We start from the raw sequence: 115343 nt of genomic DNA, 5'->3' as shown, positions 1-115343 counted from the left end.
AGACTCTGAGTGCCCAGTTTGAATTGGCAGTCTCACACATGTAGCCGCTACTTGAAGGTCAGGCATGTGCATGATTTTTTTCGTTTCATTGATCATTTTCATTTCTTCAAACGTATAGCCGTTATCCTGGAATTTATCAATTTGCGGAATCGCGTTGAAGGCGATTTGATAGTGTTTTTTGTCACCTTTTACAGGCATGATCTCAGGCTCTATTTCTTCTTTATTTAAAATTGCCTGTGTTTGGCTGTAAAGCTCTTTTACAGCTTCATTACCCGCTCCTGATACTGCCTGGTAAGTTGATACGATGACTTTGTTTAAGCCGTATGTTTTACGGATCGGCTCAAGAGCCGCAACCATTTGGATTGTAGAGCAGTTTGGATTGGCAATAATGCCGTTGTGTTCATGCAAGTCTGCCTCATTCACTTCTGGCACAACAAGCGGTGTATTTTCGTCCATGCGGAACGCGCTCGTATTATCTATAACAATAGCGCCGCGTTTTACAGCTTCTGGTGCCAATGCTTGTGATACGCTTCCGCCGGCGCTGAACAAAGCAATATTTACCCCTTCAAAGCTCTCAGGAGAAGCTTCCTGAACAGTCAGCTCTTGGCCTTTAAACGTGACTTTTGTCCCCGCAGAGCGTTTTGAAGATAGCAATGTAAGTGTGTCCATTTCAAAGTTTCTGTCTTCAAGTGTTTTAAGCATTTGTTGTCCCACAGCCCCTGTCGCTCCGACAACAGCTACGTGTAAACCTCTTCCCATCTGTAAAACTCCTTCCGCCAATCAGCTTCATTGAATTGATTTGACTATGATTTTACGTTTTATTTTACCATAGAATATGCGGGTGATGACCGAATTTTTTAGTTTGGGAATGATTTTCTGTAAATTTAGTCATTTCCCTGATAATTCTCAACGAGAACCGGCTGAAGCTGCTGGTGCAATAGTGCCTTTTCAATCGTTTGCGGAAGCAGATCCATTTTGGCTACCATTGAATTCGGTTTTTTAAATGGATCGTCTTGCCCGAATGGAATAAAAAAGATATTTTTTGTTGACATGAGCCTCATTAAATTTGTTCCGTTTAAACCGAGTGCATCATTTGTTGAGATACCTAGAACGACTGGCCGATTGTTTCGGATTGTCGCTTTTGCCGCCATCAGCACCGGGCTGTCCGTCATGGCATTTGCCAGCTTGCTCATTGAATTGCCTGTTAAAGGCGCAATGACCATGCAGTCAAGGGGCAGCTTCGGCCCAAGGGGTTCTGCCTTTACAATCGAATCAATGGCCTCATATCCAGTCAGGTCTTCAATTTTTTTAACCCATTCTGCACCCTCTCCAAATCGGGTATTTGTGGATTTTACGTTAAATGTGACAACCGGACGAACTTCAGCTCCTTCGTTGACCAACGCCTCAATTTGCGGAAAAACCGCTTCATATGTGCAATGCGACCCGGTCAGCCCGAACCCGATTCTTTTTCCTTTTAATGACGACATCCTTATTTCCCCTCCTCAGCTTGTATTTCAGCCAAAAGCTTGCTCAAGACGTTTGCAAGGATTTGCCCAGCCGTTTTAGGAGCGACAATCCCTGGAAGGCCGGGAGCAAGAAGTGCTTTAATCCCCTGTTTTTCTGCATATTTAAAATCCGTTCCTCCGGGACGTGAGGCCAGATCCAATATTAAGGTTTTCGGTGTCATACAAGAAAGTACCGCTTGATTTAAAATCATACTCGGTATGGTATTAATGCAAATATCTATATCTTTCACATGCTCTTTCAGCTCATCGGTATGAAAAGGAACGAGCCCCATTTCAGTGATACGTGCCAGATGCGCTGAACTTCTTGCCCCCACTTTTACATTCGCCCCGAGCGCGGCAAATGTCCGGGCAATCGTCATCCCGGTGCGCCCGAGACCGAGAACGGCCACCTGAGATCCGTGTATCGTATAATCCGTGTGCTGAATAGCCAGCATAATCGTTCCTTCTACTGTCGGAATAGAGTTGTATATCGCAATGTCATCCCGCTCAAACAGCTTAACAAGTTTTCTTTTTGCCTGAGCTGCAATGTTTTCTAAATAGGCATTAGAAATACCCGAGAAAATAACACAATGTGCAGGCGTTTTGTTGAGATGGTCCTGTTTTAACACAACCTCTTCATTCGAAAATACAGTCGATACGACACCTTCTCCTGTTGTTGCGGATACTGGGAGAATGATGCTATCTATTTGTTGAAAAGGAATTTCATCAATATTGCATTTTACTGCTCCGGTAAAACCGTGATCCAATTGGTCAAACCCGACAAGATAGATGTCAGCCTGCTGTTCAGTGAGCTTTCTTATAATTTCGAGCTGTCTTGCGTCACCGCCGATAACTGCAATTTTCAATCCGGTTAACATTCTAAACGTTCACCTTCTTTGTATATACTGGATCTCTAGTTGTTAAGCTCCCCTTCATCTTATGATCAAAAGGAAATACCGGTGAATATAAAAGATGCGCTTTTTCTATATAAAAAAACATCGGCTCTGGCAGCCGATGTTTCAGATGTTTTCTTTAGAACCCAATTGGGCGATTTACTCTTGTCGAGGAGACATTTCCTCAGGTACATCTAATATGATCATATCTGATCCGATCTTTTGAATATGATGCCATGGGACGCGAATGTCATGACCTTGTTTTCTTAAACCAAACCACTTAACTGTGGGAATGAGGAGTGCTGTAATTTGTCCATCCTGTTCATTAATTTCTAAATCGGTCTGGCCGAGCACTCCGAGCCGTTCAGCTCTTTTGATGTCTACAATTTCCTTTCCTGATAATTCACTGAGCCGCATGTCTGTCACCCCCTTGTACTATGTATGATGAAAAGGATTAAAAAATGCCTGCCCCATTATAGGGCAGGCTTTCCTTTTTAAGATGGCATATTGCCGGAAGGGCTGATCAGTGCTAATGCATAGTCTTCGGTGAACAATTGTCTGGCAAGGCCGTTGACACGCTCTAAGTTCACGGCGTTTAATTCATTGATGATCTCATCTAATGTTTTATGTTTGCCGAGAAGCAGTTCATTTTTCCCGTTTCGGCTCATTTTGCTGTTTGTGCTTTCTAAGCTCAGCATTAAGCTTCCCTTCATTTGCTCTTTGCTGTTTTCCAGCTCTTTCGAAGTAATACCGTCACGTTTTAATGTAGCAAGCGTTTCTTGAATTGTTTCTGACAGCTGCTGAAGCTGATTTGCACCCGTTCCGCCGTAAATCGTTAGCATTCCGCTGTCCTCATACGAGCTGTGATAGCTGTAAACAGAATAAGCAAGTCCTTTATCTTCACGGACATCTTGGAACAGCCGGCTGCTCATGCTGCCTCCGAGCACATTATTGAGGACAATTAAATCATAAATACGTTCATGGCCAACCTCTAAGCCTTTAAATCCGAGGCACAAATGAGCCTGCTCTGTTTCTTTTTTCCTCGTCAGTTTTTCCGTGTGGAACTCAGGCTTCTCAAGTCCTGTCGCTTTGCCTTTCGCCTCGTATGACCCGAACCATTTTTCCACATCTTTGATAAAACTGTCAGATATATTGCCCGCTACCGAAATCACCACTCGGTCCGGCGTATAATAATCATGCATGTATTGTCTGAGAGAGTCACCGTTAAAGGAAGCAAGCGTTTCTTCCGTGCCAAGAATTGGGTAGCCTAAAGAATGATTGCCGTAAGTGGCTTTGCTCAGTAAATCATGCACAATGTCGTCCGGCGCATCTTCGTACATTTTAATTTCTTCATATACTACATTTTTCTCTTTTTTCAGCTCGTTTTCATCAAACGTTGAATGAAAGAACATATCTGCTAATACGTCCAGCGCGTAATTCGCATGCTCGTCAAGCACCTTTGCATAGTAGCAGGTATATTCCTTTGAAGTAAACGCATTGACTTGACCGCCAATACGATCAAAAGATTCTGCTATCTCACGTGCAGATTTTGTGCTCGTCCCTTTAAAGAACATGTGCTCTAAAAAGTGAGAAATTCCGTTTATCTCCGGCGTTTCATGTCTCGACCCTGTGCCGATCCATACGCCGATCGCAACAGAACGGACTGTCGGGTTATTTTCCAGCACAACTCTTACACCATTTTGACACGTATATCGTTTAATCAAATTTGTTCCTCCTATTCAAAGACAAGCTGCCTTCATCTGTTACTTCAATAGTCTTGTTTCATCCATTAGTTCAGTGACTGTTCCAAGTGCGTATCCTTTGTCTTTTATCTTTGTAATCAGCGCTTCAAGACTTTCCGCCGTAGGGTCAGTCGGATGCATTAAAATCATGGCACCATTATGTATCTTGCTTAACACTCTTGTCTGAAGTACAGACGGAGTCGGCTTTTGCCAATCGATTGTATCAACTGTCCACATAACTGTTCCCATCTGTTTCTCAGCTGCAATATCGATAACCGCTTTTCTGAAACTTCCGCTAGGCGGAGCGAACCACTTTGGCTTAACGCCGATCGTTTGTTCTATTTGCTCATTTGTCTTGTCGAGCTGCTCGGAAATTCTTCCTGTAGTCAGTTTGCTCATATCCGGATGATTGTATGAATGATTTCCGATTTCATGTCCGTCTTTTGCAATCTTCTTAGCGAGCTGTTCATTGTTTCTCACCCAATTGCCTTCTAAAAAGAACGTAGCTTTGACATGGTGCTTTTGCAGAATAGGAAGCATTTTTTCCAAATACTCATTTCCCCATGCCACATTGATTAAAAAAGCCACCATCGGTTTGTCAGGATTTCCTTTATAAATAGGCTCAGGCTGAAGTGACTCAAGATGAACGCTTGGTTTTACTTGGCTGTACACCAGGTCATTTTCCTGAAACTCGCCATGCTTTTTCATTTTTTTATATGATTGTTCAATATTGACCTTTAATCCATTGTAGCCAGGAATGCTTTTCCACACTTTATCGATTCTTGCATTCTGGGGCTTAACTTCGTACTCCGGCGCTTTTTGAAGCAATTCTTCATATAACGGGTCTTTGGACGCCGTGACAGTCACCGTATCTTTTTTCATTGCCCCTATATAATCAAGTGCATGCGGATTTTCCATCATCTCAAATGAGACAAAAAAAAGAAATAAAAAAACGGCAAACGGTACAAATTTTTTGTACATGTTCTGTCCCCCCTCACCTCACATTATGAAGAAGAAGGACAAGGTAGAACCCGCCTGCTTTTGAAAAGCTTCAAAATAAAGAAGCCGGGTCTCCCAGGCTCCTTTTATGTTTTCATTTAAGATTGTTGTTCTTCTTTTTCTTTCTCTTCACGGAGCACCGCTTTGCGAGACAAATTCACTCGTCCTTGTTTGTCAATTTCAGTGACCTTAACAAGAATCTCATCTCCGATCTTCACAACATCTTCAACTTTCCCTACGCGTTCAAGCGCAAGCTCTGAAATGTGCACCAAACCGTCTTTTCCGCTGAAAATTTCAACGAAAGCACCGAATTTTTCAATCCGTTTCACTTTACCTAGGTAAAGCTGGCCGACTTCAACCTCTCTGACAAGGTCTTCAATGATTTTTTTCGCTTTTTGGTTGCCGCTTTCATCTGTAGAGGAAATGAAGATTGTGCCGTCCTGCTCAATATCAATTTTAACACCGGTTTCTTCGATGATCTTATTGATTTGTTTTCCGCTTGGTCCGATGACATCGCGGATTTTATCAGGATTAATGGTCATTGTTAAGATCTTAGGCGCATATCGAGAAAGCTCTTTTCTTGATTCGCTTAATGTTGCAAGCATGCTGTTGAGGATTTCCATTCTGCCCTTTTTCGCCTGCTGAAGCGCTTCTTCAAGAATCTCTCTGGAAAGGCCTTCAATTTTAATGTCCATTTGCAGGGCCGTTACGCCTTTTTCAGTTCCCGCTACTTTAAAGTCCATATCTCCAAGCGCGTCTTCCATGCCTTGGATGTCAGTCAAAACAGTGTAATGTTCGCCTGATTTGACAAGACCCATCGCAATACCAGCAACTGGCGCTTTAATCGGTACACCGGCATCCATCATTGCAAGTGTGCTTGCGCAAATGCTTGCTTGAGACGTAGAACCGTTTGATTCAAGCACTTCTGAAACAAGACGGACAGTATAAGGGAAGTCTTTTTCAGACGGAATAACTGGCTCAAGCGCGCGCTCACCCAGTGCTCCATGTCCGATTTCACGACGTCCCGGTCCGCGCATCGGTCCTGTTTCCCCAACGCTAAATTGCGGGAAGTTGTAGTGATGCATAAACCGTTTCGACTCTTCGACACCTAAGCCGTCAAGGATTTGCACATCTCCCAGAGCACCTAGCGTACATACGCTGAGGGCCTGAGTTTGTCCCCTTGTAAATAGACCTGAACCGTGCGTTCTTGGCAAGAGGCCAACTTCTGAAGAAAGCGGGCGGATTTGATCGACACCTCGGCCGTCCGGTCTTACTTTCTCTTCAGTAATCAGGCGGCGAACTTCATTTTTCACCAGCTTAGATAAAATCTGCTTCACTTGTTTGATTGTATCTTCATCATGCTCTTCATCCTCGAATTTTGCCACAACTGCGCTCTTCACTTCGTTAATGGCATCTTCACGAGCATGCTTTTCATGAACTTGGATAGCTTTCAGCAGATCCTCTTCTGCTAAAGCTTTTACTTTTTCGTTAAGCTCTTCATCAATTTCAAAGAGCTTAATTTCTGATTTCTCTTTGCCGACTGCTGCAACAATTTCTTCTTGGAATGCAATCAGGCGTTTAATCTCTTCATGGCCGAACATAATGCCTTCAAGCATGATTTCCTCAGGAACTTCGTCCGCTCCCGCTTCTACCATGTTAATGGCATCTTTCGTGCCGGCAACGACAAGATTGATGTCGCTTTTTTCAAGCTGATCAACTGTTGGGTTAATGATAAATTGATCATCAATGCGTCCGACAGTAACCCCTGCAATTGGTCCTTCAAACGGAATATCCGATACAGAAAGCGCAAGAGATGAACCGAACATGGCAGCCATTTCTGAAGAGCAGTTTTGGTCAACACTCATGACAATGCTGATGACTTGAACTTCATTACGGAATCCATCGGCAAACAAAGGACGGATCGGACGGTCAATTAAACGGCTGGCAAGAACCGCTTTTTCACTCGGGCGTCCTTCTCTTTTAATAAAGCCGCCCGGAATTTTCCCTACCGCATATAATCTTTCTTCATAGTTTACAGTAAGAGGGAAGAAATCAAGCGGTTTTGGTTCTTTTGAAGCGGTTGCTGTACTAAGTACTGCTGTATCACCGTAGCGGATCATCACAGCACCATTTGCCTGTTTGGCAAGCTGGCCGGTTTCAACAGTAAGCGTTCTTCCGGCCCAATCTATGGTAAAGACGTGTTTTTCTTGTCCCATACGATTACGAACTCCTCTCTTCGTTGTGTGAAATAATCAATTACTCCTATTATGAACGAAATGAATTGAACATATCAATGTCAAAGTAGTATGTAAAAGGATTTCAATGATTTGTTATAAGAAATTTCGCTTTAATACGATAAAAAAGCGGGAATCCTCCCGCTTTTTACGATTATCGACGTAAGCCTAGTTTGTTAATTAACTCACGGTAACGAGTTACGTCTTTATTACGTAGATACGTAAGAAGATTACGACGCTTACCTACCATTTTAAGAAGACCGCGACGTGAGTGGTGGTCTTTCTTGTGAGTACGTAAATGCTCGTTCAAGTTGTTAATTGAGTCAGTTAGGATAGCGATCTGAACTTCTGGAGATCCAGTATCAGATTCGTGTGTTTTGAACTCGTTGATGAGTTGGTTTTTACGCTCTTGAGTAATTGCCATCCTGTTTCACCTCCAAATCATATTTAGCCCCAGTTACCTAGCAACCGTCGGTGACTTCGGATTGCCAAGCAATGGTTTTAAGACTACGAAAACTATCATACTAAAAATCGTGCCTATATGCAAATATTTTAGAATAAAATTTGCGTGCGTTGCAAGTTATTTCCGCAAATTGTTGAAATAACGGATGGCTTCCTGCTTATCTTTCTCAATTTGCTCTGTTAATTCTTTGATGCCATTGAATTTCCGCTCGCTCCGAATCCGTTTGTACCATTCGATTTTTATAGCGGCTCCATATACCTCTTGATCGAAATCAAACAGATTGACCTCAATGGAAGGCTGTTCAGGGCGCTTTTCATAAAACGTCGGCTTATAGCCGATATTGCAAACGCCATTGTAGACTTCGCCGTTCACTTCCGCTTTTACGGCATATACACCCGTTGGCGGAACGATATAGCTGTTATTTAAACCGACATTTGCTGTCGGAAACCCGATGGTCCGTCCTCTTTTATCACCATGAATCACAATTCCTTTTATAAAATAAGGCTGTCCAAGCAAGACATTCGCCAATTCAACATCTCCGTTTTGAAGCGCGGTACGGATATACGAAGAACTGATTTTTTTATCCTGCTCTGTTAATTTTTCTACCATGGTGCACTCAGCTTTTCCGTCTAAATCAGCCGGCATGGTCTCCATTGTACCCTTGCCGTATTTGCCGTACGTAAAGTCAAAGCCTGCCACTGCGTGCTGCACATTAAGGCCGATAATATACTGGTCTATAAACTGCTTGGGAGAAAGAGAAGCAAACACTTCGTTAAATTTAACGACATACAGAATTTCTGTACCTAATTGTTCAATTTGGTTTATTTTATCTTCAAGAGGCGTAATTAGATCCTTTGGCTCCTTATCCCTGCCCAAAACGTGAGAAGGATGAGGATGAAAGGTCATCACAGCCAATGTCAGGCCTTTTTCTTCGGCTATTTGCTTCGCTGTGCCGATTACCTTCTGATGTCCAAGATGAACGCCGTCAAAATAACCTAACGCCATCACTGATTTTGCCTGCTCCTCTTTCATTAAATGATGAGGATGTGTAATATGTATCGTCTTCACAGAACGGTCACCTTTTTTCTATTGTTCGCTTTTTTGCATCAATACTTTTGCCGGCTTTAACAGCCCTTTTTTCGCAGGATGGGGGAGATAGATCGCCAAACAGCTTCCGGATTCAGTAAAGACGGCAATTCGGTCTTCACTTGTCATTTCAGAAAACTGCTCGGGCGTCTCAAGCAAAGCCCCATTTTCTACTTTCTTAGCTAATGTATCACTTATGATCCATTTCGGCAAATGATTGAGCGCACGTTCAATAGGGACTATATGCTCTTCCACGGTTCCGGATTGGACCTGTGCCTCCAGTTCGTCAAAAGTAAAGCATTCGTCGAGAGAAAAATCTCCGGATGCCGTACGGATTAAATGAGACATATGAGCCGGATATCCGAGCTTTTCACCGATCATGACCGCCAGCGTCCTTACATAGGTCCCTTTGGAGCATGTCACTGTAAACCGGAAGCTTGCGGTTTCTCCATTATGTTTAATCCCGGTTGTCAGGGCAATGTTTTCAATGGTAATCATACGTTTCGGACGTTCTACTTCAATCCCCGCTCTTGCGTATTCGTATAATTTTTTGCCGTTTACTTTTACAGCGGAATACATGGGCGGAATTTGTTCTTGTTTGCCCTTTAAACTGTTTAAAACCTTTTCTGCATCGGCTTTATCAATGTCATGATTGACAGGCTTTGTTTCCACCGTTTCTCCGGTTTGATCCTCTGTTGTCGTTGAAAAGCCAAGCGTTATTTCCGCATCATATGTTTTAGATTTTTCAGTTAAGTATTCGACTATTTTGGTCGCTCTTCCCACACAAATCGGAAGCACGCCTGACACTTCTGGATCGAGCGTTCCCGTATGTCCTACTTTTTTTGTTTTCAACAGTTTTCGGATCTTCATGACACAGTCGTGCGATGTCATGCCAACAGGTTTATGTAAAAGGAGAACTCCGTTAACCATTTGCCTTTCACTCCTTCTTTTTTAGCTTTTTTCTTAAAAACGAAGAAAGAGGACAGACGATATACGCCTATCCTCTCATTTTTTATTCAGATGGTTTCTCTGAATGTAATTCGTGAATCAATGTTTCGATTCGATTTCCGTAATCGATTGATTCATCGAACTCAAATTCAATTTCAGGCGTTTTACGAAGCCTGATGCGGCTGCCGATTTCGGATCGGATAAATCCTTTCGCTTTTGCCAGCCCTTTCAGTGCTTCTTCCCGTTTTTTCTCGTCACCGAGAACCGAGATATACACCTTTGCAATTTGCAAATCACCTGATACACGTACATCCGTTACTGTCAGAAAACCAATTCTCGGGTCTTTCAGCTTGCGGCTGATAATATCACCGAGTTCTTTTTTCATTTGCTCGCCGACACGGTTTGCTCTCATACTCAATTCAATCACCTCTAAGTTAAAACCACTCTGTCCTAGTGATCGTCCGTTCAATTTCAGGAAAAGAATCGATAAACGCTAGGACGCGCTGCAGTTCTTTTTCTGTTTGAACGCGAGAGGAAGAAACAGCGGCGATTCCGAAGCTGGTTCTTTGCCAGGTGTCCTGATAGCCAATCTCCGAAATCGAAACATTGAACTTGTTTTGAACCCTGGTTAAAATCCGCTTCAGAACGGCGCGCTTTTCTTTTAGCGATCCTGCATCATAAATGATGCATTCACACTCCGCAAATCCGATCACGTTCTTTCAATTTCTTGCATGACAAACGCTTCAAGGATGTCACCTTCACGAATGTCATTGTATTTCTTAATTGTAATACCACATTCATAGCCTTGTGAAACTTCTTTCACATCGTCTTTAAAGCGTTTCAGAACATCTACTTCGCCTTCGAAGATGACGACGCCGTCGCGAATTAAACGGAGTCCGCTGTCGCGCGTAATGGTTCCTTCAGTAACATATCCGCCGGCAATTGTACCAATTTTAGATACTTTGAATGTTTGGCGCACTTCTACTTGACCAATCACTTTTTCTTCATATTCAGGATCAAGCATACCTTTCATGGCAGCTTCAATCTCGTCAATTACTTTGTAAATGATACGGTGAAGTCGAATATCTACATTTTCAGCTTCAGCCGTACTCTTAGCATTTCCGTCCGGTCTCACATTAAACCCGATAACAATTGCATTGGAAGCAGATGCCAAGATAATGTCAGATTCAGTAATCGCACCAACGCCTGTATGGATGATTTTCACTTTAACGCCTTCTACTTCAATTTTTTGAAGTGCAGCCGTTAAAGCTTCTGCAGATCCTTGAACGTCAGCTTTTACGATGAGATTGATGTCTTTTACATCACCTTGTTTAATTTGCTCGAATAAGTCATCAAGACTGAGCTTCGCTTTATCGCTGCGCTGCTCTTCAAGCTGTTTCGAAGCACGGGCTTCACCGACAGAACGAGCTGTTTTTTCATCCTTAAAGACAAGGAATTGGTCTCCCGCTTGAGGGACATCATTCAAACCGGTAATTTCAACCGGAGTAGACGGACCGGCAGTTTTTACACGGCGGCCAATGTCGTTGACCATCGCACGGACACGGCCAAATGTATTGCCGACTACGATCGGATCACCGACATGCAGTGTTCCAGTCTGTACGAGCAATGTCGCGACTGACCCTCTGCCTTTATCGAGTTCAGCTTCAATAACCGTTCCTTTTGCCTGACGGTTCGGGTTCGCTTTCAATTCCTCTACCTCACTGACAAGCAAGATCATTTCAATGAGCTCATCAATGCCTTTTCCAGTTAAAGCGGAAAGCGGCACAAAAATGGTTTCTCCGCCCCAAGCTTCAGGGACAAGTCCGTATTCCGTCAGTTCTTGCATCACACGGTCAGGGTTTGCGGATTCTTTATCAATTTTATTCACAGCAACGATGATTGGAACCTCTGCTGCTTTTGCATGGTTAATCGCTTCTACTGTTTGCGGCATTACACCGTCATCGGCAGCTACGACGAGAATCGTAATATCCGTTACTTCTGCACCGCGTGCACGCATCGTTGTAAATGCGGCGTGGCCCGGTGTATCCAAGAACGTGATTTTCTTGCCGTTCTCTTCAATTTGATAAGCGCCGATATGCTGAGTGATACCGCCTGCTTCTCCTTCAACAACCTTTGTTTTACGGATGCTGTCAAGAAGCGTCGTTTTCCCATGGTCAACGTGGCCCATGATTGTTACAACAGGTGGACGAATTTCAAGATCCTCTTCTTTATCAGGCTCTTCGTATTTTTCCAGCTCTGTTTCTTCAAGCACAATGACCTCTTCTGTTTCAACACCATATTCTGATGCAATGAGTTCGATTGTGTCTTTATCAAGCTCTTGGTTAATGGTTGCCATTACGCCAAGAAGCATCAGCTTTTTAATGATTTCTGAAGGCTCTTTGCCAAGCTCTTCAGCAAGTGCGCCAACTGTTAAAGTGCCAGAGAATGTAATTTTCTCAGGAAGCTCTTTTTTCGGTTTTACAGGCTTTTGCTGATGTTGGTTTTTATTGTTGTGGTTGCGTTTATTTTTTTTGTTGTTGTTATTCTTCTTGTTTTTGTTAAATTGATTATTCTGCACGTCATTCTTCTTTCCGTCTCGAATTTTATTTGGTTGATTTCCAGCTGATTGCTGATTAACCCCTTGTGGCTGTTTGTTTTTGTTCGTTTCTGCTGGCTTTTGAGATTTAGCGGCAGCGCCGCCTTTTTTATATTTGGCATCAAGCTTTTTAATGGCCTTTTCTTCTAGCATGGCCATGTGATTATTCACTTCTAAATCCATGTTTTTCAGTGCGGTCAAAATTTCCTTACTTGAAACATTTAACGCTTTTGCATATTCGTATACTCTCATTTTAGCCATTCGTTCACCCCCAAAAATATTAATCGAGCAAGCTGATCAGCTTATTCGCAAAACCTTGGTCAGTGACGGCGACAACGACACGGGCTTCTTTACCGATAGAGCGTCCAAGAACCGCGCGACTCTCGACTTTTTTATAAGGGACTTTATAATAATTGCACTTGTCGGTTACTTTTTTTGCTGTGTTAGATGATGCATCCTCAGTAAGCAGGACAAGCTTTGCACGCGCATTCCTGATTTCTTTTATCACCAAGTCTTCGCCTGACACGACCTTACGAGCTCGATTGGCCAGACCCAGCAAGGGAAACCATTCCATTCCAGACATTTTATTTTTTCACCTTTTCCGCCAGTTCCAGCAATTCATCGAAAATCTGGTCATCGATTTGTGATTGAAATTGATTTTGCAAAGTGTTTTTCTTTTTTGCTGCTAAGATGCACTCTTTATCCAGCGTTAAATAAGCACCCCGCCCGTTCTTTTTGCCGGTCGGGTCTACTGAGATATCGCCTTCTTTCGACCGTACAACTCGGATCAGTTCCTTTTTAGGCTTCATTTCACCAGTCACTACACATTTGCGTAATGGGATCTTTTTGTGTTTATTCACCTAAAGTCACCTCTTATTCATCCGATTCAGCAGTTTCAGGCTCTGTAAAGAGCGGCTCATCGTCTTCTTCAAGTTCTCTCGGATAGATTCCAAGTTCTCTTGCGTCTGTTTCGCTCTTAATATCAATCTTCCAGCCTGTCAGTTTAGCAGCTAAGCGTGCGTTTTGTCCTCTTTTGCCAATCGCCAAAGACAGCTGGTAATCAGGAACAATAACAGTTGTCGCTTTTTCTTCTTCATTAACGATGACATCAAGCACTTTGGAAGGGCTGAGCGCATTCGCGACAAATTCTACAGGATCACTGGACCAGTTGACAATGTCAATTTTTTCACCTTTTAATTCATTGACGATTGCTTGCACACGCTGGCCTTTAGGGCCTACGCATGAACCGACAGGATCCACATCAGGATCATCTGTGCGGACAGAAATTTTTGAACGGTCGCCGGCTTCTCTGGCAACAGATTTTAGCTCGACAGTTCCATCATAAATTTCAGGCACTTCAATTTCAAACAAACGCTTTAACAGGCCTGGATGTGTTCTTGACACGTAGATCTGCGGGCCCTTCGTTGTTTTTTCTACTTTTGTGATAAATACCTTAATGCGGTCATGAGGCTTGTAGCTTTCATTCGGCATTTGCTCATTAACCGGCAGCAAGGCTTCTATTTTGCCTAAAGACACGTAGATAAATTTATTGTCCAGACGCTGGACGATACCTGTCATGATGTCTTCTTCACGGTCGATAAATTCAGAATAAATCACACCGCGCTCAGCTTCGCGCACACGCTGTGTGACGACCTGCTTTGCTGTTTGAGCAGCTATACGCCCGAAATCCTTAGGAGTTACTTCGATTTCGACGACATCGCCGACCATATATTCCGGATGGATGCCCTGCGCTTCTTCGATCGAGATCTCTAATCTCTGGTCGTATACTTCGTCAACGACATCTTTTCTTGCAAATACACGGATGGAGCCAGTTTCACGGTTTAGATCCACCCGTACATTTTGCGCTTGATTAAAATTCCGCTTATAAGCAGAAATTAACGCAGCTTCGATTGCTTCAATGATAATTTCTTTACTGATGCCTTTTTCTTTTTCAAGAATCGTGAGAGCATCTAATAATTCACTGCTCATTTAACGGTCTCCCCCCTTAAAACATTTGTATTCATTAGAATGTAACAGCTAATCTTGCATTAGCTATCTTTTCATACGGAATATTGACCCGTTTCTTTCTTGTTTTGATCGTGATCTCAACTGTCACTGTTTGTCCATCAAATTCAGCCAGTTCACCTTCAAACACTTTTACGCCTTCAATAGGCTCGTACGTCTTAATGTATACATTTTTTCCAAGTGATTTTTCGAAATCGGCTTTTTTCTTTAGCGGACGCTCAGCTCCTGGAGATGAGACTTCAAGAAAGTAATTTTGGCTAATTGGGTCTGCCTCATCAAGCTTTTCGCTTAAAGCTTCGCTTACTTTGGCACATTCCTCAATATCCACACCGTCATCGGAATCAATAAACACGCGAAGGAACCAGCTTTGGCCCTCTTTGACAAATTCAATGTCAACGAGTTCCAGCTGAAGGCTGTCTACGATTGGCTGAGCCATTTCTTGAACGGTGTCAGTCACTTTTTTGCTCATGTTCTTCCTCCTTGTGCTGTCGATCTCATATTCGTCTCGTCACTCTGCATAAAAACCCTGCTTCAAAAGAGCAGGGGCTAAAAAGTAAACGATGAACATGTCGAGACAAAATTCTCTTGTTCAATACAAAAGAGCGGGTTTCCCCACTCTTTGCCTCGGTAATCGTTAGCATTTCCAATAAAACTATACCATAACCATATTTTTATTGCAAATGGATATACGCTTACCTTCATACCTAAGCAAGTGACAGAAACTCTAATAATACGATGACACTTTTTGCGCATATGTATGCATAGAAGCAGAATTTCCGAGAAATTCTGCTTTCCATGTTAAAACAGTGACAATTGGTTTTGATCAGGCAGTGATTCCAGACAGCCATGGCGATCTAAATACTCTAAAATGGTTTTTGATACTTTCCCTCTCTTTTGCAAATCTTCTTTTGAGAGGAATTCACCTTCTTCGCGAGCTTTTACAATGTTCAAAGCAGCGTTCGTTCCTAATCCAGGGATAGAGTTAAACGGCGGGATAAGACTGTTGCCGTCAATAATAAACTCTGTAGCGCTGGAGCGATATAAATCGACTTTTTGGAATGAATAGCCTCTCTCACACATCTCAAGCGCTAATTCTAAAACAGTCAGAAGGTTCTTTTCCTTCGGTGAAGCATCAAGTCCTTTAGCGTTTATATCCTCCATAACCGCTCTGATTGCTGTAGAGCCCTTGATCATTGTATCGATATCAAAGTCGTCTGCACGAACGGTAAAATAAGCCGCATAATATAAAAGAGCATGGTGCACTTTAAAGTAAGCAATGCGGACTGCCATTAATACATATGCCGCGGCGTGGGCTTTCGGGAACATGTATTTAATCTTTTTACAAGAATCAATATACCAGTCTGGGACATTGTTATTTTTCATTTCTTCTTCCCATTCAGGCGTTAATCCTTTTCCTTTACGCACAAATTCCATGATTTTAAAGGCAAGGGACGGCTCAAGGCCTTGATAGATTAAATACACCATAATGTCATCACGGCAGCCGATAACCTCACTCAGCTCACAAATATTATTGTGGATGAGTTCCTGCGCATTGCCTAGCCATACATCAGTTCCGTGAGACAAGCCTGAAATCTGAACGAGCTCTGAAAAAGTTGTCGGCTTAGTATCTTCAAGCATCTGCCGGACAAATCGGGTTCCGAATTCAGGAATTCCAAGCGTGCCCGTTTTACAGCCAATCTGTTCTTCCGTCACACCGAGTGATTCGGTTCCCTGGAAGATCTTCATCACTTCAGGATCATCCGTCGGAATTGTTTTTGGATCTATTCCGCTTAAGTCTTGAAGCATCCGAATGACAGTCGGATCATCGTGTCCGAGAATATCCAGTTTTAACAGGTTGTCATGAATGGAGTGGAAATCAAAATGAGTCGTTTTCCACTCTGAACCTGTGGCATCTGCCGGGAACTGAATCGGTGAAAAATCATAAATATCCATATAATCCGGAACTACGATAATACCGCCGGGGTGCTGTCCAGTTGTACGTTTTACACCTGTGCATCCCTGTACGAGCCTATCTATTTCGGCACCGCGCATATGAAGATCATTGTCTCCGGCATAGCCTTTTACATAACCGTAGGCTGTTTTTTCTGCCACCGTGCCTATTGTACCCGCACGATATACATTGTCTTCTCCGAACAGCACTTTTGTGTAATTGTGTGCCTGCGGCTGATATTCTCCCGAGAAGTTCAAATCGATATCAGGTACTTTGTCCCCTTTAAATCCTAAGAACGTTTCAAATGGAATATCATGGCCGTCTTTTTTCAAAGGTGTTCCGCAATGAGGACATGTTTTGTCAGGCAGGTCAAAACCAGAACCGACAGAACCGTCATTAAAGAACTCAGAATGCTGGCACTCAGGACAAACATAGTGCGGCGGCAGCGGGTTTACCTCGGTAATCTCAGTAAGTGTCGCAACTAATGAAGATCCTACGGAACCACGGGAACCAACGAGATACCCGTCATCTAGTGACCGTTTTACAAGTTTGTGAGAGATCAAGTAAATAACAGCAAAGCCGTGGCCAATGATACTCTTTAATTCTTTTTCAATCCGTGCTTCGACAATTTCAGGCAGCTCTTCCCCGTAAATGCTTCTTGCACGCTGATAGCTCATTTCTCTGATCTCTTCATCGGCGCCTTCGATTTTCGGCGTATATAAATCATCTTTAATCGGCTTGATGTCATCAACTAAAGATGCAACCTTTTGGGTATTGGTGACTACGATTTCCTTCGCTTTTTCTTCGCCTAAGAAAGAAAAAGCTTCAAGCATTTCGTCTGTCGTTCTGAAATGCACTTTTGGCAGCTCGTGCCTGTTCAGCGGATTTGCCCCGCCTTGTGAGGATATTAAAATCTTTCTGTAGATTTTATCCTCATCATTCAAGTAATGAACATTTCCCGTAGCAACAACCGGTTTATTAAGCTTTTCCCCCAGTTTGGTGATATTCGCAATAATTTCTTTCAGCGCTTTTTCATCGCGGACCAGTTCAAGCTCCAGCAAGTGACGGTACACTTCAGGCGGCTGAACCTCAAGATAATCATAGAATGACGCGATGTCTTCCACCTCTTCAGGCGATTTTTGCATCATTCCCTCAAAAACCTCTCCCCTGTCACAGGCTGAACCGATCAGAAGCCCTTCCCTGTATTTCTCAAGCTGAGATCTCGGAATACGCGGCACTCTGTAAAAATAATGAATATGAGAAAGTGACACAAGCTTAAATAAATTTTTGAGTCCCGTGCTGTTCACAGCAAGCAATGTAGCATGATACGGTCTTGATCTTTGATAAGCATTGGACTGACCCATATTTTCATTCAGCTCATCATGGTACTGAATGCCTTTTTCAGCTGCGTCTTTCAGCATTTTCAGAAGCAAATAAGCAGTCGCCTCAGTATCATAGATCGCACGGTGGTGCTGTGTGAGTTCGATATCGAACTTTTTACAAAGCGTGTTCAGCCGGTGGTTCTTAAATTCCGGATAGAGAAAACGGCCAAGTTCAAGGGTATCAATGACCGGGTTTTTAGCTTTATCGACTTCAAGAAGCTTTTTGTAGGCTACATTTAAGAACCCCATATCAAAGCTAGCATTATGAGCGACAAGGATATCATCGCCAATCCATTCCCTAAAATCTCTTATGACATCTACGACATCCGGAGCGTCGCGCAGCATATCATCGGTGATGCCTGTCAGCTCTATAATTGTGGCGGAAAGCGGACGATGCGGGTTCGCAAACGCCTCAAATTTATCAATAATTTCTCCGCCTTTTACTTTTACTGCAGCCAGCTCAATAATGGTATCGTATACAGCAGACAATCCTGTCGTCTCAACGTCAAAAACAACATATGTTTCTTCCTCGAGCAGACGATGTGCGGCATTATAAGCAATTGGCACGCCATCATCCACGAGATTCGCTTCCATCCCATAAATCATTTTAATTCCATGCTTTTTGGCCGCAGAATACGCATCAGGGAAGGATTGAACGACAGCATGGTCGGTCAAAGCGATGGCCTCATGCCCCCATTTTTTCGCTTGTTCGACAAGCTTTCCGATACCCGTAACAGCATCCATTTGGCTCATTGGGGAATGAAGATGCAATTCCACTCTTTTTTCTCCTTCAGGTGCTGAATCTTCACGGGTTTTTGCTTTTATTTCGTTTACGTCATTTGCGATCATGACAAGATCTCTGACAAATGTATCATTTTGAATGCTTCCGCGTGCTTTTACCCACATTCCTTTTTTCAGAGACCTCATCAGTGCCGCATCTTCTTTTTCACGTGCAAACATTTTGATTAAAATACTATTTGTATAGTCTGTAATTTTAAAGATGCACAGCGTGCGCCCGCTTTTCAGCTCGCGCGTCTCCACATCAAACACATAACCTTGGACCGTAATTCTCCGTTCCTCGTCCATGATGCTGTCAAGTGTCCGGATTTCCTCGTTATCTTTAATCTGATAACCGATGACTAGAGGACCAGATGGAGCTTGGTCTTCATCACTTTCTTTATCTTTCTTCTCCATTTCAATCAAGGCCTGCATAGCCCGCTCTTGGTCTTCTGCAAGCTTTTGCTCCCGAAACTTTTGAACTTCCTGCTCGGATACAAATATTTCAGCATCAAGCTGAAGATCCGGAAAGCCAAATTGACGGTAGCCTGCTTGAATCATGGAACTGTATTTGTTCTTTAGCGCAGCCGCTTCTGTATCCGTTTTGGTTTTGACAATCAGTTTATTGCCCTTCAGCTTCGGTTTTTGCTGGTTTAAAAGACTGATAATCGGCGGCGAAATGCCCTGCAGTTCTTCAATGCAGCGTGACCAGTAGTCTTGAACAATACTTTCACTGACCTCGTTATCCTGAACTTCAATTGAAGATGTCACTTTTGCTATGTGGGCAAACGATTGCGTCAGCCTCGTTGTTAATGTGTCATATATTTGAAAAGGCAGCAAAGATTTAAATTGAAAATGAAAATGCCAAGACTTAGAAGCTTTGTGTATTGTCAGCTTTTTAATCTCGCCATCTTCAAAGTATGTCATGAAGGTATCATCTGTCATATTAATCTGCTGCAGAAGAATTTGAAACTGCCTTCTGTTTACTGATAACTGTTCCATTAAGACAGTATCCCTCCCTAAAAACATCATAAGTGAAGGTACCTCAGGCAATGAGGTACCTTCTATTATTTCTATTTTAACATGTTTTTTGATAAATCGTTATGGTGATTACTGCTTGCTGATAAATGAGGATAATTCGTCTACTGAAATCTCAGTTGACTCACCTGTTTGGCGGATTTTCACTTCGACAATGCCTTCGTCAGCCCGTTTTCCAACAGTGATGCGAATTGGAAGGCCGATTAGATCTGAATCAGCGAATTTTACGCCGGCACGCTCAGCACGGTCGTCATAGAGCACTTCATAGCCTTCAGCTTTTAAATCGGCATACAGCTTTTCAGCAAGCTCTCTTTGCCCATCGTTTTTCATGTTCAAAGCAAGAATATGAAGATCGTACGGTGCAACGCTTTTTGGCCATATTAAGCCTTTTTCATCGTGATGCTGTTCAGCAATAGCAGAAAGCGTTCTTGACACGCCGATTCCGTAACAGCCCATCATCATTGGCTGCGCGCGTCCATTTTCATCTAAATATGTCGCATTCATCGCTTCTGAATAGCGTGTTCCGAGCTTAAAGACTTGTCCGACCTCGATCCCTTCAGCAAAACGGATCGTTCCTTTGCCGTCTGGTGAAGGATCACCTTCTTTAATAAAACGAAGATCTGCAAACTCTTTAATTTGGGCGTCACGGTTCACATTGACATTTTGATAATGATGATCTCCTTCATTTGCTCCGGCAACCGCATTGACCATTGCCTTCACAGCTTGATCGGCATACACTTCCACATCCTGATGAATACCGATAGGGCCAACAAACCCTGGTTCTGTTCCGAGCTGCTGAATGACCTCTTCATGTGTGGCAAGCTCTACAACCTCTGCATGAAGCAAATTTTTCACTTTAATATCGTTCACTTCATGGTCCCCTCTAACAAGCACTAGGACAAAACGGTCATCGGCTTTAAACAATACTGACTTAATACATGCTTCAGCAGAAACCTGTAGGAACGCAGTCAGTTCTTCAATTGTTTTCACGTTAGGCGTATGAACCTTCTCTAGAGCTTTTGGTTCTTCATTTGAAGGGACTTCCTGGTAAAGAACTTCAGCCATTTCGATATTAGCCGCGTACTGTGATTCATCAGAATACGCAATCGTATCCTCTCCGATCGCAGAAAGCGCCATAAATTCGTGCGTATCCTTTCCTCCCATTGCGCCTGAATCAGCAATAACAGGTCTTACATTAATGCCGCAGCGGGCAAAAATATTTGAATAAGCCTCATACATTTTTTGATACGTTTCATCCAGGCTCTCTGCAGATGCATGGAATGAGTACGCATCCTTCATAATAAATTCGCGGCCTCTTAACAAACCGAAGCGAGGACGTTTTTCATCTCTGAACTTAGACTGAATTTGATACAGAGTCAGAGGGAGACGCTTATAAGATTTAACCTCATCGCGAACAAGCGAAGTGATAACTTCTTCATGCGTTGCCCCTAAAGCAAATTCACGGCCATGACGGTCTTTTAGTCTCATCAGTTCGGGACCATACGTATACCATCTGCCTGATTCCTGCCATGTCTCAGCCTGCTGCAATGCGGGCATGAGCATTTCTACGGCATCAATTTTCTCCATTTCTTCTCGAACAATCTGCTGAATGTTTTGAATCACCTTATACGCAAGAGGCATATAGCTGTATACCCCGCTCGTATTCTGTCTGATAAATCCTGCTCTCAGAAGAAGCTGATGACTTTTTGCTTCGGCATCAGCTGGAACTTCACGGAGCGTAGGGATAAGCGTCAAGCTTTGTCTCATTTCTTCGCACCTCTGATTGATTTACTTTTCGTTTACAAAAACAGCCGCTGGATATCGTTCCATGTGACGACCAGCATAAGAAGCATTAAGAAGGCTACTCCGATAAACACAACAAATGCTTCTTTTTCCCTGTTAATCGGTTTGCCCCGAATCGCTTCAATAAATAGAAATAACAGTCTTCCCCCGTCAAGTGCCGGAATCGGAAGCAAGTTGACAATCCCAAGGTTAATGCTTAAAAACGCAGCAAACTGAAATAAGTTCACTATCCCTGTTTTCGCCACTTGGTCTGTCATATCATATATGCCGACAGGACCTGACAGCATATCAAGTTTAAATTGGCCTGTTACTAATTTGCTCAGATTGGTTAAAATGGCTTTGGTGACATCAACGGTTGATGTCGCGCCATAAGCCACCGCTGAAAGAACGCCTTTTTCAGTCGGCGCATAGGAGCCGAAACGTCCGATTGTTTTTTTATTCTCATCTTTAACAGCTTCCGGAGTCACTGAAATATGAAGCGTTTTGTTATCTCTTTTTACTGCAACGTCCATTTCTTTTTCCGGGTTTTCTTTTACAGCGGAGACAATGTCAGTCCAAGACCTCATTTTTTCTCCGTTGATGCTTTGGATGTAATCCCCTTCTTTTAGCCCTGCTTCGGCCGCCCGTCCATTGTCTGTCAGCTGTCCGAGCATAGGCTCATTTGACGGTACACCTTGAATCAGCCCAAGCATCACTAAAATGACGTAAGCTAAAATAAAGTTCATAATCGGTCCTGCAGCAATGGCTTTGATCCGCTTCCACACAGGTTTGGAACCAAATTGGCGATTATACGGCGCAATCTGCACTTCTTCTCCGTCTACAATGAAAAAGGATGTTTCGCTGACCGTAAAGCTGGAAAGTTCGTCCTCTTTCCCTTGTTCATAACCGGTAATCTTCATGTCATGCTCTAAATCCGCTGTTTCCACTTCAATGACTAAAGCATCCGGATATTTTTCCTTTTGATTGATGATGACTTTCTCAACTTGATCTTCTTTATTAAACAGAAGCCCAACCGTGTAACCGGGTTTCACCTCAATCATTTCCGGATCTTCGCCGGCCATACGAACAAATCCGCCGACCGGAAGCAGCCTGATCGTATAAACTGTTTCATTTTTTTTGAAAGAAAAAATCTTTGGACCGAAGCCGATCGCAAATTCACGGCAGAGAATTCCCGCTCTTTGGGCTAGCAATAAATGGCCCAGTTCATGGAAGAAAACGAGCGTTCCGAAAATAATGATAAACGCTATAACTGTATTCACGAACATACCACCTTATGTGAGTATTGAATTGACGTATCCCCGGGTATCTTTGTCCACTTCTTGAATGTCCGCCAGGCTCGGTTTTTTCAGTAATTGATGGCGGGTTAGTGCCTTTTCGATACAGTCTTCAATAGCCAAAAACGGTATCTTGCCGGCTAAAAAGGCAGCGACAGCTACTTCATTTGCCGCATTTAGCACTGTCGGCATTGTTCCTCCTATTTTACCTGATTCAAATGCAAATTGTAAGCATCGGAACCTGTCAAAATCAGCTTTCTCAAAATGAAGGCTGCCGATTTCCCATAATTCAAGCCTTTTCGCATCTGGTAATGGCAACCGGTCAGGATATGTGAGCGCATATTGAATTGGGACTCTCATATCCGGAGTTCCAAGCTGCGCGATCACACTTTTATCATGAAACTCAACCATTGAATGGATGATGCTCTCCTTATGTAAAACCACATCAATTTGTTCATAAGGTATATCGAAAAGCCAATGTGCCTCGATCACCTCTAATCCCTTATTCATCATTGTAGCCGAATCAATTGTAATTTTTGCACCCATTGACCAATTCGGATGTTTTAATGCATCCTCAACAGTTACTGATTCGAGCTCCTCCCGCGTCTTGTCCCGAAAGCTTCCGCCTGATGCCGTAATGATGAGGCGTTCAATGTTTTTGGCCTGTTCGCCTTGGAGGGCTTGAAAAATGGCTGAATGCTCACTGTCAACAGGCAGCAGCGGAACATCATATTTCTTAGCATGTTCTTTTACTATATGCCCTGCAGTGACAAGAGTTTCCTTATTTGCAAGCGCAATTGTTTTTTTCTGTTCAATCGCCTTTAATGTCGGGATTAGGCCAACGCTGCCGAGCAAAGCATTGACAACAATGTCAACCTCCTCCATTGCTGCTGCTTCTATCAGTCCTTCTTCTCCCAGCCCGATTTGGCATTCAAAAGAAAAAGACATTTGTTTTAGTTTATGATATGTATCCAGATCACCGACAGAGACAAATTTCGGCTGAAAGGCCTCAATCACCGGAACGGCCTTATCAATATTTCTGCCAAACGACATAGATACCAGCTGAAATTGATCTTGATGCGCACGCAGTACGTCAAGAGTCTGTTCGCCGATTGATCCTGTTGCTCCTAAAAGACAAATATTTTTCAAAGTTGCCACTACTCCTATTCTTATTGCTGCATGATCAGTCTCATATTCATATTAGACTTTTTTATGAAAAAAGGGCAAGCAGAAAGTACAAGAAAGGCATGACAAACAAGAAACTGTCAAAACGGTCTAATATACCGCCATGCCCGGGAAGAATATTCCCAGAATCCTTTACATCGTAATGTCTTTTCAAGGCGGATTCCACTAAATCTCCAAGTTGTCCGAAAACAGACAAAAACAGCGTGATCAACAGCAGATAGATATACGGGATCGGAAGTTGTGCCACAAGCTGAAAAATCGTCGCCAATACAAGTGCGATGACAATTCCGCCTACAAAACCCTCCACTGTTTTGTTCGGACTGATTTCAGGCCACAGTTTTCGCTTCCCAAGCGCTTTACCGACAAAATATGCACCGGAATCAGTGGACCAAATGACAACACATGCATAAAAAATGTATGTTAATCCGTATTGGTCAAGATTTCTGATTTCGATAAAATAATGAAAACACATTCCGATGTAGATTGCGGCAAGCGTAATAAATCCGACTTCATCAAAAGTAAAGGTGTTCTTGACCAACACTGTGTAAGTCAGCAAAAGCAATACCGCAAACAAAGCGATTTCCATTTTGGAAATTCCGTCCGCGTCGAAAAGCGAATACTGGCTTGGCAATAAGAACATCCACAATAATAAAAGACCGATCAAACCCGGCAGTGAAATCATCTTCAGCTTTTTCATCCGTAAAAGTTCAAAAAGCGCCACACTGCCCATAGCATAAATTAATATGGTGAACGGCAATTTCCCGACAATAACCAAAAATAAAAATACAATTGCTGCCAGAACACCTGTCAAAATTCTTTGTTTCATGTCCACCATCCTCTAAATTCCGCCAAACCTCCGGCCTCTCTGCTGAAACTCTCCTAACGCCTGTAAGAAGTGATCTTCTTTGAAATCAGGCCACAAGACGTCAGTAAAGACAAATTCACTGTAGGCCACCTGCCATAGCATAAAGTTACTCAGTCTTATCTCGCCGCTCGTTCGAATTAAAAGTTCAGGATCCTGCAAAGATTCAGTCATTAAATAAGTAGAAAAAAGCGATTCATCAATGTCTTCAATATTCAAAGAGCCTTCCTTCACTTTTTCCGCGAGTGATTTTGCAGCAGTGACAATTTCAGTACGGCCTCCATAGTTAAGGGCAAAATTAAGGATCATTCCATCATTTTGCGCCGTATCCTGAACAGCCTTTTCAATCGCACGCAATGTATGCGCCGGCAAAGCTGTTTCATCCCCAATGATCCGAACCTGTACATTTTCCTCAACAAGCTCTGGAAGATACGTATTCAAAAATTCTTCCGGAAGCTTCATTAAAAAATCGACTTCCATTTTCGGTCTTTTCCAGTTTTCTGTTGAAAATGCATACAAAGTCAGCACTTTGACACCTAATTCGTTTGCGAGCTTCGTTGTCCTTTTTACCACCTTCATCCCTTCATGGTGGCCTGCAATTCTGGGAAGAGAGCGTTTTTTAGCCCAACGGCCATTTCCATCCATGATAATGGCGATGTGTTCGGGAATTTCTCCCTTAAGTATGTCTTCTTTTGTATAACGTTCTAAGTTGGAAGCCGCAGTTTGCTGATTCTTCCAATTTTTGAGTATGTTGAGCATGAGATTCCTCCGTCACCCAAAAAGGTTACATTCCCTGCTGATAATCAGTGTAATCAACAGTATTAACAAAAAAACCCCCTGTAAACATGAGAGGGTCTTTTCACTATTATCTATTGTACATAGTTTTTCATTAAACTTCCATGATTTCTTTTTCTTTGTCTTTTGTGACACTGTCAATTTTTGACACATATTCATCTGTCAGTTTTTGAACGTCTTCAGTGGAAGCACGCAATTCATCCTCAGTAATGTCTCCGTTTTTCTCAAGTTTTTTGAGATCATCGTTAGCATCACGACGAACGTTACGGACAGCTACTTTTGCTTCTTCAGCATATTTTTTTACAACTTTCACTAATTCTTTCCGTCTCTCTTCTGTTAGTGCCGGAATTGCAATTCGAATCATATTGCCGTCACTTGTCGGTGTAAGACCTAAATCAGCTTTTAAAATCGCTTTTTCGATATCGCCGATTGCTGTTTTGTCGTATGGCGTGATAACGAGCATACGAGCTTCAGGCACATTAATAGAAGACAACTGATTTAAAGGTGTCTGTGCCCCGTAATATTCAACCGATACTTTATCTAATAAAGATGGATTTGCACGGCCTGCGCGTACAGTAGCCAATTCGCGCTGATAAGCAGCAATTGCTTTTTCCATTTTTTCTTTTGTTTGAGTTAATACTTCTTTTGACACGTTATTTCCCCCTCACGATCGTTCCGATTGATTCACCGATAACGGCACGTTTGATATTTCCTTCTTCCATAATAGAAAAGACGATAAGCGGAATGTCATTATCCATGCATAAAGATGATGCTGTTGAATCCATGACTTCCAGGCCGTCTTTAAGAACGTCAAGATAAGAAAGTGATTCATACTTAACAGCTGATTCATCTTTTCTAGGATCAGCATTATACACACCGTCAACATTATTTTTAGCCATCAAAATAACGTCTGCCTCAATTTCAGCAGCCCGCAGTGCAGCTGTTGTATCAGTTGAGAAATATGGGTTTCCTGTGCCCGCAGCGAAAATAACGACACGTTTTTTTTCTAAGTGGCGTATCGCTTTTCTTCTTATGTACGGTTCAGCAACTTGTCTCATTTCAATGGATGTTTGCACTCTGGACTGGATTCCGAGTGTTTCCAAGCTGTCTTGAAGAGCAAGCGAATTCATAACTGTCGCCAGCATCCCCATATAGTCAGCAGTCGCACGGTCCATGCCCAGGTCACTTCCTGTTTTTCCGCGCCATAGGTTGCCGCCGCCTACTACAACAGCCACTTCGACTTCAAGCTCAGCGATTTCTTTCACTTGCTTTGCAATGGATTGAATGACAGTTGGGTTAATTCCGTTTCCCTGTTCTCCTGCCAATGCTTCCCCGCTAAGCTTTAATACGATACGTTTGTATTTTGGTTTTTCCATGATAACCTCCAAGTGTAAACATTGCCGTTTTCTATTATGCAAGAGAAAAAAAGGTTTGTAAATATAGTTTTAAAAATAGGGAACACAAATTGTGTCCCCTATACTGCCTGAAAAGTCGCGACTTGGCCGCGAAATCTTTTCGCCATTATTTTTTCACTTGGTTCATTACTTCTTCAGCAAAGTTTTCTTGACGTTTTTCGATGCCTTCTCCAACTTCGTAGCGGACATAAGTTTGAACAGTTGCGTTTTTCGCTGCAACAACTTGTTTCACTTTTTCATCTGGGTTTTTAACGAACGCTTGGTCTAAAAGACAAATTTCTTCGAAGAATTTGTTCAGACGGCCTTCAACCATTTTCGCTACGATGTTTTCAGGTTTGCCTTCTTGAAGGGCTTGCTGAGTTAGGATTTGACGCTCATGGTTAGCTTCTTCTTCAGAAACTTGATCACGAGAAATGTAACGAGGGTTAACCGCAGCAACGTGCATTGCGATATCTTTCGCAATTTCTTCGTCAGTTGTACCGTTAAGAACAGTTAATACACCGATGCGGCCGCCCATGTGAAGGTAAGCACCGAATGCAGAGCTGTCGTCTTTTGTAAGAACTGTAAAGCGGCGAAGAGTGATTTTCTCACCGATTTTAGCAACTGCGCTTGTGATGTACTCTTCAACAGTAGAGCCATTTTCCATTTTTTGACCCATTGCTTCTTCAACATCTGCAGGTGCATTTGCAAGAAGGTGGTCAGCTAAAGTGTTAAGAAGCTCTTTGAAGCCTTCGTTTTTCGCAACGAAGTCAGTTTCAGAGTTTACTTCTAGGATAACACCTTTGTTGCCGTCAGTTTTAATAAGAGTAGAACCTTCTGCTGCGATACGGTCAGCTTTTTTCGCTGCTTTTGCAATCCCTTTTTCTCTTAAAAGGTCAATTGCTTTGTCCATATCTCCGTCAGTTTCAGTTAACGCTTTTTTACAATCCATCATGCCCGCGCCAGTTTTTTCACGCAGTTCTTTTACTTGCTGTGCAGTAATTGCCATTTGTATTCCTCCTTATATGTTTAAACAAGAGTATGTATATTACACATTTTTCTTGAAAAAAGGTGATAAAAGGCAGTCCCTCTTATCACCTTTTGAATAGGTTACGCAGTTGTTGTTTCTGTTTCTGGTGCAGTTTCTTCAGCAACTTCCGCTTCTTCTTCGCCTTGCTTCGCTTCTAAGATTGCATCTGCCATTTTAGAAGTTAGAAGTTTAACAGCGCGGATAGCGTCATCGTTCGCTGGGATTACAACATCGATTTCATCTGGATCACAGTTAGTATCTACGATACCGATGATAGGGATGTTTAATTTGCGAGCTTCCGCAACAGCGATGCGCTCTTTGCGAGGATCGATGATGAATAATGCATCAGGAAGATCCTTCATATCTTTAATTCCGCCTAGGAATTTTTCAAGACGCTCTAATTCTTTTTTCAATTGAACGACTTCTTTTTTAGGAAGTACATCAAACGTACCGTTTTCTTGCATTTTTTCAATGTCTTTAAGACGTTTAATACGTTTTTGGATTGTTTCAAAGTTTGTTAATGTACCGCCCAACCAGCGTTGGTTGACATAGTACATGCCAGAGCGTTGAGCTTCTTCTTTAACAGAATCTTGAGCTTGTTTTTTTGTTCCGACGAAAAGGATTTTTCCGCCTTCAGCAGCAAGATTTTTAGTGAAGTTGTAAGCTTCCTCTACTTTTTTGACTGTTTTTTGAAGGTCAATGATGTAGATTCCGTTACGCTCCGTGAAAATGTAACGCTTCATTTTTGGGTTCCAACGGCGTGTTTGGTGACCGAAGTGAACACCAGCTTCAAGCAATTGCTTCATAGAAATGACTGACATGTTATTTCCTCCTAGTATAATGGTTTTTTTCCTCCGCTTAGGTCATTTTTGTGCAGAACTGCCGCCTGCAGCACCCTCTGCATAAATCGTTAAGCGTGTGTATTTAACACCAAGACATAATATAACACAGCTTTATCCGACAATCAAGAATCCTTTACACCTTTGGAGCGAAATTTTAAAAATAGCTCGATTTCTGTCTTTCCGCTCTTCAGTTTCTGAGCAATTTGACTTGCCGAATACCCCTGTTCATATAATTCTAGGACCTGGTCTTCAAATGATGGGACATCACTGTTTACGATCTCTTCCCGACGGTCAACCTCAGTAATCAGACCTTCAATATGTTCAGGAAGGTTCTCTATTTCTTGAACTGCATCCTGCTCTGGATGTTTTTCAAAGTGCTGAAGATCTGTCTTTTGAGATTCTGCGTCAGATTGACTTGAAGATGGAGCGGCGTTTTCTATCAGTTTCTCATTTTCTTCTTTTAATTCAAGGAGAAACGCGGCCAAGGTATTTTCCGTCTCTTCAAGTATCTGCTTTTGCTGTTTTTCTGTTTCTTTCACTGCAGCGAGCCTCGTATACAGGATAATGACAGCGTACAGAAGAACGCCGTGGAGCGTAAAGCTTAAAAGCCATAATAGTGTTGACATGTTTTTCACTCGCTAACCATGAAATTCATTATTGAATCACTTTTTCCAGCAGATTCTTTAGTTTAAATAATGCCTTTGAATGGATCTGTGATATGCGGGACGTAGAAAGATTTAATACTTGTCCGATTTCTGTCAGTGTCAGCTCTTCTTTGTAGAACAAACTGACAACCAGCTGTTCTTTTTCAGAGAGTTCGTGAATTTTTTCAGCAAGCTGTGCAATCAGTTCATCCTTCATAATCTTTTCTTCAGGCGGAACATTTTTGTCATCTCTGATCATGACTTGAATGTTTTCCCCGTCATCTTGATCATGGAGCTTTTCATCAATTGACAGCAGATTTGCAAAAAAACCTTCATTCATTGTTGACACTACATCCTGTACCGTCATTCCGAGTTCCTCTGCAATTTCCGCGGGCGATACATTCCGAAGATAACGCTGTTCAAGCTTTTCAATTGCTGCTTCAACCTTCTTTGTTTTTTCGCGTGAGGTTCTGGGCAGCCAATCTTCTTTACGAAGCCCGTCTATGATTGCGCCGCGAATTCTAAACGAGGCGTAGGTATCAAATTTTAAGTCCCGGCTGGGGTCAAATTTTTCAAGGGCATCATATAAACCAAGCATACCAAGGCTCATTAGATCGTCTTTATGCACTGATTTCGGCAGTCCGACAGAAATTCTGCCTACATGATATGTGACAAGCGGCATGTAACGGCGCATTAAGTCGTCACCGGCTTTAGGATCTTTCCACTCTTTCCAGCGCGTCCAAAGCACCTGATCTTCATAATTCAAGGATTGCATTGTTATCCCCCTAATACCTTAATTAAATCGTTTTTTCACCTTGTTTAACAGTTCGAATATGCAGCATGCAGGACTTCGGTTCAAATTCTATCGTCCGGCCGCTTGAGCCGCCCGTATCTTCACTAATAATAGGAATATTAAATAAAGACAGCTGTTCTTTTATCGCTAATACATTTCTCGGTCCGATCTTCATCAAATCATTTGTCGATTTAAATTTAAACATCTCTGATCCGCCGGCCAGCTTTGCTTTTAATGCAAATTTCCTACATCCCGCTTCTATCAGCATATCAATCGTGGTCTTTACGGCAGTGTCAGCGTACTTAGCCCGGTTAAGCTCTGCAGTTTTCGATAACGTCGAATCCGGCAGCATGACATGAACAAGACCCGCCGTTTGCTTTTCTTTATCATAAAGCACCAGCCCCACACATGATCCTAAACCAGAGGTCCGAATGGTATCCGGGAAGCGGGCGATCTTCACATCAGCAATCCCAACCTTTATAACAACAGCCTCAGTTGTACTCATAATGATGCACCTAAAGCGACAAAGAGCTTTTCAAATGAATCATAGTCCGGCAGCATAAACATATGCGCTTTCAGCTCTTGCTGATGGCTTTGGTCAAAAATTGACGTGTCGACCACAATGGCGTGTTCTCCAACCTGACTGAGCTCCATCAGCCCTTCGCTGATCACAGCTCCGAACATGTCCAATGAAACTTCAGGAACACTTGGATAAAGCTGGAGTTTCGTCAAATCCGCCAAAGCTGTTAAATATGATCCCGCTAAAATATTGCCCAGTTCATGCAAAGCGGATGAGCTCATATGATCTTCACCTAAGTCCTCTATATCAAAATCAGGGTTTCCAATCAGCTCTCTGATAAATTGCTCCGCCTGAAAAAAAGGCATTATAAAGAACATCGAACCCGTTAAATCGCCTTCCATTCTTAAAAAGATGCTGGCAACCGGGACATCAGCACCGCCGAAAAAATCGACAAGCTCATCAAAAGACAGCAGCTTTGCAAATGGGACTTCCATATCTATCTTTCTATTTAACAGCTGGGCCATTGCAGAGGCGGAGTGGCCGGCGCCTATATTGCCGACTTCCCGCAAAATGTCCATCTGCTCTTCTTTGATTCCATTAAAAATACTCATGTCATAACCCCTTTAAGATTAAGCTTGATCGGGCACAGCGGACTGAGATGATTCTTTATCCAAAACCGCGTTCGCATCAATAATATTTAAGAGTCTGTTCTCTTGTTTCACAATCTGTTCGATCGACACATCCGTATCTTTCTGAACGCCTTCTGGAGCGGATTCTATTTCACTTTCGTGTACGGTTATCACATCATTCGCTTCATCCACAATCCAGCCGACTTCAATATCACGATAAGCAATAATGATAATTCGTGTTTCATCGGTAATTTCATACTCTGGCAAATTCAGGCGCTTTCTTAAATCAATAACCGGAGTCACCACCCCGCGCAAATTGATTACCCCGCAAATATATGGTTCGACGCCAGGTACCCTCGTTGGCTTTTGCCATTTTTCAATTGATTTCACCTGAGTGACGGAAATGGCATATTCTTTTCCATTTACCATAAAGACAATCATTTTTTCGCCTGTTTTAATTTCTGCAGTCATGTGAGACACCTCCTCGAATGGTTAAATAATCAGTGCATTACAATCAATAATGAGCGCTACTTCTCCGTCTCCTAAAATAGTAGCTCCGGAAATTGCAAAGACGTTTGTTAAATAATCTCCGAGTGATTTAAGCACAACTTCCTGCTGGCCAATAAAGGAGTCCACCACAAATGCAGTAGGTTTGTCGCCTTTTTTCACGACAATGATATGGAGCTGTTCCGCATCTTTTCTTGTATCTTCTATTTTAAACTCTTCTTTTAAATAAACGACAGGGACAATGTGTCCTCTAAAGTCAATCACTTCACGGTCATGCGTTTGCAAAATGTCTTTTCTGTCAATGACTGCTGTTTCAATGATTGAAGAAATCGGAATGGCAAATGTCTCTTCTTCCAACTTAATCAGCAGGACTGAAATAATAGATAAGGTAAGCGGCAGCTGTATACTGAATAGAGAGCCCTGACCTTCGGCTGATTTCACACTGACTGAACCGCCTAGAGACTCCAGTTTGTTTTTTACAACGTCAAGTCCGACGCCGCGGCCAGAGATATCAGAAATTTGGTCAGCGGTTGAGAACCCCGGAGCAAAAATCAATTCGTAAATTTCGTTGTCTTCTAAGGTTTCAGCTTCTTTTTCCGTTATGACCCCGCGCTCAAGCGCTTTTTCCATGATTTTCTTGCGATTAAGGCCTGCACCGTCATCTTCTACTTCGATAAAGACATGGTTACCGCTGTGATAAGCTTTAAGCACAACTTTTCCTGATTCCGGTTTTCCCTTTTGCAAACGCGTTTCCGGCGCCTCGATACCATGGTCAATGCTGTTTCTGATCAAATGAACGAGAGGATCTCCGATTTCATCAATCACTGTACGATCCAGCTCAGTTTCCGCGCCGATGATCGAGAGTTCAATTTTTTTATTCAGCTCTTTCTGAAGCTGGCGAATCATTCTCGGGAATCTGTTAAAAACGGTTTCAACCGGGACCATTCTCATATTCAGAATAATCGATTGCAAATCTCCGGAAATTCTCGTCATCCGTTCAACCGTTTCAGTCAGTTCATTGTGCTCAAGCTCTTTCGCAATCTGCTCAAGACGTCCGCGGTCAATGACAAGCTCTTCAAATAAGTTCATTAAAGAATCAAGCCTGTCAATGTTGACACGAATTGTTTTGGATCCGCCGGCTGAGTGCTTCGCCTGTTCATCGTTTTTAGCAGGCTGTTTTTGTTTTTCCTGCTTCGCAGGTACAGCTGCCGGCGAGTCTACAGGCTTAGATTCCTCAGGCTTTTCAGCTGATGTTAAAGGAACCCCTTGACTGACTTCAACATGCTCAATTTCCGACACACCATTGATTAATTGTTCAATGTCTTCTGCTGATTGATGTGTTAAGAAACAAACTTGAAAGTCAGTTCCAAAATCTTCTGTTTCAAGCACTTCAGCACTTGGAATTGTTTTGGCTACTTCTCCGACTTCATTTAGTTTTTCAAACACCATATAGACACGAACTGCTTTTAACATACAGTTTTCGTTCAGAGAAATCTTGATTTCATATCGTTTGAATCCTTGCTCCTCCGCTTCTTGTATAACTGTACGTTCAAATTCATCATATTCCCAATCAGATGCTGAACTCGGTGCTTCTGCAGGTTCCGCGGATGCAGCAGATTCAGTGTGTGCACCATTTACATCAAGCTTGGCACTCACTTCTGAGATATCTCTTTTACCATCCCCGCCATCAATAATAGACTGAACCATAGCTTCCAGGTGATCCAGAGCTTCAAACAAAATATCCAGCCATTCTGAGGTAACTGCCATGTCTCCGTTTCGGATTGCATCCAGCACGTTTTCAAGCAGGTGGGTAAGATGCGCTAAATCCGTGTAGCCCATCGTTGCGCTCATTCCTTTTAATGTATGGGCAGCCCTGAATATATCATGTACGAGCTGAAGGTCAGTCGGGTCTTTCTCTAAAAGGAGAAGCTTTTCATTACATGTTTGTAAATGTTCTTTACTCTCATCAATAAAGACATCTAAATACTGATTCATATCCATTTGAATCACACCCTCTCTTTTTTCACACAGCTTGTGATGGATGCTGCGATATCTTCTACATGTTTAATCTCATGAATGAGACCCGCTTTAACAGCAGCTTTTGGCATCCCGTAAACGACACAAGATTCTTCAGACTCCGCAATGGCTTTCACATTGCCGGCTGTTAGCATGTCCTTTAGCCCTGCAGTGCCGTCACTGCCCATTCCGGTCATAATAACCGCTACTTTTTCATAATCTGTCAGTTTACCGACAGAACGGAATAAATAATCAGCAGATGGTTTATGACGGCTCGGGGTATCGAGATTATCAAGCACAATCTGGAGTCCTCCGCTGCTTTTAATAACGGAAATGTTTTTTCCGCCCGGTGCTATGTAAACACAGCCGTTAAGAGCTGCTTCACCATCTTTTGCTTCTTTCACCTGAATGTCAGATAAATGATTCAGCCGATCAGCCAAAGAAGCAGTAAATCCTTCAGGCATGTGCTGAACGACAACCACTGGTGCGTTCAAGTCCTTAGGAAGCTTCGGTATCACCTTTTGTAACGCCCTTGGGCCGCCTGTTGATGTGCCGATACACACAATTTGTCTGCCTGTGCCTGGTTTCGGTTTGCTCAATTCAGGCTTAACAGCTCGCACAATAGGTTCGGGCCGAACCGTTTGGGAAACAGGACGGTTCCGCTTGCCGGAAAGTCCTGCCGCGACAACACGCTCAACTAATTGTTCTTTAATTTTGTACAAATCTAAAGATATTGAGCCTGATGGCTTTGTGATAAAATCAAAGGCACCGATCTCCAAACAATTAATTGTGCACTCTTTACCTTTTTCGGTCTGGCTCGATACCATGATGACCGGCAAGTTATAAATCTCAATAATTTTGCGAAGCGTATCTGTTCCATTCATGACCGGCATTTCAACATCAAGAGTAATAACATCCGGTTTTAATAATTCAATCTTCTTAAGCGCTTCTTCTCCGTTTCTGGCAGTTCCGATTACTTCTATCTGCTTTTCCTCGGTCAGAAAATCACTTATCATTTTTCTCATGAAAGCTGAATCATCAACTACAAGCACACGAATCAAATTAAGCCCTCCTCATTAAAAAAGAAGATAATTTCTCAATAAATGTCTGTTTGTCTTCTTTGTGTCTCGTTTCTTCTCTTTCAAACAAGGCGTCCGCTAAAAGGCGGACTGACCGGCTGGCTTTTGCCTGAGGGCTTTTTATGAAAAAAGGAACCTGTTCGACAACCGCTTTGCTCACGATCACATCGTCAGAAACGGAACCGGCAAACTGAACCTGAACATCCAAAAACATATGAATTGTGCGGGAAAGGCGGGCAAAAGCGTCAAGCCCTTCTTTTTGGTCACGGCACCGATTGACAGCCACCTTCATCGAAAGCTTATTTCCTGTCAAAACCAAGTGCTTGACAGCACTGTATGCGTCCATGATGGCCGTCGGCTCGGGAGTTGTTATGATCAAAATATCTTCTGCTGATAAAATAAAAGGCAGTTGATCTTTTGATAATCCTGCTCCCATGTCAAACAGCACATAATCGAACTGGCTTAATGCATGAGAAAGTTCATTGGCAAAAAACGTCCATTTTCTCTGATCCAGCTGAAACATCACATCCAGGCCGGTTCCACCTGATATATACCGCAAACCCTTTGGGCCAACGGATAATGACTGTAGCAACGGCTTCTGATCGGTTAAAACATCGATTATCGTGGCAGACGATGAATTTCCCATTAATATATCAATGTTCCCCATCCCAATATCAAGGTCGATGAGAAGCACCTTTTTACCTTTGTCCTGCAACGCAAGTGCCATATTTAAGGTAATATTAGATTTTCCGACACCGCCCTTGCCGCTGATGACAGCAAGTGTCTTCGCTTTTTGTGAATAAACCATTGGCAGAACGCGCTGACGCTTTTCCATTTTCGCCCGTAAAGTTGCTGCTTGGTCATATCGGTTCATCTGCACAGCATCCTTACAAAATCAAGTGGAGATACAGTCTGTATATCCTCAGGCACATTCTGGCCGTTTGTCATAAATCCGACACCTATTTTTGATTCTGCCAGTATACTAAACACAGAACCTAAGGAAGTTGTTTCATCTATTTTCGTAAAAATAAACTGATTGACAGGGACGGATGAAAACCGTTTGACAATATGTTTCATATCTTCATATTTTGCAGTCGCGGATAAAACAAGAAATGACTGAATGCTGCTCTCAAAAGGAATCGTTTCTTTCAGTTCATCAATGTATTGCTGGTCCTTGAAGTTTCTTCCTGCTGTATCAACAAACACATGATCATACTCAGAAAATAACTCTTTCGCCTGCTCAAATTCTTCTTTTGTATAACAAACTTCCAGAGGAGCCTGCAGCAGCTCAGCGTATGTTTTCAACTGTTCAACAGCTGCAATTCGATACGTATCTGTAGTAATAAAAGCGATTTTTTTCTGTTTTTCAAGCATAGATATGGCTGCGAGTTTAGCCAGTGTAGTTGTTTTACCAGCCCCTGTTGAACCAAAGAGAACGATATACTTTGAATGGATTGGTTCCTGCCACTTGTCTGCTGAAGGCAGCGTATCGCATAGTAATTCCTGAAGTTTGCCGACCACATTTTCTTCATTAAGGCCGCCTGCTTCCACAGAGAAGCGAAGCAATTTTTTCAGAGTGCTCGTTTTCGTTGACTCTTTAATTCCCGTTTCTTGCAAAAGCTTCTCTGCTTTTCGCAGTGGCTCAGGAAGTACAGATTGATATGCTGAAAAATCACCTTGCTCCTGTTGCACCGGAATTTGAGGGGATGTCCTCTCCTCTATTTTCGGACTGCTGACCGGAGTTTTTAATGTTTGTTTCGGTTCAGTTGCCTTCTGAGGCGTTTTTTTCTCAAGAAAGTCCTGATCCAATACGGCGATCACTTCAACAGCAGGCTTGTTGATGAGGCCAAACCATTTTCGCTTTTTAATTTTTTTCGAATTTAATATGACCGCTTCATTGCCCAATTCTTTTCTGATGAGAAGTGCCGCTTCTTGCATTGAAGCAGCAGTAAATTTTTTTATTTTCATTAAATATCCACCACTCCAATGCTTTGTACCTCAACATTCGCCTCAAGTTCGTTATAAGAGAGTACCGGAAGATCAGGGAAGTATCGTTCCAGAAGCTGTTTCACATACATTCTGACAGGCGGCGAGCATAGAAGAATCGCGGTTTCCTGACGTAATGACAGCTGTTCAGCTTCTTTAGCGACAGAACGCACAATACTTTCTGAAATATCTGGTTCGAGCGATAAATAATTCCCATGTTCCGTTTGCTGCACACCGTCTGCTATAGCCTTCTCTACCCGGCCCGAGCAAGTAACAACTTTCAACACTTCATTATCTTTGGCAAATTGGGCTGTAATTTGTTTAGCAAGTGCTTGTCTTGTATACTCTGTCAAAAGATCAGAATCTGTTGTTAATTTCCCATAGTCAGCAAGTGTTTCAAAGATTGTTACTAAGTTTCGAATTGAAACTTTTTCTTTTAAAAGCTTAGCAAGCACCTTCTGAATATCACCGACAGACAATGGATTTGGCGTAACCTCTTCAACCAGGACTGGATACGATTCTTTCAAGTGATCAATCAGCTGCTTTGTCTCCTGCCTTCCGATCAATTCGTGAGCATGCTGCTTTATTTTCTCCGTAATATGCGTTGAAACGACTGATGCAGGATCAACTACTGTATAACCAAGCATGTCGGCTTCATCCTTTACCGCTTCGCTAATCCATTTGGCCGGCAGTCCGAATGAAGGTTCCACTGTTTCTATCCCTTCAATCAGATCGTCTTCAGGTGTAGGCGACATTGCTAAATAATGATCAAGCAACAGCTCACCTTTTGCTACTTCGTTTCCTTTAATTTTCAATCGGTATTCATTAGGCTGCAACGCTATATTATCTCTGATCCGCACGACAGGAATGACAAGCCCGAGTTCCAAAGCCAACTGACGGCGTATCATAACAATGCGGTCTAATAAATCACCGCCTTGATTGGCATCAGCAAGCGGTATGAGTCCATAGCCAAACTCAAATTCTATCGGATCTATATGCAGAAGCTGAACAACGCTTTCAGGACTTTTAAGCTCATCAACCTCAGCCTCTTCCTCAAGAATCTCATCCACTTCTTCTTTTTCCTTACCAGATTTAGATAGCGTATAAGCGCCAAAAGCAAGCAACCCCGCAAGCGGCCCCGTCAGAAAAATGCCGATCGGAGTGAAAATACCTAAAAGCATGATCGTAGCTGCGGCGACGTATAAAAGCTTTGGATACGCAAACAGCTGGCCTGTAATGTCATGCCCTAAGTTTCCTTCAGAGGCAGCTCTTGTAACCACAATACCCGTAGCTGTAGAAATTAACAGTGCCGGGATTTGCGAAACAATTCCATCCCCTACAGTCAGCATCGTAAAGTGTGAAGCGGCCTCTTGAATAGACATGCCCTGCTGAAGCATTCCGATCACGATTCCGAAAATAATATTGATCATCACAATGATGATTCCGGCAATGGCGTCACCTTTTACAAATTTACTGGCACCGTCCATTGCTCCATAAAAGTCTGCTTCTCTTGCCACTTTTTCGCGGCGATGCTTCGCTTCCTGTTCGGTAATCATCCCTGCGTTTAAATCAGCATCAATACTCATCTGCTTCCCGGGCATTGCGTCCAGCGTAAACCTTGCTGCAACCTCAGAAACACGTTCAGCACCTTTTGTAATGACGATGAACTGAATAATAATCAAGATGATAAATACAACGAGTCCAACTAATACATTTCCACCGACAACGAAATTTCCGAATGTCTCGACGACTTTTCCTCCCTCACCGTGTGAAAGAATTGAACGGGTAGTTGAGACGTTCAAGCCCAAACGAAATAGGGTTAAAAGCAGCAGCAGTGACGGAAAAATCGAAAACTGAAGCGCTTCCTGCATATTCATTGTGGTGAGAAGCACGATCAACGCAAGAGAAATATTAATAATGATCAAAATACTTAACAGCCATGGAGGAAATGGAATCACCAGCATCGCCACAATGAGGACAACACTTATTAAAACGGATAAATCTCTTGTTGACATGCTGTTTTTTCTCTCCTTTTAAATCGAAAAATTCAATATACTTTTTGTTTTGTTTTATATACGTAAGCCAGAATTTCTGCCAAGACTTTAAAAAATTCTTCCGGCACTGCCTGGTCAATTTCCACCTGATCATATAACGCACGGGCTAGCGGTCTGTTTTCTACCATCATGACATCGTGCTCTTTAGCAATTTTCCTGATTTTTAACGCCAGGTGGTCAACACCTTTTGCAACAATATAAGGAGCGTCCATTTTTTCTTCGTCGTATTTCAGGGCAATCGCATAGTGAGTCGGGTTTGTGATGATAACATCTGCTTTTGGAACTTCCTGCATCATCCGCCTCATCGCCATTTCCCGCTGTCTTTGCTTAATTTTAGACTTAATAATCGGGTCACCTTCAGATTTTTTGTACTCGTCTTTTATATCTTGTTTTGACATTTTGATATTTTTCTCATAATCAAATCTCTGATATAAATAGTCAAGACCAGCAAGAATTAATAAAGCACCTGCACCGCTCAGTCCCATCCACAAAGTGAGTTTTGAAACGAAAGAAAGTACCTCTTCAGGTGTCAGGAGAGGAAGCCGGAGAATTTCTCCATAATGCAGCCAAAGCACAGCGAATGCCGCAAAACCGACAACTGCGATTTTTAAAATTGATTTAATCAACTCTACAATCGCCCTCATACTGTATATTCGTTTAAAGCCTTTGATCGGATCGAGTTTTTCAAGCTTAGGCTGTATCACTTCAGCAGAAAACAAGAATCCAACCTGCATATAGTTGCTTACGACCCCTGCAACAAGAGCTACAAGCAAGATCGGTGCAAGTATCATGCCCGTATCCTTTAATAAGCTGACAAACAAAGTATGCACATTTGATTCTGAGAGCTTCATTGTGAGCGATTCGGTATAAAAAGTTTCTATAAATGACAGCAGCCTGTCTCTCATATACGGGCCAATTGCAATAAGCGAAAGGAAAATAACAAGTAAAGAAATGGCGGTATTGACATCCGAACTTTTGGCTACCTGTCCTTTTTTTCGCGTATCCTTCCGTTTTTTCGGAGTGGCTTTTTCAGTCTTCTCCCCGGCAAAAAACTGCAGGTCAATTCTAAGCTTCATTAAGAAACACCGACCAATGCTAAAAGATTCCGCATCGTTTCAATCGTTAAACTGAAAACATTCCGCACAACGACGAAGATAACGGACATACATACAATGAGCATGATGAAACTGACAGCGATCTTTAAAGGCAGACCGACCACAAATACATTTAATTGCGGAACAGTTCGAGCCACGATACCTAATGCTAAATCAACTAGAAACAAACTGGCCACAACAGGCGCTGACATTTGAAAAGCGATAATAAACATCGCATTAAAGCTTTTCGCGATAAAATAAGCAAACTTTTCATCGCCGAAATTCGGAAATGCCTGATCCACTGAAATATACTGAAAGCTGTAGTAAATACCGTCCAGCAGCAAATGGTGGGCATTGACACTCAGCATAAACAAAAGTGCCATCGTATAAATAAACTGGCCAATCAACGGACTTTGCGCTCCGGTTTGCGGATCAATAACGTTTGCTATTGAAAATCCCATTTGAAAATCAATAAACGAGCCGGCAATCTGTACTGCGGCAATCATCATATAAGCGATTAAGCCGAGACATAGGCCAACCAAGGCTTCCTTAAAAGCCAAGAGCATATATTGCTCATCTATCTCCAAAGAGGGCGGTTTATCAATGGTGCTGAAACAAATAACCGCCAGAAAAAAAGCAAATCCTATGCGGTGAACAGCTGGGACATTTCGATGTCCGAATAGCGGAATCGTTACAAAAAAAGCAGAGATTCTAATAAAAACCAATAAAAAAGCAGGAAATAAGTCAATAATTGAATTCATCTCTGCATTACCCTGCAAAACGATTTAGATTAGAAAACAGCTCTGTTGTAAATGAAAGAATCGTCGACAGCATCCACGGACCAAAAAAAATGAGGGCCAGAAGAACCGCCACGATTTTCGGAATAAACGCCAAAGTCTGTTCCTGGATTTGAGTTGTCGCCTGAAATATGCTGACAATTAAACCGACCAGTAAAGCAATGGCCAATAACGGCCCGCTGATCATCAGTGTTACGTATACGGCTTTTTCCGCCATAGAAATTACAAATTCTGAACTCACGTTTAGCACCTACCCTAAAAGCTCTGAAGCAAAGATTTCACAATTAAATACCAGCCGTCCACCAAAACAAAAAGTAATATTTTAAAGGGCAGAGAAATCATAACTGGAGGGAGCATCATCATTCCCATTGACATCAAGACGCTCGCCACTACCATATCTATAATTAAAAACGGGATAAAAATCATAAACCCTATTTGAAATGCAGTTTTAAGCTCTGATATAGCAAAAGCCGGAACCATTGTTGTTAGCGGAATATCCTTTAATGATTCAGGTTTATCCATTTTTGCGTAATTCATGAACAGCGCCAAATCCTTCTGCCTTGTGTGTTTACTCATAAACTCTTTAATCGGTTCCTCAGCTTTCGTATACGCTTCATCCAAGCTGATTTTGTTGTCCATCAATGGGGTCAGCGCTTCTTTATTAATTTCTGAAAAAGTAGGAGCCATAATAAAAAATGTTAAAAACAGCGCAAGCCCGATAAGAACCTGGTTTGGGGGCATAGATTGCGTCGCAAGTGAAGTTCTGACAAATGACAGAACAATGACGATGCGAGTAAAGCAAGTCATAAGAATCAATATTCCAGGCGCCACTGAAAATACAGTTAACAATAATAGTAATTTAACAGTTGAACTTACGTTTTCCGGATCGCTTGAACTGAAAATATTTATAAACTCATTCATGATGACGTGGGCCTTTCTTCTTTCCTTCAGAACGGTTTTGTTTTAACTCTTCAAGTTGCTCTTTTAATGCTTTTGAAAATGAAGGCAGTTTTTGCTGCGGCTGATGCTCAGAACTCTTAAGCGGCTTCACAAACTTTTGCCACTCTATTTTGCTTGACATTGCCTCTTCATGCTGACTGAGAATGACTTCAATCTCTTTTTCATCCTCAATTTCTTTCAGCAGCTGGATCGTCTCTCCTACACCGACGACGAGCACGCTTTTTCCGACCTTGATCAATTGTATGGATCTGTTCTGGCCGACCGATGTGCCGCCAATATTTTCAACATATTGAAAAGGCTTGAGGAGCCGATTTCTTTTGTTCATGAGCTTAACCAGCCCGTAAATCAGCACGATAACAAACAGTAAAGCGAAAATCATCTTTACAAAATCAAAAGCTGAGACAGAAGGAGCAGCCGCTCCCTCCGTCTCATCAGCAGTTTTTGTTGTTTTTTCTTCCTTTTGCCCTGACTTATCTGCAGTTTTCTCATCTTTCTTTTGAAACCATTCGTTTACAGTTGAATTCTCAGAGTCTGCCGCCGCAGCAGCAATTGGATGTACACTGAATAAAACGAAAAAACAAATAAAAGCGATGAAATATTGACTCTTTTTCAACAATCGTACACCCTTTAACTTAATGTTTTGTTGATTGCTTCAAGCACACGGTCAGCTTGGAAAGGTTTCACAATGAAATCCTTAGCGCCGGCCTGAATGGCATCAATAACCATTGATTGCTGTCCCATAGCAGAACACATAATGATTCTTGCCTGAGCATCAATTTGTTTAATTTCTTTTAATGCTGTAATCCCATCCATTTCAGGCATCGTGATATCCATCGTAACAAGGTCAGGAGAATGCTCTTTATATTTCTCTACTGCTTGTGCTCCATTTTCAGCTTCCGCTACTACTTCAAAACCGTTTTTAACCAAAATATCTTTAATCATCATTCGCATAAATGCTGCGTCATCTACAATTAAAATTCTATGTGCCATAATTTATCTCTCTCCTTGTGTTTCGTTATTTTAAATTATTAATGCGCTCTGCCTGGCTTAAAATGTCAGTGACTCTTACGCCGAAGTTTTCTTCAATGACAACAACCTCGCCTTTGGCAACGATACGCTGATTAACTAAAATATCTACCGGCTCACCAGCTAATTTATCAAGCTCAATAATACTACCTGCAGAAAGCTCTAAAATTTCTTTTACACTTCTCTTTGTTCTGCCGAGCTCAACAGTAATTGAAAGCGGGATATCTAAAAGCATATCCAGATTATTGATAGGGGCTTGTGTCGCCTCATTTGGATCAAACGCAGAAAATTCCACCGGTGAAACCTGAACTGGCGTTGCTTTTTTTGCTGTTCCCTGCCTTTTTGGCGGCTGCGGCTGCTGTTGCTTCGGTTCAATACGAGGCTCTGGCGTCACAGGCTCTTTCGGCTGCTCGTATGTAGCATCAGGCTGCGCCGTTGTTGCTTCCTCTGCATTTCCTGAATTCATAAGGCTTGAAATTAAATCTTTCGCAAATGTTAATGGGTAAAGCTGCATAATACTGGAGTCTATTAATTCTCCCACCTTTAAGTTGAAAGAAACTTTCACCAGCATTTCATCATCAGGAATACGGTCTGTGCCCTTTTCTTCAGTTACATCGAGCAATTCAACCCGAGGCGGTGAAATATCAATTTTTTTACTGAATACAGTAGACATTGATGTGGCTGCCGATCCCATCATTTGGTTCATTGCTTCTTGAACCGCACTTAAATGGATTTCCCCCAGTGAAGGATCCGCACCTTTTCCGTCTCCCCCGATCATTAAATCAGCAATGATCGCCGCGTCACTTTGTTCCACGACTAACAGGTTGCTGCCGCTGAAGCCCTCCGTATAATTTACTTCAATCGCTACATACGGTTCAGGAAACGCATCGCTGATTTTACTTTTTGGGATAACCGTTACGCTCGGAGTCGTAATATCGACCTTTTGATTTAAAAGTGTTGACAATGCTGTCGCAGAACTGCCGAATGAAATATTACCGATTTCACCGATCGCATCACGCTCCATTTCCGATAAATCATCTACTTCCGGAACCTCTGGCTCATCAAGCGTGCTGCCAGTACCGTTAAGAAGCGCGTCAATCTCATCTTGAGATAATCTATTATTCTCCATCTTGTTCACCTCTTATGTCGTGATCTAAAATTTGCACTGCCTGTTTTCGATTCACCCGGCCGGCTTGTCCTAAAAATTTCGGCTTATCTCCGACCAATACAGTAAGAGGATCCGTGACTGATTTGTCCAAAGTTATGCAGTCTCCGACTTCTAAACTTAAAAACTCTTCTATTGTCAGTTCAGATGTGCCGAGCTCGGCCACGACAGGTATTTGTGCTGTCATGATACGTTTTTCAAGCGACTTTGTTTCCTCAGGCTTTGGCTCATTTCGGTCTGATTGCATCCAATAGTGGACTGAAAGCTTCGGTATGAGCGGCTCGAGGACGATATGCGGGATACAGAGATTAATGACACCGCTGATTTCACCGATTTGAGTATTAAGTGAGATCACCACGACTGTTTCATTAGGAGACACCATCTGAACGAATTGCGGATTCACTTCAAACTCAGTCATTTCCGGTTCAATATCAGCAATTGACTGCCAAGCTTCTTTATAATTACCCAGTGCATTTTCAAATAAATTAGAAATGATTTTTGTTTCAATTTCTGTCAAGCTGTCAACCTTGTTATGACTGATTCCAATCCCACCCATGACTCGGTCCATCATCGTATAAGCTATCGTGGGGTTAACCTCCATCATAATTCTGCCTTCCATCGGATGGACATCAAATAGATTCAGAATCGTCATGTTCGGGATCGATCTGATAAATTCCTCATAAGGGACCTGGTCAACAGAACTGACAGATATATGAATATAGGTTCTGAGCTGAGCCGAAAAATGAGTGGTAAGAAGTCTTGCAAAATTGTCATGAATTCTCGTTAAACTGCGGATCTGATCCTTAGAAAACCGCAGCGCACGTTTGAAATCATAAACCTTGACTTTCTTCTCTTTTTCTTCTTTTTTCAGCTCTTCAGCGTCCATTTCACCAGTTGATATTGCAGAAAGCAGTGCATCTATTTCATTTTGGGAGAGAACTTCTCCTGACATTTTCCTCACCTCCGTATTCTGTCAAATTATGTTTTATTGCAGATTAAAGGAGGTAATATACACTTTTTCTACTTTTCCTTCTTGGAGGTAGCTATTTATTTTATCTTTTAGTTCCTTCTTAAAGGTTTCTTTTCCCTTGTCTCCCTCAATCTGATCAGCATTCGTATCAGCCAGCAGTGATATAACAGCGTCTTTCACTTGAAAATCACGTTTCTCAAGTTCTTCTTTTGATTTATCAGAATCAGTTTCAAGTTTAATAGCAAGACGGATAATGTTATCAGACTTTAAATTTGTTGTGATCTCTTCTACATCAACAGAAGATGAAACAATTTCATCAATACTTTTTTTCGCTTCACTTTTTTCGGACTTTCCGCCTAACACAAAATAAGCCGTTGCCCCGAGAGCACCAATTACGATAAGAATAATTAGTAAGATGATCATTAACTTTTTCTTCATTCCGGTTCCTCTATTCCTTGATCCATTGAAAATATTTGTATGTTTCGGTAGAAAGATGCGATCTTTTCCAGAACAGCTTCTTCATCTTCTTTTACTACAAACTTCTTACCGTTTGACAGAGTGATTGTAGTATCCGGAAAGCATTCAATCTGTTCAATAAATAGCGCATTCAGTGTAAAGGGCTGCCCGTTCAAACGGGTTACTTTTATCATAAAACAGCGGAGAAGCGATTACTCGCCTCCCCTCCCTCCTTAACGTTTAAGGTTAACCAGTTCTTGAAGGATTTCATCAGATGTTGTAATAATTTTTGAGTTTGATTGGAATCCGCGCTGGGCTACGATCATTTCAGTAAATTCGTCAGTTAAATCAACGTTAGACATTTCGAGAAATCCTGATTTAAGAGAACCTGTTCCGCCATCACCGGGCTGGTTCGCTGCACTGGCCGTACCAGAGTTTAAAGATTCACGGTATAAGTTGCTCCCGATTTTATCTAAGCCGTCACTGTTGGCAAAAGTCACAATCCCGATTTGTCCGCCGTCTTGTGGTTGACCGCCGGCATCAACAATTGACACCTTTCCATCAGGGCCAATGCTAAAGCTTTGAGCATCAGTAGGAATTTTAATTGTTCCTCCATTCATATTTAACACATGGTAGCCATCACCTGTAACCAATGTTCCGGTATTATCTAAATAGAAGTTCCCTGCTCTTGTATAAGCTGTTCCATCACCTGTATCAATCCGGAAGTAACCGTCACCGTCAATTGCTAAATCAAGTGCTCTTCCTGTACTTTGTGTGGCGCTTGTTGAATGAATTGTATCAATTGTGCCAGATGATGAACCTAAACCGATTTGCTTAGAGTTCGTACCGCCGATAGTTGCACCGGCCGCAGAACCGCCGGCAATTGTTTGGCTTACCATATCTTTAAAAGTCACACGGCTCTTTTTGAATCCTACTGTATTCACGTTTGCAATGTTGTTACCGATTACGTCAAGCTTTGTTTGAAAGTTTTTCATACCGCTGATTCCAGAATAAAGTGAACGTAACATAATGTATTCCCCCAGATTTTTTTATTTAGATGATTGTCCCACAGACATGACATTCGCAGGACTGATCTCGGTCCCATCATCAAGAACGAGATAATAATTTCCTTTAGAATGTTTAACAGAGCTTACTGTGCCTGTTTTATCTGTTGCACTTTTACCATCAGTCCAAGATACTTCTTTTCCCATCCAATCAACATACGTTGTAAACGGATCTTGGTTTTCAACGAATTTAGTCATCGTTGTATTCAGATTCATTATCTGTTCCAAGCTTGAAAAAGTCGCCATCTGGCTGATAAATTCTTTATCGTCAACCGGGTTGAGCGGATCTTGGTTTTGAACTTGAGTCATTAAAATTTTTAAAAACTCATCTTTCCCCAAGCTGCTGTTGTTCGTCGACACGGTATTCGTTTTTTCAGGCAGTTTATATTCTGAACTTATAGAAGTCATTCTTCCTCCTCCATTTCAACCATCGACACTTCATCGAGCAGATCGCCAAAATCATTTGATTGCTTTTTCTGTCTTTGCTGTCTCTGCCCCTCTTGCTGCTGTTTCTGTTCATCAGCAAGCTGGCCGTATATCGGCTGATCCCCGCTTTGGACCGGAAGAGTAAAACGGTCTATTTGGACGGCCATATTCGGCAATGATTGCTTCAGCTGCGGAAGATGCTGTTCAAGCAATTCTTTTGCTGATTGGCTAGATGCAATGATTTTACTCTGAAACATTCCATTTTCATTTGTCAGCTTGATTGTGACAAATCCTAAATGTTCAGGGTTCAACCGAATGGTGAAGCTTCCCGTTGATCTGCCGAAAGGCGTATATTTCATCTGCTTCCACGCATTGATCACTTGATCAGCCACCGTTTTTGTTTCAGCATTTGGTATATCAGATGACATCTTCTGCAGATCAAGTGTTTGAACTCCTCCTATGCCCCGATACCCTGAAAACATCATTTGGAGTCCTGATTTACTATCTACAGGCTGAATACTTCCAGAAACATCCGATGCACTTTTGCTGGATGAACTCTGCGAAAGCGGTGTGAAAACACGCTTCCCAAAGTCTTGTGATGATTCGGATGATTTCGATAACAAGAAAGCTTTCAACTGGCTTTCAGCTAAACTCCATTCTTTGGTCCCTTTTTGAGGGAGCATAGACATTTGATCCATTAAGCTTTGAAAACTTTTCAGCTCTGACGCTGTCATCGAATAAAGTTTTGAACTCGACTCATCTTTGGTGAACATTTGCTGTTTAAGATCCTGAATTAGTTGTTGAGATACACCTTTTTTTTCTAATACAGAAAGAAATTGATCCCCACTTTGGTAAATGGCATGAGCTTCATTGCCATTCCCTCGATCAGTCAGCTTATTCCCTTCTACAAGCTGGCTAATGAACATCTGGATATAGATCAGTTCTTTAGCAGCCTCGGATACTTCATTTTCCTGATTTGATTGCTCTGTATCGGTCTTCAGTTGTCCATTAATGTCAGGAGCAGAATCATTGGCACTCAGAGCCGTTTTAGCTTCTGAAAAGATTTTCTCCGTTTCTGTGAGCAATTGATCCATCCCGCCTGACAATCTTGATTCAACTGCTTGCAAAAGATTTTGCAACATTTGCAGAGCATTCGCATCCAATTGCTTCCCTGTCAGTTTGCTTAATGTTTGCAGAAGACCCGCATTTTGTTTGTCTTGATCTTCAGGACTTGCTTTTAGCCATTCACCGATCTTTTTAAGCGCATCTTCTAAAAGCTGACCTCCGGAATTCGGAGTACCCTTTTCTTGTTCTGAGAGTTCCTTTAAACCTGCCTCAGATATAAGCCAGTTTTGAAAAACACCCGGGCTACTTTTCATGCTTTTAGCGGCAGAACCCGTTGTCGTTTGCAGCAAAGGTCCCGATAATTCAAGCAGCTTCACCTTTAATTCCCCCTATTCTTGGCTGGCAGCAATTTTTTCTGTATAGGTTGCTGCTTGCTCAGGAGTCATTTTTGCCAATATGTCAGCAAGCTGCTTTTTGCTTAGGCCATTCAATATTTTCAGTGCTTCTTGCTCCTTTAATTGGGCAATAATTTTCGCAGCCTTTCCGCTGTCCATGCTTTTGTACACACTGATCACTTTGTCATTTTTAGAAGAAGCTTTCGAGTCTGATGTTCCCTCAGTATGATCTTCAGATGACTTTTTTTGGTCCTCCGCCGTCTTTTCAAGTGAACGAATCTTTTGATTGAGCCTATCGATTTCCGATTTGCTTGTTTCTAAATCTTTATTCAATATACTGATTTCACTTTTTTGATCTTTAATGGTCTTTTCCAGAGCTGCCGTATTACTGCTATCCTTACTTGATGCTGTGTCTTTTTTATTTTCGGTTTCAGGAACCAATTCCTTAAGAACCGGCGTTTTTGCCGCAGCATCCTGGATCGGCTTTAACACATTGACACCAGCAGCCCAAAGAACAATCCCCCCTGCGATTAGAAGAAACATCAGCGGGAGGATAATGATAAGCAAAACCGAACGGAACTTACCTGATTCTTTCTTTTTGCCGGACATTACATTCGCTCCTAATGGCCTTGAATCATAAACTGCTTAATCGAAATATCGTCCATTTCTTTCATTTCTGCAGCTTTGTCTTCAAGAGCAAACATTTTAAACTGTTTTTCACGCATTTTTTCAAACTTTTTCACTTCAATATTTTTCTCTGTCAAAATTTCTTGTTTTTGATTCATTTGATTTCTTTTCATAATGACAAGCTTTTGATAGTGATAAATCGTATTATCAAGATTTGAGACAAATTGTTGGTAGTGCCTCATTTCCTGTACACTCATGCCGCTTTTTAATTTCTTTTCTTTATTTTGTTCTAGTAATTCTTTTTTGCTCATACTCTCATATAATTTTTCAGCAACGTTTTCAAATTCAGAAACTGATTGCTGATAATCGGATAAGGATTGGTCTTTCTCATTTTCTTTTAGTTCCAGCAGCTTTTGGAATCTAAATTGATAAGCCACGTTTTATTCCTCATTTCCTGTCAAACTAGTTAATGCAGCAATGCTTTCTTCCAATGATGCCGGTTCATCTGTTCCCTGCTTTAAAAATTGAATAAGCTGCGGATAAAATTGTATCGCTTCATCAATTTCTCTTGAGGAGCCTCTTTTGTAAGCTCCGATATTAATGAGATCTTCCGAATTTTGATATGTCGATAAAAGTTCGCGGAATTTATTTGCCGCATCCAGGTGCTGTCTTGTCGATATGTTTGACATCACCCTGCTGATGCTTTTTAGGACATTAACTGCCGGAAACTGGCCTTTATTGGCAAGCGCCCTGTCCAACACAATATGTCCGTCTAAAATTCCGCGTACGGTATCGGCAATCGGTTCATTCATGTCATCGCCGTCTACCAGCACTGTATAAAATGCCGTAATGGTTCCGTGCTCGTTTGCACCTGTTCGTTCTAATAAACGAGGTAAAATAGCGAACACAGAGGGTGTATAGCCTTTTGTCGTCGGTGGTTCTCCAGCAGCTAAACCAATCTCACGCTGCGCCATCGCCACCCTTGTAACAGAATCCATCATAAACATGACATTTTGGCCTTTATCTCGAAAATACTCGGCAATTGCAGTCGCTGTATATGCCGCTTTCAATCTCATTAATGCTGGCTGGTCTGAGGTGGCAACAACTACAATCGATCGTTTCAGCCCCTCTTTCCCAAGATCTTTTTCAATAAACTCCCGGACCTCTCGTCCGCGTTCTCCGACAAGTGCAATGACGTTTAAGTCAGCCTCTGTCTGCTTGGCGATCATTCCCATTAATGTGCTTTTTCCGACACCGCTTCCGGCAAATATTCCAATCCGCTGGCCTTTACCGACTGTCAGCAAGCTGTCAATGGATCTGACGCCAACACCCATTTTTTCACGGATAGGCGGCCGTTTCATCGGGTTGGGCGGTGATTGCTCCGTCGATACAGGCGAAAGTCCTTTCGGCAGAAGTTTTCCGTCAAGCGGTTCTCCAAAAGCATCGATGACTTGCCCGATCAGTCCAGATCCAACTTTAACCCGAAGAGATTCCCCAGTAGCTTCTACAATGCTGCCTGGTGCAATACTCGCAGCCTCTAAATACGGCATAAGCAAAATATTTTCTTCTTGGAAGCCGACTACCTCGGCTTTAATGACTTTCCCAGATTGTCCTTTTGCATAAATCAGGCATACGTCGCCAATTGAGCTTGCAGGGCCTTTTGATTCAATCATCAGGCCGATGACCCGCTTGACTTTTCCGTACCGTTTATACGAGTCTGTCATTTCTATACAATCTATCAGACTCTGTGTCTTCATTCAGCTGCACCCGCTTCCAGCGCTGTCAGAAGTTTATCTTTCAATTGCATCAATTGTGTGTCAACACTCGCATCTACCCTGCCAAAAGGAGTTTCAATATAACAGGTTCCTTTTTGAGCTTTTTCATCAGCATATATGCCAAGACGGCATTCTTTATAAAGAAGCTGCTGGATTTCATCTTTTTGCTGAAAGATTGTCTCATAGTAATATGGATCAACATAAATTGATATATCGTCATACTCCTTCACTTCGTTTACAACCTGTTGTACAAGCAGGAGGAATGCCTCTTTATCATCAGATTTTTGCTGCCATACTTTTTTTGCCAATGCAACGGCAAGCTCAACGATTTCTTCATTAGCGTCTTCAAGCTTGTCCTCAACAGCTTTTCTGGACATTTCAGTAATTCTGTTCGCTTGGCCGATCAGTTCGGCATACTGTTGCATTGCCTCAGCTTTGCCCAATGCTACTCCTTGTTCAAAGCCCTCGGCTTTTGCTTCCTCAATCAGCTTCTGTTTTTCAGCCGCCCAATCATTTTTCTCCTGCTCAATTTGACGGCGAGTATTTTCTATATGACTGTTCGCCTGCTCAGAAATCCGGTCAGCTTCCTCTTTCACTCGGGCCATAAGAGCCTCCGGGTTCTCTTCAGCCTGCAAAAGGTGGGAATGATCAATACGCACCTCTTGTATAGAAAGTTTTCTTTTTTCCTTTTGTGGAGAAAAAGATGATTCTTGTTTAATGATATTAGACAATAATATCATCCCCTCCGCCTCTTGCTATCACAATTTCACCGGCTTCTTCAAGCTTTCTGACGATGCTTACAATTCTCGATTGAGCTTCTTCTACGTCTTTCAAGCGTACAGGGCCCATAAATTCCATTTCTTCTTTGAAGGTTTCAACCATACGCTGTGACATATTGCTGAATACAATTTCTTTGACTTCCTCGCTTGCAACCTTTAATGAAAGGAGCAAATCGTCGTTCTCAACATCGCGAATGACTCTCTGAATAGCACGGTTATCAAGTGTGACAATATCTTCGAAGACAAACATCCGCTTTTTAATCTCTTCAGCAAGATCGGGATCCTGAATTTCCAATGAATCCAATATCGTCTTCTCTGTCCCTCTGTCTACTCCGTTTAACACTTCCACAACAGCTTCAATTCCGCCTGTTTGTGTATAATCCTGAGTAAATGCAGAAGATAATTTTTGTTCCAGAATCCGTTCTACCTCATTAATAATTTCTGGTGACGTTCTATCCATGACCGCAATTCTTCTCGCAACCTCAGCCTGAACTTCAGGATTCAGCTCCGATAAAATTTGCCCGGCCTGCACAGGATCTAAATAAGACAAGATTAAAGCCATTGTCTGAGGATGCTCTTGCTGGATAAAATTCAAAATTTGTTCAGGCTCCGCTTTTCTGGCGAAATCAAATGGCTTCACCTGTAAAGAAGACGTCAGCCTGTTTAGAATGTTTTCCGCTTTATCCTCTCCAAGCGCCTTTTCTAGAACTTGTCTTGCATAGCTTAAACCGCCTTGAGAAATATAATCTTGTGCAATGGCTATATTGTGAAATTCTTCTATGATTTCATCCTTTTTTTGATGATCGACGCTTCGAACACCTGATATTTCCAGCGTAAGCCTTTCAATTTCTTCATCGGTTAAGTGCTTATAAACAGAAGCTGACACATCTAACCCCAAGGAAATCATGAGAATGGCTGCTTTTTGTTTTCCTGTAAGCTTATCTTGATCACGTCTCGCCATTTCTTATTCCTCCTAATCCTCGGCCAGCCAGCTTCTCAGCAGTTTTGCAAAATCTTCCGGCTTGTCTTTCGCCATCTTTTCAAGCTGTTTTCGTCTGACTGTTTCCGCTGTTTCATTTTCCTCTTCGTTGATATCAGGTAAATTGATTGGTTCTTGAGGAACCTCATACTCATACTCCTCGAATTCATCCTCTTGCGCCCGTTTCTTTCTGATAAGCATAATGATCAGAACAATAATCGCGGCGATTAAAACACCGCCTGTAATATATGCCCACAGCGGGATACCTGAGGATTTCTCCGTGTTTGTATCCAAATTGACTTTTCCGTCAAATGGCTGAACGGAGACAACAATTTTATTATTGATATCAGCATCAGATAAATTCTGGTTTTGCGTTTCATCTTTATCTAAAGATGTTCTGACTACAGTTGAAAGGATTTTTTGTATATCATCCTGTCTTTCAGTTGATAGTGACGCTGTGTTTTTGGCATCAGGCGGCTCTACCATGACTTGAATCCCTAAATCTCTGACCTTATAAGGACTTTCAGCGATTTCTTTATGGATTCGGTTAACCTCGTAATTGATTTTGTTGCTGTTTTTTTCGTAGTTCCCGCTTTCGGCATTTTCACCATCAGCCTTATAATTTGTGACATCATCCTCGCCGGTTCCGGCAGTTCCGCCGTTGGCTGCACCGTCGCCCTGGTATGTTTCAGATACCTTTTCCGCGCTGACTGCAATGCCTTCCATGTTTTCTTTATCCACAGGTTCGACAATGTCTTCTGTACGATTTTCTTTTGTGAAATCGATGTCTGCTGTAACGGAGACAACGACTTTATCTTGGCCCATCATCGTACCTAGCAGTGACTGAACATGTTTTTGAATGTCTTTTTCAACTTGAGACTTAATTCCTTGCTGAGAAGAATAACTATCCGCGTAGGACCCTGCATTGCTGTCTGATTTGTCGTAGTATGTAGAATTTTGGTCCATGATGACGATATTATCTTCTTTTAGGTTCGGCACGCTTTTAGATACCAGATGATACAGTCCGTTGATCTGGCTTTGGTCAAGTGTGTAACCCGGTTGAATCTGCAGAACGATTGAAGCAGAAGCTGCAGATTGCTCTTCACCGACAAACACAGCGTCTTTCGGGAGATTAATCATTACTTTTGAGTTTTTAATACCGTCCATTTCATTGATCAAGTTTGACAGTTCTGTCTGTGTCGCTTTCACTTTTACCATATCAAACTCATTGTCTGTCAAACCAAAGCCGGCATTCTGCCCAAAAAACGAGTAATCAATTGATCCTGTTTTAGGAAGTCCTTCTGCAGCCAGCTGCACTTTCAAAGAATCAACCTGATCCTCTGGAACGCTAATCACTGTACCGCCACTCGAAAGTTCGTTTGGTACTTTTTTCGCATCCAATTCTTCTTTGATTTTTCCTGCTTCTTCGGCAGATAAATCTTTGTAAAGCGGAGCCATCTTTGTACTGGAAGCAAAAACACTAATAATAATTCCAATAATAATAATTGCCGCTAACACACTAACCATTAAAATCTTTTGTAATTTAGATCTATTTTTCCAAAACTCACTCGTTTTGTTTTTCATTTGCATTAGAGTACGATTCATGTTAACCCCCGGTCATTCCACTCTTTCTCTAAATCGTCAGACCCCCTACATTTGCATTCTCATAATCTCCTGATAAGCTTCCACAGCTTTATTGCGGAACTCTGTTGCTGCAGTTAGAGAGATGCTAGCTTTTTGAGCGGCGATCATGACCTCATCAAGATTTACATCTTTTCCTGCAGCCAAGGCATTAGTCATGTTGTCAGAAGCTACTTGGGACTCATTTAACGAACTAATAGAGTTTTTTAAAAGCTCCGAAAAGCTTGTTTGATTTGAAGAATCTGTTTTTTGGCTATTGTTTACTTGATTTGTTGCATTTTGAGTGTTTTGAGTATTTTGAACCTGAAAAGGAGAAATTGCATTAATCACATTCATTCACCTACTTTCCGATTTCTAATGCCTTCATCAGCATTCCCTTTGTGGCATTCATCGCAGTGACATTCGCCTCATATGATCTGGTGCTGCTGACAAGGTCAACCATTTCCTTTAATGGATCTACATTAGGTTTTTGCACATATCCTTCAGCGTTTGCATCAGGATCTGTCGGATCATAGACAAGATTAAAATCCGATTTATCCTCCGTAATTTTTGAAACCTTCACACCGTTTCCAGCATGACCGCTTCCGCTCATTTGAGAATTAAGAATGGAAGAGAACGATTCACCTTTTGACTGAAGGGAGACCATTTTTCTTCTGTAAGGCACCCACTCTCCATTCACCTGCTTAGCTCTTGTCGTATCCATATTTGCTAAGTTAGATGATACAACATCCATTCTGACCCGCTGAGCTGTTAAAGCAGATGCTGAAACATTTAAGCTCTGAAAAGCTGTCATCATTTTCCTCCTGTTAATACGGTCTTCAGTGAATTAAATTTACCGTTCATTCTTTCAACTAAAGCTTGATAGTTGATTTGATTTTGCGCCAATTCTGTCATCTCTTTGTCAACATCGACATTGTTTCCATTTTGCTGATACGATGTATCTCCGCTCGCAACAATTGAATAATTCGAATCAGTATCAGAAAAATCAACATGACGATAGTCTGTTTTTATCGCATCAAGACGTGAGGATTCTTGATCTAATAAATTTTGGAAAGAGACTTTTTTTGCCTTATAGTTCGGTGTATCTATATTGGCGATATTATTAGTTATGACTTTTTGCTTAATATCCGCTCTGCTCAAGGCATTTTCAAGATTTTGTATCGTTCCAGAAAATAAGCTCAAATCCACTTACCTCCATTTCAGTTTTTTTCACCCTCAATATCCTTGTCGAGAATTGTAAAACTATATGCTTATTGTAAGAAATAACAGGCATAAAGTCTATGAAGTTCGTGTAAAAAAATGTCCTCACAATTATCTATTTTACAACTAGGCATAAAGTCCTAGATTGTTAGAACTACATTTTCCACCTTGATATAAGCCTGAAAATAGCAGAATTTCTGTTTTTTCTCCTTTCTTTTCGTCATTTTTGATACTTTTTGAAGAAATATGCAAGATTTATTAAAATCATTACACAGAAAGACTTTCAACCCAGGAAATAAAGCTTATTGATTTCCTTTATTTGAAATAAAAAAAGAACCCCTTAAAGGGGGTTCTTTTTTTGATTAATGAGATTTTAGATTTTCTAATTCGATTAGGAATTTGTTGTTTAACACTTTGATATAAGTACCTTTCATTCCTAATGATCTTGACTCAATGACGCCGGCACTCTCCAGCTTTCTCAGTGCGTTCACAATAACCGAACGGGTAATACCGACGCGGTCAGCGATTTTACTAGCAACGAGAAGGCCTTCGTTTCCGTCAAGCTCCTCAAAAATGTGCTCAATTGCTTCAAGCTCACTGTAAGAAAGCGAGCTGATAGCCATTTGTACAACAGCTTTACTTCTTGCTTCCTCTTCAATTTCTTCTGCTTTTTCTCTTAGGATTTCCATTCCGACAACTGTTGCGCCGTATTCAGCTAGAATTAAGTCATCATCATTGAATTGATCCTGTAAACGTGAAAGAATGAGTGTTCCTAATCTTTCCCCTCCTCCGATGATCGGCACAATTGTCGTTAAACCAGCTTGGAATAAGTCTCTGTTCTCAACAGGGAAAGCAGTGTATTCACTATTAATATCCAAGTTAGAAGATGTTTCAGGGACATTAAACAGATTTTTCGTATATTCTTCAGGGAATTGACGATCCTCAAGCATTTTTTTCATACGATCATTTTCAATTTGCTGGTTAATAGAATACCCAAGGAGTTTCCCTCTGCGGCTTACAACGAAAATATTGGAATCAATGACATCCCGCAGCGTCTCCGCCATTTCCTTGAAGTTTACCGGTTTCCCTGCCGCAGCTTGCAGCATGGAGTTAATAATTCTTGTTTTTTGTAATAAAGCCATGATAAATAATCCTCCTAAACATTCCTCATATTAAATTTTTCACAATATAAATTGACTTAAATCTTTGTTTTTGGCTATCGTTCCGAGTTTTTCTTCGACATACTGTGGTGTAATCGTTATTTTCTCCATCGTTACATCAGGAGCTTCGAACGACAAATCTTCTAATAGGCGTTCAAGTATTGTATGAAGGCGTCTCGCACCGATATTATCTGTGTCCTGGTTCACATGATAAGCAACTTCAGCAATCTTATGAATAGCTTCGTCAGAAAATTCAAGAGATATACCTTCAGTCTGCAATAATGCTTGATATTGTTTCAAGAGCGCATTATCCGGCTCAACCAAAATTCTCACGAAGTCATCCACCGTGAGTTTGTTCAGTTCTACACGAATCGGGAAACGCCCCTGCAGTTCAGGAATCAAATCAGATGGTTTGGCCATATGAAACGCTCCTGCTGCAATAAATAATACATGATCTGTTTTTACAGAACCATATTTTGTGACAACGGTAGAACCCTCAACAATCGGCAGGATATCCCGCTGAACGCCTTCTCTTGAAACATCGGCAGAAGAAGATGCACCGCCGTTTTTTGCGATTTTATCAATCTCATCGATAAAGATAATCCCGCTCTCTTCTGCTCTCTGAACAGCTTCCTGGCTGACTTCATCCATATCGATGAGTTTGCTAGCTTCTTCATTCGTCAGGACTTTTCTGGCTTCTCTGACTGTCATTTTGCGTCGTTTCTTTTTCTTTGGCATTAATCCGCTCAGCGCATCCTGCATGTTCATGCCCATCTGCTCCATACCCGAGCCCTGCAGCATGTCAAACATAGAAGGCTGTTGTTCTTCGACTTCTACTGTTACATAGTAGTCTTCGAGCTCTCCTAAGGCCAGCTGATGCGCCATTCGTTTTCTTTTTTCTTCAATATTTGCTTCTTCCTGGCTCTCCGCCTCATCTTCACCATTCGGCTGGCTGCCGCCAAAAAACATTTCAAACGGATTTTTAACGCCTGATTGTTTTTTCTTCCCAGGAACTAACAGACGAACAATGCGTTTATTTGCATTTTCTTCTGCCTGTTCCTTTACTTCGTTCATTTTCTCTTCTTTTATAAGCCGAACAGAAGTCTCCACAAGATCTCTGACCATTGATTCGACATCTCTGCCTACATAGCCGACTTCAGTAAATTTAGTTGCTTCAATTTTGATAAATGGCGCACCTGAAAGCTTAGCGATTCGTCTGGCAATTTCAGTTTTCCCAACGCCGGTAGGCCCCATCATTAAAATGTTTTTCGGAACGACCTCGTCCTTCAGCTTTTCATCCAGAAGACTTCTTCTATAGCGGTTTCTTAATGCCACGGCGACAGCTTTTTTCGCGTTTTGCTGACCGACAATATATTGGTCTAACCGATCTACAATCTGTCTAGGAGTTAACGGTTTTTTTTCCATGCGCCTCAAGTCCTTTCTATTCAAGCTCTTCCAGTATGATTTGATCGTTCGTGTAAACACAAATTTCGCCTGCTGTTTCTAATGCGGCTCTTGCAATCTCACTTGCGGTCATACTTTCACCGGCATGCTTTTTCAAGGCTCTTCCGGCTGCCAAAGCGTAATTGCCTCCTGATCCAATTGCGAGAATGCCGTCATCTGGTTCGATCACCTCGCCTGTTCCCGATACGAGAAGCAAAGTATCCTGATTCATCACAATCAGCATGGCTTCAAGCTTTCTAAGCACTTTATCGCTGCGCCATTCCTTCGCAAGCTCAACAGCCGCCCGTTTTAAGTTGCCGTTATATTCTTCAAGCTTGGCTTCAAACTTTTCGAATAAAGTGAAAGCGTCTGCAACAGATCCCGCAAAGCCAGCAAGAACCTTGCCGTTAAACAGTTTTCTCACTTTTCGTGCCGTGTGTTTCATGACAACAGCCTGACCAAACGTTACTTGGCCGTCTCCAGACATAGCGCTTCGTCCTTTATGCTGTACGGCAAATATTGTGGTCGCATGAAAAGATGACATAAAGGGCCTCCTTTAATTTTTCTTAAATGCTCTTGGGTGGTGGGACATATATGTGTTTCTCAACATTTCCTTCGAAACGTGCGTGTATATCTGTGTCGAAGACAGATTGGAATGCCCGAGCAGTTCTTGAACGCTTCTCAAATCCGCTCCTTCATTTAACAGATGGGTGGCGAACGTGTGTCGAAGCATATGCGGATGGATATGTAAAGTGCCGGACGCTTTTTGAACAAGCCCGCTTAAAATATGTCTGATGCCACGGGCTGTAAGCGGTCCGCCTCTTTGATTTACGAATAATAGATCATGAGGTTCTTTTGCCTTCATCAGCAAGCACTGTCTTCCGCTATTCATGTATATCTTCAACGCTTCGCGGGCATAAGACCCAAAGGGGATATAGCGCTGCTTCTTGCCTTTACCGTGAACAAGCACAGTGTCCATAAATAAATCAACATCATTAACAGTTATGGAACAGCATTCACTGACCCTCATTCCGGTGGCATAGAGCAGCTCTAACAGCGCTTGATCCCTCATTCCGGCCGGCTGGCTTATATCTGAAACTTCAAACAGCTCCTCAAGCTCTTTTTGATATAGAAACTTCGGTATCCGTTTCTCTTGTTTCGGCAGATGAACAAGCTGAAACGGATTTTCTTCAACAAGCTTTTCCCGCATCAGAAACTTATAAAAGCTTCTTAATGCAGATATCTTTTTGCTTATTGTTCTTCTCGATAAACCTTTTTCATAGGCTTCTGTCAAAAAAATCCTAGTATCTTGATATGCAGCTTCTTCAAATCCATTTATACCTTGAACGCGCAGGAAAGTCTCGAATTCTTCAATTGAATCCACATAATTCACAATAGTATATTGTGAATAATTTTTTTCAATTTGTAAATATTCAACGAATAACTTTACGAAATTCTTAACATTCTCCATGCCTAATACCTCCCCAGGAAGGGCTTTTAAATGGTATCACAAATCGCGTTCAGGTTGCAATCAATACCTATATTGTTTTCGAAATTGTTTGAATTGTTTCAATTGCACGATTCGCGTATTGTTCATTTCGTTCTTTTTTATTTTTAATTTTAACAGGCAGTTCTTTTAAAAGCCCAAAGTTTGCATTCATCGGCTGGAAGTTCTTCTGGTTTGTTGTTGTAATATAATGAGCCATACTGCCAATTGCCGTTTCCTGCGGGAAAATAACAAGCTCTTCTCCCAATACAAGCTTCGCCGCATTAATGCCTGCTACCAGTCCTGAGGCGGCTGATTCCACATATCCTTCTACTCCCGTCATTTGGCCTGCAAAGAACAGGTCACTGCGGTTTTGAAATTGATAAGTCGGCTTTAACAAGCTAGGAGAGTTAATAAATGTATTTCTGTGCATCACGCCATATCTGACGATTTCTACATTTTCAAGCCCTGGAATCAATTTGAGGACTTCCTTTTGATCTCCCCATTTTAAATGTGTCTGGAATCCTACAATATTATAAAGTGTGCCCGCAGCATCATCCTGTCTGAGCTGAACGACGGCATAAGGACGTTTTCCTGTAACAGGATGCTCTAGCCCAACCGGTTTCATCGGACCGAACAGCATTGTTTTCTTACCGCGTTTTGCCATGACTTCAATCGGCATGCAGCCTTCAAAGAAAATCTCTTTTTCAAATTCTTTTAACGGGACTGTTTCTGCTGATGTTAAAGCTTCATGGAAACGGTCAAATTCTTCTTCTGTCATAGGGCAGTTCAAATATGCTGCTTCACCTTTATCATAGCGGGATTTCAAGTATACCTTATCCATATCAAGGCTGTCTTTTTCTACAATTGGCGCCGCTGCGTCATAAAAATATAAATAGTCCTCTCCAGTCAGCTCCTTCAGCTGGGCAGACAGCGATTCAGATGTTAACGGTCCCGTTGCGATAATGGTAGGACCTTCAGGAATCTTAGTCACTTCTTCATTAATAACGGTTACGTTTGGATGATTTTTCACCCGATTTGTCACACTTGCGGCAAATTCATGACGGTCTACTGCAAGAGCCCCTCCGGCAGGGACCGAACATTCGTCAGCAGCCGCGATGATGGCTGAATCAAGCGCACGCATCTCTTCCTTTAATACACCGACAGCGTTAGCGAGAGTATTAGAGCGAAGAGAGTTGCTGCAGACTAGCTCGGCAAATTTATCAGTATGGTGCGCAGGCGTTTGTTTCACAGGCCGCATTTCATACAATTTGACTTGAATCCCTCGTTTGGCAAGCTGCCATGCTGCTTCACTTCCTGCGAGTCCGGCTCCGATCACATTCACTGTTTGTTGGTTCATCTTTCACATCTCCTAGTTTATTATTCAAGGCCTTCTTTTAACACACAAAGAAGGTGAGCAAGACCCTGCTCACCGCTACTTCTGTGGTTCTTCCTTATAATCGCATTCCACGCATTGGACTTGTATGCCTTTTTTGAGTTTTTTCTCGACGAGCATTTTTCCGCATTTCGGGCATTTTCGTTCAATTGGTTTGTCCCAGGATACGAATTCACAGTCCGGATAACGGTCACAGCCGTAAAACACCCGTTTCTTTTTCGATTTTCGCTCAACAATGTTTCCTTCTCCGCAGCTCGGACACTTCACGCCGATTTGTTTCACAATCGGTTTCGTGTTCCGGCAGTCAGGGAAGTTGGAGCAAGCTAAGAATTTACCGTACCGTCCCATTTTATATACCATCGGCGAACTGCACAATTCACAATCCTCTCCAGCATATTCTGGTTCGATTTCAACTTCCTTCATTTCTGATTCGGCTTTTTTGACGCGTTTTTCAAAATCGGTGTAGAAATTATCAATAATCTTGACCCATTCGGTATTTCCTTCTTCAACATGATCAAGATCTCTCTCCATTTTAGCTGTAAACTCAACGTTAATGATCTCCGGGAAAAACTCCATGATCAAGTCAAGAACGATCTGACCTAATTCAGTCGGAACAAAGCGTTTATTATCCAAACCCACGTAGCCGCGCCGTTGAATAGTATCAAGCGTCGGAGCATATGTGGATGGACGGCCTATGCCGAGTTCTTCAAGCGTTTTCACAAGCCGTGCCTCAGTATACCTCGGAGGCGGCTGGGTAAAATGCTGCTCCGGTTCTATATCTTTTGATAATACCGTATCGCCTTCTTTTAAGTCAGGCAGCATCCGGTCTTTTTCTTCCATTTGGTCGTCTTTTCCTTCAACATACACCTTCATAAACCCGGAAAACTTGACTTTACTTCCATTTGCACGAAATGTCAAACCATTGTTTGTCAGGTCGACACTCATTGTATCTAGAACAGCCGGCGCCATTTGGCTGGCAACAAAACGCTCCCAAATTAATTTATACAGTCTCATTTGGTCTCTGCCGAGAACTGCTTTTAATTCACTTGGTTTTCTGAGAACTGATGTCGGCCGAATTGCTTCGTGGGCATCCTGAGCATTTTCATTCTTTTTCGCAGGCTTCCGTTTTCCGCCTAGGAACTCTTTTCCATATGTCTGATCGATAAAAGCAGCAGCTTCATCAACAGCCGTATTTGAGATACGGGTTGAATCCGTTCTCATATACGTGATCAGACCAACAGTTCCTTCTCTTCCTAGATCAATTCCTTCATATAATTGCTGTGCAATCATCATCGTTTTCTTCGCTCTGAAATTGAGCTTGCGAGCCGCTTCCTGCTGCAGGGTTGAAGTGGTAAAAGGCAAAGCAGGATTACGTTTGCGTTCTTTTTTGGTTACTTTTTCGACTGTATATTTATTCCCTTTGAGCTGAGAAAGAATCTCTTTTACATCAGCTTCACTATTTAAAGGAAGTTTTTTGCCGTTTTTTCCGAAAAAGCTTGCTTCAAAGGTTTCCTGGCCTTTTAAGAACGTACCGTCAATTGTCCAATATTCCTCAGGCTTAAAGTCGTTAATCTCTTTTTCACGGTCAATAATCAAACGGAGGGCAACGGATTGCACGCGTCCTGCGCTAAGCCCTTTTTTGACTTTTTTCCATAAGATCGGACTGATTTTATATCCGACAAGCCTGTCTAAAATACGTCTCGCTTGCTGTGCATCCACTAAATCCATATTAATCATGCGCGGATGCTTAAACGATTCCTTAATAGCGTCTTTTGTAATTTCGTTAAACACTACACGGCAGTCTGAATTGAGATCTAAATCAAGGCTGTGTGCCAAGTGCCATGCAATCGCTTCCCCTTCTCTGTCGGGGTCGGCCGCGAGATACACTTTTTTGGCTTTTTTGGCAGCCGTTTTCAGTTCTTTTAATACCGGACCTTTACCTCGAATGGTAATATATTTCGGTTCGAAATTCTGTTCTATGTCAACTCCCATTTGACTTTTTGGAAGATCCCGGACATGTCCCATTGATGCTTTTACTTTATATTTTTTACCTAAGTAACGTTCAATCGTTTTCGCCTTAGCGGGCGATTCCACGATGACTAGATAATCAGACATTTTCATCCCCCTCAAGAGGTGTTCTCTCTCTTTTCAAGATATTTCAATTTTATTTTTGCAGCTGTCTTTATTTGGCTTTCAACATTTCATTCTTTATCATGAACGTCATTCATTAAATAGAAAACAATATGCAACTTTAAATCCTCACTATTATTAAATATTACAATGCCGTTTGTCAAACGATAATTCAAAAGGGTTCCGTATATTGAACGTTTCTCTCGGGAAGCTCCTCGAAAATATCCTCTGCTGACCTTATGGCTTTAGCCCCCTGCTGGATCAGTTTTATAGGACCTCCGGCGTAAGGGTCAAATAATGAACCGGGTACGGCAAACACTTCTCTACCTTGCTCCAATGCTTGATAGGCAGTTATCAGCGAACCGCTTTTTTCCTTGCCCTGTACGACAATAACGCCTTCACTCAGTCCGCTGATGATACGGTTTCTCATAGAGAAATGCCATTTTTGGGGTTTAGTTTCAGGTGGGTGCTCTGACAGAAGGATATGGTGTTTAGCCATGTGATCTGCTAATTGAAGGTTTTCCCGGGGATAAATGTGTTGAAATCCGCCTGCAATGACGCCAATTGTCCGCCCCTTCGCCTTAATACTTGCAGCATGGGACATTCCGTCTATCCCAGACGCCAGTCCGCTGACAATCACCCAATCTTTACGGCAGAGCTCTTCTGTAAGATGATTGACAACTTGTTTCCCGTAAGCTGTTGGATTTCTTGTCCCTACAATTCCAATTTTTCTTCCTTTCGAAAGAAGAGTCATATCACCCTTTGCAAACAGAACGGCGGGGGGATCATAAATGGTTTTAAGCCAGAAAGGATATTGCTTTGAAGAGATAGGAATGGTGTTAATGCCTTGCTCACGATAAGCAGCAAGTACGCGTTGGAGCTTTGGGTAAAATTCTTCTATTTTCTTTTTTAATGCAGCTGCTTTCATTTTATCACGAGTAACCATTTGTAACACCGATGATGTCAGCGACATAGACGGATCGGCTTTCCACCATTTTAATAGAAGGGATGGGGATAATAATTGATTGATTCTGCAAGTCGTTAAGCAGGCAGCGGCCTGATCCAATAGATTGACCTCCTTTTGACAGAAAAAGCAGGAACAGCCTTAACGGCTGTCCCTTTTTTATTAATGCGTTTTACAAGTTTCGAACAGGTTCTTCTCTTTCAGCACCTTAATTAAGGTTTCACCCATAACAGAAGGTGTCTCTGCAACTTCAATTCCGCATGCATTAAGGGTTTTGATTTTTTCATCAGCTGTCCCTTTTCCGCCGGAAATAATGGCGCCTGCATGCCCCATGCGCTTCCCAGGAGGTGCTGTCTTACCGCCGATAAAACCGACTACCGGTTTTGTCATGTTGGCTTTCACCCACTCTGCCGCTTCCTCTTCGGCAGTACCGCCGATTTCGCCAATCATGATGACAGCGTGTGTGTCAGGATCTTCGTTAAACGCTTTTAAAACGTCAATAAAGTTTGTTCCATTTACAGGGTCGCCGCCGATTCCAACAGCTGTAGACTGTCCTACGCCCGCTTCTGAGAGCTGGTGCACCGCTTCGTATGTTAATGTTCCTGAACGTGATACAACGCCTACATGACCCTTTTTATGGATGTATCCGGGCATAATGCCGATTTTACATTCTTCAGGCGTAATGACACCAGGGCAGTTCGGCCCTATCAGTCTCGTTTTCTTGCCTTCCATGAAACGTTTGACCTTCACCATATCCAAAACCGGAATGTGTTCTGTGATACAAATCACGAGATCAAGCTCCGCATCTACCGCTTCCATAATCGCATCAGCTGCAAACGGTGCAGGCACATATATAACAGACGCGTTAGCGCCGGTCGTTTGAACTGCTTCAGCCACTGTATTAAATACAGGAACACCTTCCGCTTCAGTTCCGCCTTTTCCAGGTGTTACACCGCCTACGATATTTGTGCCGTATTCGAGCATCTGCTTCGTATGAAATAAAGCGGTAGAACCTGTAATCCCTTGTACAATAACTCTTGTATCTTTATTAATAAAAACACTCATTATATGGTCCCCTGCCTTTCATTCTTTCTTAAACTAAGGATACGATTTTCTGGGCGCCGTCAGCCATTGATTCCGCAGATGTAATGTTTAATCCTGATTCACTAAGGATTTTCTTCCCTAGATCCACGTTTGTGCCTTCAAGACGGACAACAAGCGGCAATGTCAAACCAACTTGTCTAGTCGCTTCAACAACCCCTTCTGCGATGACATCACATTTCATAATGCCGCCGAAAATGTTGACAAAAATCCCTTTAACGTTTTGATCAGAAAGAATGATTTTAAATGCTTCCGTGACTTTTTCCGCGGTTGCACCGCCGCCCACATCAAGGAAGTTGGCCGGTTCTCCACCGTAATGCTTGATAATATCCATTGTGGACATTGCAAGTCCCGCGCCGTTTACCATACAGCCGATATTTCCATCAAGGGAAATGTAGCTTAGGTCATATTTGGACGCTTCGATTTCTTTCGGATCTTCTTCATCCAAATCTCTGTATTCCATAATGTCCTTTTGTCTGTACAACGCATTGCTGTCAAAATTCAATTTTGCATCAAGCGCCATCACATTTCCGTCCCCGGTAACAACAAGCGGGTTGATTTCGGCGATTGAGCAGTCTTTTTCAACAAACGCTTTATATAGTCCAAGCATAAATTTAGCAGCTTTCCCCACAAGCTCTTTTGGAATATTAATAGCGAATGCAATTTCTCTGGCTTGATAGCCTTGAAGGCCGACAGCCGGATCAATGACAGCTTTTTTGATTTTTTCCGGTGTTTTCTCCGCAACTTCTTCAATTTCCGTTCCGCCTTCTTCAGAAGCCATCAGAACGATTCTGGAAGTAGCGCGGTCAAGCACAAGACCCACGTAATATTCTTTTTTAATATCGCAGCCTTCTTCAATAAGTAAGCGTTTTATTACTTGGCCGTCCGGACCCGTCTGATGTGTAACTAGGGTCTTCCCTAATAGTTCTTCGGCATACGCTTTTACTTCGTCTAATGATTTTGCTATTTTTACCCCACCAGCTTTGCCTCGACCGCCAGCATGAATTTGAGCCTTTACGACATAAACCGAGCTGGATAAGCTCTTTGCACTCTCAACTGCTTCTTCTGCTGTAAAAGCCACTTTACCTTCAGGAACAGATACCCCATATTTTCTGAGGACTTCTTTTCCCTGGTACTCATGGATATTCATTTCCCATCCTCCTAACTTATGTAACAAAACTAAAATAGACTGCGCTTTCATTCTATAATAATACTGGAAGAATTGTCTACACTTCGGTGCAAAATCTTTTAATCCTTCTAAACATTCAAACTTTTACTTTATTAAAAACATAAATTTTCAAACAGAGGATGGGGAATATTTTAGCTATTTTTTATTTTTTACGCTTTCGTCCAATCTGTAAATGAATGAAAAAATCTCGGCTACCGTTTCATAAAGAGCCTCAGGGATTTGATCATCTACCGTCAAATGGCGCATTAATTCGACAAGGGTCCGATCTTCTTGAATCGGGACCCCTGCCTTTTTCGCTTCTTTAATAATGTTGTCGGCTACATGGCCCTTTCCTGTGGCAAGCACTCTCGGCGCCTTGTCTTTTTGTTCGTCATAATGAAGAGCCACAGCTTTTCTGATCGGTGTCTGCTCTTTCATATTTTCACATCCACTTCTTGATCACTGATACTTGTTATATATTGATCGATTGAAGCCTTTTCTTCGGTGTGAACCCTTTTTTTCGCGTTTACCCCTGAAAGGCTGTATCCCATTTCTTTTAACCCCTGTTTAAGCGCGGGAACCATCGGATCTATCGCAGCCTGCAGCTCGAAATCAGTCTCTATTGTAATGGTCATGACTTTTTGCTGTATCAAGCAATCAACGACGGTTTCTTTTAATGTATCAAGCTGCAGCAAAAACAAAAGGCGGCAATGGGAAGGATCAAGCTTGCCATCTGCTTCTTTCTTTCCTTTAAACAGAACGGTCATGTCCTGAATTCCTGACTTCGAAAACATCGGAAATGACAGTACAATTTGGCTGTATGACGGATGGTCCTGCTGCATGAAAAGCTGGCCATTTAATTTATGAAAAAGCTGATCGGCTTCTTGCTTGATTGGTTCGGCTACCTCATGAGATGCTCTTATGGCATGAAGAGCCAGCTTGATGGACTGCATTTCGTCAGATGTGTCTGCGCTTCCTTGTTCAAACGCTTTAATAAACGCAAGCTCGTCCCTTGCGCCAATTGCCGTTTTCACTTTGGATAAGAAGGAAAGAACATCTGCCTTATCCGCTAAATGAGGTGCTGTCTGCTGAACAGCCTTAAAAAAAACTTCGGCTTCCTGGTCTGTGATTTGTGCCGCCTGTAAATGAGCTGAAGCTGCAAGTGACTTACTATCACCCGTTGAACCAACCGCTTTAATCCAATTTGCTGCTTCTTTCACAATTTGGAGACTGTTTTTTTCAGCAGATTCCGTCAGCTTTGCCAGCAGCTGGCGGGCTTCTTTGATTGGAATGTCTGAGGCTGTTTTAACAGGCTCTCCTTGTATGTTTTTCTGTTCTTTTAGATGGTTTGCAACCGGCAGGCTGGCCTTTTCGGGGGAGCCTGCTGGTGTGCTAAGTTCCCTGTTTCCAGCTGTATTGGCAGAAGAGGGTGTTTTCGCAGTCTCCGTTAAAGAAATAAGCTTATCGATCAGCCGTTCTGCATGGACATCAATTTCACTATTTAAAAGCGCTGTAACTGCCTTCTTTAGCTTTGACATCATTTGGCTCTGCTGAGGGTTTTGTTCGATTGCCTGAACCAGCTGGGATATATGCTGATGCAACGGAACAGGCGATTTCACAGCATGAACACCATTCAAAACCTCGGAGTGAATGGGAAGATCGCGCTTTAAAGCGAAAAGAACCGTTTCAATCGCTTTTTTGGCGTCTTGCGACGGCAGCGTGTCCATCCAGCGGACAGCTGTTTTAATATCATTTTCTGTCACGGGTGTTTTGCTCTTCAGCATCGCTCCTGTCATCATGAGAGCTGCGTTTGACGGCTTCACTGAAATGGCATTTAAAAGCTTGCCAGCTGCATCCTGAATGGTTTTAGGATTTTGCTCAAAGCTTTGAACGACCTGAAGACGTCCTGTCTGTTCTGCCGTTTTTTCGTAGGAAAACCAATAGTATGCCTGAGGACGAAGCTGGGTTTCTAGTTTCCCCTGAACAGTTTGATTGCCGACTTGGATCAGGGCATGCTGATCTCCTAGTAAACGAAGCACTTTGCCCAAGAGGAGACGTTTCTCCCCGTTTAACGCTTCGTTTACATTTGATGTTTCCTGCGGGACTGCTGTACGCCCAAAAAGGTGCTGCAGCGCCTTTTGCACATCATTTCGTATGTTCATTTTAAAAAAGTGCCTCCTTGTCCATTGATTTAGCTGAAAGATTGAACAGGAGCGAAAGTTTTGCGGTGCAATTCAGTTGGGCCGTATGCAGCGAGAGCTTCCAAATGTTCTTTTGTTCCATAGCCTTTATTTTTTTCAAACCCGTACATAGGGTACGTGTCGGCATAAGCGCTCATCATTCGGTCTCTCGTCACTTTTGCGATACACGCACCTGCCGCAATAGACACACTTTTGGCATCTCCTTTTATAATTGACGACTGAGCCATGTCGAGCGGCAGTGTCATTGCGTCAACAAGCAAATAATCAGGTGTATCCGACAAATCCTGTATCGCTTTCACCATTGCCATTTTAGAAGCTTCATATATATTGATTTCGTCAATGACTGCAGCTTCTACAATTCCTATCCCGACCGCCAGTGCTTCTTTCATAATAAGCTCGTAAAATTCCTCGCGTTTTTTCTCTGAAAGCTTTTTGGAGTCTGTCAGCCCAAGTATTTCACATTCCTCTGGCAGGATGACTGCACTGGCGACAACCGGCCCTGCCAATGGCCCCCGTCCGACCTCGTCAACACCTGCAATCAAACGGAATCCTTTGTTTCTTGCCAGCCTTTCATAGGAAGTCATATTCACCCATTGTTCTTTCAGCGCTTTTTCTTTCGCTTGCTTTTTAAGCCATTGCTCTACAAGCGTTTGAACGCTTTTTCTCGGGTCGTTTTCGCACTGGGCAATAAATGGGTCTTGTGCATCCTTCACTTCCTGCAAACGGTCTTTAATGTCCTTTACGGTTAATGTATTCACTTTCTCTTCTCCCTTACTGTATGTATCGGTTCGGCCAAGAAAAAATAAAGACCCGCATTTCTGCGCGCCTTTACATCGTCGGCTGTTCAAATGACAGCCTGCCGAACTTTTCAGTGCGGATATCGCGAATGATGACTTCAGTCGTCTTATCGTAGTTAATAAGCCCACCGCTCATGAGACAGCCGCGTTTTTCACCTATTGCGTCAAACAGCTCGGCAATGTCCTCCGGGATCTCATCAAGGCCGTAGCGCTCTTTAAGTCGTTCTGGATAATGTTCTTCAAGAAAACGAAGACCGAACACCGCTACATCCTGCAAATTGATTATCGAGTCCTTAATAGCGCCGGTGACTGCCAGTCTCAAGCCGACAAGCTCGTCCTCAAATTTAGGCCACAAAATCCCCGGTGTATCTAATAACTCTAATTCTTTCCCAACTTTGACCCACTGTTGAGATGTTGTAATACCAGGTCTGTCTCCCGTTTTTGCTATGTTTTTCTTTGCAAGGCGGTTAATGAGCGTCGATTTCCCGACATTTGGAATACCGATAATCAAAGCGCGAATCGCTCTCGGCTTCACACCTTTCGCCCGCATTCGGTCAAATTTTTCTTGGAGGATCTCTTTTGATGCAGGCACAATTTGATTTAACCCTTGTCCATTTACAGAATTAATGGACAGAGAGCGGATCCCCTGGTTCTCAAAGTGCTCTTTCCATTGCTGTGTAACCGCCGCATCTGCTTTGTCAGCCTTGTTTAACAGCATAATTCGCGGCTTATTTTTTAGAATATCTTCAATCATTGGGTTTCTTGATGACATTGGAATTCTGGCATCTACCAATTCATATACGATATCGATTAATTTTAATTTTTCGGTTACTTCCCTTCTTGCCTTTGCCATATGGCCCGGGAACCATTGAATTGTCATGTGACACGAACACCGCCTTTATCTCTTCAGTATGCATGATTCATTGTTGTTCTTTATGTATTTTACGATGCCTGTCCGGCATTTTCAAATTCTGTATAAAAAAAGAGCTTGTTACAGGTAACAAGCTCTTTTCGTTCGTTATCATTATCGTCTGATCTCTTTAATACGAGCCGCTTTTCCGCGAAGTTCACGCAGGTAGTAAAGTTTAGCACGGCGTACTTTACCGTAACGTACAACTTCGATTTTCGCGATTTTTGGTGTGTGTACAGGGAAAGTACGTTCAACGCCAACACCGTAAGAAATCTTACGAACTGTGAACGTTTCGCTGATTCCACCACCACGACGCTTAATCACAACACCTTCAAAGATCTGGATACGCTCACGGTTACCCTCAACAACTTTAACGTGTACACGTAAAGTGTCACCAGGACGGAACGCAGGAAGATCAGTACGAAGTTGTTCTTTTGTGATATCTTCAATTAGTTTTTGCATCGTTTTCAACTCCTTCCAACAGATGCTCTTGGCCACAAAACACGGCACAGCGGAACATCGTTTTCAAGCTTGAAGCGGATAAGCCCGCTTAAGCCACAAGTAGTATCTTATCACAATTTCATATCCTATGCAATAAAATCTATTCTTTTTCCCATTCAGAAATCCACTTTCTTTGCTGCTCTGTAAGCGGGTAGTCTTTCAACAGATCCGGACGTCTTAGGTAGGTCCTTCTGATCGATTCTTTATTCCGCCATTCTTCAATTTTCGCATGGTTTCCTGACAAGAGTGTTTCAGGCACTTTTAAACCTTTGTAATCTGCCGGTCTTGTATAATGCGGGTGCTCTAAGAGTCCGGTGCTGAATGAATCCTCAATATGGGAAGCCTCTTTACCCAGTACACCTGGAAGCAGTCTGACCACGCTGTCTGCGATCATCATTGCAGGGAGCTCACCGCCCGTCAGTACAAAGTCGCCAATTGATATTTCATCCGTTACCAGATGCTCGCGGATGCGTTCATCATAGCCTTCATAGTGGCCGCAAATGAATAGCAAATGCTCTTCCTTTGCTAATTGTTCGGCTTTTTTTTGGGTAAAACGCTCACCTTGCGGGCATACGAGGATAATACGCGGAGCAGCTGCTGCCTTTGATGTCAGGTCCTCGACCGCGTCAAAAACAGGCTGAGGCTTGAGAACCATACCTGCACCGCCGCCATAAGGATAATCATCAACAGTATTGTGCTTGTTATCAGAGTACTCCCGGAAATTGACGACTTGAAACTGCACCGCATCTTTTTCCTGGGCTTTTTGAAGAATCGATGAGCCGAGCACACCTTCAAACATTTCTGGAAACAGCGTCAAAAAGTCGATTTTCATTCGTCTATTAACCCTTCCATGAGATCAATCTCAATTTTCTTTTCGCTGACATCAATATGTTTGACCACTGATTCAATGTAAGGAATGAGTGCGTCTTTTTTTCCTTTTCGTTCGATGACCCAAACGTCATTAGCACCAGGCGTCAAAATTTCTTTGACCTTTCCGATGAGTTCGCCTTCCCCAGTAAATACTTCACACCCAATGATTTCGTGAAAATAAAATTCACCCTCATTCAGCTCTCCTAAATCTTCTTCAGGCACTTTAATGATTGCGTTTTTCAGCTCTTCTACTTCATTTAAGCTTTGTCTTTCTTTAAACTGCAGCAGATGAAATTGCTTATGCAGTCTATGCGTGTTTACCGTTACTTCCACTGGTTCGTTACGGCCGTCCATAAACAAATACAGCGTGTTTCCCGGCTTGTATCGTTCTTCGGCAAAATCTGTTTTCGAAATCACACGCACTTCGCCTTTGATTCCGTGGGTATTCACGATTTTGCCTACATTAAACCATCGCTTTGTCATATGATCACCTCTGGCGAATTTCAATTACTTTTCCGTCTTTTATGACGATGGTGTTCGCTGCTGTTTTTTCATGCCAGTCATCCCCGGCTTCAATCGTCAGCAGGGCATCGACTTCCTTTTCTCTCAACTCACTGCCAAGCGGCAATGTATGTACTTGAGCAATTTGAAAATCGATGATCTTTATATCATCTTTTCGCTTTTCTATTGCCTTTTTAAATTGTTCAATCATATCAGGGTTTTGTTGTTCTTTCTCGTGTTTTCTAAGCTGAAAATAGAGCTGGCTGCATTCTCGTTCAAGCATTTGTTTCTTTTCGGCAAAAGAAGCTAAAAGCTGTTCTTTGCTGCGCTCGGTTAAGACTTGCATAACGGCTACACGGTGAATAATTTGCATCGCACCAAGCTCCCCGCTTTTAAAACTTTTTCTCGCTCAGGCTTTTCTATTTTGCCTAAGCTTCTATCAGTTTACCCTTTTTTTGCGTGTAAAAAAAGGGGAGGTGCCGGCCCTCTCCCTTTTAGTCAAATATCTCAAATTGAACTTTCTTAGAAGACTGTGCGCCAGCTGCAAATACAGCTGTTCGAATCGCTTTTGCAGTCCGGCCTTGCTTTCCGATAACTTTACCGGTATCTGACTTATGGACAGATAAGCGCAGCGCAATCTTTTGATCGGTTTCTTCTCTTGTGACGCGAATGTCATCTGGATGATCAACAAGCGGGGTCACAATTCGGACAATCAAATCTTCCAAGTGTTGATCAGTCATTACTTGCCTTGTTTAGCGTTGTGGAATTTTTCCATGATTCCTTGGCTAGAGAACAAGTTGCGAACTGTATCAGATGGTTTCGCTCCAGTTTGAAGCCATTTAAGAGCAAGCTCTTCGTCAATTTTTACTTCCGCTGGTTTTGCAACCGGGTTGTAAGTTCCGACTGTTTCAATGAAACGGCCGTCACGTGGTGAACGAGAATCTGCTACAACAATACGATAGAAAGGAGATTTTTTTGCTCCCATACGTTTTAAACGAATTTTTACTGCCATTTTACTAGCACCTCCGAAAATATTTCAACAAGATAGTATATTAACAATGATAAAAGTGTTTGTAAAGTGTTTTTTCTTAACAATGGTTTTATCATGTATAACCGATTACATAAAAGGTAGCTTAAACCCTTTTTTCTTGCCTTTTGACATATTTGTCATCTGCTTCATCATTTTTTTCATTTCGTCAAACTGCTTAAGCAGACGGTTGACTTCCTGTACGGATGTCCCGCTTCCTTTTGCAATCCGCTTTCGCCGGCTGGCATTGATGATATCCGGCTGTTCTTTTTCAAGAACAGTCATTGATTTGATGATGGCTTCCACATGATTCAGCTGTTTTTCATCAACTTGGATGTTTTTCAGGCCTTTCATTTTACCTGCACCCGGCATCATTTGCAGAAGTTCATCAAGCGGTCCCATGTTTCTGACTTGCCCGAGCTGCTCCAGAAAATCGTCCAATGTGAAGCTCATCGTCCTCATTTTTTGTTCGAGCTCTTTGGCTTTGTCTTCATCAACGCTGGCCTGTGCTTTTTCAATCAATGTCAGCACGTCGCCCATGCCGAGAATCCTTGATGCCATGCGTTCAGGATGGAACGGCTCTAACGCATCAAGCTTTTCGCCCATACCCGCGAATTTAATCGGCGTGTTTGTGACCGCGCGAATAGAAAGCGCAGCCCCGCCGCGTGTGTCTCCATCCAGCTTCGTTAACACAACACCAGTTAAACCGAGCTGTTCATTAAAGCTTTTGGCAACATTAACAGCGTCCTGACCGGTCATTGAATCGACAACAAGGAAGATTTCTTCCGGATTCGCGATTTCTTTGACGTTGGTCAGTTCATCCATCAGTTCATGGTCGATATGCAGGCGGCCTGCCGTATCCAAAATGACATAGTCATAATGTTCTTCCTTGGCTTTCTCAATCGCTTGTTTCGCTATTTCTACAGGACTGACCTGATCACCAAGAGAGAAAACAGGCATATCTAGCTGTTTGCCGAGCGTTTCCAGCTGCTTAATTGCGGCTGGGCGGTAAATATCGGCAGCAACCAGCATCGGTTTGCGATTATGCTTTTTGCGCAGCAGATTCGCAAGCTTACCGCTTGTTGTCGTTTTACCGGCACCTTGGAGACCGACCATCATAATAACAGTCGGCGGCCTTTTTGCGACGGCGATTTTGCTCTCTTCGCCGCCCATCAGCTCAGTCAGTTCCTCTTGAACAACTTTAATGACCTGCTGGCCGGGCGTCAGACTTTTCATGACGTCTTGGCCTACAGCGCGTTCACTTACTTTTTTGACAAAATCCTTGACTACTTTAAAGTTAACGTCAGCCTCAAGCAGCGCAAGACGAACCTCACGCATCATATCTTTAACATCTTGTTCGCTGACTTTCCCTTTTCCGCGGATTTTAGAAATCGTCTGCTGCAGTCGGTCGGCTAATCCTTCAAATGCCATAGTTTGCCGCCTCCTAATCTAATTTCTCAAGCGCTTCAATCAGAGCTGTAATTTCTTCCTCTTCTTTTGAACCGGAAGCAAGCTCCTTCAGCTTATTAAACATCTCTTTACGCTCCTGAAACTTTTTCAAAAGGAGCAGCTTTTCTTCATATTGTTCAAGCATCGCTTCTGTTCGTTTGATGTTATCATAAACAGCTTGTCTTGAAACCTCATATTCTTCGGCTATTTCGCCTAGGGAGAAATCGTCCAAATAATAAAGCGACATATAGCTCTTCTGTTTTGACGTCAACAACGACTGATAAAAATCAAACAGATAATTCATTCTCGTTGTCTTTTCGAGTGACATTTGAGCTCTCCCCTTTGTTAAGTCAAATCCCTTTACGATAACTTAGTTTACACGGTTTTATTGACACTGTCAAGTTTTTATCTTGTCAAAGCATGCTGCTCTTTTTGCATAATAAATTCATTCAGAAAAATTCATATAGACCGCCGTTAAAATACTCGAATTCTTGTTTAGATACTCGATAGCGGCAATAGCCTTCGTAAAAAGCATTGAGAAATGCTTCATTTGTGACAAAATTTCTGATCGCTAATGCTTCATCATATCGCGGATCTCCCGCTGATATTCCCGCAGCATCAATAAACAGACAGACCTCTCCGTCTTTCACCAGCACATTATCAGTTGTGCAGTCACCGTGAATCATTGTCTGCTGAACAGGAACAGGCCTGTGCTGGTCCAATTCCTTCAAAAGCCATGCGCTGCCTTCAGCTTGTCCTTTTTCGACATAATCACCGGCTCGTTTGATTTGCAAATCGAGCCAATCTATTTCCGGCTGTAAATCAGGGACAAGTTCGGTTTCATGCAGACGCTTGAGAAACTGGCCGAAGCTTTTGATCAGCTTTTTCTTTTCAGTATCTCCCTTTGCTTTTCTTAAAGCAGAAGTCAGTGTAATTCCATCTTCAAACGACATGACGATATGGCTGGAATGTTGTTGCTGGATAAATCCATAATAAACAGGGACAGGCAGACGATGAGTTTCGGTAAGCTTTTGTAAAACAAGGGCTTCTCTCCTTAACCATTCCCGATACCTCTGGTGAGAAGAACTTTTCAACAGAAATGCGCCTTGGCTTGTCACTATTTTTCGAACGGTTGAAGTGCCTCCTTGTTCATCCAACAGCGACATGTGTTTTATTGCGCCGATCTTTTTTTCCAATTCAGCTTTCAGCCATTTGTCCAACAATCTGCACCCTCCATTCCGATATATCAATGCGTATAAAAAAACGAGTATAAAACTGTCCATTTTATACTCGTTTTTTATTCATTAATCCTCGGCTTTTTCCACTAAATCTGAAAAGAGCCCGTACACATACGATTCTGGATCAAATTCCTGAAGGTCATCAACTTTTTCACCTAACCCGACTAGTTTAACCGGGATGTGAAGCTCGTTGCGAATCGCAAGGACGATACCGCCTTTTGCCGTACCATCAAGCTTCGTTAAAGCAATGCCGGTAACATTTGTCGCTTTAGAGAACTCTTTTGCCTGGGCCATTGCATTTTGGCCAGTTGTGGCATCAAGGGCAAGCAGCACCTCATGCGGTGCTTCAGGAACCTCTCTTTCGATAACACGTTTCACTTTTTCAAGCTCTTTCATGAGATTGACTTTGTTTTGGAGACGACCTGCCGTATCACAAATTAATACATCGGCATTTCTTGCTTTTGCAGCATGAACAGCATCGTAGATGACAGCCGCCGGATCGCTTCCGGCCGTCTGCTTAATGACAGGCACTCCTGTACGCTCTCCCCATACTTCCAGCTGTTCAATGGCTCCCGCTCTAAAAGTGTCTCCGGCAGCAAGCACGACAGATTTTCCTTCTTGTTTCATTTTATGAGCAAGCTTTCCGATCGTTGTCGTTTTCCCAACGCCGTTTACACCTACCAGAAGGATTACGTTTAAACGCCCATCCTGGATATTCAGCTCTGAAATTTGCTCATCTCCGCTGTTATAAATCTCGACCAGTTTCTCAGAAATGACTGACTGGACTTCCTTCGGATCTTGGATATTTCTGCGTTTGACTTCTTTTTTTAGTTCATCTATCAATTCCATAACGGTTGTAAAACCGACATCCGCGCTGATAAGAACCTCTTCAAGCTCTTCGAAGAAATCCTCATCCACTTTACGGTAACGGGATACAAGATCATTCACTTTGTTTTGAAAGGAGTTTCTTGTTTTTTCAAGGCCATCCTTAAACTTTTCAGATACGGAATCTGTCTGTTTTGTGATTTTCTCTTTTAATTTTTTAAAAAAGCTCATCTTTTAACCTCTTTCCTCGTTACTGAACGAATTCTTTTGTTTCTTCCAGCTTAACTGAGATTACCTTGGACACACCGGACTCCTGCATGGTTACGCCGTATAGGACATCCGCTTCCTCCATCGTCCCTTTTCTGTGGGTAATCACAATAAACTGGGTATCTCTGCTGTATCTTTTTAAATACTGCGCAAACCGGAACACATTCGCTTCGTCAAGCGCAGCCTCTACTTCGTCAAGGACGCAAAACGGCACTGGACGTACCTTTAAAATTGAGAATAAGAGCGCTATAGCCGTAAGCGCACGCTCTCCGCCTGACAGGAGGTTTAAGTTTTGCAGCTTTTTCCCCGGCGGCTGTGCGATAATCTCAACTCCTGAGTGAAGCAGATCGTTAGGATCGGTGAGCCTCAATTCAGCTCGCCCCCCTCCGAATAAGGAGCGGAAGACTTGATCAAAGTGTGAGCGGATTTGGACGAATGTGTCGTTAAAGCGTTTCGTCATTTCTTCATCCATTTCTTCAATCACTTGGAACAGGGTATTTTTCGCTTCTGTTAAATCTTCTTTTTGTTCCGACAGAAACTTGTACCGTTCGTTGACCCTCTCAAACTCATCTATGCTTCCGAGGTTCACGGTACCAAGCTCTTCAATTGCGAGTTTAATCAGCTTCACGCGCTTTCTGGCTTCCTCTGGATCAGTTTCAAGCTGATATTTCTCTTTTGCCCCCTCAAAGGACAAGCTGTATTCCTCCCGCAAGTACTGGAGTAAATTATCGAGCTCTACTTCCATTCGCCCAAGTTTGACTTCCTCGTCTTTTAAGAGTGTGGTTTTTTGTTTATACAGGCGTTTCATTTCTTTTAGCTCACGCTCATACGTATCAAGCCCATGCTGAAGCTTGATGCGCTGATCGCGCCTTAACGCAATCAGTTCGATCGTTTTCGTTTTGTCATTCAATTTGTGTTTTGCGGCTTCTTCCAGCTTTTCTTCGCCGCTGGTGCTTGATGACATCTCTGACGTTAAGAAGCTTAAGTCTTCTTTTGCTTCTTTTAACGCAAACTCAGTTTCTGTGAGCTCTTTCTTCAATCTGGCAAGGTTGTCCTCTTCCCCCTTGCATGCCTGCTCTTTTTTGGCTGCTGCGATCTTCAGCTCAGTCAGCTCGTTGGAGAGAGACTCTTTCGTTGAGGATTGCGATTGTTTTTGTTTTGTCAGTCTGTCTATGTCCTCTTCAAGAAGCTTCATCTTTTCAGATACGGCTGAGAGCTCTTCTTCAAGCTTGCGTTTGCGCGCTTTTTTCTCTTCATCGCTTTCTGACAGAGCAGATTTTTCTTGATCATAGAGCTCTAAATGGGTATTGATATTTTTCTCGGCAACTTGAAGTTCGTACAGCTGGCCCTTCACATCCTGCTGCTTTAACCTTAAGCTTTCTCCGGTTTCTCTTAAGTCAGCCAATTTTTTCTCCATATCCTGAATGGAGTGCTTAAGGGTTTTGACCTCTTGTTCAAGCAGAGCAGTTTTCTCTTCCATTTCAGCGAGCCGTTTCGTCACATCTTCTAGCTCCCGGCTTCTTCCGAGAAGGGAGTTATTTTTCTTTTTAACCGCGCCGCCCGTCATTGAGCCACCAGGGTTCACAACATCTCCCTCAAGGGTTACGATGCGGTACCGGTGCCCGAGAAGCTTCGCAAGCTCGTTTGCACCCTTTAAATCCTCTGTGATCAGCACGGTCCCAAGAAGGTTTTGGATGACGCTTCGATATGCAGGATCAAATGTGACAAGTTCACTGGCAACCCCGAGAAATGATGAGTGCCGAGCGGCTGTTTCCGCGTCACGGCTTTGCAACTGGCGGTCTCTAATAACAGAAAGAGGCAAAAACGTCGCCCGGCCGAAGGAATTCTGCTTTAAATATTGAATCGCTTTGCGGGCAGACTGTTCATCGTCGGTCACGACGTGTTGAGCAGAAGCGCCGAGCGCTATTTCAATGGCCGTTTCATACTTCTGTTCTGTCGAGATCAGCTCAAGGACCGCTCCGCGAATTCCGCCAAGGCGCTCTTTCGCTTTCAGCACTTCTTTAACACCTTGATAAAAGCCGGAGAAATCCCCCTGCATCGTCTCAAGCATGTCCTTTTTTGCTCTCGCTTGCTGAACATATTGGTATGCCTGATACAGAGCGGATTCATTTTTTTCGTATTGGCGCTTTTTCTGCTCATATTTTGTCTGCATATCACGATATGCACCAACTTGGCTGTGAATCTCCTGCTCAATTTGGGCAAACTCCGTTTCACATGCTGCTTTTCGCGCAGAAATATCACGCCGTTCCTGTAAGTGCTTTTCATTGTTGTCCGCGAGTCTCTGCAATGTGACAGCAGATTGGGACATCTGATCATCTAGGAGCTGGAGCTCGTTGCGAAACGAAGCCTGGCTGTTTAACAGCTCAAAGTAATCACTTTTCAGCTGCTCGATTTTCTCTTCGACATTTTCGTTGTGAAGACTTAGAGCCTGTTGTTTTTCTTTTACTTGAGCCCTTAGAAGTTTCACCTCTGCTTGAAGTGTTTCGAAGACAGCTTCCTGCTTCGCAAGCTCTTGTTTCAGCACCGTTTCTTTTTGCTGGAACTGAACGATGGCTTCTTCAAGCTGTTCTTGGTTTTGCACAGCGTTTTTCTTTCGTTCTTTCAGGACTTCTTTACGGCCTTCAAGCTTTTCCAGCTCTTCACTTGTTACCAGTAAAACTTGCTGGAGCTCATCTACTGATTCATCAAGCGCTTGAATTTTATCTCTCGCATCTTCGATTTTCGCTTCTTTCGCAGAAATCGCAGACGATTCAGCGAGCTCTTCTTCCTTTGCAAGCTGCACTTTCTCTTTAAGCGTTGACCATTTGCCATGCAGCTCTTCGATATCATAGGCAGTCAGCGCAATTTCAACATGCTCCAGCTCTTTCTTTTTCTCAAGGTAATCTTTCGCTATTGAAGCTTGAATTTTAAGAGGTTCAACCTGTCCTTCAAGCTCATGTAATATATCTTCTACCCGATTTAGGTTGTCTTGTGTTTCAAACAGTTTATTTTCTGCTTTTTTCTTTCTCGTTTTATATTTAAGCACCCCGGCCGCTTCTTCAAAGATACTGCGGCGATCTTCTGCTTTGCTGCTTAAAATCTCTTCCACTTTCCCTTGGCTGATAATAGAAAATGCTTCTTTACCAAGGCCAGAGTCCATAAATAAATCAATAATATCTTTTAAGCGGCATGGCTGATTGTTAATCAGAAACTCACTTTCGCCTGATCTGTACACACGTCTTGTGACACTAACCTCGTGGAAGTCAATTGGCAAGAAATGATCGTCATTATCAAGAGTAAGCGTAACTTCAGCTAGATTTAATCGCTTTCTTGAATCACTGCCGGCAAAAATAATGTCTTCCATTTTTCCGCCGCGAAGAGAGCGTGCCGATTGTTCGCCGAGAACCCAGCGAATGGCATCCGTGATGTTGCTTTTTCCGCTTCCGTTCGGGCCGACAACCGCTGTCACGCCTTTCACGAAGTCTACGGAAATCCGTTCTGCAAATGATTTAAATCCTATAACGTCTAAACGTTTGAGGAACATAGCGATCCTCCTTATGTAATAAGTATTTCAATTCTATCATAAACATTGGTGAAATAAGACGGCATACATACTGAAATCCCCCTGAATCATAAGGGGGATTTTATTGTTTCGTATGGTGTTTTTGCAATTTAGCTAAAGCTTCCTGAGCAGCGTGCTGTTCGGCTTCTTTCTTTGAACGGCCGTTTCCGACTCCGAGTGGTTCACCTTTTAGAGATACGATGGCTTCAAATTCACGGTTGTGCGCAGGTCCTTTTTCGTTGGAGATTTTATACTCCAGAGAGCCTTTGCCGTCCCGCTGCACGTATTCCTGCAGCTGGCTTTTGAAATCCATCACATGAGAAAAAGCACCATCGTTAATTTTAGGGAACACATAAACTTTTAAGAAACTTTCGACCGGCTCTAATCCTTGGTCAAGATACAAGGCTCCGATAAATGCCTCAAAAACATCTGCCAATAGAGCAGGACGCTTTCTTCCGCCTGTCATTTCCTCACCTTTCCCCAACAGGACAAGGTCGCCGAATGACAGTTCGTGAGCCAATGAAACGAGAGACGGTTCGCAAACAATTGCGGCTCTCAATTTCGTCAAATCTCCTTCACTCATAGCCGGGTATTTGGCAAATAAGAATCTGGAGATCGTCAGTTCCAAAACAGCGTCACCTAAAAATTCAAGCCTTTCATTATCTTCATACGGCTTTTTCCGATGCTCATTCACATAAGATGAATGTGTAAATGCTTGATACAAAAGCTTTTCATTTTGAAAGTGAACCGAAATCCGTTCTTGAAACTCTTTAAATTGTTCTACTTTTTTATAGAACTTTTTTTTATCTTTATAATGTGAGTGTTTTGACATAGTAACCTCCATAGGCACATCAGGTTCACCGCGCTTCCCTGACTAAACCGGATACAGCGCGCGTAAAAGCGGCATGCTGTAATAACTGCACGAATAAAGGGCTAAAGCCCCGCGTTTCGGCGGGACTTTTAGCATCAGCTTATTGCTGGTTTTGTATGTAGTTCACAGCGTCGCCGACTGTTGCAATCTTTTCAGCATCTTCGTCAGAAATTTCCATATCAAACTCGTCTTCAAGTTCCATAACAAGCTCAACTACATCTAGGGAATCAGCACCTAAGTCTTCCTTGAAAGAAGCTTCAAGTTTGACGTCTGCTTCATCAACGCCAAGGCGATCTACGATGATTTTCGTTACACGCTCTAATGTATCTGCCATAGCAATTCACCTCCCCTCAAGTATTATAGTGGATTCGTTTTTAAAAAACTAGAGAAACTATGATGAAATTTTCGAGAAAAAACTTACATCACCATTCCGCCGTCAATATGAAGTGTTTGGCCTGTCATGTAACGTGCTCCCTCTGAAGCAAGGAACGTGACAACACTGCTGACATCGCCGGGTTCGCCAAAGCGCGCGAGCGGAATTTGTTTCAGCATTTCATCTTGAACGTCTTTTGCAAGTTTATCTGTCATATCGGTTGAGATAAATCCTGGCGCTATCGCATTTACCGTAATATTTCGGCTGGCCAGCTCTTTAGCGGAAGATTTGGTTAAACCGATGACGCCGGCTTTTGCAGCCACGTAGTTGGCTTGTCCAGGGTTTCCGCTGACGCCTACGATAGACGATACGTTAATAATACGTCCTGAACGCTGTTTCATCATTTGTCTTGTCACAGCTTTTGTGCAGTTGAAAACACCCTTCAGGTTAATGTTAATGACATCATCCCATTCGTCTTCCTTCATTCTCATGATGAGATTGTCTCTTGTAATTCCCGCATTATTAACCAGAATATCAATCGTAGAAAAAACAGAAAGCGTTTCTTTTATCATGTTTTGTACATCTTCGGGATTTGATACATCCGCTTTGACAGCAATTGCTTTTCTGCCCATTGATTTGATTTCATCAACCACTTCATTTGCTTTCGCTTCATTGCCGGAGTAGTTCACGACAACATTCGCGCCGCTTTTTGCCAGGTCAAGGGCGATTGAGCGGCCAATTCCGCGGGATGCGCCAGTGACAATAGCCGTTTTATCATTAAGCATTATCATTCTCCTCCTTAAGCGTTTGAATTGCCAGCTCGATCGTTTCCGGATCTGATACAGCAATTGTTTTTAATCGTCTGTTTACTTTTTTCACTAGGCCTGAAAGCACTTTTCCGGGACCGATTTCAACAAAAGTCGTAACGCCCTCTGCAATCAGCTTGTTAATGCTCTCCTCAAAACGAACAGGAGAGTAAAGCTGCTCAATGAGTTTTTGTTTGATTTCAGCTTTTTCAGTCATCAGGTCAGCAGAAACATTTGAGATGACCGGAACGTCAGCGTCTTTTATGTCACAGGCATCCAATACCTCTTTCAGCTTTTCAGCTGCCGGTTTCATCAGTTCGGAATGGAACGGACCGCTTACTTCAAGCGGAATCGCGCGTTTTGCACCATTCTCTTTTGCCAGTTCAGATGCAAGCTCAACCCCTTTAGCTGTTCCGGAAATAACGATTTGTCCAGGACAGTTGAGATTCGCAAGCTGCACAAGGTTGCCTTCCTTCGTGACTTTATCAGTTACTTGCTTTAACGCTTCAGCATCCATGCCGAGAATCGCAGCCATTGCTCCTTCGCCAGCCGGTACCGCTTCATTCATAAACTCTCCGCGTTTTCTGACGGTGTAAACAGCATCTTTGAAGGACAGGGCGCCAGCCGCAACCAGTGCAGAATATTCACCAAGGCTGTGCCCTGCTGTGAAATCAGGTGTAATGCCAGATTCTTTAAATTTCTCAAGAACAGCAATGCTTGTCGTAAGCAAAGCAGGCTGCGCATTGTATGTAAGTGTTAATTCTTCAGCAGCACCCTCAAAAATAAGCGAGCTGAGTTTTGTTTCTAATGTTTCATCGGCTTCATCAAACAGATGCTTTGCAGCAGGCACCTGCTCATAAAGCTCTTTTCCCATGCCGATAAATTGTGAACCCTGACCCGGGAATAAAAATGCAATCTTACTCATGATGTAAAAACCTCCAGACTACTCATCTGTTTTTTCTTCTTTTACTTCTTCCTGAATGAGTTCAGCCACATTTTGGCTGACCATCTCTCTTGCTTGCCGAATCGCATGAAATACTGCATGAGAATCTGATGAGCCGTGCGCCTTGATCACAGGGGCTTTTAAGCCAAAAAGACTTGCTCCACCATAATTCGAGTACTCCATTTTCATTTTCATTTCTTTCAACTTTGGCTTCAGCACAGCTGCTGCAACCTTGGATGTGAAAGTAGACGTCATTACTTCTCTCATCATTTTAAAAATAGACAACGCAGAGCCTTCCAGCGTTTTGAGTGTAACATTCCCGGTAAAGCCGTCTGTTACTACAACATCCGCCACATCATCTAATAGGTCTCGCGCTTCCACGTTTCCGATAAAATTGATGTTCTCTGTTTCTTTTAACATTTGAAACGTTTGTTTCGTCAGTTCGTTTCCTTTTTTATCTTCTGTTCCGACATTTAAAAGCCCGACTCTCGGTGAAGAGACACCGCGCACTTGCTGAGAATAAACAGAGCCCATGATGGCGTATTGAACGAGGTGCTCCGGTTTGGCATCGACATTGGCGCCGACATCAAGCAGAAGAAATCCGCCTCCCGAAACGGTCGGAAGTGTCGGGGCAAGCGCCGGACGGTCAATTCCTTTAATTCTTCCGACGATAAAGAGACCGGCTGTCATTAACGCACCGGTATTCCCTGCTGAAATGCAGGCGTCAGCTCTGTTTTCCGCAACCTCCTGCGCCATAAGAACCATTGATGAGTTCTTTTTTCTTCGCACGGCGCGGACCGGTTCATCCGTAGGCTCAATCACTTCATCTGCGTGCAGCACCGTGATGCGATCTGATGTTGTTGTTAAATGTGATTCTATCGTTGTTTTGTCACCGACAAGTGTGATATGGAGATCATCAAATGCCTCTATACCTTTTATAACTCCGTCAATAACAGCTTTGGGAGCGTGGTCTCCCCCCATTGCATCTACAGCTATTCTCATGCATGCTCCACCTTTATGAATGTTTTGAACGATACATATCAAAGCGTCCAGAAAAAACAATTTCTTCGCCAACGTAGCTGTTCACTTCGACAACCGTTCTTCCTTTTTCTTTTTCGACAGCCGTTACTTTCGCTTTCGCTACGACGCGTTCTCCCTGCTTTACCTGTCTTGTAAAGCGGATGTCTGCACTTGCAGTCAGCGCCAGCTCGTCATCAATGACTGCAACGGCCAAAGAATTCGCCTGTGCAAATAAATGGTGTCCTCTCGCAATCTGATTCCGGCTGAACACATGCTCCTGTTTTATTTCTAAAATGGATATCGCCTGATCATCCAGCTCAAGGTCAATAATTTCTCCGATAACTTCATCAAGTGACAGGGACTTTACTTCGTCCTCAAGTGTTTTCTCTGCCACGTTCTTAATTCTTTCTCTCAGCTCCGGTATGGAAAGCTCTAAGCGGTCCAAACGTATCGTCTGGATGCTCACCCCGAATTTACCAGCTAATTCTTCATCTGTAATAAAAGGGGTTGCTTGAATCGTCTGCTGAAGTAATTCCTGGCGTTCTCTCTTATTTCTTCTCATATCTAAACACCATCCGGACAATTAAGACTAGGTACTAATAGTAGTATATAATTTCATAGATTGGAATGCAACGATTGTTTCTGGCTGAACACCAAAAACTTCTGATGCTCAGCTTAATTTTTCCCCGTCCATTACTCCGCTCTTCAGCAAATGCTCTCTTAACACAGCGTATTCCGGCTCCTTCCAGAACGCGTCGGAAGCCACAAGATTCGCAGCATCCTGCCTTGCCGTTTCAAGCGCTCTGTAATCATGAACCATGTCCGCCACCTTGAATTCCGGCATTCCGCTTTGTTTTTTCCCAAAGAAATCACCGGGACCCCTCAGTTCCAGATCCTTTTCAGACAGCTCGAACCCGTCATTGGTCTCCGACATGATCCTCATCCGTTCTTTCCCTGTTTCTGATTTTGGATCAGCCATCAGAATACAGAAAGATTGATGTTCCCCCCGTCCGACACGGCCGCGCAGCTGGTGAAGCTGTGACAGCCCGAAACGGTCGGCGTCATAAATCACCATAATCGTTGCATTCGGAACATTCACGCCGACCTCAACGACAGTGGTGGATACGAGAATTTGACAGTGATTGGCACTGAATTCTCTCATGACCTGGTCTTTTTCATCTGAATGCAGCTTTCCGTGCATAAGGCCGACGTTCCATTTCCCCCGAAAAATATCAGAAAGCATATTGTATACGTCAATGGCGTTTTGCACATCAAGCTTGTCTGATTCTTCAATCAGCGGACAGATGATATAAGCCTGTCTGCCTTGCTTTAATTCTTTTTCGACAAATGCCAAAATGCGATCCAGCATGTCATGTTTTACCCAATAGGTTTCGATTTGCTTTCGTCCAGCCGGCATCTCATCAATAACTGATACGTCCATTTCACCGAACACTGTGATCGCTAATGTTCTTGGAATCGGAGTGGCTGTCATAAAGAGAACATCAGGATCCTGCCCTTTGTTCCGAAGCTTTTTGCGCTGCTCAACCCCAAAACGATGCTGTTCATCTGTAATAACAAGACTCAGCGCCTTAAACTCCACCTCATCTTGGATTAAAGCGTGGGTTCCTACAAGAATATCAATCTCTCCCGCCGCAAGACGCTCAAGCAATTCTTTTCGCCGCTTCCCTTTAACGGAGCTTGTCAAAAGAGCCACGCTGACATCCCATTTTTCAAATAGTGACACAAACGAATCAGCATGCTGTTCGGCCAGAATTTCTGTCGGCACCATGAGCGCTCCTTGGTATCCGGATAAGATCGCGGCATACAGCGCAATCGCAGCGACTGCTGTTTTTCCTGATCCAACGTCCCCTTGAAGAAGGCGGTTCATTCTGTATGGAGAAGACATGTCTGCTGTTATTTCGCGAAGAACGCGTGACTGGGCATTTGTGAGGGGAAACGGGAGGCTTTTGATAAATCTCATGAGTTCTTCGTTTGAAAAAACCTGCCGTATCCCTTGTGTCTGCTCTCTTTCCGCCTTTCGGAACGCCTGCATTTTCAACTGAAACAGCAAAAATTCTTCGTAAACAAACCGTCGTCTGGCAAGCTTTAATGCTTCCCTTGTTTCCGGCTGGTGCATTGCTTTTAACGCCTGATAATAGTCAGGCAGTTTATAGCTTTTTCTTAGCTTTTCCGGAAGAGGATCAGGAAGTGATTCTGCATATTGGGTCAGCGCCTGCTGAATAAAGCGCCTCATCATTTTGACGGTAACATTTTCTTTCACAGAATACACTGGTTCAATGCTTTTATCCTCTTGATGCGGCCCGTTTTTCAACTCCTGAACAGAGATCGTTTGGCGGTGCTTGTCCCATTTACCTGAGACCGTCACAACAGAGCCGAGCGAAAGCTTTTTCTTCAAATAAGGCCTGTTAAAACATACGGCTGTGATTAAATAGTTGCCGACAAGAACCCGAAATGTCAGCCTGTTTCGTTTTTTTCCGTAATAGGTAAGAGAAGGCTCTGAATGAACCTTCCCTTCGACTGTGACTCTTTCATCATGCTTTACTTCTTCTAAATCCCTCAGCTCGTAGTCATCATAGCGATAAGGGAAATAATTCAGAAGATCAGAAATGTCATAAATTCCGAGTTCGTGTAATGTTTTTTCTGTTTCCGGCCCAATACCCTTAATGTTAGCTATACTAGTTTGCTGATGTTGTTTCACGTGAACCTAGCGCTCCTCCGAAAATTTTTTTCTCTAACTCTCTTCCAGTCGGTGTGGCCGCTAAACCGCCCTGGCCTGTTTCTCTAAGCGCAGTTGGCATCGTTTGGCCTATTTTATACATGGCATCGATAACCTCATCACATGGAATACGGCTAGTAATGCCTGCCAATGCCATATCAGCGGCGATCATCGCATTTGACGCGCCCATCGCATTCCGTTTCACGCAGGGCACCTCAACAAGCCCCGCTACAGGGTCGCACACGAGGCCTAGCATATTTTTTAATGTAATGGCCATGGCCTCCGCGCTTTGTTCGGGGGTTCCTCCTGCCATTTCAACAATGGCCGCAGCCGCCATGCCTGAAGCTGATCCAACCTCTGCCTGACATCCTCCGGCAGCACCGGAAATACTTGCGTTATTGGCGACGACAAATCCGAAGGCTCCGGCCGTAAACAAAAAGCGAATCATTTGTTCTCTCGTTGGATTCAGCTTTTCTTTTACAGCAAATAACGTGCCGGGCACCACACCGGCAGAACCTGCAGTCGGTGTCGCACAGATGGTTCCCATAGCTGCATTTACTTCATTTGTTGCAACGGCTTTCGATACAGCATCTAAAATCAACGGGCCAGACAGGCTTTTTCCTGATCGAATATAAGCCTGTAATTTAACAGCGTCTCCGCCCGTTAAACCCGTTTGGCTCGTCACTCCCTCGAGTCCTTTCTGAACTGCCGCTTCCATAACAGACAGGTTATGATCCATCTGCTGAAAAATGTCCTCTTTTGTTTTTTCTGTTACTTCCATCTCTTGAGCGATCATCACATCAGAGATCAATATTTGTTTTTCTTTAGTAATCTCAATTAATTCCTTTACATTACGAAACATAACTGGCTCCTCCTGACCCTTTCGCTAGTCAGCAATCTTTGTCACTTGAATAATATTCGGCAGCTTTGACAGCTCGTCGAGAATATGGTCGTCAATATTTTGATCGACCTCTATTGTCATCAGCGCAAGCTGGCCGATATCTTTCCGGGCTACTTCCATATGTCCTACGTTGATTGAAAATTTCGCAAGAACATTGGCAACACCGGCGATGGTGCCAAATTTGTCATTATGAACAACTAATATGGCCGGATGATTTCCTGACAGCCGGAGTTCAAAACCATTCAATTCTGTGATTTCGATCTTTCCTCCGCCAATCGAAATACCCGTCAGCTCAAGCTCTCCCTTTTCATCAGAAATGGTGATTTTGGCTGTGTTCGGATGGACCGGAACTGCGTCTTCAACCCGAAACTCTATATGAATTCCTTTATCTTCTGCAATTTGTATAGCGGTTTTAATCCGTTCGTCGAATGTATCAAAATCAAGCAATCCGCCGATAATCGCGACATCTGTGCCGTGGCCCTTATACGTTTCCGCAAAAGACCCGTAAAAAGATACGATGATGCGCTCAGGCTCTCTGCCAAATAAACTTCTGGCCACTCTCCCGATTCTGGCAGCTCCCGCTGTATGAGAGCTGGACGGACCGATCATAACCGGACCGATAATATCAAAAACGCTTCTGTATTTCATGCTATTCCTCCTTATGAACCAGAGCTTATTAGCGCTTTGCTTCTAGACTAATTGATCAGTTATAAAATGGCAAGCGGACGCGTTACAGCGCTGCCGCATTTAAAAGCAGACATAAGAATAGAAGGGCAAATTGCCCTTCTATTCTGCAGAAACGATATACGAATACAGCGGCTGTTTCCCATTGTGGATCTCAACCTCAATCTCCTCGTACTTATCACTGAGAAATGCTTCAAGCTGCTCGGCTTCTTCCCGAGACGCATCCTCACCATATAGAATGGTCACGATTTCATCGTCTTCTCCGATCATTTCTGACAGCAGCATTTTCGCGGCTGACAGTTGATTTTCAGAAGTGCCGATAATCGTTCCATTCAGAATGCCCATAAAGTCGCCTTTTTTAATATCTTTACCGTCAATATGAGTATCTCTGACTGAATACGTCACCTGTCCGCTTTTTACTTGCTGAATGGCGCTGAGCATATTGGTCTCGTTCGCTTCAGCTTCTTGATCCGGGTTAAAGGCCAGCAGTGCTGACATCCCTTGTGGAACCGTTTTGGCCGGAATGACTAAAACCTGTTCATTCATTACGCTGGCCGCTTGGTTAGCAGCCATAATAATGTTAGAGTTGTTCGGCAGGATAAACACCGTTTCTGCATTTACAGACTTCACGGCTTCGACGATATCCTCAGTACTCGGGTTCATCGTCTGACCGCCTTCAATCACAACAGAAGCGCCGATGCTTTTGAATAGGTCTGAAATTCCTTCCCCCATCGCCACAGTTACAATGCCATACGGCTGTTTTGCCGGCGTTTTTTCGTTGCCAGCGGGCTTGCTTTCTTGACTGATGATAGAGGTATGCTGTTCTCTCATATTTTCTATTTTTATTTTGATCAATTCACCGTAATGCTGGGCGTAGTTTAACACGTTCCCAGGCTCTTCAGCATGAATATGAACCTTCGCCAGCGATTCATCCGCAATCACGAGCAGTGAATCACCGAACTGGCTGAGGTCTTGTCTGAACGTACCTTCGTCGAATTCTCTTTTTGCCTGATCAAGCCTCACCATCACTTCGGTACAGAATCCAAATTCAATATCTTCGGTATTCATCATGCTTTGGGCGCTCTTGTGATGCTCCGCGTTGACCATGTCGTCAAGTGACGGAAGAACTGCTTTCTGAGGTACAGCTTCACCTTTTAATGAAGCAAGGAAACCTTCATACACACAAAGCAGGCCTTTGCCCCCGCTGTCGACAACTCCTACTTCCTTTAGAACAGGAAGCAATTCAGGGGTGCGGTTTAAAGACGCCTCCGCTTCTTCTGTCACTGCAGTCATCAGCGCAGTGATATCGGTTTCTTTTTCTGCTAAGGCCATCGCTTTTTTCGCAGCGTCTTTTGCAACTGTTAAAATGGTGCCCTCTACAGGTTTCATGACAGCTTTATACGCCATGTCTACACCTGCTTGCAGTGCAGCTGCAAATTCCAGCGAATTAATTTCTTTTTTCGATTCAATGCTTTTGCTGAATCCGCGGAACAATTGGGACAGGATGACTCCTGAATTTCCACGCGCTCCCATGAGCAGTCCTTTAGATAACGCGGTGCCCACCTTCCCGATATCATCCGTATCCATTTGTTCAACTTCTCTTGCTCCGGAAGTCATCGACAGGTTCATGTTTGTTCCCGTATCACCGTCCGGCACAGGGAACACGTTCAGCGCATCAACTGCACTGGCGTTTTGAGACAGATTCTGCGCTCCCGCAAGAATCATCTCGGCAAAGGTTCTGCCGTCTAATGTTCTAATAGACAATCCTACTCCTCCTAACTACGGGTTCGTCACTCGTACGCCTTGGACATAAATATTGACCGAGTCCACTGCGAGTCCGATGGTTTGATTTACTGTGTACTTTACTTTTGTTTGGACATTATGTGCCACTTCAGAAATTTTCGTGCCGTAGCTGACTATGATATACATGTCGATATGTATCTGTTCTCCTACTTGGCGAACTTGGACACCCCTGCTGAAATTCTCTTTCCGAAGGATTTCAGTCAGTCCGTCTTTAATCTGGTTTTTAGAAGCCATGCCGACAATGCCGTAGCAATCAACAGCCGCGCCTCCTGCAACCATTGCGATGACTTCATTAGATATATCAATCTGCCCGTACTTCGTTCTTAATTCAATGGACACACTATTTCCTCCTTCGAATGCATAGAGTTACAGCTATTCTACTATATGGTTTCCATTATGAAAAGACCAGGCAATAATTGCTGGCCGTACCTCTACATATACTATAGCGCTGCTGTTTCCGCAAGATGTCAAGTGAATTTTCTTGAAAGATGATGAAACAATAGTTGCAAACGTTTTTTAGCTGTGGTAAATTATTTAAAGTATCCATATCGAAAGCATCTAAGATCATATGAATGTTAAAAAGTAGATGTTTTGTGCAAGTGAGGAGGGAAACAAATGGCACGTAAATGCGTTATCACAGGTAAAAAAACAACAGCTGGGAATAACCGTTCTCACGCAATGAACGCTTCTAAGCGCACTTGGGGCGCGAATCTTCAAAAGGTTCGTATCCTTGTGAACGGAAAACCTAAAAAAGTATATGTATCTGCTCGAGCTTTGAAATCCGGTAAAGTTGAGCGTGTATAACAAAATGAACGCCTGCCTCAATATGTGGCAGGCGTTTTTATGTGGTGAAAGAGGGCTTTGAACCCCTGGGCATTAATCTTTTCTAAATGAGCCCAGCATCGCCCGGACAATTCCTCCTAAAAACTTCGGCAATTTAATGGTGTAAAATTTCATTTTTTGTCCCCTCCTATAACGTCCCGTAACCACCTTGTTCATTGTTTTCAGCAAATGAATGAAAGCACATGCTTAATCCGTGCTTCTTATCATTATTAATATGCCTTTTGCAAACGAAAAAGTACCTCGTGAATGAATGAGTTCGTTACTAATACATAGTGTTGAACCGAGCGTAATATGACAATTATTTAGAGGATATTTAAAACCGGTCAGAGTCAGCTCATGTATTTCTTCGGAAAACGGTATGAAGGAGATATATCGCTTATTTTCATCCTTCTCAATATCATATTCACCAGGAGGGAACATTTGAATATGATTTTGTTTGTCTATCAGCCTAATTTTTATGTTCGTTTTTACACCTCTAAACAGAAGCTGAATGTTTCCTAAAAAATGATCAGCTCTGCCGCCTGTAATGCCGAAAATCTGAATGATATCCGGATGCTTTTCCAGCGCCCAATCAAGGGCGAGGTCTAAATCTGTTTGATCTTTTTCTGCTTGATACACATGAAGGGCGGGAGCGGCTTGTTCTATCCGCCGGCGTTCTTGCTCTGTTATGCTGTCAAAATCTCCGAAGGCTTCAACAGGAATGATCCCGGCATCTAGAAGAGTGACGGTGCCTTTGTCAACACCGATCCAAAGCGCGTGTTCATCCGAATAGCCGGTTAGATCGGGAATGAGATTATTCGGGCCTCCCGCAACGATATTAATTGTTTTCATCTCTGATTCCTTTCTCTGCATACAGGAAAAAGAGCTTAGGCTATTGTATGCCCAGCTCTTTTCTAAAGCTGTTTATTTATTTTCCTCTGATTTCAGAAATTGCTTTTTTGCGGTCAGACTGGCCATAAACAGCTGAACCGGCTACGAGTAAATTCGCGCCCGCTTCAATGACTAGCGGAGCGGTTTCTTTGTTGACGCCGCCGTCTACTTCAATTAAGAGATCTTTTTTTCCTTTTTCATCAGCCATTCGCTTAACCTCTTTTATTTTAGGAAGGACTGAATGAATAAATTTCTGTCCGCCGAACCCTGGGTTCACCGTCATTAATAGAACAAGGTCGAGATCATCAAAAACATGCTCGATGACTTGTACAGGAGTATGCGGGTTTAGAACAACACCGGCCTTCACTCCTTGCTCTTTAATGAGCTGGATGGTACGGTGCAGGTGCGGACATGCCTCAGCATGCACAGACAGGATATCTGCGCCGGCTTTCGCAAAAGCCGGGATATAGCGATCGGGCTCTTCTATCATTAAATGAACATCGAGCGGCAGATCCGTTACAGGCCGGACTGCTTCTACAATCAGCGGACCGATTGTGATATTCGGGACAAAATGGCCGTCCATAACATCAATATGAATATAATCAGCTCCGCCTTTTTCTACATCTTTAATCTCATTGCCTAAAGAAGCAAAATCAGCGGAAAGAATAGATGGTGCAACCTTTATCATTATGCTAATACCTCGGCTTTCTGTCTTTAATCTCCGTCATAAATTCAACATAATGGTCATAGCGGTACTGCTTTATTTCACCGTCTTCAACAGCTTGTTTCACCGCACATTTCGGCTCTTTTAGATGTAAACAGCCTCTAAATTTGCATGAAGAGCTTTTTTCTCTTATATCTGGGAAGGTATAGCCAAGCTCTTCTTCCTCAATGTCTGTAAATTCAAGCGAGCTGAATCCTGGCGTATCCGCAACCAAGCCTCCGGACGTGTGTATCAGCTCCACGTGGCGGGTTGTGTGTTTCCCGCGGCCCAAATGCTCGGAAATCTCGTTTGTTTTCAATCCGAGCTCGGGACTGATCGCATTGAGAAGCGAAGATTTTCCAACACCGGATTGACCGGCAAATACCGTTGTTTTATCCTGAAAATGCGGGATGATGTCCGCTAAACTGTCTTGGTCCTTAGAGGAGGTAAGATACACGTTATAACCAATATTCCGATAATCTTCTGCGTAGGCTTGTATCGTATCTTCTGTATCTTGATCATCAATCAGATCCATTTTAGTAATGCATATGATCGGCTGAATATCATTGGCTTCGACGAGAACCAGGAAGCGGTCGAGCAACGCCGTGCTGAAAGAAGGCTGAACCGCTGAGAAAACAAGGACCGCTTGATCAACATTGCAAATTGGCGGCCTGATAAGCTCATTGGTTCTTTCTTTGATTTCCATCAAATATCCTTCTTTGTCATTTTCAGCCTGATACACAACGTAATCACCGACGAGAGGAGTAATTTTGTTCTTTCTGAAAATGCCTCTCCCTCTGCATTGTATTACTTTATCTGAATCCTCTGATTCATCCAGTACATAGTAAAAGCCGCTTAGCGCCTTAATAATTTTGCCCTCAGGCATATTTTCCCTCCTTGTTATTCATCTTTTGGATACTCAATGGTTTTGTAGCTGACAACTTTATTGTTTACCATTACTTGATAGTACCCTTTTTGGCCGGGTTCAATCTTTAGTTCGATCGTTCGTTCAGTCGGCTCTTTTATCTTAAATTCTTCGTAAGTGTCAGAGATGCTGTGATCCGCATCGTCAACCGCGATTTGCACTTGAAGTTCGTCCCCTTCATTTTCTGGTTCATAGGGGATCTCGACCTTTTCTTTCACTGTTTTCGCAGGTTTTTTCTCAGGTCCTAGAGAGAATGTCACTTCCACTTCATTTCCCGGCTTTACTGCCGTACCTGCTGCTGGTTTTTGTTTGACAACCTGTCCTTCTGGAACATCATCTGAGTATGCTTCTTTTTCTACAAGCTTCAAGCCGTTGTCTTCCAGATATCCAGACGCCGCTTCTTTACTGTAGGTTTTCAAATCTCTAAGCGTAATGTCTTCGGGTCCGATACTGACTGTGAGTTTGACTTGATCTTCACTCGGGACAAGCTCAGTCCCTGCTGAAGGATTTTGGTCAATGACAGTGCCCGCGTTTTTCTCGTCATTCACTTCATTTACCGTTACATGTTTAAACCCTTGGTCCTTCAGCGCTTTTTTTGCCTGGTCGACCGTTTGGCCTGTCACATCACCGATCTCCGTTTTTGCTTTTCCGGTACTCTTATAAAGGGTGACCGTGGCGCCTTCTTTAACTGTGGTTTCCGCTTTGGGATCCGTTTTTACCATCAGGCCCTCTTCAATTTTTTCGTCTGAGATTTCCAACACCTCGGAATCAACTTGTAAACCTTCTTTTTCCAAGAGGCCTGCTGCTTTTTCGTATTCCATTCCGGAGACATCAGGTATTTTGACATCCTTAGGCATAAAAAGCGACGGAAAAACAGTGACAGCAAGAATTCCAGCCGTGATAAAAACGAGGCATATCGTGAGCAAAACCCACGGCCACTTTTTTCTTTTGCCGTTTTTATTTGTTTTGTTTTCTTGTGCGGTTGTCAATTCAGCTTCTTTTTCGCCAGCAGCTTTAGCGAGTTCTTCATCTTTAATGATCGGTATCGCTTTTGTCATCTCTTCATCTTCTTGAATCGTAAATCTCTTTTCATTGAGTCTGTCAGCCTCAAAAGCGGTTTTTATGTCAGCTTCCATGTCTTCAGCCGTTTCGTAGCGATGAAAAGGGTCTTTGGCCGTTGCCTTTAGTATGATGTTTTCAACGCTTTGGGGGACTGACGGGTTCCACCTTCTAGTCGAAGGAGTTTCCGCTTGAAGATGCTTCAAGGCGATGCTGACTGCTGACTCTCCGTCAAACGGAATACGGCCCGTTAAAAGCTCAAATAGAACGATTCCAAGGGCATAAATATCCGATTTTTTTGTCGCTAAGCCGCCCCGGGCCTGTTCAGGTGATAAGTAGTGGACTGAGCCCAGGACAGAATTGGTATGGGTGATTGTGGTCGAACTTAATGCCGTCGCAATTCCAAAATCCGTTACTTTGATATTCCCCATGTGGTCAATCAAAATGTTATGCGGCTTGATATCTCTGTGAACAATCTGGTTTTGATGGGCATGAGCGATGGCTGAGACAATTTGCTCCATGATGTTCAGCGCTTCTTTAGGGTGAAGCGGCCCATTTGCTGTTATGTATTCTTTAAGCGTCATGCCTTCGACGTATTCCATGACAATATAATAAATATCATCTTCCTCGCCCAAGTCGTAAATGCTGACAATATTCGGGTGATCGAGGCTTGATGCGGATTGGGCTTCTCTGCGGAAACGCCTGATAAATTCATTGTCATTTGCATAGTCAAACCGCAGGATTTTGATCGCGACTTCACGGTCTAGAATAATATCCTCAGCTAAATACACGTTAGCCATTCCCCCGCCGCCTATGACGCGGAGAATTTGGTAACGCCCGCTGATCCGCTTGCCGATTAGCACTGATCTTCACCCTCTTCAACATGTAAAGCAAGCTCAAGCAAAACTGCTGTAATGTTGTCTTCTCCGCCATTCTGATTGGCTTTGTCCACAAGCAGGTTTACTTTTTCCTGAGGAGCTGAATCGCTTTGCAGGATGTCTTTTAACTCAGTGCCTTCCACTTTATTCGTCAGTCCGTCAGAACACAAAAGCAGTTTGTCTCCGGGTTCGATGTCAAAGGAACGTGTATCGATGCTGACTGACTGGTCTGTTCCAAGCGCCTTCGTCAACACATTTTTTCGCGGATGATGTTCAGCGTCTTCTCTGGAAATCTCTCCAGTACGAACCAGTTCATTTACAAGCGAATGGTCTTCTGTCACTTGAATGAAATCATCGTCCTGAAGCAAATAGCATCTGCTGTCACCGATATGGGCAACAGAAACCGTTTTCCCCGTAAATAGCGCACATACAATCGTCGTCCCCATGCCTTGGCATTCTTCGTGGGCTTGAGCGTGATCGTATATTTTGCTGTTTACTGAAAGAATCTGTTCAATGAGCCATTTTTCACATTCCGAAGGCGCTTGTGGAATTGTCTCTGCTTCATTCCATTTCTCCCCCATGGCTTTCACAGCCATCTTGCTCGCAACATCTCCAGCAAGATGGCCGCCCATGCCATCAGCGACAACCGCTAATACAAATTCATCTTTCCCCTTGAATATCCCCGCATCATCTTCATTATGCTGGCGGATTTTTCCTGTATCTGTTTTTAAGGCTGTTAACAACCCTCATCACCTCGTCTCGTCTTGACGCTCCTTCGCGCGAAGCTGACCGCAGGCTGCGTCAATATCATGTCCTTGCTCTCTTCGGATTGTGACATTTACTCCACGGGATTTCAATGTTTTTTCAAAAGCGAAAATCTGATCACGCGGTGTGCGCACATAGTCCCGTTCAGGCACGTAGTTTACCGGAATCAAGTTCACGTGGCATTTGACTCCTTCCAGCAAGTCGGCAAGCTCTTCGGCGTGTTCCACCTGGTCGTTTACGCCTCCAAACAGACCGTATTCAAAGCTGATGCGACGTCCCGTTTTATTAATATAATATTTAACGGCTTCCATGAGATCAGGCAGTTTATATGCTCTGTTAATCGGCATCAAGCGGCTTCTGATTTCTGTGTTTGGCGCGTGCAGAGAAATTGCAAAGTTAATCTGCATTTTCTGATCAGCAAATTCGTGAATTTTCGGGATGATTCCGCTCGTAGAGACCGTAATATGGCGAGCACCGATATTCAGGCCCTTGTCATGGTTAATGATTTTCAAGAAAGCGAGCATTTCGTTAAAGTTATCAAAAGGTTCGCCGATTCCCATGATCACGACAGAGCTGACGCGTTCATCCGTTTCATCAAGAGCTTTTTGCACTTTAACTACTTGAGCGACAATTTCACCTGCTTCAAGGTTTCGTTTTAAGCCTCCAAGCGTTGACGCGCAGAATGTGCAGCCAATACGGCAGCCGACTTGTGTCGTTACACATACAGAATTGCCATACTCGTGTCTCATTAAAACGGTTTCGATGGTATAACCGTCATGAAGCTCAAACAAAAACTTCATCGTACCGTCTTGAGAGGTTTGTTTAACAGCCGTTTTCAGCGTTGTTAACACAAAGTGAGTGTTTAATTTCTCACGCAGATCCTTTGACAGGTTTGTCATTTCTTCAAAAGAAGATACGCGTTTTTCATATAGCCATTCAAAGATCTGAGCTGCCCGGAACGGTTTCTCCCCGTTGTCTGTCAGCCATTGTTTGATTTCATCTAATTCAAAAGAATAAATAGACGGACGCTCTGTCCGCAACTCTTTTCTTACTTTTGTTTTATTAAGTTCTGCCATTGCTTATCCCTTCTTTCTCATGCTGCAAATAAAGAAACCATCTGTTCCGAAATAATGAGGAAGGATTTGCAGCCTTCCATCCCGAACAAAGGGTCTCGCCTTTTCGGGCAGCCGCTTTTCAAGAGACAAATCGGGTTCAAAATCAGGATGTTCTTGTATAAACGCATGTATTACTTCATCATTTTCTGTCCGGTCCATTGTACACGTACTGTAGACAAGAGTGCCACCTTTTTTTACTAATGGTGCGATTTCCCTCAGGATCGACAGCTGGATTTCAGCTAGACGCGCGCTGTCATCAGGCTTTTTCGTGTATTTCATGTCCGGCTTTCTTCTGATAACGCCGAAACCAGAGCACGGGGCATCAACCAATATCCGGTCAAACTTTTCGTTTTCAAACGTTTCCCCTGCTTTTCTTGCATCCATTGTCTCCGCATGAATGATTGTCAGGCCAAGACGGTCTGCCGCTTCTTTGATCAGCTTCACTTTATGTTTGTGAAGATCAAGCGACGTAACGCTCCCCTTGTTCTTCATTAATTCTGCGATATGAGCCGATTTGCCGCCAGGCGCCGCACACGCGTCAAGCACTGTTTCATCAGGCTTAGGATCAAGGGCGCGGGCGACGAGCATGGAGCTCTCATCCTGGATGGATACTTCGCCGTTTTGGAAGAAATGAGTTCCGGCAATTGATCCCTTTAAGAGCTTCACAGCATCCTCAGCGAGATCGCCTTTTTCAACTTCGATTCCCTCAGCAGCCATTTGATCAAGCAGTTCAGCTCTGTCTGCTTTCATTTGATTGACACGCAGCGTTTGCTTCGGCGGTATGAGGTGGATACGGCAAATCTTTTCGGCCGCGTCAAACCCATACGCATCCGCCCACTCTTTCACAAGCCATTCCGGATGGCTTGTTTCTATCGCCAGCCGGCGTACAGGATCTTCGATGGCGTCAAAGGATGGAACACCTTCGCGCTGGATAGAACGAAGCACGCCATTGACAAAAGAAGCAATGCCTTTGTGTCCGCGGATTTTAGCAATCTCAACCGCTTCATGGATGGCTGCCCTATCTGGAATCTTCTCCAAATATTCCATTTGATATAAGGATAGGCGAAGAAGCTGAATCACCCACGGCTTTACCTTTTGAGGCTTATTGATAAACGGTTTAAGCATATAATCAAGCGCGATTTTGTTTTGTAATGTCCCATAGACAAGTTCAGTCAAAAGCCCTCTGTCCTGATCACTCAGTTCATTTGATTTAATGACCGATTTCAGCAGCAGATTGCTGTATGCCTGGTTTTGTTCTAATTTGATGAGCGCTTCAAGGGCGATGTCACGAACACTAGTTTTTTTCATTATTTACTCCTAACACATCTCCGGCTTCAACATGAGCGCCCCGCACAAAGTCCTCGCCTTTCATGCGTTTTTTGCCGGCCGGCTGAAGCTCAGTTAATAACAGGGCCGTATCATTACCTGTGGCAACGATAATCCCTTCCTTTTCAACTGCAACGACTGTGCCGGGCTCAGCTGTTGTTGGTGCTGGTGTTTTTTTCGACGCCCACACTTTCAAGTTTTGTCCGTTTAGAGTTGTATAAGCAACAGGCCATGGATTTAATCCGCGGATCTGGTTGTAAAGCTCTTCGCCCGTTCTGGACCAGTCGAGCAGTTCTTGCTCTCTTTTGATATTAGGCGCGTACGTCGCTTGCTCTTCATCCTGCTTTTCGGGTGATATGCTGCCGGCAATGACGTTTGGAACCGTTTCAGACAATAGCTTCGCGCCAGCAACGCTTAATTTATCGTGCAGCGTTCCGACATTATCGGTTTCTTCAATGTCCACTTCCACTTTTGAGATCATGTCTCCGGCATCCAATTTTTCTACCATATACATAATGGTAACCCCGGTTTTCTTCTTTCCCTGCAAAATAGAGTAATGGATCGGAGCCCCGCCGCGCAGTTGCGGCAAAAGAGACGCGTGAACGTTAATGCAGCCGTATTTCGGGCTGTCGAGAAGCTCCTTAGGCAAAATTTGTCCGAATGCCGCCGTTACAATAAGGTCAGGCTTTAATGCCAGCACTTTTTCAATTTCTTCTTTCAATCTGACTTTTTCCGGCTGAAGAACCGGGATGCCGTGACGCAATGCCTCTTCCTTGACCGGAGGAGGTGTCATCACTTTTTTTCTGCCTTTCGGACGGTCCGGCTGTGTGACGACCCCCACTACTTCATATCCGTCCTCAATCAAGGTTTTTAAAACAGGAACTGAAAAATCCGGCGTCCCCATAAATACGATTCTCGTCATCAAATCATCCTTCCATATCCGCTAGTTCATCTTCTGTATAGTATTTACTGATTTTAGATGTAAACAGCACACCGTCTAAGTGGTCCATCTCGTGCTGCACAGCTCTCGCTAAAAAGCCTCGCGCTTCCAGAATGAACGTTTTTCCCTGACGGTTAAACGCACGCACTTTGACATAATCAGCACGTGTGACATCACCATAGACGCCAGGAAAGCTCAGGCATCCTTCAATTCCGGTTTGCTCACCGCTTTTCTCTAAAATTTCAGGATTAACGAGATCAATTCTGCCTCTGTCATCCCCGATATCTACGACAGCCACTCTTTTTAAGATGCCGATTTGCGGCGCTGCCAGTCCGACTCCATCCATTTCAAGCATGGTGTCGTACATATCATCAAGCAGTTTTCTTAGCTTTTTATCAAAAACAGTCACGCTTTCCGTCGGTGTTTCCAAAACCTCCGCCGGATGTGTGACGACCTTTTTTACTGCCAATTTGTTACCCTCCAAGACGTGAGATCTTACATCATCATATAAGGATTCATATCAATTGAAATCATTACATGCTTTTGTTCAATTTCGCGTTTATAATGTTCCAGTATCTTCTTCAATAAAGCGGATAACTGGGTTTCCTGTTTGTATTTTATCACGCATTGATAGCGATATCTATCTTTGATCCTGGCTATCGGCGACGCGCTTGGCCCGAGGATTTTCGTGTCAGCTCCGCAGTTTACTTTCAAAAAATGAGCGATTTTTTCAGCTGTAACCGCTGCTTTCGCCACTTCCTCATGAGAAACCGTCACAAGAGCCAAAAAGTAGTAGGGCGGATATGATTGCTCTCTCCTATGCGCCATTTCATGCTGATAGAACGTTTCATAATCATGCGTTTTCGTCAGCTGGATACTGTAGTGAGACGGTGTATACGTTTGAATGGTGACATGGCCGGGCTTTTCATGCCTGCCTGCCCGGCCGCTGACTTGCGTTAACAGCTGAAATGTTTTTTCAGCCGATCTGAAATCAGGAATATGAAGTGTTGTATCGGCACTTAACACTCCGACAAGCGTGACATTCGGAAAATCAAGCCCTTTCGCGATCATTTGCGTTCCGAGAAGAATATCCGCTTTTCCTTCTCCGAAAGCTGACAGTAGTTTTTCATGGGCGCCTTTCCTTGATGTCGTGTCAACATCCATCCGAATCACTCTCGCATTTGGCAGCACTTTTGTCAGCTCTTCCTCCACTCGCTGTGTTCCCGTTCCGAAAAAGCGGATATGCTCGCTTGCGCATTCAGGACAAGTATGCGGAACAGGCTCTTCATGTCCGCAATAATGACATTTCAGCCTTTGGCCGTAACGATGATACGTCATGGAAATGTCGCAGTGCGGACATTGCGGGACATAGCCGCAATCCCTGCACATCACAAAGGAAGAATAGCCTCTTTTATTTAAAAACAGCACCGCCTGCTCACCCTTGGCAATCGTTTCTTCAAGCTTTTCCATCAATTCAACAGAAAACATCGAGCGATTGCCGCTTCGAAGCTCCTCTCTCATATCGACAAGCGAAACCTCAGGCATCACTTGATGGTTAACGCGGTGCTTCAGTGAGAGAAGCTCGTACACGCCCTTTTGCGCCCGTGCATATGACTCTAATGTCGGCGTAGCACTGCCTAATACAACCGGGCAGCTGTGATGCTCAGCCCGCTTGATTGCCACCTCTTTCGCATGGTAGCGCGGCATTTCTTCCTGTTTATAAGAAGACTCGTGCTCTTCATCGATGATAATCATTCCGAGATTTTCAAACGGAGCAAAAATTGCGGATCTGGCACCGACGACAAGCCGTACTTCCTTCCGGTGGATTTTACGCCACTCGTCATATTTTTCCCCTGTGGATAAACCGCTGTGCATGACTGCCACCTTGGAGCCGAAGCGGCCCTTAAAGCGATTGACCATTTGCGGCGTCAGCGATATTTCCGGTACGAGGACGATGGCTTCTTTTCCTTTCGCCAGTACTTTTTCAATTGATTGCAGATAAATTTCCGTTTTTCCGCTGCCTGTCACGCCGTGAAGGAGGAACACTTTATGCTCATCCTTATCCAATGTCTCGCGTATGGGCTCAAAGGCAGCTCTCTGTTCGTCTGTCAGTGGCAGCGGCTCTGTTTTTTTGAACATTTTATCCTGATAGGGATCTCTGTAGACCTCTTCATAGCTTTCCCTCAAAAGCCCTTTTTGGATAAGGGTTTTGATGGTCGCAGAGCTCGCGTCCGTTCTTTTGCACAAGTCCGCCGCAGGGATTTTCACACCTTCTGGCTCAGAGATGAAAAAGTGAAGAATCGCCTGCTGCTTGGCTGCTTGACGGGACAATCCCTCAGCCTGCTTAGCAAGCTCTTCTTTACTCACATTTGCCTGAATATGCCTCACCATTTTTTTATTTGTTTTTTGCGCGACTTTATAGGTTACGTCTATGCTCCCTTTTTGAACATGCTTTTGAATTAGTTTCAACGTATTATGATCGGGTATATCTGAATACAGCAGCGTCTTTGTTTCGGAAAACAGCCGCTCCACTTGCGGCGGAAGCTCAGCTCCGTTTGCAATTTTTAATTCTTTTTCATATTTTGCCTTTAATGCGGCAGGCAGCATTGCTTGAAGTGCCGTTATTTTAAAAGACAGCGTTTTGTCGGACAGCCATGATGACAGATCCATAAGCTCCTCTGTCAGAACAGGTGTAAGATCTAATAAATCCTCTACTTCCTTGACAGATTTTCCCGATAGGTCAGATGCTTCTTTGACTGCTGTTACAAACCCCTGAATCTTACGGGGGCCAAACGGAACAATGACCCGCATCCCCGTTTTGATCATACCCTTGAGATGGTCTGGGATTTTGTAATCAAAAGGCCTGTCTATATTTTTGGTGCTGACATCCACGATGACCTCTGCAAAATTCATGTTCTTTCTCCGGTTTGTTTTGAGAGGGCTGCGATCTCCTGAAGAATTTCAAACGAAACATCGAGCTTAGACATGATCGGAAGTTCGCGCTTATGCCCGTCTTTGAAAAAGATTGTCACAATATTCGTATCAGCACCAAAACCGGCCCCATTTGCTTTCACATCATTTGCCACAATCAAATCAAGGTTTTTAGCGGCAAGCTTTTTACGTGCATAGTGTTCAATGTCTTGTGTTTCAGCGGCAAATCCGACTAAAATCTGCTCTTTCTTTTTCTCGCCCAATTCTTTCAAAATATCGACCGTTCTTTTCAGTTCTAAGGTCATACCGCCGTCTTGTTTTTTCATTTTATGGTCAAATACTGTTTTTGGCGTAAAATCGGCTACCGCAGCTGTTTTGATGACAATATCGCTTGCTTCATACACGGAGAGCACAGCTTCGTGCATATCCGCAGCCGATTGAACAGGGATAAACTGAGCAAGTCCTTTGGGCTGATCAAGTGAAACAGGCCCAGAAATTAAAGTTACCCGTGCACCAAGCCGGACTGCAGCCTCCGCTAATGCGTAGCCCATTTTGCCCGTCGATTTATTGGTGAAAAACCGGACAGGATCAACCGCTTCCCGTGTTGGGCCGGCTGTAATGACCACACGTTTGCCTTCTAAAGGGGCGGATGTTTCATCAGCAAAATGTTTTTCGGCCAGTTTTACGATATTTTCAGGCTCTTCCAATCTGCCTTTTCCGACGTAACCGCATGCTAAATAGCCCTCACTCGGCTCAATAAAACGATAACCGTCCTGATACAATACAGAAATATTTCGTTTGACTGCCGGGTGGTCATACATATGAACGTTCATCGCCGGCGCGATCCAAACGGGAGCCGTCGCTGCCAACAATGTTGTTGTCAGCATATCATCAGCGATGCCGTTAGCCAGTTTTCCAATCACATTAGCCGTAGCCGGCGCCACGATAATCAAGTCGGCCCAGTCTGCGGCGTCAATATGGGAAATGACACTTGGATTTTGTTCTTTAAATGTATCTGTATAGACTTCGTGGCGGCTCAATGCCTGAAATGTCAGCGGTGAAACGAATCGGCAAGCTGATTCAGTCATAATCACTTTCACATTTGCTCCTGCCTGAACCAGCTTGCTCGTTAACGCACAGGCTTTATAAACAGCGATGCCTCCGCTCACGCAAAGTAACACATTTCGATTGTTAAGCAATGAATTCTCCCCCTCTGCACTTTACAAAACCGCACGGAAAAAAATAACAACCTACATGATATAGGTTGCTACTTGTGCTACTATTCGCGGTCTTCCTTTTCAAACGAAAGCAGGCCTGCATCAATTTCTTCTAAAGCTTTGCCTACATATTTGTGTGAAATCGTATGTTCAATCATTTGGTCTTTTTTGATTTGCATTTCACGGGCACGTCTCGCAGAAACAGTCACGAGCGTGTATTTGGAATCTAATTTATTCATTAAAGAATCAATTGACGGATCTAACATTGATTATTCAACCTCCAGCATTTTCTTATATCTTGGTGCAACACGTTCACGCTTCAAATGTTCAGCAAGAACGATTGCTTTGATTTTATCGCAAGCCGTTTCGACATTATCGTTTTCAACGACATAATCATAAGCATCCATCATTTCAATCTCAGCTTTTGCGGCTTTCATTCGATTTTCAATCAGAGCGTCTGTTTCTGTGCCTCGTGTCACGATTCTGTTCTTTAGTTCAGAAAGGCTTGGAGGCGCAAGGAAAATAAACAGACCTTCCGGGAAAGCATTTCTCACTTGAAGAGCCCCTTGGACTTCAATTTCTAAAAAGACGTCTTTTCCATCTTGAAGCGTCTGTTCAACATAATCGACAGGCGTGCCGTAATAATTGCCGACATACTCTGCCCATTCAAGCAGCTTGTTGTCCGCAATCATTTGCTCGAATTCGTCTCTTGTTTTGAAAAAATAATCGACTCCGTTCACTTCGCCCTCTCTTGGACTTCTAGTGGTTACTGAAATCGAATATTCAAATTTTGTGTCTTCCTGCGAAAAAATCGCTTGCCGAACCGTTCCTTTACCAACTCCTGAGGGACCTGAGAGAACGATTAATAACCCTCTTTCTTTCATGCGGCAATTACCCCTGCCCTTCATCCATAATTTCTTCTTTAACAGAAAGTCTGTGTGCAACTGTCTCAGGCTGGACGGCAGATAAGATAATGTGATCACTATCCATGACGACAACTGCACGGGTTCTTCGTCCGTATGTAGCGTCAATTAGCATTCCGCGGTCTCTTGCATCCTGGATCATCCGTTTGATTGGCGCAGACTCCGGGCTGACAATCGAAATCATCCGATTGGCGGAGATTATATTGCCAAATCCGATATTAATCAGTTTAATCGTCATCTTCTACGTTCCCCCTGTAAAATAGACGTCTCTAGTTTAGCCTAGTAAGACCGTCTGTAAACAATACGCACAGTCACTATTCTATATTTTGCACTTGTTCTTTTATTTTTTCAATAGAACTTTTCATTTCAACGACAAGCTTTGTGATCTGATGATCATTTGCTTTTGAGCCGATCGTATTTGCTTCCCGATTGAGCTCCTGAACGAGAAAGTCGAGTTTGCGCCCGACAGCTCCGCCACTAGCTAATATATCACGAAACTGGGTGAAGTGGCTCTTCAGCCTGGTAATCTCTTCAGTAATATCAGAGCGGTCTGCAAAAATAGCGCATTCTGTTACAAGCCGGCTCTCGTCTAATACATCTTCAGTCCATTCTTTGATTCTGGCGTACAGCCGTTCCCGGTAACGAGATACGACATCTGCAGCAAGCAATTCAGTTTCTCTCACCAGCTCTTCAAGCTGATCAATATGCATCAGGCAGTCTTTCGCTAAGAGCAGCCCCTCTTTTTCACGCATTTCACAGAGGCCTTTTACCGCTTCCTCTGCAGCATCGGTGATCAATGCCTCCAGCTTGTCATTTTGCGTCTGTTCTTCATGAACCTGGACGACGTGATCAAGCTTAAAGAAATCCATCACATCGGGCTCAGCAGACAATTGATACCGCTTCTTCATATCTCTCGCAGCTGCGACAAACTCATCGAGCAGCGGCCAATCAATCTCAAGCTTTTTCTCAACAAGCATATCACTGTCAACAGATACGAAAAGCTCAATTCTTCCACGCTGGATATGCTGCAGAATGGTCTGTTTCAGCTTATCTTCAAAATATAGCAAAGGCCTTGGCAAACGAGCGTTCACTTCCTTAAATCTGTAGTTCACGGATTTAAGTTCTACGCTTACAGAGAGATCATCTTGTGTTTTGCTTGCACTGCCGAAGCCTGTCATACTTCGTATCATTTTAAAACACCCAATTCTTCCCTGTTCTCATAATAAAAGGGCAATAGACATGCTATTACCCCTAAGATTATATCATATGGATTTATTTTTTTCTTGTTAAAAGTGACCCCGCCAGCAAAAAAGTAGGGATGGCGGACATACCGATGACGAGCATCCAGTCTCCCGGGGTGATGGCTACGGTATGGAAAATCGGCTGAAGCGGCGGATAGTAGATCACGACAAGCATCAGCAAAATGGATGACAATACCGCACCGATTAAATACAGGTTTTGAAACGGATTTCTGGAGAAAACAGAAGTCTCGCTTCGGCAGTCAAAAACGTGAATAAGCTGAGCCAGCACCAATGTTGCAAATGCGATCGTCTGGGCATAAGCCAAATTTTCTGGATTGCGGTGGTACACAATGATAAACGCTAAAATAGTGGCAGCTCCGATTAAAAATCCTCTGGAGACGACCTTCCACCCTAGCTTGCGGGCAAATACCCCTTCTTTCGGATGACGGGGCTTGCGCTTCATTACGTCTCCTTCCGGCTGATCCATGCCGAGCGCCATTGCCGGCAATCCGTCCGTCACCAAGTTGACCCACAAAATCTGAATCGGAACGAGCGGCAAAGGAAGAGCGAGCAGCATCGCAAACAGCATGACAAGGATTTCCCCGACATTAGAAGCTAACAGGTATCTAATAAACTTTCTGATATTTTCGTAGATGTTCCTGCCTTCTTTTATCGCTGATTTAATCGTCGCAAAATTATCATCCACGAGCACAAGAGATGACGCTTCTTTAGCCACGTCTGTCCCGGTAATGCCCATAGAGACGCCGATATCAGCTTGTTTAATGGCAGGGGCATCATTGACGCCGTCTCCCGTCATCGCCACGATATGCCCGTTCTCCTGATAGGCTTTTACGATTTTCAGCTTATGCTCAGGAGAAACGCGGGCAAATACATACACATCCTCCACTACATTAGAAAGCTCTTCTTGAGAAAGTTCATTCAGCATTTTCCCATCCATAATTTTTCCGCTTTTCGGAAGGAGGCGCAGATCTTTCGCAATCGCTTTAGCGGTCTCCACATGATCACCTGTAATCATGACGGTCTTAATTCCCGCTTCACGGCATTCTTTAATCGCCTGTCTGACTTCCGGCCGCGGCGGGTCAATGATACCTGAAAGGCCGAGCATCGTCAGATCTTTTTCCGCCTGCTCCATTGACGGTGTTTCGCCTGCTCTTATCGGCCTGTAGGCGACCGCTATCGTTCTGAGCGCCTGAGATGCCAAATGTCTTAATACCGCCTCTGTTTCTGCTCTTCTTTCATTTGAAAAAAGAGCGGCTGAGCCGTCATAATAAATACGGGAAGATCGCTGCATCAGTACATCCGGTGCACCTTTTGTAACGATATAGCGCTTTCTGTCCTGATCCTCTACGATGACAGTCATCATTTTCCGTGCAGAATCAAAAGGAAATTCTTCAATCACCCTGTAGTTTGCTTCAACAAACTCCTTTGAAAAACCGCCTTTTCTTGCCGCGGTGAGCAGCGCCCCCTCTGTCGGATCTCCGTCAAGCACATATTCTCCGTCTCTTTTCTCAATATTGGAGTTGTTACAGAGCGCCCCGAACAGAAGCATCTGCTGAAGCGGCTTATGTTCATTGATACTGACCTCTTTTTCGTTCAGTGTGAAGCTTCCTTTCGGTTCATACCCGGCCCCTGTCACTCTCCATGTTTTCCCTCCGGACCACACATGTGTCACCGTCATTTTGTTTTGGGTCATTGTCCCTGTTTTATCTGAACAAATGATAGACGCACACCCAAGCGTTTCAACAGCAGGAAGCTTTCTAACAATGGATTTTTGTTTAATCATCCGCTGTACACCAAGCGAGAGCGCCACGGTGACAATCGCCGGCAGCCCCTCTGGAATGGCGGCTACCGCTAATGAGACACCCGCTAAAAACATGCTGTACAGATCATGACCCTGAATAACACCGACAGCAACAACAAGAACGGTCAGAAGCAATGCAACAACAATCAAAATCTTCCCGAGCTGCTCCAATCTTCTTTGCAGCGGGGTTGACAGCGTCCCTGCCGATTCAAGCATGTCGGCAATTTTCCCCATTGCTGTATTCATCCCTGTCCCGACGACAACCCCGACACCGCTGCCGCGGGTCACAATCGTTCCCATAAATGCCATATTGGTAATATCGCCAAGTGAAACATCCGGTTTTTTCAGTTTATCAGCCTGCTTCACAACCGGGATTGATTCCCCGGTGAGCGCTGATTCTTCTATTTCAAGGCTTCTCGCTTCAACAATTCGAACGTCCGCGCCAATCCTGTCCCCGCTTGTAAATTTCACAATATCCCCCGGCACAAGTTCCTTAGAAGGAATCTTTGTCCAGCTTCCTTCCCTGAGTGCCATGACATGCGGTGTTGAAAGCTCTTTTAAAGCTTGAAGAGATTGCTCAGCTCGCCTTTCTTGAAAGAAACCGAGTATGCCATTCACAAACACAATCGCAATAATCGCAACCGCATCTACATATTCACCAAGAAATCCTGAGATTAACGTTGCCGCCAGAAGCACAAGCACCATAAAATCTTTGAACTGCGCGAAAAACAAGAGAAGCGCTGACGTTTTTTTCCCTTCTTGCAGCTCGTTTGGCCCATGCTTGTCAAGGCGTTTTTTCACTTCTTTTTCTGTTAATCCTTGTTTCATGGACGTATTGGTTGCCTCTAGTAAATCTGTTTGTCCCATTTCATGAAACTTCATTCCGCTCGTCCACTCCCCTGCTCTCTTATAGAGATATCACTCTATAAGCATGCTTATTCTGACTCGTCCCATTTCATGCTATAATTATCGAATGCAGGAAGAATGAGAGGGTGTATTGCATATGTCGTTTGATGGCATGTTTACATACGGAATGACACACGAACTTAACGAGAAAATAATGGGCGGACGAATTACAAAAGTCCATCAGCCATATAAGCACGATGTGATTTTCCACATCCGTGCCAAGGGAAAAAACCAAAAACTATTATTATCGGCACATCCGAGCTATTCACGGGTGCATATCACGACACAAGCCTATGAAAATCCAAGTGAACCGCCAATGTTTTGCATGTTGCTGAGAAAGCATATCGAAGGCGGATTTATTGAGAAAATCGAACAAGCGGGCTTAGACCGCATTATGATTTTTCATATCAAAAGCCGAAACGAAATTGGTGATGAAACCGTGCGAAAGCTTTATGTAGAAATTATGGGCCGCCACAGCAATATTATTTTGACCGATGCTCCAGAAAATGTGATCATCGACGGACTTAAGCATTTATCGCCGTCAATGAACAGCTACCGTACAGTACTGCCCGGCCAAGATTATAAGCTTCCGCCTGCCCAGGACAAAATATCACCGCTTGAGGCGTCAGAAGATGATATTTTGCGTCACCTCAGTTTTCAAGAAGGACGGCTTGATAAACAAATTGTCGACCACTTTTCAGGGGTGTCTCCGCTTTTCGCCAAAGAAGCGGTTCACAGAGCTGGCCTCGCCAACAAAATCACACTGCCAAAAGCATTGCTGGCACTGTTTGCCGAAGTAAAAGAGCACCGTTTCATTCCCAACATTACGACTGTTAACGGAAAGGAATATTTTTATCTGCTGGAGCTGACTCATCTAAAAGGCGAAGCGCGCCGTTTTGATTCATTAAGCGACCTGCTCGACCGTTTTTATTTCGGAAAAGCTGAACGAGACCGGGTCAAACAGCAGGCTCAAGATCTTGAGCGGTTTGTTGTCAACGAACGGAAGAAAAATGCCAACAAAATCAAAAAATTAGAGAAAACACTGGAGTATTCGGAAAATGCGAAGGAATTCCAGCTTTACGGGGAGCTTTTAACCGCTAATTTATATATGCTGAAAAAAGGTGATAAACAGGCTGAGGTCATCAACTATTATGATGAAGAAAGTCCGACCATCACAATTCCTTTAAACCCGAACAAAACACCTTCCGAAAACGCCCAGGCCTACTTCACGAAGTATCAGAAAGCGAAAAATTCGGTCGCGGTTGTAGAGGAGCAAATCAGGCTGGCACAGGAAGAGATCGAATACTTCGATCAGCTGATTCAGCAGCTTTCCTCCGCTTCTCCCCGGGATATCAGCGAAATCAGGGAAGAGCTTGTAGAGGGCAAATATTTACGCCCTAAGCAGCAAAAAGGCCAGAAAAAGCAAAAAACGCACACCCCGGTGTTAGAAACATACGAATCCTCCTCTGGACTGATGATTTTAGTGGGGAAGAACAATCGCCAAAATGAATATTTAACGACAAGAGCGGCTGCCAGAGATGATATTTGGCTTCACACGAAGGACATTCCTGGCTCCCACGTTGTGATCAGAAGCAGCGAACCGGATGAGCAAACAATCATTGAAGCCGCGACAATTGCAGCTTATTTTTCAAAAGCTAAAGATTCAAGCTCCGTGCCTGTAGATTATACAAAAATCAGGCATGTCAAAAAACCGAACGGCGCGAAACCCGGTTTCGTCACCTATGACAGCCAGCATACCGTCTTTGTCACGCCAGATGCTGATACTGTCATCAAGCTGAAAAAAAGCTGAGCCGCATAAAGAAAAGCCAGAGCATTATTATGCTCTGGCTTATTTCTTTCTTCTCAATTGATAAAGCCTATCCACTTCAGCAACAAATTCGCCGTCAATCAGCTTATCCATGTTTTCAGCAAGCTCTTTTGTGTGCTTTGGACTGGCTCCGCTTGTAGAAACGGACACCGTGACATACCCTCTTTTTACGATTTTCGGCATATATACATTGCCAAGCTCAGCGTCACTGACACAATTGACAAGCTGAAAAGGCGAAGCGGATTGGGCAATTTCTTTGTTCACTGCTGCATCATCCGTCGCGGCAATAATGAAAAAAGCATTGAGATAATCTTCTTTTTCGATCGTCCGTTTTTTCCATTTGATGCGTTGATCTTCTGCCATTTGCTTGATTTCCGGTTCAACATCCGGACTGACAAGCGTTATATCTGCTCCTTCAGAAATCACCGTTTTCAGTCTTCTGAGAGCGATGCTGCCGCCCCCCGCAATGACAACCTTCTTCTTTTCCAGGCTAATGTGCAGCGGAAGCATATGAACCTCCGTCAAAATCAAATTGTCCCTCAGGATTTGCCGCAGCTTCTCTCACACGGTTTAAAAATGCGTTCTTCACATGAGGGTGGAAACCGATATAAGAAGAAAGATAGACATTCGGATTATGAGCTTTTAATGTCTGAACCTCTCGTTCGATTTCATTCATCAGCATACCCGTAAAGAGCAAATACGGAACGATAAAGGTTGTTGTGCCGTCATCTTTTTCAAGTTCTGAAAAAACCTCTTTGTAATCCGGGCCGCATGCTGTCAAAAAGCACGGAATGACTTCCTTGACTGGAACCATTTCCTGAAGAAGATGAGCAATACCAGTCACGTCTCTTTTGACATCTGGATCTGAACTTCCCCTTCCGATGAGCACCACTCTGGCATTTTCATACGGAACACCAATGTCTTTCATTCGATGATATACAGCCTTTACTACTTCTTCGTCAATCCCGATCGGCTTTCCGTATGAAATATGGACTGACGGAAATCGGGATGCAGCACGCGCAATTTCTTCCGGAATATCATGTTTTGCATGCGCAGCTGTTAAAAGAAGCAGAGGCACCACTGCGATATGAGTGGCGCCTTGCTTCACACATGCTTCAAATCCTGTCTCAATTGTCGGCTCCTGAAGCTCTAAAAAGCTGATTTCTTGTACTGGCACAGAGATGTGTGCCTTACACCCTTCCAAAAAGGCTGCGGCTTCTTGCTGAGCTTTTTTGACCCGGCTGCCGTGGCCGACATATAAAATCGCTTGTTTCATTTTACAACGCCTCGCTTAAATCTTGTTTTTTCAGTTCAGATTCAAACCATTCCAGCTTATAGTGATAATTTACAACATTTCCAATGACAATTAAACTCGGATTTGTAATGTTTTCTTTTATCACCGTTTCTGAAAGGGTGTCAACTGTACAAAAAACAGATTTTTGCTTGTCCGTTGTTCCCCAATGAATAAAGGCTGCCGGCGTAGAACCGTCCCGGCCGTTTTCAAGGAGTTTTCTTTCAATCTGCTGCACGTTTTTGATACCCATATAGATGACAAGTGTATCAATTCCTGTAGCCAGTGCTTTCCACTTTTCCTCAAAATCTTCATCGCTTTTATAATGACCCGTTACAAATGCGACATTAGAGCCCGCATCCCGATGAGTAACAGGAATCCCGGCATAAGCAGCTGCCGCGATTCCTGACGTAATGCCGGGGATGATTTCAAACGGTATGCCATTTTCAGAGAGGCATTCCGCTTCTTCCCCTCCCCTGCCGAACACAAAAGGGTCCCCGCCTTTCAGTCTGACAACTATTTTCCCTTTTTGCGCATACTTCACAAGAAATCGATTGATGGTTTCCTGCTTCATCGTATGAAAATCTGGAAGCTTCCCGCAGTAGATCAGGTCTGCTTGCTCTTTGGCATATTGTAAAATCTCTTTATTTACTAATCTGTCATATAAGATAACATCAGCTTTTTCAATGGCTTTCAGCGCTTTAATCGTCAGCAGATCAGGATCACCGGGACCCGCTCCTACAATATATACTTTTCCCATCGTATTTCCCCCGATCTATTCGAGTTCTTCCAGAACATTCACTTGTGATGTTGTTCTCGCTTGCATTCCGGCATCTGAGAAGAACGCAGCAGATCATATTCAGCTCAATTTTTGTTTGACAAACTCGATCAGCTGATTTTTACACGCTTCACGGTCATGCTGTCCTGAATCAAGAACGAGCTCTGGCGCTTCCGGTTCCTCATAAGGAGAATCAATTCCTGTAAAAAACGGAATCTCTCCGTTTCTTGCTTTTTTGTAGAGCCCTTTCGGATCTCTTTGTTCACAAATATCAAGGTCACATTTAATGTATACTTCATTGAATTCGCCAGTTTCCACAAGCTCGCGAACCTGCTGTCTGTCCTCGCGGAAAGGAGAGATAAAAGCAGTAATGACAATGGTTCCCTGCTGAACAAAAAGTTTTGCCACCTCTCCAATTCGGCGGATGTTTTCTTTCCGGTCTTCATCAGAAAAACCGAGATCCTTATTTAAGCCGTGACGGATATTATCCCCGTCCAGCACAATGACTTGGTAGCCTTGCTCAAATAATTCTCTCGCAGCGGCGTTGGCAATGGTTGATTTGCCTGAGCCGCTTAACCCTGTCAGCCAGAGAATGGAGCTTTTATGCTTGTTTTTTTGTTGGTACTCTTCTTTTGTGATAGAGGCTTCATGCCATACAATATCGCGATTTGTCACTGCCAGTCCTCCTTAAGATACGCCTACTTCTTCTTTTTTCTTCATCCCTTTGATTAACACTTCTACGACTTCTTTTCGGCTGAATTCGGCAGGAGGCAGCACACCGTCTCTCAGCATACCTCTTACCTTAGTGCCTGATAAAATGACGTGATGCTCTCTGCCATGAGGGCATGTTTTCGCTGTCCCCATATTTCCGCATTTTTTACAGAAGAAGCTGTGCTCGAATTTCAGCGGTGTAATCCCGAGTTCTTCAGGTTTGAATGTGTCAAACAGCTCCTGTGCTTCGTATGTTCCGTAATAGTCACCTACACCTGCATGATCACGGCCAACGATGAAATGTGTGCATCCGTAGTTCTTTCTGACAAGCGCGTGGAAAATGGCTTCTCTCGGGCCTGCATAACGCATCGCCGCCAAAAAGACACCAAGGAACACGCGATCTTTCGGGTAATAATGATCAAGAAGAACTTGGTAGCTTTCCATCCGTACATCAGCTGGGATGTCATCGGATTTTGTTTCACCTACTAACGGATTCAAGAACAAGCCGTCTACTGTTTCAAGAGCCGTTTTTTGAATGTATTCATGCGCTCTGTGAACAGGGTTTCTTGTTTGGAAGCCGACAATCGTTTCCCAGCCTTTTTCAGCAAACTGGCGTCTTGTTTCTGCCGGTTCAAAAGTAAACTCAGGGAACTGTTTTGAAGCTTTTTTAATCAACGTGATCGGTCCGCCGACATATGTATTGCCGCGGCTGAACAGTTTTTTAACACCCGGATGCTCCTGCTCATCCGTTTTGTACACATTGATAGCTTCTTTTTGTTTGTCAGGCACATACAGGTCTTCGATTTGGATAACGCCGTATGTGTCTCCTTCATACGTTAACTTTACCGTTTCGCCAACTGACAGTTCCGCTGCTTTTTGCGCATCGACCGGAAGTGTGATTGGAAGAGACCAGACAACGCCGGAAGAAAGACGCATGTTTTCGACAACAGATTCGTAATCTTTTTCATTAAAGAAACCTTCAATCGGGCTGTATGCACCGATACCGATCAATTCCAAATCCGCGAAAGAAATTAAATCAAGTTCAATTTCTTTTTGAATGCTGCTCACATCATATGATTCATCTACTCTATTTACTAATGTTCCTCCATGTGGTGCTAAGCTCATAACATCCATCTCCTCCTAGTTAACTTATAAAATTACTCAGATTAATGTTCAGATTCCCCCGCCTTGTTCGTGGACTGAGCGTCTCTCTTTACGAATGGCCTTTGTCAGGCTGACGGCACCGCCCGCCGCTAAAAGCACACTTACCATGATAAAGATCGAATAATAATCCGCTTTTAAAAACAAGGATACAAGCAGATAAGAAATCGATAAAGATAAAAACGGCGATACGATCCATACCTTCAGCATCGTTTGAACAACTTGTTTATGGAACACGTTCGGACCGTTTTTTGCCATGCCTATGCCGATAATAGACGATGACGTGACTTGCGCCAAGGGCACCGGCATCCCAAATACAGAACTGATTATTACCAGTCCCGCTCCTGTGCCAGATAAGAGAATGCCTTCTCCTTTTGAAAATCTCGTAATTTTCTTCCCGTTTGTTTCTAATACACGCCGGCCTAATAACAGTGCGCCGAGCGCAACAAAAGCTCCTCCGTACAAGGTCCCTTTTACGACATCAAGCACACCGGCAGCCACTAAC

The 115343-nt window shown here is 43.2% G+C and carries 119 protein-coding genes (2 of these 119 cut by a window edge); 2 read left to right on the top strand and 117 right to left on the bottom strand.

The features are described 5' to 3' along the window. The 94 genes from asd to JQX68_RS08895 all read right to left on the bottom strand — a co-directional run. A protein-coding gene (gene asd, locus JQX68_RS09360) for an aspartate-semialdehyde dehydrogenase (RefSeq protein ID WP_014664007.1) crosses the window boundary here: on the bottom strand, positions 1–759 show its 5' portion. Its footprint begins 282 nt before the window's first position; only the first 759 of its 1041 coding nucleotides appear in the window; its start codon is at positions 757–759; its stop codon lies off the left edge, out of view. Positions 760–884: 125 nt separating this feature from the next. Beyond that, positions 885–1487 carry a dipicolinate synthase subunit B gene (gene dpaB / locus JQX68_RS09355; RefSeq protein ID WP_014664006.1) on the bottom strand — a complete coding sequence of 201 codons (603 nt, stop codon included), beginning with the start codon at positions 1485–1487 and terminating at the stop codon, positions 885–887. A 2-nt stretch (positions 1488–1489) separates the two neighbouring features. Then, entirely contained in the window at positions 1490–2383 is an 894-nt protein-coding gene (gene dpaA, locus JQX68_RS09350; RefSeq protein WP_014664005.1) for a dipicolinic acid synthetase subunit A, read from the bottom strand. A gap of 174 nt (positions 2384–2557) precedes the next feature. Then, entirely contained in the window at positions 2558–2815 is a 258-nt protein-coding gene (locus JQX68_RS09345) for a YlmC/YmxH family sporulation protein (RefSeq protein WP_014664003.1), read from the bottom strand. A gap of 77 nt (positions 2816–2892) precedes the next feature. Then, positions 2893–4122 carry a M16 family metallopeptidase gene (locus JQX68_RS09340; RefSeq protein ID WP_071576874.1) on the bottom strand — a complete coding sequence of 410 codons (1230 nt, stop codon included), beginning with the start codon at positions 4120–4122 and terminating at the stop codon, positions 2893–2895. A 39-nt stretch (positions 4123–4161) separates the two neighbouring features. Further along, positions 4162–5121: a polysaccharide deacetylase family protein gene (locus JQX68_RS09335; RefSeq protein WP_147771904.1), complete on the bottom strand. Its 960-nt coding sequence runs from the start codon at positions 5119–5121 to the stop codon at positions 4162–4164. Positions 5122–5237: 116 nt separating this feature from the next. After that, the gene (gene pnp, locus JQX68_RS09330) at positions 5238–7355 is read right to left on the bottom strand and encodes a polyribonucleotide nucleotidyltransferase (protein WP_014664000.1); all 2118 of its coding nucleotides are present in this window, start codon (positions 7353–7355) and stop codon (positions 5238–5240) included. A gap of 172 nt (positions 7356–7527) precedes the next feature. Beyond that, the gene (rpsO, locus tag JQX68_RS09325) at positions 7528–7797 is read right to left on the bottom strand and encodes a 30S ribosomal protein S15 (protein ID WP_003220957.1); all 270 of its coding nucleotides are present in this window, start codon (positions 7795–7797) and stop codon (positions 7528–7530) included. Positions 7798–7953: 156 nt separating this feature from the next. After that, positions 7954–8904, bottom strand: a complete 951-nt coding sequence (gene ribF / locus JQX68_RS09320) for a bifunctional riboflavin kinase/FAD synthetase (protein ID WP_040083157.1) — start codon at positions 8902–8904, stop codon at positions 7954–7956. 18 nt (positions 8905–8922) lie between these two features. Further along, positions 8923–9852, bottom strand: a complete 930-nt coding sequence (gene truB / locus JQX68_RS09315) for a tRNA pseudouridine(55) synthase TruB (RefSeq protein ID WP_040083158.1) — start codon at positions 9850–9852, stop codon at positions 8923–8925. An 82-nt stretch (positions 9853–9934) separates the two neighbouring features. Further along, on the bottom strand, positions 9935–10288 hold the full coding sequence (gene rbfA, locus JQX68_RS09310; protein ID WP_009967251.1) for a 30S ribosome-binding factor RbfA: 354 nt from the start codon (positions 10286–10288) through the stop codon (positions 9935–9937). A 16-nt stretch (positions 10289–10304) separates the two neighbouring features. Then, complete coding sequence (locus tag JQX68_RS09305) at positions 10305–10583, bottom strand: DUF503 domain-containing protein (protein WP_003220950.1); 279 nt, start codon at positions 10581–10583, stop codon at positions 10305–10307. After that, positions 10580–12727: a translation initiation factor IF-2 gene (gene infB / locus JQX68_RS09300; protein WP_014663997.1), complete on the bottom strand. Its 2148-nt coding sequence runs from the start codon at positions 12725–12727 to the stop codon at positions 10580–10582. The genes JQX68_RS09305 and infB overlap by 4 nt, the downstream gene beginning before the upstream one ends. Before the next feature lie 19 nt (positions 12728–12746). Beyond that, the gene (locus tag JQX68_RS09295) at positions 12747–13049 is read right to left on the bottom strand and encodes a YlxQ family RNA-binding protein (RefSeq protein ID WP_003220946.1); all 303 of its coding nucleotides are present in this window, start codon (positions 13047–13049) and stop codon (positions 12747–12749) included. Between the two features lies 1 nt (position 13050). After that, on the bottom strand, positions 13051–13326 hold the full coding sequence (gene rulR, locus JQX68_RS09290) for an RNase P modulator RnpM (RefSeq protein WP_014663996.1): 276 nt from the start codon (positions 13324–13326) through the stop codon (positions 13051–13053). A gap of 13 nt (positions 13327–13339) precedes the next feature. Continuing rightward, on the bottom strand, positions 13340–14455 hold the full coding sequence (gene nusA, locus JQX68_RS09285; RefSeq protein WP_014663995.1) for a transcription termination factor NusA: 1116 nt from the start codon (positions 14453–14455) through the stop codon (positions 13340–13342). A 34-nt stretch (positions 14456–14489) separates the two neighbouring features. After that, complete coding sequence (rimP, locus tag JQX68_RS09280) at positions 14490–14960, bottom strand: ribosome maturation factor RimP (RefSeq protein WP_014663994.1); 471 nt, start codon at positions 14958–14960, stop codon at positions 14490–14492. A 329-nt stretch (positions 14961–15289) separates the two neighbouring features. Further along, positions 15290–19603 carry a PolC-type DNA polymerase III gene (locus JQX68_RS09275; protein WP_147771903.1) on the bottom strand — a complete coding sequence of 1438 codons (4314 nt, stop codon included), beginning with the start codon at positions 19601–19603 and terminating at the stop codon, positions 15290–15292. Between the two features lie 108 nt (positions 19604–19711). After that, positions 19712–21406 (bottom strand): proline--tRNA ligase, encoded by a 1695-nt coding sequence (gene proS, locus JQX68_RS09270; protein ID WP_147771902.1) that lies wholly within the window; start codon positions 21404–21406, stop codon positions 19712–19714. Positions 21407–21438: 32 nt separating this feature from the next. Continuing rightward, positions 21439–22707: an RIP metalloprotease RseP gene (gene rseP / locus JQX68_RS09265; RefSeq protein WP_014663991.1), complete on the bottom strand. Its 1269-nt coding sequence runs from the start codon at positions 22705–22707 to the stop codon at positions 21439–21441. A 6-nt stretch (positions 22708–22713) separates the two neighbouring features. Then, complete coding sequence (gene dxr, locus JQX68_RS09260) at positions 22714–23865, bottom strand: 1-deoxy-D-xylulose-5-phosphate reductoisomerase (protein ID WP_147771901.1); 1152 nt, start codon at positions 23863–23865, stop codon at positions 22714–22716. Between the two features lie 61 nt (positions 23866–23926). Then, on the bottom strand, positions 23927–24736 hold the full coding sequence (gene cdsA, locus JQX68_RS09255) for a phosphatidate cytidylyltransferase (RefSeq protein WP_147771900.1): 810 nt from the start codon (positions 24734–24736) through the stop codon (positions 23927–23929). Between the two features lie 3 nt (positions 24737–24739). Beyond that, complete coding sequence (locus tag JQX68_RS09250) at positions 24740–25522, bottom strand: undecaprenyl pyrophosphate synthase (protein ID WP_040083163.1); 783 nt, start codon at positions 25520–25522, stop codon at positions 24740–24742. Between the two features lie 130 nt (positions 25523–25652). Next, positions 25653–26210 (bottom strand): ribosome recycling factor, encoded by a 558-nt coding sequence (frr, locus tag JQX68_RS09245; RefSeq protein WP_014663987.1) that lies wholly within the window; start codon positions 26208–26210, stop codon positions 25653–25655. A 1-nt stretch (position 26211) separates the two neighbouring features. After that, complete coding sequence (gene pyrH, locus JQX68_RS09240) at positions 26212–26934, bottom strand: UMP kinase (protein ID WP_003220923.1); 723 nt, start codon at positions 26932–26934, stop codon at positions 26212–26214. 145 nt (positions 26935–27079) lie between these two features. Next, positions 27080–27961 carry a translation elongation factor Ts gene (gene tsf / locus JQX68_RS09235; protein ID WP_014663986.1) on the bottom strand — a complete coding sequence of 294 codons (882 nt, stop codon included), beginning with the start codon at positions 27959–27961 and terminating at the stop codon, positions 27080–27082. Positions 27962–28062: 101 nt separating this feature from the next. Continuing rightward, complete coding sequence (gene rpsB, locus JQX68_RS09230) at positions 28063–28803, bottom strand: 30S ribosomal protein S2 (protein ID WP_003220918.1); 741 nt, start codon at positions 28801–28803, stop codon at positions 28063–28065. 143 nt (positions 28804–28946) lie between these two features. Then, positions 28947–29450: a DUF6115 domain-containing protein gene (locus JQX68_RS09225; RefSeq protein WP_041521335.1), complete on the bottom strand. Its 504-nt coding sequence runs from the start codon at positions 29448–29450 to the stop codon at positions 28947–28949. 28 nt (positions 29451–29478) lie between these two features. Beyond that, positions 29479–30243 carry an RNA polymerase sigma-28 factor SigD gene (gene sigD / locus JQX68_RS09220; RefSeq protein ID WP_003220911.1) on the bottom strand — a complete coding sequence of 255 codons (765 nt, stop codon included), beginning with the start codon at positions 30241–30243 and terminating at the stop codon, positions 29479–29481. Positions 30244–30265: 22 nt separating this feature from the next. After that, complete coding sequence (gene cheD / locus JQX68_RS09215; protein ID WP_014476818.1) at positions 30266–30766, bottom strand: chemoreceptor glutamine deamidase CheD; 501 nt, start codon at positions 30764–30766, stop codon at positions 30266–30268. Further along, positions 30763–31392, bottom strand: coding sequence for a CheY-P phosphatase CheC (cheC, locus tag JQX68_RS09210; protein WP_003231935.1), 630 nt, complete (start codon positions 31390–31392; stop codon positions 30763–30765). The genes cheD and cheC overlap by 4 nt, the downstream gene beginning before the upstream one ends. A gap of 18 nt (positions 31393–31410) precedes the next feature. Further along, on the bottom strand, positions 31411–31881 hold the full coding sequence (cheW, locus tag JQX68_RS09205) for a chemotaxis protein CheW (protein WP_003231938.1): 471 nt from the start codon (positions 31879–31881) through the stop codon (positions 31411–31413). Positions 31882–31902: 21 nt separating this feature from the next. Next, positions 31903–33918 (bottom strand): chemotaxis protein CheA, encoded by a 2016-nt coding sequence (cheA, locus tag JQX68_RS09200; protein WP_040083165.1) that lies wholly within the window; start codon positions 33916–33918, stop codon positions 31903–31905. A 5-nt stretch (positions 33919–33923) separates the two neighbouring features. Next, a complete protein-coding gene (cheB, locus tag JQX68_RS09195) occupies positions 33924–34994 on the bottom strand; it encodes a protein-glutamate O-methylesterase CheB (protein ID WP_071576858.1) in 1071 nt (356 codons plus the stop codon). A 1-nt stretch (position 34995) separates the two neighbouring features. Further along, on the bottom strand, positions 34996–35892 hold the full coding sequence (flhG, locus tag JQX68_RS09190) for a flagellum location/number ATPase FlhG (protein ID WP_083252925.1): 897 nt from the start codon (positions 35890–35892) through the stop codon (positions 34996–34998). Continuing rightward, on the bottom strand, positions 35883–36980 hold the full coding sequence (gene flhF, locus JQX68_RS09185; protein WP_205440629.1) for a flagellar biosynthesis GTPase FlhF: 1098 nt from the start codon (positions 36978–36980) through the stop codon (positions 35883–35885). The genes flhG and flhF overlap by 10 nt, the downstream gene beginning before the upstream one ends. Next, positions 36980–39013, bottom strand: coding sequence for a flagellar biosynthesis protein FlhA (gene flhA / locus JQX68_RS09180; protein WP_014663981.1), 2034 nt, complete (start codon positions 39011–39013; stop codon positions 36980–36982). The genes flhF and flhA overlap by 1 nt, the downstream gene beginning before the upstream one ends. Before the next feature lie 32 nt (positions 39014–39045). Continuing rightward, positions 39046–40128, bottom strand: coding sequence for a flagellar biosynthesis protein FlhB (gene flhB, locus JQX68_RS09175; RefSeq protein WP_069840321.1), 1083 nt, complete (start codon positions 40126–40128; stop codon positions 39046–39048). Beyond that, on the bottom strand, positions 40128–40907 hold the full coding sequence (gene fliR, locus JQX68_RS09170) for a flagellar biosynthetic protein FliR (RefSeq protein WP_014663979.1): 780 nt from the start codon (positions 40905–40907) through the stop codon (positions 40128–40130). Before fliR ends, flhB begins: the two co-directional genes overlap by 1 nt. 7 nt (positions 40908–40914) lie before the next feature. Beyond that, complete coding sequence (fliQ, locus tag JQX68_RS09165; RefSeq protein ID WP_003220888.1) at positions 40915–41184, bottom strand: flagellar biosynthesis protein FliQ; 270 nt, start codon at positions 41182–41184, stop codon at positions 40915–40917. A 14-nt stretch (positions 41185–41198) separates the two neighbouring features. Then, positions 41199–41864, bottom strand: a complete 666-nt coding sequence (gene fliP, locus JQX68_RS09160) for a flagellar type III secretion system pore protein FliP (RefSeq protein ID WP_003245692.1) — start codon at positions 41862–41864, stop codon at positions 41199–41201. After that, complete coding sequence (fliZ, locus tag JQX68_RS09155) at positions 41857–42516, bottom strand: flagella biosynthesis regulatory protein FliZ (RefSeq protein ID WP_151257046.1); 660 nt, start codon at positions 42514–42516, stop codon at positions 41857–41859. Before fliZ ends, fliP begins: the two co-directional genes overlap by 8 nt. Positions 42517–42530: 14 nt before the next feature. Further along, entirely contained in the window at positions 42531–42893 is a 363-nt protein-coding gene (gene cheY / locus JQX68_RS09150; protein ID WP_014476812.1) for a chemotaxis protein CheY, read from the bottom strand. Between the two features lie 25 nt (positions 42894–42918). Next, positions 42919–44058: a flagellar motor switch phosphatase FliY gene (fliY, locus tag JQX68_RS09145; RefSeq protein WP_205440628.1), complete on the bottom strand. Its 1140-nt coding sequence runs from the start codon at positions 44056–44058 to the stop codon at positions 42919–42921. Then, on the bottom strand, positions 44048–45046 hold the full coding sequence (gene fliM / locus JQX68_RS09140; protein WP_003220879.1) for a flagellar motor switch protein FliM: 999 nt from the start codon (positions 45044–45046) through the stop codon (positions 44048–44050). The genes fliY and fliM overlap by 11 nt, the downstream gene beginning before the upstream one ends. Positions 45047–45079: 33 nt before the next feature. Beyond that, a complete protein-coding gene (fliL, locus tag JQX68_RS09135) occupies positions 45080–45502 on the bottom strand; it encodes a flagellar basal body-associated protein FliL (RefSeq protein WP_014663976.1) in 423 nt (140 codons plus the stop codon). After that, a complete protein-coding gene (gene swrD / locus JQX68_RS09130) occupies positions 45499–45714 on the bottom strand; it encodes a swarming motility protein SwrD (protein WP_040083172.1) in 216 nt (71 codons plus the stop codon). The genes fliL and swrD overlap by 4 nt, the downstream gene beginning before the upstream one ends. Positions 45715–45753: 39 nt before the next feature. Continuing rightward, positions 45754–46548: a flagellar basal body rod protein FlgG gene (flgG, locus tag JQX68_RS09125; protein ID WP_040083173.1), complete on the bottom strand. Its 795-nt coding sequence runs from the start codon at positions 46546–46548 to the stop codon at positions 45754–45756. A gap of 21 nt (positions 46549–46569) precedes the next feature. Further along, complete coding sequence (flgD, locus tag JQX68_RS09120; RefSeq protein ID WP_014663973.1) at positions 46570–46992, bottom strand: flagellar hook assembly protein FlgD; 423 nt, start codon at positions 46990–46992, stop codon at positions 46570–46572. Then, positions 46989–48452, bottom strand: coding sequence for a flagellar hook-length control protein FliK (locus tag JQX68_RS09115; protein WP_205440627.1), 1464 nt, complete (start codon positions 48450–48452; stop codon positions 46989–46991). The genes flgD and JQX68_RS09115 overlap by 4 nt, the downstream gene beginning before the upstream one ends. A gap of 12 nt (positions 48453–48464) precedes the next feature. After that, positions 48465–49079 (bottom strand): MotE family protein, encoded by a 615-nt coding sequence (locus JQX68_RS09110; RefSeq protein WP_069149594.1) that lies wholly within the window; start codon positions 49077–49079, stop codon positions 48465–48467. A gap of 11 nt (positions 49080–49090) precedes the next feature. Further along, positions 49091–49534, bottom strand: a complete 444-nt coding sequence (fliJ, locus tag JQX68_RS09105) for a flagellar export protein FliJ (RefSeq protein WP_014663970.1) — start codon at positions 49532–49534, stop codon at positions 49091–49093. Positions 49535–49537: 3 nt separating this feature from the next. Continuing rightward, entirely contained in the window at positions 49538–50854 is a 1317-nt protein-coding gene (gene fliI, locus JQX68_RS09100) for a flagellar protein export ATPase FliI (protein WP_014663969.1), read from the bottom strand. Next, positions 50851–51603: a flagellar assembly protein FliH gene (gene fliH / locus JQX68_RS09095; protein WP_071576928.1), complete on the bottom strand. Its 753-nt coding sequence runs from the start codon at positions 51601–51603 to the stop codon at positions 50851–50853. Before fliH ends, fliI begins: the two co-directional genes overlap by 4 nt. Next, a complete protein-coding gene (gene fliG / locus JQX68_RS09090; RefSeq protein WP_014663967.1) occupies positions 51596–52612 on the bottom strand; it encodes a flagellar motor switch protein FliG in 1017 nt (338 codons plus the stop codon). Before fliG ends, fliH begins: the two co-directional genes overlap by 8 nt. Positions 52613–52624: 12 nt before the next feature. After that, the gene (gene fliF / locus JQX68_RS09085; RefSeq protein WP_040083177.1) at positions 52625–54235 is read right to left on the bottom strand and encodes a flagellar basal-body MS-ring/collar protein FliF; all 1611 of its coding nucleotides are present in this window, start codon (positions 54233–54235) and stop codon (positions 52625–52627) included. 45 nt (positions 54236–54280) lie between these two features. After that, positions 54281–54601, bottom strand: coding sequence for a flagellar hook-basal body complex protein FliE (gene fliE / locus JQX68_RS09080; protein ID WP_003238544.1), 321 nt, complete (start codon positions 54599–54601; stop codon positions 54281–54283). 10 nt (positions 54602–54611) lie between these two features. Then, positions 54612–55064: a flagellar basal body rod protein FlgC gene (gene flgC / locus JQX68_RS09075; protein ID WP_014663965.1), complete on the bottom strand. Its 453-nt coding sequence runs from the start codon at positions 55062–55064 to the stop codon at positions 54612–54614. Then, positions 55064–55453 (bottom strand): flagellar basal body rod protein FlgB, encoded by a 390-nt coding sequence (gene flgB, locus JQX68_RS09070; protein ID WP_014663964.1) that lies wholly within the window; start codon positions 55451–55453, stop codon positions 55064–55066. The genes flgC and flgB overlap by 1 nt, the downstream gene beginning before the upstream one ends. A gap of 380 nt (positions 55454–55833) precedes the next feature. Then, positions 55834–56613 carry a GTP-sensing pleiotropic transcriptional regulator CodY gene (gene codY / locus JQX68_RS09065; RefSeq protein ID WP_003220850.1) on the bottom strand — a complete coding sequence of 260 codons (780 nt, stop codon included), beginning with the start codon at positions 56611–56613 and terminating at the stop codon, positions 55834–55836. 39 nt (positions 56614–56652) lie between these two features. Next, positions 56653–58056 (bottom strand): ATP-dependent protease ATPase subunit HslU, encoded by a 1404-nt coding sequence (hslU, locus tag JQX68_RS09060; protein ID WP_014476801.1) that lies wholly within the window; start codon positions 58054–58056, stop codon positions 56653–56655. A 16-nt stretch (positions 58057–58072) separates the two neighbouring features. Continuing rightward, entirely contained in the window at positions 58073–58618 is a 546-nt protein-coding gene (gene clpQ / locus JQX68_RS09055; protein ID WP_014663962.1) for an ATP-dependent protease subunit ClpQ, read from the bottom strand. A 12-nt stretch (positions 58619–58630) separates the two neighbouring features. Continuing rightward, positions 58631–59545 (bottom strand): tyrosine recombinase XerC, encoded by a 915-nt coding sequence (gene xerC, locus JQX68_RS09050; protein ID WP_069149592.1) that lies wholly within the window; start codon positions 59543–59545, stop codon positions 58631–58633. 67 nt (positions 59546–59612) lie between these two features. Beyond that, on the bottom strand, positions 59613–60920 hold the full coding sequence (gene trmFO, locus JQX68_RS09045; protein WP_069149591.1) for an FADH(2)-oxidizing methylenetetrahydrofolate--tRNA-(uracil(54)-C(5))-methyltransferase TrmFO: 1308 nt from the start codon (positions 60918–60920) through the stop codon (positions 59613–59615). A 75-nt stretch (positions 60921–60995) separates the two neighbouring features. Beyond that, positions 60996–63071, bottom strand: a complete 2076-nt coding sequence (topA, locus tag JQX68_RS09040; RefSeq protein ID WP_014663959.1) for a type I DNA topoisomerase — start codon at positions 63069–63071, stop codon at positions 60996–60998. Between the two features lie 187 nt (positions 63072–63258). After that, positions 63259–64152, bottom strand: coding sequence for a DNA-processing protein DprA (gene dprA, locus JQX68_RS09035; protein ID WP_205440626.1), 894 nt, complete (start codon positions 64150–64152; stop codon positions 63259–63261). 60 nt (positions 64153–64212) lie between these two features. Continuing rightward, positions 64213–65115: a succinate--CoA ligase subunit alpha gene (gene sucD, locus JQX68_RS09030; RefSeq protein WP_003238566.1), complete on the bottom strand. Its 903-nt coding sequence runs from the start codon at positions 65113–65115 to the stop codon at positions 64213–64215. Between the two features lie 28 nt (positions 65116–65143). Next, positions 65144–66301, bottom strand: a complete 1158-nt coding sequence (gene sucC / locus JQX68_RS09025) for an ADP-forming succinate--CoA ligase subunit beta (RefSeq protein WP_014663957.1) — start codon at positions 66299–66301, stop codon at positions 65144–65146. 174 nt (positions 66302–66475) lie between these two features. After that, positions 66476–66757, bottom strand: coding sequence for a FlhB-like flagellar biosynthesis protein (locus JQX68_RS09020; RefSeq protein ID WP_014663956.1), 282 nt, complete (start codon positions 66755–66757; stop codon positions 66476–66478). Continuing rightward, positions 66754–68481 carry a hypothetical protein gene (locus JQX68_RS09015; protein WP_205440625.1) on the bottom strand — a complete coding sequence of 576 codons (1728 nt, stop codon included), beginning with the start codon at positions 68479–68481 and terminating at the stop codon, positions 66754–66756. Before JQX68_RS09015 ends, JQX68_RS09020 begins: the two co-directional genes overlap by 4 nt. Before the next feature lie 29 nt (positions 68482–68510). After that, positions 68511–69278: a ribonuclease HII gene (gene rnhB, locus JQX68_RS09010; protein WP_128422224.1), complete on the bottom strand. Its 768-nt coding sequence runs from the start codon at positions 69276–69278 to the stop codon at positions 68511–68513. Positions 69279–69348: 70 nt separating this feature from the next. Continuing rightward, complete coding sequence (gene ylqF / locus JQX68_RS09005) at positions 69349–70197, bottom strand: ribosome biogenesis GTPase YlqF (RefSeq protein ID WP_009967235.1); 849 nt, start codon at positions 70195–70197, stop codon at positions 69349–69351. A 144-nt stretch (positions 70198–70341) separates the two neighbouring features. After that, on the bottom strand, positions 70342–70689 hold the full coding sequence (gene rplS, locus JQX68_RS09000) for a 50S ribosomal protein L19 (RefSeq protein ID WP_003220825.1): 348 nt from the start codon (positions 70687–70689) through the stop codon (positions 70342–70344). Between the two features lie 139 nt (positions 70690–70828). Continuing rightward, the gene (trmD, locus tag JQX68_RS08995; protein ID WP_003232011.1) at positions 70829–71560 is read right to left on the bottom strand and encodes a tRNA (guanosine(37)-N1)-methyltransferase TrmD; all 732 of its coding nucleotides are present in this window, start codon (positions 71558–71560) and stop codon (positions 70829–70831) included. Further along, positions 71557–72081, bottom strand: a complete 525-nt coding sequence (gene rimM, locus JQX68_RS08990; RefSeq protein ID WP_147771892.1) for a ribosome maturation factor RimM — start codon at positions 72079–72081, stop codon at positions 71557–71559. The genes trmD and rimM overlap by 4 nt, the downstream gene beginning before the upstream one ends. 4 nt (positions 72082–72085) lie before the next feature. After that, positions 72086–72472, bottom strand: coding sequence for a YlqD family protein (locus tag JQX68_RS08985; protein ID WP_014663950.1), 387 nt, complete (start codon positions 72470–72472; stop codon positions 72086–72088). Between the two features lie 121 nt (positions 72473–72593). Beyond that, the gene (locus tag JQX68_RS08980; RefSeq protein ID WP_014663949.1) at positions 72594–72839 is read right to left on the bottom strand and encodes a KH domain-containing protein; all 246 of its coding nucleotides are present in this window, start codon (positions 72837–72839) and stop codon (positions 72594–72596) included. Then, positions 72839–73111 (bottom strand): 30S ribosomal protein S16, encoded by a 273-nt coding sequence (gene rpsP / locus JQX68_RS08975; protein WP_003220815.1) that lies wholly within the window; start codon positions 73109–73111, stop codon positions 72839–72841. The genes JQX68_RS08980 and rpsP overlap by 1 nt, the downstream gene beginning before the upstream one ends. 105 nt (positions 73112–73216) lie before the next feature. After that, positions 73217–74557, bottom strand: coding sequence for a signal recognition particle protein (gene ffh / locus JQX68_RS08970; RefSeq protein WP_014663948.1), 1341 nt, complete (start codon positions 74555–74557; stop codon positions 73217–73219). Positions 74558–74570: 13 nt separating this feature from the next. Next, positions 74571–74903, bottom strand: a complete 333-nt coding sequence (locus JQX68_RS08965; RefSeq protein ID WP_003238590.1) for a putative DNA-binding protein — start codon at positions 74901–74903, stop codon at positions 74571–74573. Between the two features lie 121 nt (positions 74904–75024). Next, the gene (locus tag JQX68_RS08960; RefSeq protein ID WP_147772426.1) at positions 75025–75795 is read right to left on the bottom strand and encodes a phosphotransferase family protein; all 771 of its coding nucleotides are present in this window, start codon (positions 75793–75795) and stop codon (positions 75025–75027) included. Positions 75796–75879: 84 nt separating this feature from the next. Next, on the bottom strand, positions 75880–76869 hold the full coding sequence (gene ftsY / locus JQX68_RS08955; RefSeq protein WP_014663946.1) for a signal recognition particle-docking protein FtsY: 990 nt from the start codon (positions 76867–76869) through the stop codon (positions 75880–75882). Positions 76870–76888: 19 nt separating this feature from the next. Next, complete coding sequence (gene smc / locus JQX68_RS08950; protein ID WP_205440624.1) at positions 76889–80449, bottom strand: chromosome segregation protein SMC; 3561 nt, start codon at positions 80447–80449, stop codon at positions 76889–76891. 100 nt (positions 80450–80549) lie between these two features. Then, a complete protein-coding gene (rncS, locus tag JQX68_RS08945; protein ID WP_003232030.1) occupies positions 80550–81299 on the bottom strand; it encodes a ribonuclease III in 750 nt (249 codons plus the stop codon). Between the two features lie 139 nt (positions 81300–81438). Further along, a complete protein-coding gene (acpP, locus tag JQX68_RS08940; protein ID WP_003154310.1) occupies positions 81439–81672 on the bottom strand; it encodes an acyl carrier protein in 234 nt (77 codons plus the stop codon). 83 nt (positions 81673–81755) lie between these two features. After that, on the bottom strand, positions 81756–82496 hold the full coding sequence (fabG, locus tag JQX68_RS08935) for a 3-oxoacyl-[acyl-carrier-protein] reductase (protein ID WP_014113766.1): 741 nt from the start codon (positions 82494–82496) through the stop codon (positions 81756–81758). After that, on the bottom strand, positions 82489–83442 hold the full coding sequence (gene fabD, locus JQX68_RS08930; RefSeq protein ID WP_147771890.1) for an ACP S-malonyltransferase: 954 nt from the start codon (positions 83440–83442) through the stop codon (positions 82489–82491). Before fabD ends, fabG begins: the two co-directional genes overlap by 8 nt. 18 nt (positions 83443–83460) lie before the next feature. Continuing rightward, positions 83461–84462: a phosphate acyltransferase PlsX gene (gene plsX / locus JQX68_RS08925; RefSeq protein WP_069149582.1), complete on the bottom strand. Its 1002-nt coding sequence runs from the start codon at positions 84460–84462 to the stop codon at positions 83461–83463. A gap of 13 nt (positions 84463–84475) precedes the next feature. Continuing rightward, a complete protein-coding gene (fapR, locus tag JQX68_RS08920; protein WP_003232044.1) occupies positions 84476–85042 on the bottom strand; it encodes a transcription factor FapR in 567 nt (188 codons plus the stop codon). A gap of 108 nt (positions 85043–85150) precedes the next feature. Next, a complete protein-coding gene (gene recG, locus JQX68_RS08915; RefSeq protein WP_147771889.1) occupies positions 85151–87199 on the bottom strand; it encodes an ATP-dependent DNA helicase RecG in 2049 nt (682 codons plus the stop codon). Continuing rightward, positions 87177–88079 (bottom strand): L-serine ammonia-lyase, iron-sulfur-dependent, subunit alpha, encoded by a 903-nt coding sequence (sdaAA, locus tag JQX68_RS08910; protein WP_003232049.1) that lies wholly within the window; start codon positions 88077–88079, stop codon positions 87177–87179. The genes recG and sdaAA overlap by 23 nt, the downstream gene beginning before the upstream one ends. 24 nt (positions 88080–88103) lie before the next feature. Beyond that, entirely contained in the window at positions 88104–88766 is a 663-nt protein-coding gene (sdaAB, locus tag JQX68_RS08905) for an L-serine ammonia-lyase, iron-sulfur-dependent subunit beta (protein ID WP_014663941.1), read from the bottom strand. 138 nt (positions 88767–88904) lie between these two features. Then, positions 88905–90566 carry a DAK2 domain-containing protein gene (locus JQX68_RS08900; RefSeq protein ID WP_147771888.1) on the bottom strand — a complete coding sequence of 554 codons (1662 nt, stop codon included), beginning with the start codon at positions 90564–90566 and terminating at the stop codon, positions 88905–88907. A 15-nt stretch (positions 90567–90581) separates the two neighbouring features. Then, positions 90582–90944, bottom strand: coding sequence for an Asp23/Gls24 family envelope stress response protein (locus JQX68_RS08895; RefSeq protein WP_014663939.1), 363 nt, complete (start codon positions 90942–90944; stop codon positions 90582–90584). Between the two features lie 276 nt (positions 90945–91220). Here JQX68_RS08895 and rpmB point away from each other — a divergent pair, with 276 nt between their 5' ends. Then, entirely contained in the window at positions 91221–91409 is a 189-nt protein-coding gene (gene rpmB / locus JQX68_RS08890) for a 50S ribosomal protein L28 (RefSeq protein WP_003221548.1), read from the top strand. A 72-nt stretch (positions 91410–91481) separates the two neighbouring features. Here the strand turns inward: rpmB and spoVM are convergent, their stop codons facing one another. The 17 genes from spoVM to JQX68_RS08805 all read right to left on the bottom strand — a co-directional run bounded on the left by spoVM (position 91482) and on the right by JQX68_RS08805 (position 109045). After that, the gene (spoVM, locus tag JQX68_RS08885) at positions 91482–91562 is read right to left on the bottom strand and encodes a stage V sporulation protein SpoVM (RefSeq protein WP_003221545.1); all 81 of its coding nucleotides are present in this window, start codon (positions 91560–91562) and stop codon (positions 91482–91484) included. A 72-nt stretch (positions 91563–91634) separates the two neighbouring features. After that, positions 91635–92279 carry a thiamine diphosphokinase gene (locus JQX68_RS08880; protein WP_041521333.1) on the bottom strand — a complete coding sequence of 215 codons (645 nt, stop codon included), beginning with the start codon at positions 92277–92279 and terminating at the stop codon, positions 91635–91637. A 76-nt stretch (positions 92280–92355) separates the two neighbouring features. Further along, positions 92356–93006, bottom strand: coding sequence for a ribulose-phosphate 3-epimerase (rpe, locus tag JQX68_RS08875; protein ID WP_069840339.1), 651 nt, complete (start codon positions 93004–93006; stop codon positions 92356–92358). Positions 93007–93010: 4 nt separating this feature from the next. Next, the gene (rsgA, locus tag JQX68_RS08870) at positions 93011–93907 is read right to left on the bottom strand and encodes a ribosome small subunit-dependent GTPase A (RefSeq protein ID WP_147771887.1); all 897 of its coding nucleotides are present in this window, start codon (positions 93905–93907) and stop codon (positions 93011–93013) included. A 14-nt stretch (positions 93908–93921) separates the two neighbouring features. Then, complete coding sequence (gene prkC, locus JQX68_RS08865; RefSeq protein ID WP_134975540.1) at positions 93922–95868, bottom strand: serine/threonine protein kinase PrkC; 1947 nt, start codon at positions 95866–95868, stop codon at positions 93922–93924. Continuing rightward, positions 95862–96626, bottom strand: a complete 765-nt coding sequence (prpC, locus tag JQX68_RS08860; protein WP_014663933.1) for a protein-serine/threonine phosphatase PrpC — start codon at positions 96624–96626, stop codon at positions 95862–95864. The genes prkC and prpC overlap by 7 nt, the downstream gene beginning before the upstream one ends. A gap of 6 nt (positions 96627–96632) precedes the next feature. Continuing rightward, positions 96633–97724 (bottom strand): dual-specificity RNA methyltransferase RlmN, encoded by a 1092-nt coding sequence (gene rlmN, locus JQX68_RS08855; RefSeq protein ID WP_205440623.1) that lies wholly within the window; start codon positions 97722–97724, stop codon positions 96633–96635. Between the two features lie 3 nt (positions 97725–97727). Next, positions 97728–99071 (bottom strand): 16S rRNA (cytosine(967)-C(5))-methyltransferase RsmB, encoded by a 1344-nt coding sequence (gene rsmB / locus JQX68_RS08850; protein ID WP_040083190.1) that lies wholly within the window; start codon positions 99069–99071, stop codon positions 97728–97730. Then, complete coding sequence (gene fmt / locus JQX68_RS08845; RefSeq protein WP_147771886.1) at positions 99058–100011, bottom strand: methionyl-tRNA formyltransferase; 954 nt, start codon at positions 100009–100011, stop codon at positions 99058–99060. The genes rsmB and fmt overlap by 14 nt, the downstream gene beginning before the upstream one ends. A 4-nt stretch (positions 100012–100015) precedes the next feature. Beyond that, entirely contained in the window at positions 100016–100498 is a 483-nt protein-coding gene (gene def, locus JQX68_RS08840; protein ID WP_214285029.1) for a peptide deformylase, read from the bottom strand. 26 nt (positions 100499–100524) lie between these two features. Next, on the bottom strand, positions 100525–102942 hold the full coding sequence (gene priA / locus JQX68_RS08835; protein ID WP_205440622.1) for a primosomal protein N': 2418 nt from the start codon (positions 102940–102942) through the stop codon (positions 100525–100527). Then, a complete protein-coding gene (gene coaBC, locus JQX68_RS08830; RefSeq protein WP_147771883.1) occupies positions 102939–104159 on the bottom strand; it encodes a bifunctional phosphopantothenoylcysteine decarboxylase/phosphopantothenate--cysteine ligase CoaBC in 1221 nt (406 codons plus the stop codon). The genes priA and coaBC overlap by 4 nt, the downstream gene beginning before the upstream one ends. An 80-nt stretch (positions 104160–104239) precedes the next feature. Continuing rightward, on the bottom strand, positions 104240–104443 hold the full coding sequence (rpoZ, locus tag JQX68_RS08825) for a DNA-directed RNA polymerase subunit omega (protein ID WP_003221520.1): 204 nt from the start codon (positions 104441–104443) through the stop codon (positions 104240–104242). A 3-nt stretch (positions 104444–104446) separates the two neighbouring features. Then, positions 104447–105061: a guanylate kinase gene (gmk, locus tag JQX68_RS08820; protein WP_003232083.1), complete on the bottom strand. Its 615-nt coding sequence runs from the start codon at positions 105059–105061 to the stop codon at positions 104447–104449. 7 nt (positions 105062–105068) lie between these two features. After that, positions 105069–105338, bottom strand: coding sequence for an extracellular matrix/biofilm regulator RemA (remA, locus tag JQX68_RS08815; RefSeq protein WP_003154355.1), 270 nt, complete (start codon positions 105336–105338; stop codon positions 105069–105071). Positions 105339–105414: 76 nt separating this feature from the next. Next, a complete protein-coding gene (locus JQX68_RS08810) occupies positions 105415–106290 on the bottom strand; it encodes a YicC/YloC family endoribonuclease (protein ID WP_147771882.1) in 876 nt (291 codons plus the stop codon). A gap of 82 nt (positions 106291–106372) precedes the next feature. Beyond that, on the bottom strand, positions 106373–109045 hold the full coding sequence (locus tag JQX68_RS08805; protein WP_147771881.1) for a calcium-translocating P-type ATPase, SERCA-type: 2673 nt from the start codon (positions 109043–109045) through the stop codon (positions 106373–106375). 121 nt (positions 109046–109166) lie between these two features. Here JQX68_RS08805 and rqcH point away from each other — a divergent pair, with 121 nt between their 5' ends. Continuing rightward, positions 109167–110879 carry a tRNA modification protein RqcH gene (gene rqcH / locus JQX68_RS08800; protein WP_205440621.1) on the top strand — a complete coding sequence of 571 codons (1713 nt, stop codon included), beginning with the start codon at positions 109167–109169 and terminating at the stop codon, positions 110877–110879. 39 nt (positions 110880–110918) lie between these two features. On the opposite strand, the gene sirC is transcribed toward rqcH, so the two are convergent. The 6 genes from sirC to cysP form a co-directional block, all read right to left on the bottom strand. Further along, positions 110919–111407 carry a precorrin-2 dehydrogenase gene (gene sirC / locus JQX68_RS08795; protein WP_205440620.1) on the bottom strand — a complete coding sequence of 163 codons (489 nt, stop codon included), beginning with the start codon at positions 111405–111407 and terminating at the stop codon, positions 110919–110921. Next, positions 111388–112173 (bottom strand): sirohydrochlorin chelatase, encoded by a 786-nt coding sequence (gene sirB, locus JQX68_RS08790; RefSeq protein ID WP_205440619.1) that lies wholly within the window; start codon positions 112171–112173, stop codon positions 111388–111390. The genes sirC and sirB overlap by 20 nt, the downstream gene beginning before the upstream one ends. 1 nt (position 112174) lies before the next feature. Continuing rightward, positions 112175–112948 carry a uroporphyrinogen-III C-methyltransferase gene (gene cobA, locus JQX68_RS08785; protein ID WP_014663921.1) on the bottom strand — a complete coding sequence of 258 codons (774 nt, stop codon included), beginning with the start codon at positions 112946–112948 and terminating at the stop codon, positions 112175–112177. Between the two features lie 99 nt (positions 112949–113047). Continuing rightward, entirely contained in the window at positions 113048–113641 is a 594-nt protein-coding gene (gene cysC / locus JQX68_RS08780) for an adenylyl-sulfate kinase (RefSeq protein WP_071580688.1), read from the bottom strand. Positions 113642–113653: 12 nt separating this feature from the next. Beyond that, on the bottom strand, positions 113654–114802 hold the full coding sequence (gene sat / locus JQX68_RS08775; RefSeq protein ID WP_103032040.1) for a sulfate adenylyltransferase: 1149 nt from the start codon (positions 114800–114802) through the stop codon (positions 113654–113656). Positions 114803–114850: 48 nt separating this feature from the next. After that, a protein-coding gene (cysP, locus tag JQX68_RS08770; RefSeq protein ID WP_040083201.1) for a sulfate permease crosses the window boundary here: on the bottom strand, positions 114851–115343 show its end. The gene runs 572 nt beyond the window's last position; the window shows 493 of its 1065 coding nt (coding positions 573–1065); its start codon lies beyond the right edge, outside the window — the gene reads right to left on this strand; its stop codon occupies positions 114851–114853.

It is taken from the genome of Bacillus sp. LJBS06, assembly GCF_016924995.1.
In the GTDB taxonomy this organism is placed as follows: domain Bacteria; phylum Bacillota; class Bacilli; order Bacillales; family Bacillaceae; genus Bacillus; species Bacillus stercoris.
The sequence above is the reverse complement of the archived record's forward strand: the minus strand, read 5'-3'. Positions and strand labels throughout refer to the sequence as shown.

Coding starts and splice junctions, on each gene's coding strand:
- ylqF (WP_009967235.1), bottom strand. CDS start 70,197: ATGACAATTCAATGGTTCCCGGGCCATATGGCAAAGGCAAGAAGGGAA.
- rimM (WP_147771892.1), bottom strand. CDS start 72,081: ATGACAAAGCGATGGTTTAATGTAGGCAAAATCGTGAATACCCACGGA.
- JQX68_RS08805 (WP_147771881.1), bottom strand. CDS start 109,045: ATGAAGTTTCATGAAATGGGACAAACAGATTTACTAGAGGCAACCAAT.
- cheW (WP_003231938.1), bottom strand. CDS start 31,881: ATGACTGCAGAAATTAAAACAGGCGAAAAAATGATTGTCTTTATGGTA.
- sirC (WP_205440620.1), bottom strand. CDS start 111,407: ATGCTTCCGCTGCACATTAGCCTGGAAAAGAAGAAGGTTGTCATTGCG.
- JQX68_RS09110 (WP_069149594.1), bottom strand. CDS start 49,079: ATGTCCGGCAAAAAGAAAGAATCAGGTAAGTTCCGTTCGGTTTTGCTT.
- cheY (WP_014476812.1), bottom strand. CDS start 42,893: ATGGCACATAGAATTTTAATTGTAGATGACGCAGCATTTATGCGAATG.
- pnp (WP_014664000.1), bottom strand. CDS start 7,355: ATGGGACAAGAAAAACACGTCTTTACCATAGATTGGGCCGGAAGAACG.
- rpmB (WP_003221548.1), top strand. CDS start 91,221: ATGGCACGTAAATGCGTTATCACAGGTAAAAAAACAACAGCTGGGAAT.
- rpe (WP_069840339.1), bottom strand. CDS start 93,006: ATGATAAAGGTTGCACCATCTATTCTTTCCGCTGATTTTGCTTCTTTA.
- xerC (WP_069149592.1), bottom strand. CDS start 59,545: ATGGAGAATGTTAAGAATTTCGTAAAGTTATTCGTTGAATATTTACAA.
- fabG (WP_014113766.1), bottom strand. CDS start 82,496: ATGCTTAATGATAAAACGGCTATTGTCACTGGCGCATCCCGCGGAATT.
- truB (WP_040083158.1), bottom strand. CDS start 9,852: ATGGTTAACGGAGTTCTCCTTTTACATAAACCTGTTGGCATGACATCG.
- priA (WP_205440622.1), bottom strand. CDS start 102,942: ATGAATTTTGCAGAGGTCATCGTGGATGTCAGCACCAAAAATATAGAC.
- JQX68_RS08965 (WP_003238590.1), bottom strand. CDS start 74,903: ATGTCACTCGAAAAGACAACGAGAATGAATTATCTGTTTGATTTTTAT.
- swrD (WP_040083172.1), bottom strand. CDS start 45,714: ATGATAAAAGTAACCCGTTTGAACGGGCAGCCCTTTACACTGAATGCG.
- JQX68_RS09295 (WP_003220946.1), bottom strand. CDS start 13,049: ATGTCTGGAATGGAATGGTTTCCCTTGCTGGGTCTGGCCAATCGAGCT.
- ftsY (WP_014663946.1), bottom strand. CDS start 76,869: ATGAGCTTTTTTAAAAAATTAAAAGAGAAAATCACAAAACAGACAGAT.
- plsX (WP_069149582.1), bottom strand. CDS start 84,462: ATGAGAATAGCTGTAGATGCAATGGGGGGAGACCACGCTCCCAAAGCT.
- sucC (WP_014663957.1), bottom strand. CDS start 66,301: ATGAATATCCATGAGTACCAGGGAAAAGAAGTCCTCAGAAAATATGGG.
- flgC (WP_014663965.1), bottom strand. CDS start 55,064: ATGACAGCTTTTCAGAGCTTAAATGTTTCAGCATCTGCTTTAACAGCT.
- dpaB (WP_014664006.1), bottom strand. CDS start 1,487: ATGTCGTCATTAAAAGGAAAAAGAATCGGGTTCGGGCTGACCGGGTCG.
- gmk (WP_003232083.1), bottom strand. CDS start 105,061: ATGAAAGAAAGAGGGTTATTAATCGTTCTCTCAGGTCCCTCAGGAGTT.
- rpoZ (WP_003221520.1), bottom strand. CDS start 104,443: ATGTTAGATCCGTCAATTGATTCTTTAATGAATAAATTAGATTCCAAA.
- fliY (WP_205440628.1), bottom strand. CDS start 44,058: ATGGAGAATAATAGATTATCTCAAGATGAGATTGACGCGCTTCTTAAC.
- fliM (WP_003220879.1), bottom strand. CDS start 45,046: ATGTCAGGAGAAGTTCTCTCCCAAAATGAAATAGATGCACTGCTTTCT.
- fliG (WP_014663967.1), bottom strand. CDS start 52,612: ATGGCGAGACGTGATCAAGATAAGCTTACAGGAAAACAAAAAGCAGCC.
- rimP (WP_014663994.1), bottom strand. CDS start 14,960: ATGAGCAAAAAAGTGACTGACACCGTTCAAGAAATGGCTCAGCCAATC.
- ffh (WP_014663948.1), bottom strand. CDS start 74,557: ATGGCATTTGAAGGATTAGCCGACCGACTGCAGCAGACGATTTCTAAA.
- JQX68_RS08985 (WP_014663950.1), bottom strand. CDS start 72,472: ATGCAAATTATTCACCGTGTAGCCGTTATGCAAGTCTTAACCGAGCGC.
- fliP (WP_003245692.1), bottom strand. CDS start 41,864: ATGAATGAGTTTATAAATATTTTCAGTTCAAGCGATCCGGAAAACGTA.
- fapR (WP_003232044.1), bottom strand. CDS start 85,042: ATGAGAAGAAATAAGAGAGAACGCCAGGAATTACTTCAGCAGACGATT.
- rpsO (WP_003220957.1), bottom strand. CDS start 7,797: ATGGCAATTACTCAAGAGCGTAAAAACCAACTCATCAACGAGTTCAAA.
- spoVM (WP_003221545.1), bottom strand. CDS start 91,562: ATGAAATTTTACACCATTAAATTGCCGAAGTTTTTAGGAGGAATTGTC.
- rpsP (WP_003220815.1), bottom strand. CDS start 73,111: ATGGCAGTAAAAATTCGTTTAAAACGTATGGGAGCAAAAAAATCTCCT.
- JQX68_RS09335 (WP_147771904.1), bottom strand. CDS start 5,121: ATGTACAAAAAATTTGTACCGTTTGCCGTTTTTTTATTTCTTTTTTTT.
- rplS (WP_003220825.1), bottom strand. CDS start 70,689: ATGCAAAAACTAATTGAAGATATCACAAAAGAACAACTTCGTACTGAT.
- codY (WP_003220850.1), bottom strand. CDS start 56,613: ATGGCTTTATTACAAAAAACAAGAATTATTAACTCCATGCTGCAAGCT.
- tsf (WP_014663986.1), bottom strand. CDS start 27,961: ATGGCAATTACTGCACAGCAAGTAAAAGAACTGCGTGAAAAAACTGGC.
- JQX68_RS09345 (WP_014664003.1), bottom strand. CDS start 2,815: ATGCGGCTCAGTGAATTATCAGGAAAGGAAATTGTAGACATCAAAAGA.
- JQX68_RS08880 (WP_041521333.1), bottom strand. CDS start 92,279: ATGAAAACAATTAATATCGTTGCGGGAGGCCCGAATAATCTCATTCCC.
- cheA (WP_040083165.1), bottom strand. CDS start 33,918: ATGGATATGAATCAGTATTTAGATGTCTTTATTGATGAGAGTAAAGAA.
- topA (WP_014663959.1), bottom strand. CDS start 63,071: ATGTCTGATTATCTAGTCATCGTGGAATCGCCCGCTAAGGCGAAAACG.
- flhF (WP_205440629.1), bottom strand. CDS start 36,980: ATGAAAATAAAAAAATTTACTGCTGCTTCAATGCAAGAAGCGGCACTT.
- fliI (WP_014663969.1), bottom strand. CDS start 50,854: ATGAAGACACAGAGTCTGATAGATTGTATAGAAATGACAGACTCGTAT.
- trmFO (WP_069149591.1), bottom strand. CDS start 60,920: ATGAACCAACAAACAGTGAATGTGATCGGAGCCGGACTCGCAGGAAGT.
- rseP (WP_014663991.1), bottom strand. CDS start 22,707: ATGTTCGTGAATACAGTTATAGCGTTTATCATTATTTTCGGAACGCTC.
- dpaA (WP_014664005.1), bottom strand. CDS start 2,383: ATGTTAACCGGATTGAAAATTGCAGTTATCGGCGGTGACGCAAGACAG.
- cobA (WP_014663921.1), bottom strand. CDS start 112,948: ATGGGAAAAGTATATATTGTAGGAGCGGGTCCCGGTGATCCTGATCTG.
- cheC (WP_003231935.1), bottom strand. CDS start 31,392: ATGAGTATTTTTAATGGAATCAAAGAAGAGCAGATGGACATTTTGCGG.
- JQX68_RS09020 (WP_014663956.1), bottom strand. CDS start 66,757: ATGAAAGAGCAGACACCGATCAGAAAAGCTGTGGCTCTTCATTATGAC.
- rlmN (WP_205440623.1), bottom strand. CDS start 97,724: ATGGCAGAACTTAATAAAACAAAAGTAAGAAAAGAGTTGCGGACAGAG.
- JQX68_RS09250 (WP_040083163.1), bottom strand. CDS start 25,522: ATGCTCAACATACTCAAAAATTGGAAGAATCAGCAAACTGCGGCTTCC.
- fabD (WP_147771890.1), bottom strand. CDS start 83,442: ATGAGTAAGATTGCATTTTTATTCCCGGGTCAGGGTTCACAATTTATC.
- fliR (WP_014663979.1), bottom strand. CDS start 40,907: ATGAATTCAATTATTGACTTATTTCCTGCTTTTTTATTGGTTTTTATT.
- fliL (WP_014663976.1), bottom strand. CDS start 45,502: ATGAAGAAAAAGTTAATGATCATCTTACTAATTATTCTTATCGTAATT.
- smc (WP_205440624.1), bottom strand. CDS start 80,449: ATGTTCCTCAAACGTTTAGACGTTATAGGATTTAAATCATTTGCAGAA.
- rsgA (WP_147771887.1), bottom strand. CDS start 93,907: ATGCCTGAGGGCAAAATTATTAAGGCGCTAAGCGGCTTTTACTATGTA.
- flgD (WP_014663973.1), bottom strand. CDS start 46,992: ATGACTTCTATAAGTTCAGAATATAAACTGCCTGAAAAAACGAATACC.
- nusA (WP_014663995.1), bottom strand. CDS start 14,455: ATGAGCAGTGAATTATTAGATGCTCTCACGATTCTTGAAAAAGAAAAA.
- sdaAB (WP_014663941.1), bottom strand. CDS start 88,766: ATGAAATACAGAAGCGTTTTTGATATTATCGGTCCGGTTATGATCGGT.
- JQX68_RS09015 (WP_205440625.1), bottom strand. CDS start 68,481: ATGAACATACGAAATGATGTGCAAAAGGCGCTGCAGCACCTTTTTGGG.
- clpQ (WP_014663962.1), bottom strand. CDS start 58,618: ATGTCATCTTTTCATGCGACCACAATATTTGCCGTACAGCATAAAGGA.
- proS (WP_147771902.1), bottom strand. CDS start 21,406: ATGAGACAAAGCTTGACGCTTATCCCTACGCTCCGTGAAGTTCCAGCT.
- JQX68_RS08980 (WP_014663949.1), bottom strand. CDS start 72,839: ATGACTGATCAACACTTGGAAGATTTGATTGTCCGAATTGTGACCCCG.
- infB (WP_014663997.1), bottom strand. CDS start 12,727: ATGGCTAAAATGAGAGTATACGAATATGCAAAAGCGTTAAATGTTTCA.
- JQX68_RS09275 (WP_147771903.1), bottom strand. CDS start 19,603: ATGGAACAGTTATCAGTAAACAGAAGGCAGTTTCAAATTCTTCTGCAG.
- fliF (WP_040083177.1), bottom strand. CDS start 54,235: ATGAATCGTACTCTAATGCAAATGAAAAACAAAACGAGTGAGTTTTGG.
- flhB (WP_069840321.1), bottom strand. CDS start 40,128: ATGAAGCTTAGAATTGACCTGCAGTTTTTTGCCGGGGAGAAGACTGAA.
- flgG (WP_040083173.1), bottom strand. CDS start 46,548: ATGTTACGTTCACTTTATTCTGGAATCAGCGGTATGAAAAACTTTCAA.
- fmt (WP_147771886.1), bottom strand. CDS start 100,011: ATGACGAGAATCGTATTTATGGGGACGCCGGATTTTTCAGTTCCTGTT.
- sucD (WP_003238566.1), bottom strand. CDS start 65,115: ATGAGTGTTTTTATTAATAAAGATACAAGAGTTATTGTACAAGGGATT.
- cdsA (WP_147771900.1), bottom strand. CDS start 24,736: ATGGTGGACATGAAACAAAGAATTTTGACAGGTGTTCTGGCAGCAATT.
- rqcH (WP_205440621.1), top strand. CDS start 109,167: ATGTCGTTTGATGGCATGTTTACATACGGAATGACACACGAACTTAAC.
- sdaAA (WP_003232049.1), bottom strand. CDS start 88,079: ATGTTTCGTAATGTAAAGGAATTAATTGAGATTACTAAAGAAAAACAA.
- remA (WP_003154355.1), bottom strand. CDS start 105,338: ATGACGATTAAACTGATTAATATCGGATTTGGCAATATAATCTCCGCC.
- flhA (WP_014663981.1), bottom strand. CDS start 39,013: ATGTCAACAAGAGATTTATCCGTTTTAATAAGTGTTGTCCTCATTGTG.
- acpP (WP_003154310.1), bottom strand. CDS start 81,672: ATGGCAGATACATTAGAGCGTGTAACGAAAATCATCGTAGATCGCCTT.
- sat (WP_103032040.1), bottom strand. CDS start 114,802: ATGAGCTTAGCACCACATGGAGGAACATTAGTAAATAGAGTAGATGAA.
- rpsB (WP_003220918.1), bottom strand. CDS start 28,803: ATGTCAGTCATTTCTATGAAGCAATTGCTTGAAGCTGGTGTTCACTTC.
- sigD (WP_003220911.1), bottom strand. CDS start 30,243: ATGCAATCCTTGAATTATGAAGATCAGGTGCTTTGGACGCGCTGGAAA.
- JQX68_RS08810 (WP_147771882.1), bottom strand. CDS start 106,290: ATGATACGAAGTATGACAGGCTTCGGCAGTGCAAGCAAAACACAAGAT.
- hslU (WP_014476801.1), bottom strand. CDS start 58,056: ATGGAAAAAAAACCGTTAACTCCTAGACAGATTGTAGATCGGTTAGAC.
- sirB (WP_205440619.1), bottom strand. CDS start 112,173: ATGAAACAAGCGATTTTATATGTCGGCCACGGCAGCCGGGTCAAAAAA.
- rncS (WP_003232030.1), bottom strand. CDS start 81,299: ATGTCAAAACACTCACATTATAAAGATAAAAAAAAGTTCTATAAAAAA.
- trmD (WP_003232011.1), bottom strand. CDS start 71,560: ATGAAAATCGACTTTTTGACGCTGTTTCCAGAAATGTTTGAAGGTGTG.
- cheD (WP_014476818.1), bottom strand. CDS start 30,766: ATGAGTACAACTGAGGCTGTTGTTATAAAGGTTGGGATTGCTGATGTG.
- JQX68_RS09225 (WP_041521335.1), bottom strand. CDS start 29,450: ATGTCAACACTATTATGGCTTTTAAGCTTTACGCTCCACGGCGTTCTT.
- pyrH (WP_003220923.1), bottom strand. CDS start 26,934: ATGGAAAAACCAAAATACAAACGTATCGTATTAAAGCTTAGCGGGGAA.
- rsmB (WP_040083190.1), bottom strand. CDS start 99,071: ATGAAAAAAACTAGTGTTCGTGACATCGCCCTTGAAGCGCTCATCAAA.